This window comes from Paenibacillus sp. LS1 (assembly GCF_026013365.1).
Lineage (GTDB): Bacteria > Bacillota > Bacilli > Paenibacillales > Paenibacillaceae > Paenibacillus.
Map to the genome: position 1 here is coordinate 1,268,773 of NZ_JAPDOE010000001.1, position 115,343 is coordinate 1,384,115.

Here is a 115,343-nt window from a genome sequence, read left to right on the forward strand (position 1 = left end):
GATATCAAAGTCCCCACGAATGAACGTTGGGTGCTCCAGCAATTTTTGATGGAAAGGGATTGTTGTGGATATGCCTTCAATGGCAAATTCCCCAAGCGCACGCTTCATCTTGGCAATCGCCTCTTCACGATTCGCTCCCCACACAATCAACTTTGCGATCATGGAATCGTAGAAAGGTGAAATGGTATAACCGGGATAAGCAGCACTATCTACACGCACGCCCGGTCCTCCAGGTGCAAGGTAGAATCCGATTTTGCCTGGTGATGGCATGAAGTTACGATCCGGATCTTCCGCATTGATACGACATTCTATCGACCAGCCATTGATAACCACGTCTTCCTGACGGAATGAAAGTGGGTTGCCTTCAGCTACCGAGATCATCTCACGAATCAGATCCACGCCAGTAACCATCTCGGTTACCGGATGCTCTACCTGAATACGCGTATTCATCTCCATGAAATAGAACTCGCCATTCGGGCTAAGCAGGAACTCCAATGTACCCGCTCCCGAGTAATCCACGGCAAGGGCTGCCCGTACCGCAGCTTCCCCCATCAGTGTACGCACATCTTCAGAGAGAATCGGACACGGAGCTTCTTCTACCAATTTCTGGCGACGACGCTGAACCGAGCAATCACGCTCTCCCAGATGAGCTGCATTTCCGTGTTTATCAGCAATGATCTGAATTTCCACATGTTTCATGCCTGTCAGGAATTTCTCCAGATATACACCTGCATTGCCAAATGCCTTTTGTGCTTCCTGCTGAGCAGCTGTAATCTGCTTAATCAGCGTTTCTTCATCTTCGGCAATACGAATTCCCTTACCTCCGCCACCAGCAGTAGCTTTAATAATGATAGGATATCCGATATCTCTAGCAATCATGATGGCTTCATCCATATTTTCAACGAGGCCGTCTGATCCAGGAATAACAGGTACTCCTGCATCTTTCATCGTTTGTTTGGCAACAGCCTTGTCTCCCATTTTGGTAATGGCTTCAGGTGAAGGCCCGATGAATGTAATGTTGCAGGAACCACAGATTTCTGCAAAATCAGCATTCTCCGCCAAAAAACCATATCCAGGGTGGATTGCATCACATTCCGTCAGCGTGGCTACACTCATCAGGTTGGTGAAGTTCAGGTAACTGTCCTTGGACAGTGTCGGTCCGATACAGTAAGCCTCATCTGCAAGACGAACATGCAGAGAATCCTTATCCGCTTCCGAATAGACAGCTACCGTTGAGATGCCGATTTCGCGGCAGGCACGAATAATACGTACCGCAATCTCTCCACGGTTGGCAATCAGTATTTTTTGAAATTTCATTTCGTTTTGTCCTCCTTCGAAGCTCATGCGGTTAGCTGTTAACCAGCTATAACGGTTATTCCGGTTTCACCAGGAAAAGGGGCTGCCCATACTCGACCAGCTGTCCGTTCTCAACCAGCACTTCAACGATTTCTCCCTTGATGTCAGCATCAAGCTCGTTCATCAGCTTCATAGCTTCGATGATACATACCGTTGTTTTCTCAACAACTTTATCACCTACGCTCACAAAAGGACCCACTTCCGGCGAGGAAGCTCTGTAAAAAGTACCTACCATCGGAGATACAATTTTATGTAAATGACTTGTAGTATCGACCTGCGGTGCAGCTTCACTTACCACTGCTGCCGGCTGTACTTGCGGAGCAGCAATCATTTGCGGTTGTACAGCAGCTGCTTGAACATACTCCGTTTTGCCCGGTTTACGGATCGATAACCGTGATCCTTCATTTTCAATTTCCAACTCTTGAACGGAACTTTCATCTACCAGTTTGATCAGTTCTTTGATCTCACTCAATTTAAACATTTCCATTATTCACTCCTTCGGCATCATGCCAGTCTCACTAGGACGGTCATATGGCTTTATGTATTATATCATAATCGTTAAAAATGGAAAGAGCCCGAGAGTACAACCAGCTCCCGGGACTGCATTTCCATGATTTGAATTACTGTTCTGTAACGTATTGCACGCTGATTTTATTCTGGGAAACCGCCAATTCTTTCATCACCAGATCCACAATGGATACCGCCTGTTTTACATCCAGTTTGTCACTGAGGACCACAACTTTATACTTGTCGGCATCTTCTTGAACGATCGCATTAGCGAACTGTTGAGAGAGCGTCTCCTCAATGCCAGTGATTTTAGCTTCTTTTTCTTCCAGTGTACGGAGTTGCTCCGTTGCTTTGGCATTCTCCTCTGGCGTTTTGCTAAGATCACCTGCCACAGTCATCAGTTCCTCATACTTGCGATTGTTGCTTTCCTCACGTTGCCACTGGTAGTTCTGGAACTGGCTGCTCGCAGATGCTGTCGTATTCTGCTCTTCCATTTCCTTGAGGACTTCCTCATCCGTCTTCGTTGCAGTGCCTTCTGTCTGACCTTCCGTCTCTGGTGTGGTTGCTGCCCCTTTGTCGGTTTCTTTGTCAGCTTCTTTGCCTGCTTCACCTTTATTCTCGCCTGGTTCGACAGCAGGTGTTTTCTCTGTATTTCCAGTTTCTTTACCTTCTGTAGCCACCGGATCTTCAGCCGTGCCAGCCGCACTTGGATCACTTTCAACTTCGCCGCTATTCACCACTTCATTCACAACCAAACCTTCTGTAGGATCAAGAATACCTGCTGTCTCCTTCGCTTCCCCTTGCTTGATTCCATCGACTTGCTGACTATCAGCCACCGGCGCATTGACTGGACCAGAATCCTCAGTGAACAGATAATACGCGGACAAAATGACCATCAGACTCAGCATGGAAACGAGCCATACCGTTTGACGTTTGTTATTCATTAGAACTTCCTCCTCAAATTGGCTTCAATCTATGAGAATTGAATCTTGTGATTCATCACAACAGATTAGTCTTGTTTGCGCGGTACAACCGAGATCCGGTAGGCTGCCACATTCAGTCCTTTTTCCACAGCATCGGTTATCAGGTCCTTCACAACCTTGTTCTCTGCACCTCTCGCAACCACAAGCACACCACGGATCTGCGGTTTGAGCTTTTTGGTCACTATCGGTGTCTGATCCCCTGATATTTCGTACGTAATAATCTCGCCATCGCGGGTATATTGCGTCATATGTCGCTTGCCCCCGTTAGCATCGGTTTCTTCGGTAAGTTGCTGAGAATCCTTCACATTCCGCTGAACGACCAGTTCCTCTGTGGAATCCACGGTAACCATTACATCGACCGTTCCCACACCAACAATGTTTTCCAGAACAGACTTGATCTTGTCCTCAAATGCCATTTCGATTGCCTGAAAAGGGTTCTGATCCATCGGATCACTCTGTATGGATGCCATGGATGTTGCCGGATCCGGTGGTTCCCGACCGATATTTTCGGAATCAATTTTTTTGACATTGACGAAGGAATTGAACAGCATAATTCCCACCCCGATCAAACCGAGGATAATCAGCCAACGGAAGGTTTGGCTCCGCCGTGCCCCACCTTCTCCGCCACCCATCCAGGTTTCCATCTTTTTGAACCATTGTTTCATCGGACACCCTCCTTCTCAGAGCACTTCAGCACGTTTCGGTTCTTTTACTTGAACTTTGTTCGCATCAACATCCCACTTTTCAGTCAACAATGTAATAATTTGCACCGCATGTTCGGACCTTGTGGATGTCTCACCTTGCTGCTTACTCTCATCCGTCTGATCACGTATAACAGGCTCGGAAGACGCTTCATTTCCATCAAGCTGCCCTTTACTCACATCAATCTGTACATCGGGCACTTCAATCTGTCCAATCTGGATGGGCTGCTGTGTTGGCTGCGATTCATCCTTCCCTGATTCTGTGTCTGTTCCGAATATGGGCTGTGTATTTGCAGCAACTTCTTGCTGGCTTGATTTCACTTCTCCTCCTGCATCCTCTCCTGCCATCTCGACCACCACACGCTGGATCACTGGCAGTTCGACTGACGAAGCGGCTTCCATTTCCGTCTCATATTTATTCATTGCCAGTTGTACCTCTACAGACCGAACCTTCGCTGCTGTTGTTTCTTCAATCTGACCTTTCATGACATTAGCCAGTTCTTTCGCTGTCCATTGCAGCGATTGTTCCTGTTCGCCCGCTTGTAGTTGCTTACCCTGAGCCAAAATCTGTTCGAGCGTTGCATTGCCATGCGAGGGAGTATCCATTGCCGTCATTGCGCGTTTCAGCTCGCCAACCGGATCACTTTTGAGCAGCTTGGTTATGGGAGATAAAAGAGTCAGCAGAATGAGAAGGCTCAGCACAAGCTTCACATAACGTTCCATGGATCGATTGGGCAACAACATATCCACGAAAGTGGCCAGCAGAACGATCATGATCAATTCCTGGAGCCAGTTGCTCAGCCACCCCATCCTTTTCCAACCCCTTTCTTCCCAACATACATTCAACGCATCATGACAGTCAGATTCCCCGCAGTCAGCAGGATGGTGATCGCCAAGAAAAACATCAGCCCGACGGCTGCCAGCGCAGCAAATACGTATATCATGCTCTTGCCAATGGCTTGCAGACATCCTACGATCGGGGTGTCTCCGAGCGGTTGCATAATGGCACCAGTTACGTTGTATATCAAGGCAAGAGCCAGGATCTTGAGTGCCGGAAAGGCACATAGAAACAAAATGATGATCACTCCGGTGAGTCCAATTGCATTTTTGACAAGTAAAGAAGCTGTAATTACCGTATCCGTCGCATCCGCAAATGTTCTGCCCACGACAGGGACAAAGTTGCCTGCGATGTATTTGGCGGCCTTCAGGCTAACTCCATCCGCTACCGATCCCGATGCTCCCTGAACCGAGATTACACCCAAAAACATCGTCAGCAGGATACCCAGCAGTGCCACACTAATATTGCGCAGGAGGTCTGCCAGCTGTGTCAGCTTGTACTTGTCAGACAATGAACTGACGAGATGCAGAACAGCTGAGAAGAAGAGTAACGGGAATACCAGCAAGTGAATCAACGTACTCACCAGATGGATCATGAAAATGATGAGTGGATGTGTCACCGAGACGGTGATGACGTTACCCATGGACGCGAGCAGTGTGAATAACAAGGGAACCATCGCCATCATGAAGTTGATCATGCCAGTTATGGCATCCTTGGCGTATCCAATCGCCACACTGAAGCTGTTAATCGCAATGATGATGATGACCATGTAACAGATGGAGTAGGCGATTTTGCTAATATTATTTTTCTCAAATGCGGTCTGAAGGGTCTCCAGGATCATGCTGAGTACGCTTAACATCACAATCGTGACCAGAAGCTTGCCATTATATAAAATTTCATGCAGCATGAAGGTTCCTATGGCTACAAACACCGATTTCAGGCTGAATCCTTCATTGCCGGGGATTAACATATCCATGAAGGAAGGGGTCTTCCCATCCGGGAAGAAACCACCGTATTGTTGCATCAGTTGATCCCAATATTTCTCCACCTGATCCTTGGGAAGCTTATCGGCCTGCTGCTCCATCCACTCGCCGGAAGGTGAGCTTGCAGTAACCTGTCCCAGGATACCGAACAGAAAACAGAGCATCAGCACAACCGTAAGGCGCCACTGCGGCTTAAGATGTATTGATCTCATATGAAGTCCGCACGCCCTTTCTACACCGGCATCAGCTTCATGACGGTTTCGATAATAATGCTGATGATCGGTATAGCAAGTACAAGGATCAGTACCTTACCAGCCAGTTCGATTTTGGACGCAATGCTTTCCTGGCCTGCATCCCTGACAATCTGTGCGCCAAATTCAGCGATGTACGCTATGCCAATAATTTTCAGCACCGTTTTCAGATAAATACTTTCCATGCCTGAATTCTCGGCAAGCCGCTTCAACACTTCGATGACTGCACCGATCTTGCCAATCAACAACATGAAGATGACGATGCCAGTCGCGGCAGCAATCAGAAAGGCAAACATCGGCTTCTGTTCCTTAATGACTAGAATGAGCACTGTTGCGATGAGCGCCAAACCTACAACTTGGATAATTTCCACAGGTCACCACCATCCGGCTTCATGACCGTTTTTCATTGAAAAAGAAATATCGATTTGATCTCTTGTAGCAGGCTGTCCAGCATTCGAACCACCATGAACAATACAACGACAAATCCGATTACGGTCACCCAGTGAGCCATATCTTCCTTTCCCATTTGTTTCAGTACCGTGTGAATCATGGCAATGATGATTCCGATACCCGCAATTTGAAAGATTGCGTTCACTTCTAGATTCATGACCTTGGCACCTCACTATCCCGGCTATTTCAGAAGATCAGAATGACGATTAACGCTCCGACAAGCATCCCGAGGCTTCGGCTCATTCGTTCATATTTCATTTGATCGGCCTGGGCACGGGATTCCTCATGCATTAGTTGTTGAATGGCTAACGATATATGTTTGGTCTGATCCTGACGGTCACTTGTGCCAAGGCTGAAGCTTAATTGCAGCATGACTTCCCGCTCGTCAGCCTTCATGGCCGATCTCCCCCACGCCAGATCCACACCTGACTGCAGACTTTCCCGGGCAGTGAGTCCATGAGGAAGTTCCATCTGTGTGGCTGCATGAAGGAATAGCGTCTTTACAGGTTCTTTGGTCTGTGCTCCCATCTTGCCCATGGCATCGGGAAGGGGAGTCAGCCCATAATTAATCTCCGTCATTAGTCGCTGGAGGGCTGCAATGAGTTCTCGCAACTGTCTCGGTCTTAATGCATATTGTCTGGCCTTGTAAAAACCGGCGAGGGTGCTAGCTAGCAGAATAATTACTGCACCAAACATGTTAACCAAAGGCTTCACCTCCTGCCCCGGTCTGCTGCAACACACGCATTTTGCCATCAGCCAGCCGAAAGGTCATGCCTCGGCTCGTCCGTTGCAGCTGGACATAACGTTGAAACATCTGCTCCGCGATTAAGGTTCTGAGCGCGGGCCTGGCCGACAGCTCCGACAGGTCACGGCCATGAGCAGTCGCAATCACAGAGACTCCTGCATGCAGGGCTTCCATCACCGCCTCAGCATCTTCCGGACGACCGATCTCGTCCACAATCAGGACATCGGGTGACATGGAGCGAAGCATCATCATCATGCCCTCAGCCTTCGGACAACCGTCCATCACATCTGTTCGTGGGCCTACGTCGAATCCAGGTACTCCTTTGTAGCTACCGGCGATTTCGGACCTTTCATCCACAATGCCCACTTTCAGACGCGGACGTATTCCCTGAAGCAGTTCACTGCCCCCCGTAAGCTTCGTCGTACCACTGCTAATCTGTCTCGCCAGATCTCGCAGCAACGTCGTTTTTCCCTGTTGAGGCGGTGAAAGGATCAATGTATGGAAGACCTGTCCGCTCTTCATATCGAGAAGATAAGGAAGGATACGATCAGCCACTCCATGTACCTCACGCGCTACCCGAACGTTAAATCCGTTGATGTCGCGCAGGTATTCTACACGTCCACCGCTTAGTACGGTTCGGCCAGCAAGTCCAATTCGATGTCCCCCGGGTATGGTGATGAACCCTTTACGCAGTTCCTCTTCCAATGTATAAAGTGAATGGTTACTGATCAGATCCAGCAACCTATGCGTCACTTCTTTCTGAGGAACATATGCTTCTTCAGGGTTCCCTGTCGGGCTACCTTGAGGTGTCAGGAAGTGGTATGTGTTGCCTGCATTTATCTCCAGGGGTCTGCCTTCACGAATACGTACTTCCTCCACTTGTTCCAACAGAGCGGGTGGCATTCTTCCGAGAATGGTGCGGATCGGTTCCGGAAAAAGTTCCTTCCAGTTCACCTTCATGAGTAGGCTCCTCCAACCTTGAGATCATATGGTTCACGCTTCTGGCGCTTGTTCATATCTCAAGTTTATGCCTGTACATTTAATTTATGACGCTGAAATCTATCATTTCTTCAGAATACGGTTGAGAGTAGAAACCATAGATCAACCTCCTGCTCTAGGCACCCGTCTAGATGTGCATGCATATGGTAATTGCAGATAGGTAAGTTCCATTCCGCTTCAAATAGAACTACCGATCCCCAGATACAGAAAGGAGTTGTGGGGAGTGCGAGTTGATGTCGTAGGCAATGTGAATGAGTTACGCACCATTGATGTTGCAGGGCGTAGTGCGGTTGTCATTGATGTATTATGTACGACCAGTACAATTGTTACAGCCCTGGCATATGACGCTGCGGCTGTGATTGCCGTAGAGACGGTTCCACAAGCCAAGCAAATGGAAATGAAAGATTGCATTCGGGGTGGGGAGCGTTTTGACAAAAAAATCACCGGATTCGAGGTGGGTAATTCCCCCTATGAATATATGACTGAAGACATTGCAGATAAAACGATCATATTGACTACAACCGATGGAACCCGGGCTTTGATCAAAGCTTCCAAGGCAAAACATGTAATCGCTGGATCATTTCTCAATGTGCAGGCTGTCGCAGCAGTTCTATGCGAACTGCAAAGAGATGTATTGCTGTTATGTGCAGGGACACAGGATGAATTTGCACTGGAGGATGGCTTGTGTGCCGGATGCATTATCGAAGAGCTGCACCGACAATCCTATTCTCCCATTCAATTGAACGATCTCGGTATTGTACTTCATCAGGCGGTATCTCAATGTTGGGACAGCATCCCGGATATGATGAGAATATCGTCTGGTGGGCGAAGGCTTGAAAAGTTAGGCAGGGTTCATGATATTTCGTATTGCTCTCAATTAAATCTGCTGGATTGTGTTCCCGAGATGGGAGAAGGGAACCGTATGGCGCCTTATCGGGGGATACGCGGGGAGAAGATATTCAAGTTGCTATGAGAATTGCTATGAGAAAAACAAAAAGGTGCACTGCTGCCCGTTGGCAACAGTACACCTTTGCTATGTTTACATGTGAAGAAACAACTTATCTGCGATCTTGAGGTCCGCCAATAACGGCTTGCTCAGCAGTGTCAAGATCATATGCTGTATGCAATGCCTTAATAACCTCATGCAACTTATCTCCGTCAATGACACAAGATACTTTGATCTCGGAAGTACTCACCATTTTGATGCTCACGCCCTCAGCGGAAATGACTTTGAACATCTTGGCAGCTACACCTGGGTGACTAACCATGCCTGCGCCAACAATGGAGATTTTAACGAGGTTCTCTTCAGATGTGACTTCACGGTAAGGCAAGCGGCTGTGAAGGCCTTCAATGACACGCAATGCGTTCTCACGATCAGACAGAGCAACAGAGAACGAGAAGTCCGCTTTGCCATCCATCACTCCGCTCTGAACGATAATGTCCACATCCAGCTGACTGGATGCAAGTGCACCAAATACTTCAGCCAGAACTCCTGGTACATCCGGCACACCCAAAATACTGATGCGAGCCACGTTTTTGTCATAGGCAATACCACTAACCACTACGCCTTGTTCCATTGCTGCTTCCTCCTTCACAACCGTTCCTTCATTATGGTTAAAGCTGGATCTTACAATTAAAGGTACACCGGAATGCTTCGCGTACTCTACTGCACGCGGATGCAGCACCGCTGCTCCCAAATTAGCGAGTTCCAGCATTTCATCATACGATATTTCCTTCAGCTTGCGCGCAACCTTAACGATCCGCGGGTCTGTAGAATAGATTCCATCTACATCTGTATAGATCTCGCACGCATCAGCCTTAATGGCTGCGGCCAGTGCTACAGCTGTTGTATCCGAACCACCACGACCCAGTGTTGTGATCTCGCCGTCTTCCGTCATGCCCTGGAAGCCTGCAACAATAACAATGTTGCCTTCAGCAAGCGCTGCATTCACACGGTCGGGATGAATATCATGAATACGTGCTTTTCCGTGAACCGGCTCTGTGCGGAATCCCGCTTGCCAGCCCGTAAACGATACTGCCTTACGTCCAAGCGCTTGAATAGCCATCGATAACAAGGAGATCGAAATCTGTTCTCCTGTCGTTAAGAGCATATCCATCTCACGAGCAGGCAGATCACTATTCAGTTGTTTTGCCTGATCAATCAAATCATCTGTTGTATCCCCCATGGCCGAAACCACGACTACACACCGATGTCCTTCATCAGCTTTTTCTACAACACGTCCGGCTACACGCTTCATGCGTTCTGTATCTCCGACCGAGCTGCCCCCAAATTTCATGACGTACAATGACAACGCAAATCCACTCCCTACCTTGTGCAGTATGCATAATTAATGTCCATCGTCATTATTCTCTACGAGAAATGACTTTAACCCAGTATATTACGAAAGCGACTGATAGGCTAATCTTTTTTCGAAAAAACCCTTTGCCAAAGGAATGGCAAAGGGTTGTAAATAACCTTTTTTAGCTTACATGCTGTGAAATTTACGCTCGGGAAGAGTATTTACCTTCACGTGTATCGATCAGGAGAACGTCACCTTCGTTAATGAACAAAGGAACTTGTACGTTCAAACCTGTTTCCACTTTTGCATTTTTGGTAGCGCCTTGTGCAGTGTTACCTTTAACGCTTGGCTCAGTCTCGATAACTTTCAACTCAACGCTTGTTGGCAAGTCGATTCCGAGGATTTCACCTTGGTAGCTAACGATCTTAACGACCATGTTTTCTTTCAGGAAGTTCAATTCCCATTCCAGTTGATCACTAGTCAATGTGAACTGATCATATGTTTCGTTATCCATGAACGTGTGCTCTGTACCGCTTGCATACAGGTAGGATACGCCACGGTTTTCGATGATCGCACGACCAATCGTTTCGCCTGCACGGAATGTTTTTTCAACGGTGTTACCGTTACGCAGGTTTTTCAATTTGGAACGTACGAAGGCAGCGCCTTTACCTGGTTTAACGTGTTGGAAATCAAGCACGGTATAGATATCGTTATCTACTTGCACGGTCAAGCCTGTTTTAAAATCGTTTACTGAAATCACAAAAAATCCCTCCTGATATGGTTGAAAAGTAGGTGATATAAGACGATGGGTTAATGTAAAGATGGGTTCATTCTGAATTGATGACCATGTGCAACGTGACCGTTACGGGTTCGGATCGTTCCTCCGATCGCTGTTGTCTCCTCATTTTCCCGACTTGATTTTAATAAGGTTTAAAATGAGGAGACAAAGGCGAGCGCTTCGCTTCTTCAGAATCGATTCCGCTCCCTTCACTACTTTTGCAATGGTCCATAACAATCAGCAATAACCCGTACCTTTATATTAAAAATCGTCTTATATCCCTGTGGCTGTAATTTAGCCGATTACGGTGAACTTCTTGTCCGACTTCGTGAGAATATGAATACCCGTCTCGGTAATCACTACGTCATCCTCGATACGTACGCCGCCAAGTCCGTCAATATATATACCCGGTTCAACGGTAACAACCATCCCCGGTTTCAATACATCGTCGCTAAGCTTGGACAAGCGAGGAGCTTCGTGAACTTCCATGCCCAGACCGTGGCCTGTACTGTGTCCGAATTGATCTCCATATCCGTGACCTGCAATGATATCACGAGCCAGTGCATCTGCTTCCCGTCCGGTCATACCCGGTTTCAGGTTCTCCAGCGTATGTAACTGAGCTTCCAGTACAATGTCATAAATTTTGCGCAGTTCAGGTACAGGTGTGCCTGTTGCAATGGTACGTGTCAGATCTGAACAGTATCCGTCCAAAAGTGCACCGAAGTCAAATGTAATTAACTCATTTTGCCCGATGACCTTGCTGCTCGCTACACCGTGAGGCATAGCAGAACGTTCACCAGATGCTACAATCGTGTCGAACGAAGAGGACGTTGCTCCATGTTTGCGCATGAAAAACTCCATCTCCAGATCCACTTCACGCTCCGTCATACCTGGTTTTGCAAACTGCAAAACATGGCTGAACGTGGCATCCGCCAGATCTGCTGCTCTCTGCATGACTGCAATCTCGTCTTCATCCTTGAATATGCGAAGTTGTTCCACGATTCCGGATACAGCTTTCAGTTCAATAGACTGAAGTGCTTCAGCATAAGCGGCATGTGTGCCGAATGTTACACTATCCTGCTCGAAGCCAACTTCTTTGATATTCGCGGATGCCAGCAATTCGCGCACCGTATCCATCGGTTTAGCTCCATGCTCCACAACGGTGAATCCTTTGGCTTGCTGAGGCGCTTGTGACATGTAACGGAAATCAGTCAGCAAGAATGCATCCTGTCCCGTAATCAGCACATATCCTGCCGAGCCTGTAAAGCCCGTCATATAACGACGGTTAATCGGGTTTGTAATCAGCATTGCTGCAAGTTCACGCTCACGCATGGCTTCACGCAACTTATTTACTCGTTTGTTTTCCATCGGTAACCCTTCTTTCTCTCACATTCCCGGGTTCCCGGCTCAGGTTTGTTTGTCCAGATGACGCACAAGAGCCAGCAATCCCAGTTCATAGCTTACTTCGCCAAATCCGGCAATCTGCCCGATTGTTTCCGCTGCAATCACTGAATGATGTCTGAACGCTTCGCGTGCATGAATGTTGGATAGATGTACTTCCACTGTAGGGACTTTAACAGCATTGATTGCATCACGTATAGCATAGCTATAATGGGTAAATGCTCCGGCATTCAGTATAATTCCGTCTGACTCACCCATCGCTGCATGAATGCGGTCAATGATGTCCCCTTCATGGTTCGATTGATAAAAAGCGATGGAGACGCCAAGTTCATCAGCCTGTCTGCGAATTTTGTCCTCAATATCCTTCAGACTAAGCGTTCCATAGATGCCCGGTTCACGTACACCAAGCATGTTCAGGTTCGGACCATTGATCACAATAATTCGTTTCATCGCTGCTCCACCCTCTCTGCAAATAACCATCTGCTATTTTAACACAGGCATTGCCGGATTGAGAAGCTTTTTTGCGCTATGCCCCCGCTTGCTCTGGCTCGCGTTTGCGTTCGTCTGTGTACTCCATGGCTACCGTGTAACCAATGAACAGCCCCCATAGCAAAAAGAAACAGAGTTCCGTGATGATCGAATCCCACGTTAAACCGTTCAAAGGCTTCATCATCCCCAGTTTTGGTCCTACCAGTATAAAGAGAATCAGCCACCAGACGATTCCATACACCATGCCGGGTAACGGACCTTTCAGTTTTCTAATCGTGAACGTGTAGAGCAAGGATGCCAAGATGGAAAAGACGATAAAAAACAGCCAGCCTGTCAAATGTCCTGCTGCGGTATATATATATTCATGTTTGAAAAAAGGCTCCGCCAGAAATCCCACCGGCACAATCGTAAAATGTAGCAGATAGAATAGCCAATGTAGCCCACCCCAGATAAAACCGGCAAAGAAGCCAAGCTCTAACGCAAAGGAAAATGGCTTGGTGTAGTAGTGTGCTTGACCTTGCCTCTGGGTAGGGCGCCTGCCTTTGTCTTTTTGCTGCCGTTCTTTCGGACGTTGACCTTCATCTTGTGATGTATCTTCATGCTTGCGTTCTGTCATCGATATTCTCCTTCATTCAGTTGATAATCCCGCATTATGCCTCGAATTTCCGCTCCGATTCTACGAGGTAGTATGTTCAAAACAGGACAATCTTAACAACATCCTTCAAGGTTTGACTCACAAACTAGAAATTGGTCTTAAAATTCGATACAATAGGGTTATTAAACTGCCTTTGATCGCGAAGGCTTAGAACAGAATAGGAAGGTGAATAATTTGCCTCAACAATCCAAGCCTGTCAGCTATGGGGGGCAAGCTGTCATTGAAGGCGTAATGTTCGGTGGGAAACATGTCAACGTTACAGCTGTTCGTAGAAAAGACGGCGAAATTACGTATCTGGAAGTTCCCAAGCAAGACAAGTCCTGGGTCACAAAATTGCGGCGGATTCCTTTATTACGCGGAATTGTCAGCATTATAGATTCAAGTGTCAAAGGTAGCAGACATCTCAATTATTCTGCTGACGCCTATGCTGATGATGAACTGGAACCGGAAGAGAAAGCCAAGCAAAAAGAGAAAGAAGGTTCGGGCTGGAGCCTTAGCATGATCATCGGTGTAACTGCCGTAGCTATCCTTTCATTCCTTTTTGGTAAAGTTGTGCTGACATTGCTTCCTGTTGTTATCGAGAATTTTCTATTTAAAAATGCATTCGACAATCAGTTTTTGCATAATTTACTGGAAGGCGGCATTAAGCTGATCCTGTTACTCGCCTATCTGTGGTTAATCTCACAGACGCCGATGATCAAACGTCTCTTCCAGTATCATGGAGCGGAACACAAGGTAATCAGCGCACATGAGGCTGGCGAAGAATTGACACCCGAGAATGTGCAAAAGTACAGCCGACTGCACTACCGTTGCGGAAGCAGCTTTATTATGTTGACCGTCATTATTGGGGTGTTTCTCTATTCGCTCTTCACTTACGATAACCTCTGGGAACGGATGGGTCAGCGTTTGTTGTTGTTGCCTGTTGTACTGGGCATTTCTTTTGAACTGTTGAAGCTCACGAATTCAGTACGTGATATTCCTGTACTGCGTTATCTCGGATACCCGGGATTGTGGCTGCAATTGCTGACAACAAAAGAACCGACTAACGAACAGGTTGAAGTATCCATTGCTTCGTTTAACCGTATGCGTGAGTTGGATGCCAAGCTCGCCAATGTCTCTGCTACATCAGAAGTACCTGTTGCAACACTCGATCCTGTGAAAGGGTGAATGATATGAACAAGCAGGCAATCTTATTTTGGACGTTCATCGCACTAGCTGCTGTTGGAGTCTTGACTTGGTTGGGGAGCGCTAGCCCATCCAGGATCATTATTCCACTGGTCGTGTTCGGAGCTGTATTCCTGCTGTATAAGTATCCGCCTCGTCGCTGGGCACGCAAAGCCAAATCACCGAAGATTAAGCCGTCGGCACGTACCATGGCGAAAGTCAATGCACAGTCCAGTGCCAGAAAGAGCAGCGGCTCTTCAAAGAAACGCAAGGATTATCCTTTCCAAGTGATTCAAGGACAAAAAGGTAAAAGCGATGAAGATGTACCGAAATTTCACTAAAAGTTATTGAACATACCAAAAAGCAATTCTCTCAATAAGCAGAGAATTGCTTTTTTCACGTTTATACAGGGATCAGAGGCGGGGCTTCCGCCTGTTTCTTGCGCAGTTCCTTTCTTTGTTTATCCAGCTGATCATCATACATTTTCGTATTCCACCCATTGAAAAATTCAGTTCCCGCGGTAGCACCGGAACGATATAAAGCCGTACTGTCTTGTACCGATAAATGAAACTGCGTTGGTTTAATGCCAAGTGTTGGTATCTTCACTGTACGAAACCGGTTAATCTGTTCGATATAGCGCTCATCATGAGCGGTCAGCATCGTCTCCACAAGGGCCTGAAGCATGCTTAGCGGTCCTTTAATCCGAGCAGGCTCCACTTCCGTCTTACCAACCATTTTGAATCCGACAACCGGAATAACGTCTCCCCCTCGTTCCGAACGATCCCCATCAAAGAGCCACAGCGGGAAATTGCTAAGCAACCCACCATCCACAACATAGACGAACTGATCTTGAAAAGGTAGACCTTTGGAGAATATCGGCGATTTGCGTATCACCACCGGATCGAAAAAATACGGGATACTGCAACTCATACGCACCGCTTTCGCAACATCCAGCTTGGCAGGATCTATCCCGAAGCGCCGAATATCATCCGGTAGCACCAGAATGGTTCCATTGGATATATCTGATGCAGTAATAAGCAGTTTGCCTTGCGGCAAGTCAGCAAATGTGCGAATCCCTTTCTGCTCGAGCATCTTACGAATCCATGATTCCAGCGCTTCCCCCGAATACAAGCCTTTCTTCAAGAACAGCCTTGCTGCGGGTCCAATCCATCGGATATTAAATATGGGAGAACGACGCAGCAATGAAGCAAACGGCGTATTCTCAATAATGACTTTCATCTCTTCAGCCCGGTAACCCGCCGCTAGCAGAGCAGCTACAATGGAGCCGGATGATGTGCCAGCCACCCGATTGAACTGAATGCCACAATCTTGGGCACCCTGCACAGCACCCGCAAGCGAGATTCCTTTGACGCCTCCACCTTCAAACACCGCGTTAATTAACACAACAAAACCCCCGTTCTCCAGGCAGCCACGTTTCTACTGCCACTCTATGAGAACAAGGGTTTGTCTTATCACTGTATTGTTAAAATGTTTTAAAGACCATAGTAGGCTTTCAATTTGGCAATCAAGCCGAGTGGATTCTTCGTCAGGTACTGTGAACTAAAGTAAATATCCCCTTTAACTGAAGCATACTTCTTGTTGTAGTTTAGCTGATCGATGATTTCCTGTGATGTCTGCCAGCCAATTTCCGGCGTACCTAACTTGTAAGGAGAGTGGCCGATATACAATTTTACATTCGTATTAGCCACTTCATTCGCCCACCAGTCCACGACTTTGTCGTATCGGGCTACGCTCAGCGTCATACTCCAATACACCTGAGGAGCGACATAGTCGATCCACTCCTGGTTAATCCATGTCCGCACATCTGCATTCATGCTATCATACGCGGTTACTCCTGCTTTGGTATCAGAGCCGGTCAGATCAACGGATTTGTTACGCCATACACCAAATGGACTAATTCCATATTCAACGTTAGCTTTCACTCTGTGAATACTCTGTCCGAGCTGCTTGACGAATTGATTAATATTGTCTCGACGCCATTCGGCACGATCTTTGGTATTTAATGTGTTATAGGTTTTGAAGGCTGCATCATCATTAAAAGTCACATTCGATGGATAGAAATAATCATCCAGATGTACACCATCAATATCATACTGATTGACCACTTCCATGATCGTATCGATAATATGCTGTCTGGCTTCCGGGATACCCGGGTTAATGTACATTTTGCCGGATGCATTCACAATCCAGTCAGGATGAAGCTTGGAGATGTGATTTGCAGCCAGATTGGATGTACTCGCCGAATTCGTTGCTCTAAACGGATTGAACCAGGCGTGGAACTCCAGGCCACGTTTGTGTGCTTCCTCGACCATGAACGCGAGGGGATCATAGCCAGGATCTTTACCCTGTGTTCCTGTCAGCACACTGTTCCAAGGTACCAGACCTGAAGGATAGATGGCATCTCCGTTGGCTCTCACTTGGACAAATACGGCGTTAATACCCATACCTTGCAGTGTATCGAGCTGTTTCGTGTATTCCTGCTTTTGCTTTTCTACATTTCCCTTGGCACCGGATGAAGGCCAGTCTCCATTCACAGTGGAGATCCAGGCTCCCCGCATCTCTTCAGAAGCTGGTACAGTACCCGTGCCTCCAGGCTCTGCTGGGGTTGCGGGAGTTGGTTCAGGAGTTGGTACTGATTCATCTCCTGTGTACAGATCAATGGTCTGGGCTGCCTGATTCCAGTTCACCCGAATACCAAGGTTCTCACTGACGAATCGAATGGGTACCATAACCCGACCTTGCTTTAATTCTACCGATGCATCCAAACCAACTACATTGTTATCCACGGTTGCCTGCTGGCGTCCGCTCGTCATTGAGATGACCGAATCGGATTTTTGAATGGTTACGGTACGTGTAGCCTGAGACCACAGAACGGATGCACCCAGTCCTTCGCTAATCACACGCAGAGGTACCATCGTTACATTTACTTTCGGCAAGATGTACGGAGATACATCCGATTCCAAACGGTTGCCATCTAGAAAAATAGCGATTTCCTTCTGCCCGGCTGCTTGTGCCGTCATGCCTGCTGTCTGTAATCCAAGTACAAAAATAAGCAGCAGCATCAATCCTTTACGAAACTTCATTAGTGCAGTCCTCCAAAATCATTATAAATTTGCGGTAAATTCTACTAGTTTAATAGACGCTCCTAACGTTTGTTTAGTTGCGAAAATCACCAAATTATGGTGTGATTGCACACAAAAAAATGCTCCCTGCCATTGAAACGGCAAGAAGCATCCTTTGATCACAGGATACGATTCATTGTATATCACCATGTTTAAACCACTGCTGAAACTTACGACTCCGTATTACTCATGACATCTTGAAGATTTTTGAGGTCACGCAACCGACTCTCGTCCTGACGGAAGTATTCGACCAAAGACTCAATACATGTAATGGAGTCCCAGCTCAAATGATGTTCAATGCCTTCAACATCATTGTAAATATTCTCTTCCTGAACACCAATCGTCGTCAAAAACTGTTCAAGCAGATGATGGCGTTCCATCAAACGTTTGCCCATCTTTTTGCCTTTTGGCGTAAGCACCAGTCCGCGGTACTTCTCATAGATCAGGTACTCGTCTTTGTCCAGCTTTTGGATCATCTTCGTCACCGATGAAGGATGTACTTCCAGTCCTTCAGCTATATCAGACACACGAGCATAGCCCTTTTCATCAATTAATTTGTATATACGCTCCAAATAATCTTCCATACTGGGCGTTGGCATCTGCTTCCCTCTCTTCTCTCTGACCGGCCCCTATTCGTGCCTGGTCCCTATCTTATAATGATACATGTTATCAATACGCATTGGCAAGTCCTGCACAATTCGGGGCGTATTGTTACGCAAGTAATTGGCAGGCGTGACTTCTCCCCGAACGAGGCAAACTAAGCAAAGTTTCGCATCGAAAGGAGTGATTTCGTGAGTACAAGTGTAGCCTCACCGCCAGTTCGTAAAGCAAAAGGTACTAAACCCTTTATTCCCGATTTAGTGTACTTTGAACCCGGTGCGCTGGAATATGATAAAGGTAAACGAATTATGGAATGGGTCACATCCAAAAACATACCTTATCAGATGACCACATCCCATAACCGGATCACGAACCTGCCGGGTGAAACTGAACAAGAAAAGTACCGGATGGCGAAGCGTACTCTGGTTGTTGGTGTGCGCAAAACACTCAAGTTCGACCAGTCGAAACCTTCAGCGGAATATGCTATTCCCATCTCTACAGGCTGTATGGGGCACTGTCATTATTGTTATCTTCAAACTACACTTGGCGCCAAACCTTATGTCCGTGTGTACGTCAATACGGATGAGATCATTCAGGCAGCGAAAGGATACATCGAAGAACGTGCGCCTGAAATCACGCGATTTGAAGCCGCCTGTACGTCCGATCCCGTCGGACTCGAGCATATCACGGAAAATTTAAGTGACTTGATCCGTTTTATGGCGGAGGAAGAATATGGACGTTTGCGCTTCGTAACCAAATATCATCACGTTGATCCATTGTTGAACATTAAGCATAATGGCCACACTCGTATTCGCTTTAGCGTCAATTCCGATTATGTCATCAAAAACTTTGAACCAGCTACTTCCAGATTTGAGGAGCGCATTGAAGCTGCTGGCAAAATTGCACACGCCGGGTATCCTCTAGGATTCATTATCGCTCCGATTATGTGGTATGAAGGCTGGGAAGAAGGATACTCGGAGCTTTTGCAGAAGCTGGCAGATACGCTTCCAGAAGAAGCAACCAAGGATCTTACGTTTGAGATGATCCAGCACCGTTTTACCAAAACGGCCAAAGCGACTATTGAGAAGCGTTATCCCAAAACCAAGCTGGAGATGGATATTGAGAAACGTAAGATGAAATGGGGACGCTGGGGCCAGTACAAATATGTGTATAAGGATGACCAGCAAGATGCGCTGCGGGAGTTCATTACGGAACGAATCTTTGAACATTTCCCACTAGCCAATATTGATTACTTCACCTAAACGAAAAAAAAGCTCGACCAAATTCATATGCTGATAAAAGCATTCCCTACAAACGATTAAAAAGCAGGTTACATGACCCAGAGTGACTCTGGTTAACATGTAGCCTGCTTTGTCATGCATTTTTAAAATTCAAATTCAATTCATGCGTTTAAATAATCATCCAGTCTGGTGTAATTTGCTGCAACCATATGGTAATCTTCGTCATCTGATCTGTAAAAAGCAATACGCCAAGGAAAAGCATTAATGCTCCGCCAATTTTCATCATGACATTGGAATACCGTAAGATCCAGCGTGTCGAACCGATGAAAAACGCCAAAATGAAGAACGGTATCGCAAACCCTGCGGTATAGCCTGTAATCAGCGCCAGCCAGGTTGTAGGCTCACTCGCAGCCATCGCAATGATCGCAGTTAGAATGGGGCCAATACAGGGTGACCAGCCTGCCGAGAAACCGATACCAAATATAAATGAGCCCAGATATCCTGCAGGTTTCCATTTCATATCCAACTTGCGTTCCTTCATCAAAAACTGCGGCTTGAACACACCTAGCAAAAACAATCCCATAAGCATAATCAGAATTGCAGACAATTGACGAATTAATTCGCGGTTATCATTGAAAAACTGGCCAAACAATCCTGCACCCAGGCCAAGCGAATAAAACACAGCCGAGAAGCCCAAAATAAACGCCAGCGTGTGCGTCATCGTCTTAAAACGGACTTCTCGCTGATTGCGGTCATCCTTCAATTGTTGCACCGTCATCCCTGTGATATAGGAAAGGTATGATGGATACAGCGGAAGACAACATGGTGATATAAATGAGACCAAGCCTGCTACAAAAGCCATCCATACATTAACATCAGGCATGAAGCGGATGTCTCCCTTCCCCGGGCTCACGCGCTTGCTCGTTCAGTCGTCAGGCTCGGAACCCTTTTTTTCCAATCATCGTTAGAATCAGCATCATGATCAGCAATAATACGATCGTTGCTCCAGGTGCGAGGTTCCAGATGCCTGCTACGACCAGTCCAAGAACTACGGCAATTTCGCCGATAACCACGGACAGAATTATGGCGGATTTGAAACTTCGGGCCATCAACAAGCTCACCGCTACCGGAATGGTCAATAGCGCTGACACCAGAAGCGCACCGACAATCTTGATCGCCGTGCTAATGACGAGTGCTGTCATCACTGTGATTAACATGTTCAGAATTCTCACAGGCAACCCTGTAACCGCTGCCGCATCTTCCTCAAAGCTGAGCAGGAAAAATTCCTTATGTAACAATGCCACTACGATGACCACGATTAGCGTAACTACACCTACCAGCTTCAGATCCGTAGCGTCTAATGTATATATACTGCCGAACAAGTAACTCATGACATCTGCATTATATCCTTTGCCCAGCGTGAAGAACAATGAAGCCAGCGCCACGCCTCCGGACATGATAATAGCAATCGATAATTCGGCGTAACTCTTATACGCTTTGCGCAGCTTCTCAATCGCAAATGATGCAAGCACGGCAAATATCAAACCTACCGCAATGGGATACACTTCAATCAGGAATCCGAGTGCAACGCCGGCGATGGTCACATGAGACAAGGTGTCTCCGATCATGGATAAACGCCGTAATACCAGGAACAGTCCGATCAGCGGAGCGGTGATGCCGATTAACAATCCACCCGCCAGTGCACGCTGAAAAAAATCACTCATTAATATTTCCAAAACAAACACGACTCCTTCGGCCTTACTCTAATCTAATGGGCCATAAACACTTCTAACGTACCTGTGCAGTGGTATGTTGCAGATTGGTTTCAGCACAATCCTGTACCTCATGCGAATGACGGACATGAAAATTAATTTTGCCATTCGTTACCGCAGCTTCAGAACCCAGATAACTCTCCATGCGATCCATATCATGAGACACCATCAGAAAAGTCATGCGGTGATGTTCATGCATATGCGTAATCAGTTCAAAGAAACTGGCCTGTGATTCAGCATCAATACCTACTGTTGGTTCATCCAGAATCAACAGATCCGGGTGATTGATAAGCGCTCGTGCCAAAAATACACGCTGCTGCTGCCCGCCGGACAACTGACCAATGCGTTTGTTCGCCAGATCCTCGATCCGCATGACTTGCAGAGCATCCGTGCACTGCTGCTGACATTTGCGAGACATACGACGGAACATGTTTTTGTTATTGTACAAGCCGGACATGACCACTTCACGAACAGTCGCCGGGAACAACGGGTTGAATGCATTCTTTTGTGGCACATATCCAATGCGGTCCCAGTCTTTGAACCTGCGGATTGACTGTCCGAATAGTTTAATATCTCCTTGCGCAGGAGGCAATAATCCTACCAGCATGCGCAGCAGTGTCGTTTTACCTGCCCCGTTGGAACCGATAATCCCGACAAAGTCCCTTTCCTGGGCCATAAAATCGAGATTCTCAATTACTTTCTGGTCTCCATAGGAAAATGATAGTTTCTCGATCTCTATTATTGGATCATGACATAGTGGCATGATTTGCTGCATGGCAAAGCCGCCCTTCATTATATATAAGAATCCCATAGCGTCCTAAGAGCCTTCACCGCGAACGGTAAAGACTCTTAGTTCTGAATCCTTCATTCTATCTTATTTTAATGCGATCAGCAGATTTTGCAAATTTTTCTCCATTAGGGTGAAATAATCATCCCCGTTTGTTGCCTGCTCTTTGGTCAATCCCTCAACCGGATTAAGGACCATAGTTTCAACGCCTGCTTCGCTAGCCAGTGTTTTCGCCAATTTGTCAGATACCAGCTCTTCGAAGAAAATGTATTTAATGCCTTCATCTTTAACGAGTTTCGCAAGCTTCACGATATCCTGTCCTGTCGGTTCAGCATCCGGGGAAAGTCCCATAATGGCATGCTGGCTTAATCCATAATCACGTGCAAGGTAGCCGAACGCTTGGTGCGAGACCACAATTTCCTTGTTCGGGACTTTAGCCAATTCATCTGTAAAACGCTGATCCAGCGTCTCAAGCTTCGTAAGAAGCGCTTCATAACGTTGTTCATAACCTGCTTTGTGATCAGGATCTGCTTCGACCAGACTTTTTTTGATGTTTTCAGCCATGATCATGGCTGATTTCGGACTAACCCACGTATGTGGATCAATATGATGATCAGCGACATCTTCACTGGCAGCTTCATCGGTGTGTTCATCTGCATGCTCGTCTTCATGCTCTTCGCCGTGACCATGCCCATCATCACCCTCAGCGGTTAACAGCTTAACACCTTCGCTGACGGCAACAGATTTCACCTGTGTATCACTGTTCAGCGACTTCAGGAAATTCGGCACCCATCCTTCCAGTCCAGCTCCATTATAGAAGAACAGCTGTGCCTTGGATGTATTAACAATGTCCTGACTCTTTGGAGTCCAGTCATGTGGCTCTACTCCCGTTGGCAGCAGGTTAATGACATTGGCATCTTCACCACCAATTGCAGTCGTAAAAGCATATACAGGATAAAATGTCGTCACAACATTTACTTTGCCTTCAACCATCTTGGCACTATTGGAACTATCCTGCCCACACGCAGACAATACCAGCAAACTGAGAATCAGCAAACCCGTCCACAGCAACTTCATGTTGCCTCTTTTGCTCGTCTTTCCTGTCTGGTTAGCCTGAACTTGATGTTGCTCTTTATAAAATATCATTATCATTCACTCCGCATCTCTTAATCGTAAACATTACTGAAAGAATTATAGGTAACCTGAACCTACTTGTCAAGCTATCCCGTCCTATTCATTCTTTCCTGAAGTACGGAGTTCATAACAGTATATGCTTGTTCTCTTCCCTTCAGATACGAATTATATCAACAAAAAAAGGGGCCCGAATTATATCGGACCACCTTGTGTCATAATTATGACAGTATTTGAATCAATTTCATAACTCAATAAAGGATTTTTGTAACTAAATATAGACAAATTGAACCTTTTTGATCTATATCTACCCTTGATTGAAGCAGCTAAAGGTATTATGAAATTGATTCTTTTTATTTCACTTGTGCGCCATTAGGCATGTTGTCCGGAACTGTAGCAAGTGTAAGCTGGTCGCCATGCGATGCTGCAAGGATCATACCCTGGGACAGTTCACCACGAAGTTTCACTGGTTTAAGGTTGGTCACACAGATGACTTTACGTCCAACCATCTCTTCTGGCGAATAGAACTTCGCGATTCCCGATACAACCTGGCGCTGCTCATAACCCAGATCCAGCTGCAATTTCAGCAACTTATCTGCTTTTTTGACCGGTTCGCAGGCAATGACTTGAGCGACACGCAGTTCAACTTTGGCAAAATCGTCAATCCCGATCTCTTCCGTACCCTCAGGTGCAGTTACCGGTTCAACAGCTGCCGAAGCTCCAGCATCTGCTTGACTTGCTTCAGGCTGTGCCGCTTTTTGTCCGCCAGTCATTGCTTCGGAGATATACGCAATTTCCTGTTCGGAATCCAAACGCGGGAAGATTGGATCGCCTTTTTGCAAGGCATTTCCAGCTGGAACCATGCCCCATTGCTTGGCTGAATCCCAAGCCGTGAGTTCGCCTTCCTGAATGCCGAGCTGTGCCCAGATTTTATGAGGAGCACGTGTCAGGAACGGTTGCAACAAGATGGAAGAAATCCGCAAGCTTTCGATCAGGTGAGCCATAACCGATGCCAATTCATCGCGTTTTGCTTCATCACGAGCCAGCGCCCATGGCTGCGTCTCATCAATATATTTGTTGGTGCGGCTGACAAACTGGCTGATCGCTGTCAGTGCTACGGAAAACTGCAAGTTTTCCATCGCCTGTTCCACTTTTTCCACCGTAGCATGGCCTGCTTCTTCCAGCGAAGCATCAAATTCAGTACCATTGGATGCAAACGCAGGGGCTTTGCCTTCAAAATATTTGTCTACCATCGCAACTGTACGGTTCAATAGGTTACCCAGATCGTTCGCGAGGTCGGAGTTAACACGCTCTACGAAGCTCTCTGGTGTAAATGTACCATCGGAACCAAACGGTACTTCACGCAGCAGGTAATAACGCAATGCATCCAGGCCGTAGCGGTCAATCAGAGTCACCGGATCAACGACATTGCCTTTTGATTTGGACATCTTGCCATCCTTCATCAACAACCAGCCGTGTGCGAAGACTTTCTTCGGCAAAGGCAGATCCAATGCCATCAACATAATTGGCCAGTAGATCGTATGGAAACGAACAATTTCTTTACCTACCAGATGTACATCCGCAGGCCAGAACTTGTTGTACAGGGATGCATCGGATGAACCGTAGCCCAGTGCTGTAATATAGTTGGACAACGCATCAATCCACACGTAGACTACGTGTTTTGGATCGCCTTTAACTTTGACTCCCCATTCAAATGTAGTCCGCGATACGGCCAAATCTTCAAGACCTGGCTTGATGAAGTTGTTGATCATCTCGTTCTTACGGGATTCCGGCTGAATAAAGCCCGGGTTCTCTTCATAATATTTCAACAAACGATCTGCATACTTGCTCATACGGAAGAAGTAAGATTCTTCTTTGACCAATTCTACGGGGTGTCCGCTATCCGGACTCTTAGCTGAGATAATCTCGCCGTTTTCATTCTTCTCCACATCCACCAGTTGAGTCTCTGTGTAATAGGTCTCATCCGGGATGCTGTACCAGCCTTCATACTCGCCTTTGTAGATATCTCCCTGCTTCAGCAAACGGTCAAAGATATCCTGAACGACGGTTTTGTGGCGCTCTTCTGTTGTACGGATGAAGTCGTCATTGGAAATGTCCAGCTTGTTCCACAGTTCCTTGATACCAACAACGATATCGTCGATAAAAGCTTGCGGTGACTGTCCTTTCTCTTGTGCCTTGCGCTCAATCTTCTGGCCATGCTCATCGGTTCCTGTCAGATAGTGAGCATCATAACCGCGCAGACGCTTGTAGCGAACCATCGCATCTCCCGCCACTGTTGTATACGCATGCCCAATATGCAATTTGTCACTCGGATAATAAATCGGTGTTGTCAGATAAAATGTTTTTTGGTCAGCCATGAATGACTTCTCCTCCTTCAAATGTTCCTGCTTCATGTGATCCCTTAGCCAAAAACAACTAAAAAAGAACACAAAAAACTCCCGCCCCTATGGGACGAGAGTTGCTCTCACGTGTTACCACCCAAATTCCCCATGTTTTTCGCAAAACACAGGCTCTGTCGGTCCTTCGACCGCCCATTAACGCTGGATCACGCCTCAGCCTTACGACAGCAGCTCTGAAATCACTGTCTGCACGCTCGAAAGAGGTTCCTCCGGGACCATGTTCCATCCTCCTCCCAGACCGGTTCTCAGCTCATCCGGCTCTCTGCACTGGGGGTGTGTCTGTACTTATCCCTTCACTGGAAATCATATAGAAGTTGCTCAAAAAGTCTACTTTTGATTACGAATCATGCCTACCGGCATCATCAGCATCGAAGTTGAAATTCAGCCGAAATGTCCGTTGCTCACGTAGGTTTCCTACGCTCCGCTACTCCATTTCTAACTTCATCCCATCTTCTCGGTACTGAAAACCAGACTTTTTGAACTTGCACATATAGGAAAAATATACTGAAATGCGGGCCCCTTTGTCAAGTGGACAGCATACTCAAGTTCAATCCTGGCCTGCTTCCAGGCCACCCGAATACTTCAGGCTCATCGTTACTCTGATACCATCATGGACTTCTCCGTCTTCGGTGGTACCAGATCTACGCCGCCTGGATGAAACGGGTGACATTTGGCAATGCGTTTCGCTGTTAGCAACGAGCCTTTGAGCGCACCGTGCACTTCAATCGCCTCCATGGCATAAGCCGAGCAGCTTGGATAGAACCGGCATGTTGGCGGCGTCAATGGAGAGATATAGTTGCGGTACACCCTAATAGGTGCCTGAGCTATTCTACGCGATAACTTCATGGTCAGTGCTTCCCGTGAGCGTGTTGATGTCCAGACGCCGTTTTGGCCGGCGCATGCTCAGCACAGTCCTTGCAATATCCAAATACCTCGAACTTGTGATCCACAACCTGAAATTGCTCAGGCGCATCCGCAAGCTGCATCGGGCAAAAAACAATAGGATATGTCTTCTGACATTTCAGACAGATCATATGATGGTGATGATGATCTTCACTACAGTGCGCTTTGAATTTAACGCCATCTTCGAAGATGACCTGTTCCAGTACACCCAGTTCCTGCATTACCCGCAAATTACGATATACTGTGTCAAAACTCAGTCCGCTGTAAGTCTTACCCATATATTCATAGACGTCCTTGGGTGTAAGATACCCGGGAGACTCGGCAAATAACCGGGCCAGTGTTTTCCGCTGATCGGTAATGCGAAGCCCCTGTGAGGACATGGTCGAAATAATCTGTTCTGTCGACAGCATGATCTAAAGCACCTCCTGTCATACGAGCATTTTGCATCATTCATAGAGCGACAGTTTATTCGGCAAAAGCGAATACTTTTGCTTTCTTGTATACCTCTAATAATGCATCAAATTACGATTAGAGTCAACGAAGACACCGGGTTAGGTCATTCCAACATCACATAAAAAGGACTCCATGCACATGCATTGCCATTAGTCTAGCTTGAGCTAATGACATTACATTTTGATGGAGTCCCTTCCTGACGGTTCAGATGATCAATCGTTCGGGCGACTTTTGGGGTGAACGGGTATATATGATATAAGCTTTCACTCCAAACCGTCCGTGCATGTTCATGATTTTACTTTTCAGCCGGAAGCGGCGTGAACAGCAGGTTAACAGGCAGGTTACTTCCTGGTGCCGCCGAGAAGAGAATGGTTACACTCTCGCCGTACGAACCTGTGCGATACATCACGCTTTGCTCATTAGGTGCAGTTACGGATTTGCCTGTGGAAATCTGAACGACCTGTCCATTCACAAGTGCCACACCTGAATATCTTCCCCCACGAGGGTTGAATGAGATCAGCGTATTCGGAGATACATTATTCAATGTGATTTTGTACAATACACCGAAGTTACCTGCGTTGGACGCTTCCGTGTAAGCCATAGGGTCCGTTCCTACAAGGTTCGGATCACTTGCATTGTCTCCAAGTGGAAGACGTGCTGGCTTCGACCCTACTTCTTGATCATACGTAATGATCCGTGTTGCATTGGGATAGGTACCACGGTTGTGAACCCCATCACGATCCAGAACCGGCAGGCTCGACAAGACTTCCATCGGGTCCTTGTTCTCTTCGATCATAATAATGTTGTAATCCAGCTCGTAGTCACTGAACACGTCTGAATACAAGGAGATGACTTGTCCCTGTTTCATCGGAAGAACGCTCAGATCATTGAGAATCAGCTTGCTTTCTCCTGGCTGGATGTACACTTTCTTTTGTCCGGTACCATTCTGCATGGATTGGAACCAACGGTCAATGGACAACTTCCCAGCTACCGTTGCAAAAGGTGACGGTCCTGCAAAGCCCATGTTCTGCTGTTCAATGGACGCCGTGTAGGCATTGTTGTTTGTCGCTACAACGTACATTTTCACGTTTTTGCCCGTGTTGTTCACATGGTGAATCATGAAGCGCGTCTGTCCGAAGGAAGATTCCTTGTACACAATGCCTTCCGTATTCACGGTTTCCGGGCTATTACTGCGAATCAGCAGACTTGGTTCATCATAATATGTGAAAGGAACTTTCTCCAGTGCCGGTACTCCGCCACCATCGAAGGTAAATTTCTCACCGACAGGTGTGAACAATTGGTTGAAGTCGGACAAACTGTATAGCGTTTCGCCCGTAATATTGATCATCTTGGTATAGCTGTCGCTAGCACCGTGTTTATCGGTAACTGTAATCGTTACGGTCTTCGGTCCTGGAACAAAGAATGCAAGGGCATTGTTATCCCAATCTGTTTTTACAATCGCATTTTCATCATCTGTGCTTTGATCAATATAGGTGATTTTCTCACCCATTTTGTACTCTTCTTTGTCTGTCGTAAACATCGCAACTGGTGGCAGATTCGGTCTTTCAACCTTAATCGTAACCGAGTATGGATCACTCCATTGACCACTAGAATCCTGGACCGCATAGGTTACCGTATATGTACCTGGTTGGTCGAATGAATCCTGACGGCCAGTCCAACGCTCATCAACAATGCTAAGTCCTTTTGGTGAACTGGATCTGGTTGTGTAGGTTACCTGCTCCCCAGCAAAAACTTCTTTTTGTACCGAGAAGCTGGCTACTGGTTTGGTACTCAGATTCAATACAACCGTTTTCGCAGGCTGGTTTACTTTATAAGTGATGTTCAGGGCCTGCGTAATCGACGTCAGCGGCACCATGAACGTATTCTTTTGTTGATAAGCCGCACCCTTCATCGTTCTGGACACACCATTAACGGTATAGATCTTGCTGTTTGTTTTGAAACGCAGCTCATCTTCACCACTAATAATGATCGTTTCTTTGGTCGTGTTATCGTATTTAACATCATAGCCGACCCGATCTACCAAAGCACGGATGGCTACATAGGATACACCGTTTTTAACAGCCATTGGCTGTCCGGCAAGATATGTTTTGCCATCTTGCATCATTTTATTGCTGTTCATATATAGCGTGAGGTCTCCACCCCCGCCTCCAGCGACAGATGAACTCCCTGTAGACGGTTGCTCCACTTCAACTGGTGCAGGTGCTGGTGTTTCCTCAGCTGTACCTTCTTCGTCCGTCGGTTCCGTTACCGGATCAACCGGAGTACCGTCTGTTCCTGTAGGAACATTGGTTTCGGGATTCACTTCTTCAGTTGTTTCATTATTTGATGTTGGAGTGTCTGTTCCGGATTTCACTTCGGATTCCGCGATGGTTTGTTCTTTCTTCACAACCTCCACGGATTTAACTTTGGCTGTATTCACTGGTGTAGTATCGCTCTGATCAGCTGATTGTGCATTCGCAGGAATTACTGCAAACGCCTGAAAAACAGCAAAAGCGGTAAGTATGGACAATTTTTTCTTGAAATTCATTCTTTGTCTTTGGCTCCTTCTGCTCCCATTTTATAAATATCCCCCTCAAAAAGTCATATTATTAGACGCTTGGGACCGGGAAAAGTTGCTAAAAAGTTAAGAGGAGAATTGTAAACTTTTAATAGAAGGAAAATACTATGAAAATAGTTATCTATCAATAATCTGTATTAGCATTAGATCCCAAATAAACCCAATCAAACTTTTCAACAAAAAATTCTCTCCAGAAGATGGCCAAGTAGCACCATATCCTAGAGAGAATTGAATGATTCAATATGTCTAACGTAAACGGACAGGCAAACTTCCTGTAGGCTCCAACTCACCGGTTAATACGAGAGATAGCGCCCGGACAACTGTAGGCGTATTTTCATAGGTACACACATAACTTCCCGGGAGTGAAATCTCCAGTAGATCATATGGATTACGGAGAGCAACTACAATCAGAGAATGATTTTCACTCAGCTTTTCAACCAGATACCGTTGCCCTTTCGGAAGGTGACCTGAGGATGTGTAAGTACACATAATGACCTGCTCAGCCTTCGACACATCCTTTAATATCCGGTCTGCTTCATCATACGATGGCTGAGTAGTTATTTTACGCTCACGAACTCTGCCTCGCAGCTGCGATAGCGCCACGCCAAGGGAATCAGTATGGGACCATGGCTCATCCACTTCTGTCCGTTGCACAACTTCAGGCCAGATGACATATACGTCCTTCTCTGGGTCCAAAGGCAGCAGCCCTTCATTATGAACGACGGTAATACTGCTTGAAGCAATTTTGAACAATGTAGATTCAATGGAATCAGTGGAATCAACGGGTTCAATATTTACTGCTTCGGCAGTTTCATTCGTTTTCGGTAAAACAAGACCCGTATACCTGTACCCGCAGCGCGCTGCCTTCCATGTGATGATACGTTCCAGTGCCTTGTTAATGATATATTCCGGAATCCGCCCCGTTCGAACGGCTTGAACGATTGCTTCCACAGCAGCGATCTGATCTTGCAAGGTATGACTCACCAGAATCAGATCTGCTCCTGCCTCCACAGCACGAATGGCAGCTTCTGCTACGCCATATGGTTTGGATATCGCATGCATTTCAAGACAGTCTGTAATAATAATGCCCTCAAAGCCCATTTCTTCCCGTAACAGACCTGTTAACACTTTACGCGATAATGTTGCCGGAATAGGCTCGGGTTCAATTGTTGGAAATATAACATGAGCTGTCATAATAGCATCGACTCCAGCCTCGATAGCGCGCCGGAACGGTAGTAATTCGATCTGTTCCAACCTGTTTCGATTATGAGGTACAGTGACCATACCGAGATGAGAATCTACCGCGGTATCCCCATGTCCGGGAAAATGTTTGGCTGTTGCAGCTATGCCTTGTAATTGATATCCGGTTATGGCCGCTGCTCCATGAGTGGCTACACTCTCGGCATTTTCGCCATATGAACGGACCCCAATCACCGGGTTAAGAGCATTGTTATTCACGTCTACCACGGGCGCAAGGTTCATATCAATACCGATGCTTTTCAACTCACGACCCAGAATTCGGGCACATTCAAGCGTATATTCCGGATTGCCTGTCGCACCAAGCGCCATGTTGCCCGGTACTTGGGTCACACCCTCTTTGTCGATCCGTGCGACCATACCACCTTCTTGATCCACCGAAATCATGAGTGGTAATTCCCCCGCTTCAGCAGCAATACCTTGCAGTTCTTCGGACAGTCGCGTCAATTGATCCACACTCTGCACATTACGCCGGAAATAGATGACGCCCCCAACGTGGTAGTCACGAATCAAGCGAGTAATCTGTTCATCTGCGTGCTGACCATGAAATCCACACATCAGCAGTTGCCCTACCTTCTGCTCCAACGTCAAATTATTCAATGGTTTCATGCAACCCTATTCCCCCGTTTCCCTGTGACTACGAACCCAGCCGTTTGCTCTGCCTGTACTCCGATGGTTTCATGTGAAAGTGTTTATGAAACACCTTAGAGAAATACCGACGCTCCTTAAAACCTGTTGCTTCTCCAATCGCTGTAATGCTCCAATCGGTTGTACTTAATAACAAGGCAGCATTTTCCATACGTCTCTGAGTCATATATTCCACAAAGGTAATCCCCATATGGGTTTTGAATAGCTGGCAAAAGTAACCCGGGCTGATTCCAAGCCAATCGGAGACTTCATCTATACCCAAGTCCTGTTGCAGTCTGGCGTTCATGTAATCACATGCAGATCGGATTAGTTCCGCTATCGAAGGACGCGGTTGAGTTTGTTTACCTTGACAGGCATGAATAATGACCTCTGCAAGTTCAATCAGTTCTCTCATGGATACAGCCTCTTGCAGCGCATTCCAGAAATTCACTTCGTCCTTTTCAGCCATGACATTGACTTCGCGCAGTTCCCGAAGCATGTGTACTAGCATATAGCGAACATGGGTTTCATCTATCTTTTCTATAGATTGCTCAGCATTCCCCATTCGCTGTTTAAGCGCATTCATTACATCCTGTAGTCCTTGCTTATTCCATTGCCGAATGCACCGTGTGATAAGCTCCAGATCGTCTCTTGTTATCCATGTACCGCCCCTTTTGGAAACCTCATGACCATACGATAATGAAGATCCCGTGCATTCCGGATTCAATACCTTGTCTTCACTTTCCGAATGTGTCATTAGAACTTTCTGACAATGCTGGTACCGTTCAAGGATTTGCTGTTCCAGTTTTACGGGTATATGATCCTGAACTACCCTTGCTTTTACGCTTGAATCCAAGGACAACATTGCATTCAATTCAAATAATAGTTGATGTGCCAACGCCTCTGATTGAAGTTTCCACTCGCCCGATGCGTCCAGCAAGAGGCACCACTCTCCTTTGCGGGTAGAAAGAACCTGGCAGCCATTAGAGATTCTATCCGTAACTTCCCTAAGCATGGAACTTATCGCCTCATGCCATCTAACATGCTGGACCTCGGACCAGCCGATGGAATGGCGGAAATAACCGACTACATCCACCAGCAGCAACGTATAGCCTACAGAAGGAGGCATGAATTGAGGCACAGAAACAGGATCAGAAATCTTCATCTGGGCTTCTCCTCGCAACAAGTCCATCAACTGTTTATGTCTGATCCAACTTGCCATCTCCAAGCTGCGATAGCGTTCTGACTCGTTTTCCAGACGTCTCTTCTGGATCTGCCTGGCAAGTTCACGCAATTTATGTTCAAGATCCAGATAATCAATTGGCTTGCATATGTATTCATGTACGTTATATTGGATAGCGGTTCGAGCGTACTCAAACTGTTGGTATCCCGTCAGTAAAATAATTTCACACGTTTCACCCTGCTCTCGCAGCAATCGAATAAGTTCCAAGCCATCCATCGACGGCATCCGAATATCACATAAGATAATGTCTGGATGACATTCTGTCACTTTACCCAGTGCTTCTAAGCCACTTCTCGCTGTACCCGTTATTTCGATCCCCATCTCTTCCCAGGGTAAAATGTAACTTAGATTCTCCAAAATCGGCAGCTCATCGTCAACCAGCAACGCAGTCAGATTCATCCGGCTTCCTCCTGCTCATATAATGGAATGATGCATTGAATAATTGTGCCATAACCTGGTGCTGAACATATAAATATGCCATACCCAGCCCCGTATTGAATACGAATTCGATCTGCCACACTTCGTAATCCCAGCCCTCGGCGTTCCGTTATGGAGGATAATGATTCCGCCCCCTCCCTCATCATATGTTCCGGAGGATCTTCTGCCATATACTCAAATCGCCCGAGCATTTCCTGGGGAATACCGATTCCATTATCCTTAACACACAGCACCAAGTGGTCTCGTTCTGCATATGCGCTTATCCGCAGCACACCCGGATATGTGATCCCCTCAAACCCATGTTGTATGCTATTTTCCACCAGTGGCTGAAGTGTGAGTTTAAGCACGATCGAGGTATATAGATGCGGTGGAATATCAATCTCATACGTAAATAAATCACTGAAGCGATACTGTTGAATCTCCAGATAGCTCTGCAAATGCCTTACTTCCTCACCCAGTGGAATCTCTTCCTGATCCTGAATGCTGATGCGAAGCATATTGCCAAGCCTGGTCACCATCTCGCTTACTTTTCGCCCCTCACCACGCAGCGCTAATCCATTAATGGATTCCAATGTGTTGAACAGAAAATGGGGTTTGATCTGGGCTTGCAGTACACGTAATTCCGCTTGAGCCTTCTGCTCTTGCTCTGCCCGAACACGACGAAATAATCCGCCAATACGATCCATTAGTTCATTGAATCCTTGAGCAAGCAACTGCATTTCGTCAAAGCCTTTTCCTTCCACCCTCGCATTAAAATCACCATCATCCACGCGGCGCATAAACCTGACAAGTACAGCAATGTTTCCTGTAATACGATTCATGAAAAAAAGATTGAAGATCATGGCTGCGAGCAGGCATGACAGAATAATAATGACAGACCAACCTGCGAAGGCATTCGTTTCGGCAGATAAGGCTTCCCATGAAGTGACGCTGACAAGACTCCAGTTATAGTTCTTCAGATGATATTGTGAGATGATGCTCTCCGTGCCGTCAAAGACCGTTCTGACACTGCTAAAACCTGGACCATAACCGCCTGATTTCGAACCCAGATTTTCCATGTTCTCACCATTGTAACGTCCAGAGGGATCGTAAACGATCAGTCCTTCCTCATTCACTAACAGGAACGACGTGTCCTGTGCCGGATCACTGATTTGCAAATGGCGGAAGATCCGGTCAATCTCCCCCTTTTTGATCTGAACAACGAGCACGCCGATATTTTGAAAATAACTGAGTTCTTTGACCAGCCTGATCTGGGTGAAGACAGGTTCTACCCCGGTTAATTCAGGATATTCCAGAGGTGCGAGCCATTTGGGGACGCCATTGAGTTGCTGAATTTCATTGAATAAGGGATGCACTTTGAATTGCTGAAAAGGAAGAGCTTGAAAGTTTTCTTTGGTGAAAATGGAGACAATCTGGTTATTCTCAGACGAACGAAAATCATATAAAAAAGCGTAACTGATAAACGGATAATTATATAGAAGGGAACGGAAATTGCGCTGGCTGGCATTCAGGGATAACTGATTACCGGTTCCCAGATCCTGCTTGGTCGGATCTTTGGCGTTCAATGCCATTTGGAAAACCGATGTGGCTATCCCGTTGTCGGTAACATTGTTAATCTGCTGAAATACATTCTCGATATTGTAACTAATGGCCTGAAGCGCATATTCGGCCTGTTGATTGTATTTTTTCTCAATCGTATGTGATGTGACCAGAAACATGCCAATGCCTAGTGCACACATGGGTACAATGATCAGCAGCATAAATGCCAAGGCCAGCTTCATTCGCAAATTCATATCCCGTTCTCCCTATCAACTGGTTCATGGTATTAACCTTTGACACCACCCGCAGTTACTCCTTCAATAATTTTCTCCTGCAGTATGGCGTAGATCACAAGTACGGGTACAACGCTGTACACAATGCCTGCCGACATCTGGGCATAATTCATCTGATATTGATCCCGAAACTGGACCATACCCACAGGCAGTGTACGCAATTTATCGGTGGATAAGAAATAGTTGGCGAGCAAAAATTCGTTCCAGTTGCCGAGGAAATTGACGATAAAAACCGTAACGATGGCTGGAACCGTAAGAGGTATCACTATTTTAGCAAAGATACCTGGGGCCCTCAAGCCATCCATGACAGCGGCTTCTTCAATTTCTCCAGGCAGAGAGCGCATAAAAGCGGCCAGTATAATAATGGTAAAGGGAATAGCATTCGCCACATAAGGCACAATCAATGCCAGATGTGTATCCAATATGCCCATTTTGCGAACAAGCAAATAGATCGGCAGCATAAGTGCATTATTGGGAATAAGCATACCTGCCAGAATTAAACTGTACAGAAACAGGCTCCATCTCTGGTGTCTCATCCGAGTTACGGCAAAAGCAAACATGGCACCGAGTACAATCGTGCACGCCGACGACAGAATCGAAATGTACAGGCTATTCCAAAAATACGTGCCAATCTTCGCATTCACCCAGGCCTCCACGTAATTGTTAAACTCCCATGTTGTGGGCAGTCCGAATGGATTCAAGGCGATTTCATTGTTATCCTGCTTGAAGGAAGAGAAAATTACAAATAAAAAGGGAAACAAAATCGCGATCAAGTACAACATTAACAACACATGAGGTATACTGCTTCTTATGCTTTTCGCCATCAATATTCCACCCTCTCGCCCCGCCTCGCCACCAGCACTTGATACACCGCAGTGAGCATAAGCGTCAGAGCAAAGATCAGAACTGCAATGGTATTGCCATAGCCATATTTGAAGTTGGTAATCGCATATTTGATCATGTATGTCGCCAGAACCTCGGTGGACCCAGCGGGCCCACCTTTGGTCATGACAATCACGATGTCGGCTGCTTTCATGGCACCTGCGATGGACAACATGATCACCACTGAAATGATCGGCCGGATCAGCGGCAACGTAATTCGCATTGCACGTTGTACCGCCGTTGCCCCATCAATTGCAGCCGCTTCATCCAGATCACGGGGAATTGCCAGTATGGCCGCCAGCACCATGACAATGTAAAATCCGGTCCACTGCCATGCGTTGGTCACCAGAATGGACAACATGGCGAATCGGTTATCCGATAACCAGTAGATTGGATCAATGCCAATCACATGAAGCATTTTGTTCAATAGTCCGATATTGGGTTCGTAGATAAACCCCCATAAGATACCGATTACGGCTGTCGACATGATGGATGGTAAGAAAACAGCCGTTTTATACAGACCTTTCAACTTTTTCACATTGGCAATCAGAAGCGAAAACAGGACGATTACGGGTACCTGAATCAATACCGAAAATCCGATAAAAAAGCCGTTATTCCGTGTGGATATCCAGAACCGTTCATCAGTCAGTGCCTTCACATAGTTGGACAAGCCCACAAAACGTGGCTCAGCCGATACCCCATTCCAACTCGTCAGACTGTAATACAGGGAGCTGCCAATAGGATATAGAAAGAACATTACAAACAGAATTAATGCCGGCATTACAAACAGCGTATAGATTAACGGGCTGCGGAGTGAAGTATTCATGGTCAGCCTCCTTCAGTCACTTCAACGATCGCAGTTTCAACTTGAATTGGTTTATTCCACTGAGGCGTTTGCTTCCTCTTGCACCTTTTGCAACTCTTCTGCCATTTTCTCTGGGGTGGTCTGCCCACCAATCAACTTCTGAATCTGCAGATTGCTGATCTCTGTCGTCACATCGGCCTGAACGAGTGCATCAAATGCCGGGAACGACGTCTTGGACGCATTAAGCACAGCCACAATTTCTTTCATCAAATCATCGGTAATGCTATCGGTCAGCACTTTCTCGTCCAGCTTCATGGCAGGCAACACACCGTCTTCCACAAGGCCGCGAACCTGCATATCTTCATTGTAGAAATTTTTGATAAAAGCTTTCACTGCTTCCAGCTTCTGCGGGTCATCCGCCACTGCTGCCGAGAATCCGTATCCATTGTTCACATCTCTCATCAAAGACGTCTGATCTCCTGCTCCGTTCTCTACCGGAGGCATATTGAAGAATCCAACCTTGCCAATGAGCGATTCACCGCTCTGACCTTCCTTGAATACAGATGACTTCCATGTTCCGTCATACATTAAAATCGCTTCACCGCTCGTAAACTGCGTGGTATATTCGGCATACTCGAAGCCCAGTTCACCTTTTTTGAAATAACCCTTATCCACCCATTCCTTATGTTTGGCAAAACCTTGCACAACACCCGGATCAGTCCACTTCGCTTCACCTGTTGCAAACTTTGCTGTAATCTCCGGTCCGGCATACCGGGACCACAGGTGGTTGGTTAACATAAGCGGTACCCAGCCCGCCTTGGATGCGGAAGCAAGCGGCACTTTGCCATCGGCCTTGATCTCGGCCAGTATATTGTCCAGTTCAGCCATGGTGGTTGGAGCTTTCCATCCTTTTTGTTCAAAGTACTCTTTATTAAAGAAAAAACCTTCGCCCGAACCGCCAATCGGCAGTCCATATACTTTGCCTTCATACGTAAACGGCTCAAGGGATGTAAACTGGTCCTGAATGCCCAACTCTTGCAGGATCGGAGTCAGATCAAGCAGCATGCCTTCCTTGGCATAGACTTTGGAATCCGGGCTGCCGAACAGTTCGAAGATATCAGGAGGATTACCTGCCGCCATCTCTCCGCGAAGCTTCTCTTTGCGATTCACATCGGATTCGACACCATCCAGCGTAAAGGTCAGATTGGGTATCTCACCCTCAACTTTGTCCACAACATCCTGCAGAATGGCCAGTCTTTTCTGTTTGTCGGCTCCCACCTGCGTGTGGCGCAGAAGCATTTCAATCGGTTCCTTACTTGTCTCCTCCACAGGTGTATTGCCTGCGCCTTGCTGTGGCTCGTTACTTGAGCTTGCACACCCCGCCAAAGTCCATGAAGTGATAAGCAATAATGAAAGCAGTAATGTCATTCCTTTTTTCATCTGGTTGACCCTCCTCAAGATATTGAGCATTTGGCTTTACACTCTGATTATAAAAAGCCGGAGCTTACATCGTAAGGATGACAATTCATCAATGGAGGGATAAAATCCTTCACTGGACAAATAATCTTGCATTTACAATAGATAACAGCAAAAAAACAGCCCCTGCGAAATATGTTCGCAAAGACTGCTTGGTTGATTGTTTTTACAATATATAAAAGTCAGATCACTTACCGGAACAAGCAATGCCAGCTGTTTCCTGGCGACCTTGTTCGATCAGGCCGTACGCCCGCTCCACTTCTTCTTCACTTGGCGAAGGAACACCATCCAGTGGGTATACTTTACCGAGCGCTTCCCATTTGTAAATCCCCATCTGATGGTATGGAAGAATTTCGAACTTCTCGACGCCATTTAATGTCCCAATAAACCGTCCAAGGTTAAGCAGATCCTCTTCCTCGTTATGAATACCAGGCACATACACGTGGCGTATCCACATTTTCCGGCCCTGCTCCGATAGCCACTTGGCCGTTTTCAACGTTCTCTCGTTGGATTTTCCTGTCAGCTTGATATGTTTCTCGTCATCAATATGCTTGAGGTCCAGCAGAACCAGGTCTGTGTGATCCAGCAGATCGTGAATCCGATCCGGCTCGTTAAACCCGTTGCTGTCCAGTGTCGTATGCAATCCCCAACGACGCTTCACTTCCTTAAAGATTTCGGCTACAAAGTGAGCCTGTAACGTTGGTTCTCCACCAGATATCGTGAGCCCGCCTCCGGAACTGCGGTAGTAGGATAGATACGGCTCAATTTCAGCCAATACCTCCTCGAGCGTCATTTCTTTTCCACCATCCAGCGCCCATGTATCAGGGTTGTGGCAATACTGACACTTGAGTAGACATCCTTGCATAAAAAGCACGAAGCGGATGCCTGGGCCGTCAACCGTCCCGAAAGTTTCGAGTGAATGAATATGTCCGTTAACCATGCTGCCTCTTCCTTTCTGTATCCGCATCCGCTGTGCGTTTAATATGATTTGGAATGCCTTGCTCTAGCGGTCTTCTACTTGCAAAATTACTTACATCGAACCATGGAACGTACGGTTGATGACATCCAACTGTTGTTCACGAGTCAATTTAATGAAGTTAACCGCATATCCGGATACCCGTACAGTCAGTTGCGGATAGTTTTCCGGGTGATCCATTGCATCAATCAGTTGCTGACGATCAAATACGTTAACGTTCAGGTGATGAGCATTTTGACCGAAGTAACCATCCATCATCGCAGTCAGATTGGATTTACGTGTGGTCTCCTCTTTACCCAATGCTTTTGGCACGATGGAGAAGGTATTGGAAATACCGTCAAGGCTGTGTTCATAAGGCAATTTGGCTACAGAGCCAAGGGATGCCAGTGCACCTTTTTTATCACGACCATGCATTGGGTTCGCACCTGGAGCAAATGGTTCACCTGCTTTACGACCATCTGGTGTAGTCCCTGTTTTCTTACCATATACCACGTTCGAAGTGATCGTCAGAACGGATTGCGTTGGCACTGCGTTACGGTATGCTTTGTGTTTGCGAATCATACCCATAAAGTTCTCAACCAGTTCAACAGCAATACTATCTACGCTATCTTCATTGTTACCGTAACAAGGGAAGTCTCCTTCGATTTCGAAATCAACAGCGATGCCTTGTTCGTTACGAATTGGTTTTACTTTGGCATATTTGATTGCACTCAGTGAATCTGCTGTAACCGACAGACCAGCGATACCGCAAGCCATCGTACGTACAATGTCACGGTCATGCAATGCCATTTCGATACGCTCATAGCTGTATTTATCGTGCATGTAGTGAATGACGTTGAGGGTGTTCATATACAGCTTCGCCAGCCACTCCATCATTGGTTTGAAGCGTTTCATAACCTCATTGTAATCCAGCACTTCGCTAGTAATGGCAGGATACTCAGGTCCAACTTGTGCTCCGGATTTCTCGTCACGACCACCGTTGATCGCATACAAGAGAGCTTTCGCCAGGTTGGCACGAGCGCCGAAGAATTGCATTTGTTTCCCGATTTTCATCGCTGATACACAGCAAGCAATACCGTAATCGTCACCATAGATCGGACGCATCAGATCATCATTCTCATATTGGATTGAGCTGGTTTCGATGGATACTTTACTGCAATAATCTTTGAAAGCTTCTGGAAGTTTCGTGGACCAGAGTACAGTCAGGTTCGGCTCTGGTGCAGGACCCAGGTTGTGCAACGTATGCAGGAAACGGAAGCTGTTTTTGGTTACGCGTGTTTCACCATTTACAGACATACCACCGATGGACTCTGTTACCCATGTTGGATCTCCACTGAACAGTTCGTTGTAATCTGGTGTACGCAGGAATTTGACGATCCGCAGTTTCATTACGAAATGATCAACGAGCTCCTGCGCCTGTTCTTCAGACAGAATGCCTTCTTGCAGGTCACGTTCAATGTAGATATCTAGGAAAGAAGATACACGTCCCAGGGACATCGCAGCACCGTTCTGTTCTTTGATCGCAGCGAGATAACCGAAGTACAACCATTGGAATGCTTCTTTTGCTGTTGTCGCTGGCAAGGAAATATCGAACCCGTGCATATCGCCCAATTGCTTCAATTCTTGCAATGCACGAATCTGTTCAGACAATTCTTCCCGCAGACGAATGACATCTTCATCAATAACATCAACTTCGAGTGCATTCAATTCACCTTTTTTGTTACGAATCAGGAAGTCTACCCCATACAAAGCTACACGACGATAGTCACCGATGATCCGGCCACGGCCGTAAGCATCTGGCAGACCTGTAATAATCCCTGCTTTACGCGCTGCACGCATGTCGGAAGTATAAGCATCGAATACACCCTGGTTATGTGTTTTGCGAATGTTCGTGAATATATCAATGACGCCTTGAGGCAATTCGAAGCCGTATGCTTCACATGCATCAATCATCATCCGGATTCCGCCTGTTGGTTGAATGGAACGTTTGAACGGAACATCGGTCTGAACGCCGACAATTTGCTCTTTAGATTGATCCAGATAACCTGGTTGGTGAGAAACAATAGTGGCTGGTGTGTTCACATCAACGTCAAGGACACCGCCATTATCACGTTCTTTTTTGGTCAGATCAGATACGATCTCCCACAATTCTTTGGTATTCTGGGTTGCACCTGCGAGGAACGCTTCATCGCCGTAATACGGAGACAAGTTGTGTGCCAGAAAATCATTCACATCTACGGATTTGGTCCATGTTCCTTTGGTAAAGTTTCTCCAGCCTGTTTGTTGTTTGACATCTTTTTCAATCACCGACATCTTAATCCCTCCACTAATTTGGATTTCTGGACACATAACATATTGCTTCATTCGTATCATTGTGTGCCCAGAGCCGCGATTAATGTGAATTGTTTCACATAAAACCGGAACATGTTCTCTCTACTTGGGAACCGGAACCGCGGGATGAATGTTTTTCTTACATTTTCAGTATACGACTTGGCACTTTCATCATCTGTGATTTTTATCACAAAGTCGGTGAACTAACTCACTCCACCTGCGCTTTGTCCCATTGAACCCGGTAAATTCACACTTAGCCACTGCGCGGGCAGAACAACTTCCGATCGCTGTTATCCCCGGATTTTTTCAATTTTATTTTCCAAAGGGGAAAATCCGGGGATAAAGGCGCACGCTCCGCTTCTTCAGTTTTTTCTGCCCTCTCCGTTATTGTGTGAACATCTGGCTCAAACAGCCACCTCACGGATTCCGTGTAACCTCTCTAGAACCCTTTGCTCCTCTATGCTCGGAGCAAACTAAATCTTAAAATAAACCCTGAAAAACAGATGCTTCACTCTTCTGTTTTTCTGCCCTCTTCTATATTGTGTGAAAGACGGCAATCGGGGCTCCCCTCTCGGGGAACCCTGATCTTATTGCCGTAAGGCACGCTTCGTTCTAGATTCTTTATTCAAACTTTCCGTAGAAAGCGTTGCGGTATACATCAGCCAGTTCAGTTACCAGCGGCAACTTCGGATTGGCGGTTGTACATTGGTCTTCGAAGGCACGGTCTGCCAGATAATCGACATGTGCTTCAAAGTCTTTTGCATCAAATCCGATTTCCTGGAACGATTCTTCAATACCCAAGATTTTGTTCAGGTTACGGATGGCGTTGATAAGACTGGTTACCCCTTCTTCTGTCGTGCGAGCAGGCAATCCCAAGATGCGAGCAATTTCGGCATACCGCTCATCCGCTACAAAGTGTGAATATTTCGGGAACGATGCGAATTTGGTCGGTTTTTTCGCGTTGTAACGAATAACGTGCGGCATCAGGATTGCATTGGTGCGTCCGTGTGCGGTGTGATACTGACCGCCCCATTTGTGCGCCAAGCTGTGGTTGATGCCCAGGAATGCGTTGGCAAACGCCATACCTGCAATTGTGGAAGCATTATGCATTTTCTCACGTGCCAGTTTATCGCCTTGTAGCGCAGATTGCTCCAGGTATTGGAACACCAGTTGAATGGCTTTAATCGCAAGTCCATCCGTGTAATCATTTGCCATAACAGATACATAAGCTTCAATCGCATGAGTCAGTACGTCCATACCTGTATCGGCAACCGCTGTTTTAGGCAGGGAGTATACGAATTCCGGATCGACAATCGCTACGTCTGGTGTCAGCTCATAGTCGGCCAATGGATATTTGGTGTTACCTTGATTTTTATCTGTGATAACCGCGAACGATGTCACTTCAGAACCTGTACCGGATGTGGTTGGAATCGCTACAAATTTCGCTTTTACGCCGAGACGTGGATATTTGTAGATCCGTTTGCGGATATCCATGAATTTTTGTTTCAGATCGTTAAAGTCCGTATCCGGATATTCATAGAACAACCACATCGCTTTCGCAGCATCCATCGGTGATCCACCACCGAGTGCGATAATGCAGTCCGGTTGGAAACGGCGCATCATTTCTGTTCCGCGATCTACCGTTGTTGTGGACGGATCGGGCTCTACATCGGAGAATACTTCGATCGCTACCGGCATTTGACGTTGACGCAGATAGTGCTCTACTTTTTCCACATAACCAAGTTTCACCATCATCGCATCCGTAATAATCGCAACACGTGTGATGTCAGGCATTTTGGCAAGATACTGCGTTGCCCCTTTTTCGAAGTAGACTTTGTTCGGCACTTTGAACCATTGCATATTCACGGTACGGCGAGCCACCCTTTTCACATTGATTAAGTTCACAGCGGTTACGTTGGAAGAAGTCGAGTTACGTCCGTATGATCCGCAGCCCAGTGTCAATGACGGCATATTCGTGTTGTAGATATCCCCGATGGCACCGTGTGTGGATGGTGAGTTCACAATAATCCGTCCGGTTTGCAGACGATCTGCGAATTTGCCGATCACTTCTTCATTTGTGGAGTGGATAACCGAGGAGTGACCCATGCCGCCAAAAGCAACCACTTCTGCTGCACGCTCAATGCCCTCTGCTGCCGTTTTAACTTTGTAACAAGCCAGTACCGGGCTTAATTTCTCAGCCGACAATGGGAATTTGGTACCTACCCCTTCAATCTCGGCCACGAGAATTTTGGTGCCTGCTGGAACTTCAATACCGCACAACTTCGCAATGCTTACCGCAGATTGACCAACAATCGCCGGGTTCACCGCACATTTCTCGGCATTAATCGCACCTGCTGTCAATTTTGCTGCTTCATCTTTGTTAACAAAGTAACAGCCATTTGCGATCATTTTTTTCTTCACTTGATCGAAGATCGGTTCTTCAATGATTACTGCTTGTTCGGAAGCACAGATCATGCCGTTATCGAAAGACTTGGACAGGATCAAATCCGTCACTGCCTGATTGATATCCGCGCTTTTCTCGATAAAGCAAGGTACGTTACCCGGTCCTACGCCCAGTGCAGGTTTACCACAGCTGTACGCTGCACGTACCATGCCTGATCCGCCTGTTGCCAGAATGAGCGCCACATCATTGTGATTCATCAGTTCGTTCGTACGATCCATGGAAGGATCATCAATCCACTGGATACAATCTGCTGGCGCACCATGTTTCACAGCCGCTTCCAGTAGGATTTTAGCAGCTTCCCGGCTACAATTCTGTGCAGATGGGTGGAAGCCGAAGATGATTGGGTTACGGGTCTTGATGGAGATCAGTGCTTTAAACATCGTCGTTGATGTTGGATTGGTCACTGGTGTAATCCCCATGATGATGCCGACCGGCTCCGCAATTTTCTGGAAGCTTTCATACTCGTTATCTTCAATCACACCTACAGTTTTGTCATACTTGATGCTATGGTACACATATTCTGTTGCAAATATATTTTTAGTGATTTTATCCTCATACACTCCGCGGCCTGTTTCTTCTACGGCCATCTTGGCGAGCATCATGTGTTTATCCAGACCCGCAAGCGCCATGGCTTGCACAATCCGGTCAATCTGTTTCTGGTCCATCTTCATGAATGCGGCGTGTGCTTTATTCGCTTTGTCAATTAACGTTTGAATATACTGACCTGCTGTCGGTTCTTTTGCTGGGGCGACTTCGTTCTTTACAGCCATCTCCCTCATCCTCCTAAAGGTTCGTATTAGTTTGTCTCTCTCGTTTACATTCACATCGTAACATGACAATAAATTTAATTATGTGATTTTTTTCACAAAGTATAACGAATTTAATTTAAGTTTTGTAGTGTCCTTTACACGACCATTTTCACTTCCTATTTAAACTATAGGGCTGTAAAATTCATCCTGTCCATCAAAAGTGAATTTTATCACAATGTTTGAAATTTCGTCATTTTTACCCCCTTTCCTTCCCCCTCAAACGGTAAGATTAGGTATATACTGAACTTAAAAATTGAACCACCGCAATTTGTACCGTCCTTCCTCCCGGCCGAGATGACCCTGATCAGGACGGCAACGGCTTGCGGCGAACCTCGGAGGCTACTGCAAGCTACAGAAGGTCGTCCGATGGACATAAAGGGGAGATAGACTTATGAGAGAACTAACGACTGTACTGGAAAAACGTGGCAATACCAACTGTTTCTCGGAAGCGAATTTCAACCATCTGCTAGTTACCATGAAAGATAGAACCTATCCGGAAGGTACACATCTGTACTGGGAAGGAGACGTCTCTGACAAACTTTATTATATGAAACGGGGTCGTGCCCAGATCACCAAATCAACGGATGAAGGCAAAGAACTGATAATGTACATGTATCAGTCCGGTGATATGATTGGTCAAGCTGATCCCTTCTTCGGCTCCAAACACAGCTTCTCAGCGGAAGTACTGGAAGACAGTGAGATTGGTGTACTGGAACACAAAGACCTGGAAATGCTGATATGCCAGCATTGTGACTTTGCGATCGACTTTATGAAATGGATGGGCATCCACCACCGGCTGACACAGACCAAGTTCAGGGATCTCATGTTATATGGCAAACCGGGTGCGCTCTGTTCTACCCTCATTCGGTTGTCGAATTCGTATGGTGAGCCTCATGGAGAACATGTTATTATTCACAAAAAAATTACCCACACGGATCTGTCCAATATGATTGGGGCCACCCGTGAAAGTGTAAACCGCATGTTAAGCGATCTGCGCAAGAAAGATGGCATAGAATATGACAATGGCATGATCGTCATCAAAGATCTGAAGATGCTGCAAGGCATCTGTCACTGTGAACTTTGTCCGAACGAGATCTGTCGTATTTGATGTACGAATATGCTAATAAGATGTGGCTTGCAAAACAATTTCATCATTAAAAAAAGCCCAGTTCTCTATATAGAGATTGGGCTTCTTTGTATACTTAGGATGCATTGGTCAATTCAAGCTTTACCGCATCACGTGGATTCAATTTCATATCCAAACCATTTTCCATTAATTCCTTGTCATTCACCATAATGACCCACCGCTGGTTCATGCGTGGTGTGACATTCTCGACCGAAACGACGAACTTATTGTTCTCCGACATTCTAACAATCCCGCTGGATTTCAAAACATCGCGAACTGTACATTCCTGGACATAGACTCCGGCATATTGACGATTGAGAGTTGGCATAATGTTTCCACCGCTCACCTTGAGTAACGTTGTCTGATATGCAACGCCATCCCCCCCACTGTCAGCGGCTTTCACGTAAATGATCACTTCATCTTTAGCATGAAGCTCCATGTTCCAATCTTCCTGTTCAATATCCTTGCCATTCAACTTCACAGCCCAGCTCAACGAAGAATCCAGAGAAACTTCACCCACGGATTGAATCCGTTTGCCATCCGCCGTAAAATCAACGAGTCCGCTATTAAGTAATGCTTTTTTGAGTGTCAAACCCTCACTAAAATCTCGCTTAATGGACTTCGTTGCATCAGGCAAAAATGTACTGCCATCTACAGCCACTGTAATCGTATTCGCTGTCTCCGTCTCTTTGACAATTGGCTGCTCTGAAGGTTGCGTCTCACTACATCCAGCCAAGATCGCCAGAATGAGCAAACATACACCTATGTAACCGGGGATTTTCTTCTTCATGTAGGTAACACCACCCTGCGTAAAATCATTCACCCTGTTGTCCATAACCTCTATTATGGCACAACACTCCACAAAAAAAAGTGTCAAAGCCGTTACTTTTATGGTGCGTGCCCTCCAGAGAGGGCTTATACAACAAAGAGAGCCTGCATACAGGCTCTCCAATCTAAATCACTTTTACGTTCTTATTGGTTAACTTATTATTGGACACAAGCCTGCATGTATGTCCGTCCTCCATCTCCATCCTTCAGATATGGATTGAGTCCAAAGAATTGTTCCTCCGATACATATACCCCTGTCAGCAATCGGCCTTCAAGCAATCCACCGTCCACCTGTACGCAGCATGAAGGTGCGTCTACATACTCCTGGTATAACGGAATCTGACCATATTGTTGATGTACCTTGAATACCTTCCCTTGCTCATGCAAGGGGCGTTCCGAGAAATAGGTAGGCACAATATAACGGGCAATGACATCCAGTTCCTGCACACTATAGAAAGGTTCATCGCCCAGCCATGGTGCAAACATTCGAATCTTCTCATATTGAGACCAGACAACCGCCTGAATCAGCATTTCTGCCTGAACCAACCGACCTTCTCTCATATCCAGACCCAACTGCTTTCCATGGATGGTTTCCTCCATGTGAGGCATCGCCGAATCAGGTTGTCTCAGTTCACATCCGATACACTTCCAGCCTCTGGACGTTTGAATCCATTTTTGCAGCACCGCCGGAGCTAATCTCGGACCATCGCTGTTCACAGAATGCGTATTCACTTCGGCAAGATCATCCTTAACCGAACGCGAATATGCTGTGCGCTTAAACAACTCCGCAGCTTTTTTGTAGATTAGATGTACCTGAATGGATGCGCTCTCAAGTTCTGCAATATCTTTCTTGCCGTAGCGTACTTCACGGGATAAGCTTTCTTCTCTCATGACAAGTGGGCCTCCTTCGCTCCGGCCGTCTGCGGCCATTTTCTATAGATTATACTACAACTCATGACAACATGTGCACAGCCCAGGAGAAAAACGCCTATCCACGGTATATCTAAGACAAAAACTCCTGATTTCTGTGGAAATCAGGAGTCTATGTCATTAAAGCAACGCAAGTGGGTGATGTTGAGCTAGTCAACCCACTTCTCAGCCCAGTCTTGAATTTGATTCATGACAGGCTGGAGAGCTCTACCTTTGTCCGTCAGTTCATATTCAATACGAACCGGCGTCTCGGGATAGACGTGACGAACCAGAATACCTTCACTCTCCAAGTCCTTCATCCGTTCGGACAACATCTTGTCACTCATAGACGGAATCAGATTGGAGATATCCTTGAATCGCTTCGAACCACTCATCAACGTTTGAATAATTAAACCATTCCAGCGCTTGCCCAAAAAAGAAAACGCCGTCTCAAAACGCGGACACATCCGCAAGTCTTGACCTTCCACATTAATCACCTCTTTAGAGATCACTCAACTTACATTTTGTTAGTATATTTCATAATAACATATTTAAGCTTCAAAGAAAACGTCTGCAACTAAAAAGTTTAAATTTTAGAAGCATAACATGCAAAATGGATCATACATCCCAGTATACATTACACGGTGCGTCGTAACCATGGGAAATATCGTATAACTTCCCCATAGTACTATCTTACCCAAAAAGAACCCAACTGCCACAGTCATCATTGACTTGGAGAAGGGTTCTTTTTGAATATAACTTATCATTTTCATTTCACGATTGAGTTAGTGAATTAGACCAGCACGCCACCAAATGGCCTTACAGGTTCGCTCTTACCGAATTCGGGCTTAAAGCTGCCGGCAGGATATGCCCATTTCACAGCGTTACTGATCACTCTTAATATTTCCGGTTTGTAATAGGTCGGATACGTCTCATGACCCGGTCGGAAATAGAAGATTTTACCTTCACCACGCCGGAACGTGCATCCGCTCCGGAATACTTCTCCACCCTGGAAGTTACTTACAAACACCAGTTCATCGGGTACTGGAATATCGAAGAATTCTCCGTACATCTCTTCTTTTTCCAATACAATTTTGCCTTCGATGCCATCCGCAATCGGATGGGATGGATTCACACACCATACAATTTCCTGCTCGTCAGCTACACGCCACTTCAGATCACAGCTGGTTCCCATCAGTGCTTTGAATGGTTTGGAGAAATGTCCTGAATGGAGCACAATCATACCCATCCCGTTCAAAACTCGCTGCGCGACCTTCTGTGAGATCTCATCGCTTACGCGATCATGTGCCATATGTCCCCACCATATGAGCACATCCGTGGAATTCAGCACTTCATCACTTAATCCGTGTTCAGGCTGATCCAGTGTAGCCGTCCGAATAGCAAAGCCTTCGCCGCCAAGTCCGTCAGCCAGCGCTCGATGCAGACCATCCGGGTAGACCTCCCTTACTTCATCGTGAATTTTCTCATGGACAAATTCATTCCAAATGGTGACGTTGATCATATTCAATTTCCCCCTAATGTAGCTCTAAACCCACCACATATCGCCCAGCGGCTCTTCAATCAATACTTGCTGGAGATTTTGCACGGCTTTAGAGAATCCTTCTTCAACCGACATCAGACCGTCTTCGTGCTCAATACTTACTACATAATCATATCCGACCAGACGCAAGGCACTCATAATATCTGCCCAAGTCTTGTTATCATGTCCATAACCAACCGAGCGGAACTGCCAAGCCCGATCCAGCATATTGGTATAATCCTGCATATCCGTTACACCGTGTTTGTTCACGTTGATCGGATCAATCGTTGTATCTTTGGCATGGAAGTGATGGATTGCTCCTTCACGTCCCAAGATGTGAATCGCCTGCACCGGATCAATGCCTTGCCACCACATGTGACTTGGGTCCAGATTGGCTCCGATCACTTCACCTGCTGCTTCACGCAGTCTCAGCAACGTTGCTGGTGTATGGACCGAGAATCCACCGTGCAGCTCCAGTCCAACTTTTACATTACGATCTGCTGCAAATTTACCCCACTCTGTCCAATAAGGGATAACTTTGTTCTCCCACTGCCACTTCAGGATCTCCTGGAAGTCATTCGGCCATGGTGCAACAGGCCAGTTTGGATATTTGGCATCCTCATGATCTCCCGGACAACCGGAGAATGTATTCACTACAGGTACTTCCAGCTTCTCAGCCAGTTCTACCGTTTTAACAAAGTCATCGTGAAATCCTTTGGCAATATCCTTTTGCGGATGTAACGGGTTACCGTGACAGCTAAGTGCACTGATCGTCAAACCGCGTGATTCCACTGCATTTTTGAAGTTTTTCAATGCTGTAGGATTGCTTAACAATTCATCTGGCTTACAATGTGCATTGCCTGGATGTCCACCTGTTCCGATTTCTACTGCTTTTAATCCCTTGGATGCTACATAATCAAGAGCATCCTCCAATTTACGTCCTCCGAATAGTACCAAAAATACGCCGAGTTTCAAGTGCGATTCCTCCCTGGATTAGATATCGTATGATTGCTGAATTCATGAATATTGAACTGTAGACAATTACCGTTCAGATCACGTGCCTGTTTAATTAGTGTGGAAAATCGAGAGTGTTTCTATCCTGAAATTGAACGTAAGAATACTGGTTATTCTACATCACTCGTAAGAGCATCAAACTTCGAACACTTATTACTCAGACTAGTGCGATTCCACGGTTTCAATCTCAGTTTGAACTGTGCGAGTTACTGCAAAAGAATCATAGCTGCTCTCCAGATGTATGTGCTTGCCTTCAAGTGAAGAACGCTGGAATGAATGCATGGCTTCCAGTACGTGATAAGCAAGCTTGCCACTGGCTTTGTGTTCGCGTCCGGCACGAATGGATTCAACCATTTCGGTTACGCCGATGCCTCGTTCATTTTGTCCACTTTCGAAGACTGGTTTGACCGTCTCCCAAGTGTCTTGACCGTATCTGCGAACCTTCACTTCCCCGTTAAAATAATTGGGGTCCGGTACACTAAGCGTACCTTCTGTACCATAGATTTCAATACGTGGTAGATCCGAAGCTCCGCGAATATCGAAACTGGTGATCATGGTTGCGATGGCACCTTCTGCAAAATCAATGGTTCCTGCCAAGTGGGTAGGCGTCTCTACTTGCAGTGCTGTACCTTCCTTCGGCCCAGAGCCAATCTTGCGATCTGCAATCTGTATACCTGCCGAGGCGCTGATTCTGCGTATCGGTCCAAGCAGCGTAATCAGAGCGGTCAGGTAGTAAGGTCCCATATCAAACATCGGTCCGCCACCTGCAACATAAAAGAACTCCGGATTAGGATGCCAAGCTTCTGGTCCTCCACCCATGAAGAAAGAAGTCGCTGCAACCGGTTTGCCAATCAGGCCATCCTCAATGGCTTTACGAGCTGTTTGGATGCCTGAACCAAGGAAGGTATCCGGTGCAGAACCCACATACAATCCCTTTTCCTCAGCCAGCTCAACAACCTTGCGACCATCCTCAAGAGATATTGCCAGCGGCTTCTCGGCATACACATGTTTGCCCGCTTCGAGTGCAGCCAGATCGGTCATGGCATGACTGCCAGGAACCGTAAGGTTCAGCACGAGCTCAATTTCGTTATTTTGCAGCAACTCATCTACATTGTAAACGTTTGCGATATTAAATTCATCTGCCCGTTCCTGAGCGCGCTCACGAATCAAATCCGCAACAGCCACGACTTCAATGACCGGGTTGTTTTTGAGATTCTCCAAGTAGATGGCACTGATGTTACCGCACCCGATGATGCCTGCTTTCATTTTCTCCACTGTGTCGTTCATCTCCTTACGCATGGTGAAAATCTGCGTTTGAATGGTTGAGATACATATATTTTGTTGGATGTTTCCTGTTCCTTAAATCTAATACTATGGTATTCCGTTTCAGCTTCAATTAAAATGAATAATATGATTGAAACATGAACTATCTGGTCATAATTTTCAAATTGCAAGGAGTATGCCCATGCCGACAGATCATTCCTGCCAAGTTCTTACAGCAGGCTTTTCATTTCATCGTAAACCCTACGCTATGGTGCAGCCTGAAGGTGTGAAGAACTACCTGTTAAGACTGCAAACAGACGGACGCTGCCGTTCACGTATTGACGGGGACATGTCCCTGGTGGATGCGGGCGATCTGCTTCTTTTTGATCCTGATGAGCCTTATGAGCTGAGAATAGACAATGAAACCAATCCGATGGGAGAACGACTGGTGGAGAGTGGAGACTATCACATCTTCTTCAATGGTTCCTGGGTGGATGAGTGGTGGAAGCGTCACAAACGGCCGACCCGGATCAAAGTCGAACTGACAGAAAGTCTGTTAGTGCTGTTTCGACAGCTCGTGCTGGAGCAACGCCGTATCTCCAATCCTTATCCGGAAATTTCAAGTTATTATATGCGGATTTTATGTCTCGAAGTGGATCGTCTGCTCTCGGAGCATCCGACGATAACCAATACTAATTATGTGGCTTATGAGATTAAGAACTACATTGAAGAAAACGCTTCCTCTTTGTTCAAGCTGGATGATGTGGCAACACATATTGGTATCAGTGTCTCACGGGGAGTTCATCTCTTCAAAGAAGCGTTTGGCAAAAGCATCATGCAATACACGCTTGACGTACGGTTGAATATGGCCAGGGAACGGATTATTTTCAGTCCAATGACCTTGGAGCAAGTGTCTGAGTCTTCCGGCTTCAACAACTATACCTATTTCCATCGGGTATTCCGTTCCCGGTTCGGCATGTCCCCGAAGGAATTCCGCGTCATTCACCGGGAACAGATGTAATCATACCAGTATACGTAAGTTGAACTTATTTGCGCGCGGCTATGGCCTCGGATACAACCATCGCCAGATCTTCATTGCCAAACATGGACAACACACCAAGTACTGTATCATCCGGGATCTCACCGGCTTCCTCCTTGGATACAATCAGCTTCTGCACCTGCTGCAAACGCTCGTTGCTTTGCTGATTCGGGTAGGCTTGCCGGTACATCTCTTCCGGGTCCAATCCATGATTGACACACCACTGGGCAAATACGAGGATCATCATCTCTTCTTCCTGTTTATAGGTTTCTACAACAGCTTCCTCGATCTGTTTATTACGTTCCTTTTCATATTCATCCATGACTTGTATTCCTCCGTATGTGTATTCTGCAATTATTTACGAATCAATTGTTCCGCCAGTTCATGACTGTCCATGACATGACTTGCACTGATCAGGCAATCATCAGGCGAGTCCAGACAAGCCAAGAAATGATCGACAGCCCCGCTAAAACCTCTCCGTGCTAACACGGTGTCCCAGCTCCCGAATGTTTCTTTGGTTTCCAGACTCCCTTGTTCCATGTAGCTGATCGTGTCCATGTTCACGACTTCAACAGATCGTCCACCACCATGCAATTCGACCTTCTCCAGATCTGCCCCAGCTTCACGTACCATATCGAATCGGCCATAGGCTGTTCTGCCCAGCTTGGCTGTTCCGGTCGCATGCAGCAGTCTGTCCAGATCATTCTTCCTAATCCATTGATGAAGCAGCTCCACGTTGTGATCCGAGTACCACATCATTAGATCCAGCATATGGATGAGATCATCATAGATGGTTTCTGCCGCAGGACGATCCTGAATGCCTGTACGATGTTTGGTCACTGTCAGGGATTCGAAGCCTTTTCCACCCTGCATCCATTCTTTCGCTTTTTGGTACATCGGTGCGAATCTGCGATTGAAGCCCACTGCCAGTAACAGACCTTGTGCCTCGGCAAAAGCAGTCATCTCTTCCGACTCCCGAAGCGTATAGGATAACGGCTTGTCTACGTATACGGCTAATCCCTTTTCCAGACATTGCATGACAATGTCAAAGTGCGCTTCCGTTGCTGTATGTACAAACACCGCATCCAGGTCCCAGGACAACAGTTCTTTCAGATCCGTTGTTCCCCGTTCTAATCTATACGCCTCCTGAACGGCCTTGACCGGCTCCGGAGATCGGTTCATAATCCCTACAATCTCCGCGTCCGGATGAGCGGTCAACAGCGGCAAATACACTTTACGTGCAATACCCCCGAGGCCGATAATTGCAATTCGTTTACGTTTGGTTGTTTCCATGATGATCATTCCACCTTCAGTTCGGTTCTATATTTCCACGTCCTATAGTGTAACCCTTCGGACAGCAACTTGCCAGTGATTGCGGCAGACTTCAGTACGAATTGTTCAGACAATGGGCGAACGTGGTAAACTTATGAGGAACAGCAGTACAGATCGGGACACGACTAGACCTACCTGATCTGAAAGGAGCGTTTGGGATTTTGCGAAAATGGTTATGGCTCCTCCTCTATATTTTACTTGCAGGAGTCACGTTTATTTACAGATATGAACTGCTGGCCTGGACCGATCTCCATCAGTCCATCCCGCTTTTACTCGCCATGGCAACATTGTTTGCTCTTGTGCCTGTAATTCCTTATAAGTTTGTTATTATTGCCTTTGGTTACAGTTACGGTACCACAACGGCAGCCTGGATATGCTGGCTTGGCACAACACTTGCTGCCATGCTCGTCTATGGCGGAGCAAGAACCATCTTCAGGCATCAGGCGAGATCCTACCTCGAACGTATTCGGGGTCTAAACCGTTTTACCACATGGATGGAAGCACATCCGTTCATGGGTGTCATGTCGATGCGACTGTTGCCGATCGTACCTCAGATGGCCGTTAATATCTACGCAGGTATAACGTACACGCCGTTCTGGGTCTTCATGGTTGCCACGGCCATTGGGAAAATGCCAGCGATTTTTGTATTTGCCTATGCAGGTGCACAGGCTGAAACCTCAATCTGGCTGAGCCTGGCGATCCTTGCCGGATATCTGGTGCTCATGGCCATTGTATTGCTCTTATTTCGCTTTCGGTCACGCAACAAAGCCTGAATTCAGAATTCGCAAACCGTTCAGTTCCAGCTTGTTTTGATTCCGGCTTGGTTGGCTTGCCAATTCAGGATATAATAGAAGAGCAAGCCCAATGCTTGTGTAACAAGTTTTAATAAAACGGTAGATTGCTGGAGCTCGAACACGAGCGCTAAATCTTCATCAGAAATGGAGTGACTATAGCATGGAACAACATTCAAGTGAGTTAGCAACTTTTGCAGGCGGATGCTTCTGGTGTATGGTATCCCCCTTTGAGGAACTGCCCGGTATTCATAAAATCGTATCGGGTTATACAGGAGGACATACCGAGAATCCAACATATGAAGAGGTCTGCTCGGAGACAACAGGACATGTAGAGGCTGTGCAAATCATGTTCGACCCTGCCATCTTCCCTTATAAGAAATTGGTTGAACTGTTCTGGCAGCAGATTGACCCTACGGATACAGGCGGGCAATTCCATGACCGCGGATCTTCCTACCAGACGGCCATCTTCTATCACAGTGAAGAACAGCGCGAAATTGCGGAAGCATCCAAAGCCGAGCTGGGACAAAGCGGACGTTTTGACAAACCAATCTTCACACCGATCTTGCCAGCAAAACCGTTCTATGAAGCGGAAGAACATCACCAAAATTATCACCGGAAGAATCCTGCCCACTACAAACGCTACAGCAAAGGTTCTGGACGCGTAGATTTCATCGAACGCAACTGGTCAGGCAACGTGGACAAGGATGGACTGAAAGAGCGCCTGACGCCACTTCAATATGAAGTTACGCAGAACAGCGCGACAGAGCCTGCATTCCACAACGAATTCTGGGATCACCACGGTGACGGCATCTATGTGGACATCGTATCCGGTGAGCCATTGTTCAGTTCTACCGACAAATACGACTCCGGCTGTGGCTGGCCGAGCTTCACACGTCCATTGCGTGACCACAACGTGAAGGAAAAAACCGATCTCAGCCACTTCATGATTCGTACCGAAGTGAGAAGTCGTGAGGGCGATTCCCATCTGGGTCACCTGTTCAATGATGGTCCTGCCGAGGCAGGTGGAATGCGTTATTGCATCAACTCTGCGGCACTTCGTTTTGTACCCAAAGAAGACATGCAAAAAGAAGGATACGGTGAGTACGCCGTTCTTTTCCAATAAGTTTAACAAAAAAAGAGCAGCGGGATGATCCCGCTGCTCTTTTTTGTACATTACAATCACATCATACTTACAATCCAACCGATCCAATATGCAAATGGAATTAACAACAACTGTGCCAACAGTGTGCCGAACAAACGGGATACGAGCATGCAGCCATAGATCTGATTCATGCGATCCAAACGGATCTCGCCACGTAATGATTTGTCACTGAGCAGGGAAATCCGGGGATCAATCAGGATGGTCAGCAAAATGGTTGCTATTCCATTAATCAGCCCTGTTGATTGGGATGCAGCTACAGCCTGTCCTGGGTAAAGATACGCTGCGTACAAGCTTGATAGGACACCCGTGGTATAGATTGCGGTTACAGCTACATTCAGCATCATTAACCGTCTTGGCATCCCATGTTGTACCAATCGTTTGGCCATCTTCCAGGATGGCGGGGTGATGTAATACGTTGCATTTCTAATCTTACTCCGCTTCAGCATACCGCGGACCATCGCAGGGATGGAACCAGCTGCTTCAAAATGTACGACCATTCTCGACGAGAGCTTAACCATCGTTGGGAAACATAATATGGCTAATGCCGTTCCTATCGTTGCCGCACCCATTAACCAATGTAGCTGTGCTGCAAAGTGTGGATTGGCTCCACGTGTGGCGGTATCTACCAGATTACCTACCATCGGACCCTGGGCCATATTCGAGGTTCGGGAAACCAACAGCAAGATACCCGCCAAAGAAATGGCTAGCGCAATTCTGCGGGTGCGTAAACCACCAAGGCGGAGCGCGTATGACAAGCTATCTGCGGCATGAATCAGCATGGTGAACACCATAGGGATTGCCAGGCTAAGACTAAACATATGTATGTACTCCTTTATCTTCCTTTTGTTGAACTTATTTCTTACATGGACAGCATTATACTCCTCTGGCTTGCAAAAGTATAGGAACGAGCCCCTTCTGGATCATCAGAAAATGCACATACGACCTCGGATGTTCATCGTTTATACCTCCCCCCACAGGGTAATATACAACTAATCCATTATTGTACAGGAGGGGTTCATATGCCTTGGAACAAACAGGATTATCCGGTATCCATGAAGAACCTGGAACCACGTGTCAGACATAAAGCCATTGAGATTGCCAATGCTCTGCTCGATGACGGGTATGAGGAAGGACGCTCGATCGCCATAGCGACTGCTAAGGCGGAAGAATGGGATGAAAATCATCCCGTGCCGGAAAGTTCGAAATCGGACTCCACATCTTCTTACGATCATTCGGACCACAAAAAGTCATCTTCCACGGAGCGGCGTCATTCTGAGCCCGTATCTTCGTCCAAAAGTCATGATAACATCCATGTCGTACCTACCGACGCTGGCTGGGCGATCAAAGAAGAAGGAAAGTCTACCTATCTATCCACATTTGATACTAAAGCAGAAGCTGTAGATAAGGCCAAAGAACTAAGTAGCAAACAAAATATTCGAGCGATTATCCATAATCAGGATGGTCAGATTGCTTCTTCGATCAAGTCTTGAAACATGAGCGAAAACAACAAAATCCCTTTTGCTGCTGAAGAGCAGTCAAAAGGGATTTTGTATGAACGTTAACCATCTAAACCCGATACAGGTTATGGTTGTTCTGAAACGTATGGTTAATTGGATACCCCTCTAGCCACCGTAGTCCGTTGTGAAATAGCAGCAGCGTTAACTGCTTTGGCTGCAGCCGATGGTATCGGCAATTTCACAGCCGAAGTTGTAACCACGGTTCCGCGAGCCGGAACACTAACGACGTACGTGATGACTTTGCTGGCAATCCATACGGCCAGAATCGTATATAAAGTTTCTTTTACCGGAAGAAAGAAAAGCGACAATCCCAATACAAAAGCATCGCTGACAAAGAAAACTGTTCCCAGCTTCCATCCCTTCCAGCGGCTAACCAGCACGGCGAGAATATCGTCTCCGCCTGTCGCTCCACCGAATCGAAGCACGATCCCAGCGCCTACCCCTGTCAATATACCGGATAGAACTGCCGGAATCCACAGATTTCCGTTAAACGACAATACCAGTGTGGAGTATCGTTCAAAGCCGTCATAGAATAGGGAAAATGCACCGACGCCAAGCAATGCCTGAATCATGAATTTCCAGCCTTTGAGGAACCAAGCCAGGATCATGACCGGAATGTCCAGTAACAACATACCGATAGCAGGTGATAAACCTGTTGCGTATTTTCCGAGCAGGGCCAGACCGACAAATCCGCCCTCCGATAAATGATTCTGAAAGTTAATGTGATAATAAGCAAAAGCTAAAATAAATGTACCGAGTAGCATAATGGCGAATTTGATCGCCTCTGTTTTAACGTGTTGTAAGGTTAACGATGTTCTCTTCATTCAGGTTCCCTCGCAGTTTGTAGGTTGGTTTTTTAGACCGACCGTACCCTGCAAAAGGTAAGCCTGGAAGAAATCATCGTGTACGTCCTTCGAATATTCATTCCAATCCCCTCTTTCGCAGAGTCAGCCGTTTTTTTGAGACCGGTTGGTGTACTCTACAAGGGGCGCTATGTGTATGAGAGATCGTAACGTTTCCAGATCGTCCTTGGGGAGATTGTCCTTCGGGAACTCATGGTATCCTGATCCTTTCTGTTCTGTTGTGGTTAGCTGTGCTTAGTTAAACTGAAAAATAACTACAATGCATAAGCTTGAACGTTTAATTGTACACTTACCACTTCAATTGCAATACCCTCTTTTGATCGCTGTTATCCCCGGATTTTTGGAATTCCATTTTCCCTCTTCGAAAATCCGGCGATAGCTTATGCTTCCGAAGCTTTCTTTCAGAAAGCTTTCAGGCGAACACTTCGCTTCTACAGATGGGTTCTGCACTCTTCGTTCCTGTGTAAATTGTAAATCTAACTTACAGCAGTTGCAAGTTCATTCAGTTTAAACACCAAAGCTAACTTGCTTGTTCTTCTATTATATAACACCAACGTGACCGGGTCTAAACAGCAGACCCCTCAAAAACGCGCATAAAGCAGCCTCTGGACTGCTCCAGCAGTCATACGGCAACACCAGGATAAGCAATGCTTGCTAATGGTGCAACCTGCTCCTTTATTCTATGACCAAAGCTTCCAAAAATAACTGTCAGTCACCCAACTGTGACAAATTGGGGCCTTTTTTTATTTTCTTGCGCTTTTCAAAGGAATCATTTTCCCTTCGTACATACACTATAGCAAACGTAATCGGCTTATTCTTTGTCCAGCTCAGACGTTTCCAGACTTACTCTGCTGTTTATGGTATAATATAACAATTGAATCCCACTACCGTTTAAGCGAGGCGGATTGATGAAAACGTTAAAGCCAAGAGTCTTTATTGGCTGCTCGCTGGAAGCGAAGCCGATTGCAGCCGCAGTACACGAAAACTTACGTTTTTCAGCCGAAGTTACCCCTTGGTACTCCGGGGTTTTTAATCCAAGCAGCTATACGATGGACGACCTGGAAACAGAAGTCCGTACGACAGACTTTGCCATTTTTATTTTTCATCCGGATGATATATCCAAAATTCGCGGGAAGTACTACGCCTCGGTCCGGGATAATACAATGCTTGAAATGGGTCTGTTTATGGGCCGTCTGGGACGAAAGCGTATTTTTTTCATTCTTCCTGAAGATATTACGGACATCAAGGACACGACCAAGGTCGAAGGATTGCGTATGCCTACAGATCTGCTGGGATTAAATCCACTCGTGTATGAAATCCGTTCTGACGGAAAGTGGGCGCCAGCCGTGTCCGTGGCATGTTCCAAAATCGCAGACAGTATTGAGGAACAGGGACGCTGGAGTGATCCAGAATTGGAGAGCATCATAGAGAAGCATAAACGTACTGAGGGAGAAGCAAGGTTACAACTGCTCAAGTTGCTGCGGTTCTTTAGGGAATTGCTGCGTACCCGCAAAGCAGATGCCAAGATGCTGGAGCGAATGAGCGATGCCCTGCGTACCGCTTTTGTCTCTCATCCTCCATTTGCCGTACGTGGCACAGCCATATACCGTACAGATGACAGTGGTTATATTGAGCAATTATGTGGTAATGTTGGAGAACCGGGAAGAAAGTATGACTTGTCCGCTAACGACGACAAACCACCGGATGATCCCAAGCGCATCCTGGTGATCGATTCTTACCGGGAGAACAAGATCAAGATCAATCTGTATGATGATTACCTTGAGAAAGAGTATCTGCTATGCTATCCTGTAGCCAAGAGGTATGTAATCACCGTTCACATTATTGGACATATTGAAGCGGATGAGGCGGTATTTCAGCAGATTGACCTGCAGAATCGTCAACTGTTCAACGCCATCAACGATTTGTTAGGAGGCGAACCGGAATGAAACCGGAAACGAAAAAAATAAGCAAGCGCTGGGGCAGCGAAAAAAAGGTACGCCTCAGTTCTGCGCCCGAATCATCACGACCGGTTCCGGAACCTAAGGAAGAAGATCGTTTCCACAAGCCGGCCGTACCGCTAACGACCATTGGGCCCTCCCTGAAGGGCAAGGAAAGACCCTATAAGGTCATCCTTGAAAAAGAGGCGTTCTACGAAAAGCCTCAATATCTTGCTTAATTTCTGAACACATCATCAAGCCTGCCGCTGAATCGGCAGTATTCCATAGGCCCCGCCGCCCAAGGCAGGGGCTTTTTTGTTGCTCATTTTCGTCAAAAATAAGTAGTAGCTTCTTCTCGTTAACTTGGCGTCATCGTGTTGCGGGAAGTCATCCTGATTCGTTATTGTAATTCATAGCTCTATTTCATTGCTTGTAATTACTTCTGTAGCAGACTGTATTGCATAAAGGTTCATTTGTTTATGGCCTTAGGTTTCCTGCAAAACCCATAAATTATACCTAATTTTGGAGTAGGCTTGTCCTGATTGTTACTTTCAATAAATTAAGAAGACGAGGAATGATCGTAATAACTTACCTCTTCCCTACTACTTGCTATCTCCAATTATAATACAAGAACATATGTTCTGTAAATAAGAAAAAAATATTGTTTTCTAAAATTCATTTTCAGAATAATTTATTTTGACCTAAAAGAAGTTCAATAAGAGTTGAGTTGGGTCGAATAGAATTTAAATTCTTCTATAAAACAAAACGGGCAACGCATACCTTGCGCTGCCTGTTTCAAAAGTATTAACAAAATAATTGTTACATATTAAGCTGTGGCCCGTTTAGATCAGACCAGACTGTTGAAGCAATCTGCGTATAATTGCAGCTGTTTCTGCGCGGGTAATCGATTGTTTCGGAGCAATGGTCTCTTTTCCACGTCCGGACACCAGTCCGGTGGAGATGCTGGATGCCACTGCTTCCTTCGCCCAACTCGCTACTTGCTCAGCGTCTGCGTAATAAGACCATTGCTGAACGTTTCCGGCAGGAGCAGCTGTTTCCATTTCAGTCACTGTCATAGCTCGTGCAATGAGCACCATCGCTTCCTGACGAGTAATCTGTGCCTGTGGACGGAATGTTCCATCTTCATATCCATCGATTAATCCATAGCTAGCCGCCGTGTTCACAGCACCCGCGTACCACTCGCTTCCATTCACGTCTTCGAAAGAGCTAACGCGTTCTCCAAGTTTTAATCCTAATCCACGTACCATGATGGCCGCGAACTCTGCACGTGTAACTCCACGGTTCGGTTCAAAGGTTGTGTCCGTGATGCCTTCGATAACCATACGTGAACCCATATCATTTACTTCTGTCTCGGCCCAGTGTTGCGCCACATCGTTAAAAATATGCGGGTGCCAGATAACGGCATACACACTGTTGCTTAAGCTGTTAATCTGTGCATGGTATACCCCATTGACCTGAGTGATTTTTGTAGGTACATGTCGTACAGTACCATCTGCATCCACCACCACACCTGTGGTGATCTGGTTAGGATCAACGTTCGCTGGTAATGCAATCGTACGCGACACATAACTATTGAACTTATCCACACTCACAGATTTGCCATCGAAAGTGGCTGTTACTTTGAAATCAACTGGTAATCCCAGAAGAGCATATCCATTTTGCTGAGCTGCTGATTGTGCTGTCTGTATGACTGCTTCTGTCGGCTGTGAAATTTCAATATGCAGTTTGATGTTCTCCAAGGAATTGTCAGAATTCACACCAAGTTGCTGCGCGAGCTGCTCAATATTGACCTGCTGTGCAGGTAGCGTGTAGGAGCCAATATCCGTTTGGAGTACCAGTACCGCCTGTTTGTCAGCCATGAGTTTGACCGTCTGACCTGTCAGCTCACCAATAACCTGATCTCCTTGGCCATTGCCTGTCACAGGAATCGTGACAATGGCGTTGTTGCCCTCGGTTTGAAGTTTTTGTGCAATGAGAACTGCGTCCACTGTAAGGGTTACAACTTTTCGCCCGTTCACTTCAGTAGTAGTTAAGCTTCCAGCGTTCTCGGCTTTACCGTTCACTAGCACTTGAGCACCTGTGGATGGCGGAGTTACGACAGGATTAGTCACTGGTGTTCCTGCACTACTTCCACCAGAACTGGAACCACCGGAGTTTCCATTGCCACCCGATCCGCCTGAACTATCACTATTGCGCTTGATGTTGAGCGTATATGTTTTCTTGCTTACTCCATCCAATGCAGTCACTTCAATCGTAATTGTGTTCATACCACTGACTAATTGCACGACTGTACTGTTGACGCTAACACCATTAATTTTCACCGTGGCTCCCGTTTGATCGGGTTTAACACTAATCTCGGTTGAAATAACCGAACTACCCACTATTGCTTCATAAACCTCTACATCTGGATTAAATGTCGGAGTTAATGTGATCGAAGGTAGAGCTATTTCACTCAACTTGGCATTGGTAATGTCAATTCGATTGATATTAAGTTTATAGTCGTTACTAGTGCCGTCCTCCGCCTGAACATTAATCTTTACCAGGTTTGAGCCGTATACTAGATCCGTAACTGTGTAAGTGTATATACCATCCGTCACGGTTTCACCTGTAGCACCTGTTACGTGGACGACTTGTCCTTCATTGGCTTTACCTAGAGAGAAGTCTACACTTGTCACGTCAGATTCAACATCTACGCGATAATCAAGCTCATCTACAGAGAAGTCCGGTGTCAGCTGTCCTGAACTTACGGTAAGAGTGGAGAGTGTTGCTGTAGATGACATCCATTTCGCATAAAGCGTAATATTTTGCGTCAGATTCGTCGTAAAATCAAACGTCTGCTGCAACTGGCTATCCTGATACCAGCCCGAGAACGTATATCCTGCTTTTTCTGGAGCATCAGGATTTACTGCCGAGCTATTGTAGTCCACTTTTTGATTGTCAATCTCTGTTCCGCCGTTCGATTCAAAACTAATATTTACATACAGTGGTTGCCACTGTGCATAGAGCGTAACATCACTATCATTCATGGAGAATGTATCTGCTGCGCTGTAACTCGTTCCACTGCCATCTGCGGATGTATTCCACCCTGTAAACTGATAATCTTCCTTTTCAAGCACTCCCGAGTTATCTAGCACTGTCACCGTTGTATCTTTTTCATATTTCTGACTATCCACCGGAACACTACCCGTAGTTGCTCCATTGGCATTGTAAGTCACTGAATGTTCCGTAGAAAGCGTCATGACCGTCATTTTATTCCCTTTTGTGTTGTCTGCATAAGCAACATATGGCATTCCGTTCGGACCAAAAGCAAGCGAAGATTCGTTTATTTGACCTGCGGAGTATGGCTTTCCACCAACGACAGTCCACTGAGCCCCGTCCAATTTCATCATTACACCTTGTGGGTCCATGCTAAAATTAACTAAATTTTTGAAAGCCGTGTAAGGCACACCCTGTTGATCAAAAGCCAAAGACATGCTATTCAGTGTTCCCGATGAGAACCCCGCGTTCCCTACGACTTCCCACTGGCTGCCATTCAGTCTCATTACGGTTGCTTTATAACTTTTGGAACCGTCTTGAAATGCAACATAAGGTACGTTGTTCGGACCAAACGCTAGGGACGGATAAGATGCTGAGTCTGCTGTAAATGCTGCATTCCCCACACTTTTCCATGAACCACCTGCAAACTGCATGACAGTCAATTTATTATTTGTTGAATCTTTAAAAGCAAAATACGGAATTCCGTTAGCATCAAAAATAAGTTTGGACATCTCTAGTGCAACACCTGTCGTAAAGCCGGCAGTTCCAACAGTCTCCCACTGATTTCCATTCATTTTTTTCACCGTCACTTTAGTACCTGCAGCATGATCCCGGTAACCAACGTAAGGGGTATCATCCGGACTAAAAGCAAGTGTAACGTAAACTGCAGCTCCTGCAGAAAAACCAGCACTACCCACAATCTCCCATTGTTCTCCGCTAAATTTCATAACTGTTGCTTTACTTCCATTATCACCATCCTGATAAGCTACGTATGGAGTATTATGAGAATCAAATGCGAGCGATGAGGTGTTATGTATCTCGCCAGTAGAGAACCCGGCAGGCCCCACGTATTGCCATGATCCAGAAACGTATTTTAGAACCGTTGCTTTCCCGTCTTTGGTTCCATCCTTAAATACTGTATACGGCGTACCCTCCCGATCAAAAACCAACGTAATATTCTCCGCCTGCCCTGATGTAAATCCAACTCCACCCACATCTACCCATGTTCCACTCGCCGCATAGGCTCGTTCAACGCCCAACGCCTGAAACCCTGGAAATCCTCCAAATATTAAAGCAACCACAATTAACATCGTTATCACTTTTTTAGGCTGTAGTAAGCGCTTATTCATCACCATCATCCTTCCTTTCGTCCTGTTTTAGTGCGATACTCTGTTTCATCCAGCTCGATCCCCGTCTAAACAACCTACATATCTATTTGAGAGCTAATCTACTACTTTGGTCTTGTTTTCATCAGACGTACATTCCATTGGAATATGTATTCTTGAATGTTAGAACTCCTTTCGATGTGGTTTGAAATTTTAAAGATATTATAACGAGCTACTATAAACAAACTCTAAACACAGTGAGTAACGTCTCCTCCATGTTTTTCATTTCGATAATGTGAAATTGCCTATGTGCCTTATCTCATAAAGGTTTTCAAATGATTCAAACTGCCTTGAAGAGAGAATGTAAATATTTTCAGGTTGAAACCTGCATGGTTCAGGAATATGCTGACTATACTACAAACAGGAACATTTGTTCTTAATTAGAACGATATATTTATGGCTAAGGAAGTGACTATATGGCCTCCTCTTCCACTTCAGCCCCAACTCCTGCGGATGAAGATCATCGTCTGATCAAAGGGATGGTTGTGCGTACGCTTTTGCTCGATGTACTGGAACGGGATATTCGAACGCTGGATACGCTGCTTCTGAAAATGCCCGAGGTCTATATTCTGTCGCTTACCCGCATTCAGAATGAAGTACTTAAGGAGATGCTGGGACTGCGCAAACAGATGAGGACCCGTGGAGTAAAAGTTCTGGAGGAAACGCGGGGTAAAGATGGCATCGAAACCGTTTATTTGTGCAGGGGTTACATGCAACGGTTCTATATGCTCTGGACATTTGCACGCAATGAGGTCAAAAAAGAGCTGAGTCGCCATCTGCAGATGGATCTGAGACAACAGGTTTGACAATTGAACGGGTTGACCATCGCTAGCTGTGTTCATTAAGATGGAGAAGAGATATCCAACCATTCCAATAAGGCATGAATTGATTTCTAACGGATATACTCTCAACGTCTTATCAATCAAGGAGCTGTACTTAATGGATTTGAATACACATTCGATTAAACAAACACCCGCACATACAGGCATTGCAGCAGATGTAACAGAACTAATCGGCCAGACACCTGCCGTTAAACTAAACCGACTCACAGGCAGCGACTCCGCTGACGTATACGTGAAACTGGAATACTTTAACCCAAGTGGTAGCGTCAAAGACCGTGCCGCATACAATCTGATCATTCAGGCTGAACTTGCGGGACACTTGCTACCCGGCGCAACCATTATCGAACCAACCAGTGGCAATACGGGCATAGGTCTTGCGATGAATGCCGCCGCCAAAGGATATAAAGCCATTCTGATCATGCCGGACAATATGTCTAAGGAGCGCATCAACATTCTGAAAGCCTATGGCGCAGATGTGGTGCTCACGCCTGCTGCGGAGCGGATGCCTGGTGCGATTCGCAAAGCGAAAGAACTTCAAGCAGACATTCCGGGCAGCTTCATTCCGCAGCAATTCGAGAATCAGGCGAACCCGGACATTCACCGGATCACGACGGCTCCCGAGATTATGCAGCAGATGGATGGCAAACTGGATGCTTTTATTGCTACGGCTGGAACTGGCGGCACCATTACCGGGACGGGAGAAGAACTGCGCAAGCAGTTGCCCGATATCCGCATCTATGCGGTGGAGCCCAAAGGTTCTCCGGTGTTGTCCGGTGGCGAGCCCGGACCACACAAGCTCGTCGGTACAAGTCCGGGGTTCATTCCGGACATCCTGAATACCGACGTGTGGGATGCCATCATCCAGGTGTCCGATGAGGACGCACTGGATACGATGCGGCAGCTTGCTGCCCGGGAAGGGCTGTTGCTCGGCCCTTCCTCTGGCGCTTCGGTGTGGGCCTCCCTTCGCATCGCGAAGGAACTGGGGCCGGGGCACCGAGTGCTCTGCATTGCGCCGGATACCGGGGAACGGTATCTGAGCATGGGTATTTTTTAACACAGCAAACATCTATACACATCAAAAAGGGGCTTCCATGTCCCATAAGTCATGAGCATGACAGAGGCCCTCCCTTATTAGCGCTCATTGGTCATTGGTTCTAATGAACCTGCCACACGCTATTCGCTCCTATTTGCGCAGGTCTGACGTGTAACGAATCACAGCGACGTTATTTCTCCAAATTCGGTCGATTTACAGGCTTAAAAGCTATTTTCGGCGGGATAACGGTACTGAGATTCGTTAGAATTCACATCGCTTAATTATCACCCTAATAAGGTGCGGTAGGTTCGGTAGAATGTTGGAGCGATTGGTAGCGAGGAGCGAGGGAAAATCCCTCGAAAAAAAGGGAAGAGAAGTACATTGAAGGAACCATCAAAATAAAAAATAAGCTCTTGATCACATACGGATGGTGAATCCGCAGAGAACAAGAACTTATTTTGGCAAGAAACCTTATCTACAAACAACAAAGCAAGAACATGTAACGTAAGCTGGTTAGTGTGTCAGGGTTGTCCATTCCACACCTTCAGGAAGCAGGGCCGCAATGCGGTCTTTGGCTTCCTTTTTGGTATACAGCGATTCATCAAGAATGACCGCAGAACCGGAATCCGTGCTTGTCCGAATCAGACGTCCGAGACCTTGCTTCACACGCAGGAGCATATACGGAAGATCAATCTCTTCATAAGGTGCTGCCGACGCGCTGCGTTTCGCATTAAAGACAGGGTCCTGTGGTGGATACGGAAGCGACCAGATCATGACATTGGATAATGACGGACCTGGAACGTCCAGTCCTTCCCACAGATTAACGGAGCACAGCACACTCTCCTCATCCTGCTGGAACGCCGCGATCAGATCACTGATCTCTCGGTCGCCCTCATACATAAAGCGCAAACCTTCTGCTTCAGGTACATGAACGATGTCCTGTTTGAACGCGCGTAGTTCTTCCATCGTACGGAACAGAATCAGCGCACGTCCTCCACTCTCCTGAAGTAACGACACCGCATCACGCAAGCGATTTTCGTTCTCCGGGTGACCCGGTACAGCTTCATCGGTAATTTTCATCTTCATTTTGTCCGCATAATCATACGGGGAAGCCACTGAGAACGATACAAAATCATCAATGCCCAGGCTGTCCGCCACATAACGGAATGAACTGTCCACAGATAACGTTGCAGAGGAGAACACGATTGGAATACCTGTGTTGAACACACGCTCGTTCAGCATTTCCTTCACGGTGCGCGGCATGATCGATAAGGTCGTCTCATCCTCGCTCTCTTCCGCCCAACAGATGTAACCATCTTCCTTGCGGAACAAGGCAAGCGCAGACTGAATCATATCGAGATGTTCTTCCACGACACGCATCTGATAACCATCCAGCGAGAACAATCCGCTCTCAAATACCAATTCCTCACCGATCGCATCCAGCACACTCGTCAGACGTTCAATCTCACGCAACAACGGCGGCTCTACCCGAACTTCTTTTCGTTCCGATCCCGGAATTTCCACCGTGTAGGTATCCAGCAATGCAAACAGTCGCTCACTGCTCTCAATCGCTTCATCCACACGCTCCGCCAGGGATTCACGAATCTCGCCTTCCAATAGACGGGTTACGAGTTCCTCGAAGATGCGGTGTTTCAGTTTGTAGCTTAATGCGTTCAGGGCTGCTTCTTCCAGCAAATGTCCTTCATCAAATACAACGGAGCTGTGATCAGGCAGCAGTGGCAGTTGTCCCTCGCGTTTGCGCGCATCATAGGTCCACACATGCTCCATGTAATAATCATGGGAACAGATGATGATGTCTTTGGAACGTCGGTAATGGTCACGCGACAGCGTCAGGCCGCAACGTTGACGTTTTGGACATACAAAACAATCCTGGAACGGGTCCCAGTTGATTTTATTCCACTGACGATCGTTCAGATGTGGATACTGCTTGCGGTCGCCATACGGATGGAAAGCCTGAAGTGTACCCGGCGTGTTCACAAAATCCGGCAGACTCTCATGCACTTCTTCAATAACAGGCGCATCCTCATCTGCAAATCGCACCGCACTTAATTTGTTCAGACAGACGTATTGGTCCGGTGACTTGCCCAGACGTGCGTCCACTTCCAAGTCCAAATGTGCAGCCAGCTTCGCAATATCTCCGCCGGGCTTCACGAGTTGTTCAATCAAGGACTCATCGGCACAAGCAATCACTGCCGGTTTGCCCGTATAACGTGCATAACAGACCGCGTAGAGCAGATAGACTAACGTCTTGCCTGTTCCGACACCGGCCTCCGCCATAATGGTCTTTTTATCTCCATAGGCCCGTTCGAGCTGGTACGCCATAAAAATCTGTTCATCCCGTACCTCGAAGCCGGACTCTGGCAAAATATCGTAAAAAACATCGGCAACCCATTCTCCCAGACGGGATACAAAAGGTTCAGCCGGATCATATGCAAAAGGATAACGTTGTGTAGACAATCCTAGGTCAGCCTCCATTCTTAGACGCGGTCCTCTTTCATTTTCCGTTCAAAAAAGGCCGCAGGGCAAAAGTTAATTATCTCACGCGATGAAGCGGGTGACAAGCTTTTTTTACGAGATTATTTGCGAGGTTTAATGTATAGAACCAATTTTCAGGGAAAATATATACAGGAATCCACTTTAAGGAAAGGCGGTGCTCCACTCCATGAATCATCAGTCTTCACAACCAAAGCATTCCTCAGACAAATCTGCTGAGACATTAACGGATCGACAAGGTCATCCGATTACGGACAATCAGAATGTACGAACCGTTGGCAGCCGGGGACCGACTACGCTGGAGAACTATCATTTTCTCGAAAAGATTACTCACTTCGACCGCGAACGTATTCCGGAACGTGTGGTGCATGCCCCGCGGCGCTGGCGCTCATGGCATATTTGAAGCGTATGGAACAGCCGGGAGTGAACCAGTATCGAAGTACACACGTGCACGTCTGTTTCAGGAAAAAGGCAAACAAACGCCCGTGTTTGTTCGCTTCTCTACCGTTATCCATGGCGGACATTCACCGGAGACACTGCGGGATCCGCGCGGATTTGCTGTAAAATTCTATACCCAGGATGGCAACTGGGATCTGGTGGGTAACAATCTGAAAATCTTTTTCATTCGTGACCCGCTTAAATTCCCGGATATGGTACATGCCTTCAAGCCAGATCCGTTGACCAATGTACAGGATATGGAGCGGTTTTTTGATTTTGTATCACTAAGTCCTGAAGCTACCCATATGATGACATTCCTCTTCTCTCCATGGGGCATTCCAGCGAATTATCGGCAGATGCAGGGGTCAGGTGTCAATACATACAAATGGGTCAATCAGGATGGCACGGGCGTACTTATCAAATACCACTGGGAACCGCTCAATCAAGGGATACGCAACCTACTGCAAAAAGACGCCAGCGAGATTCAGGGACAGAATTTCAATCATGCGACATTGGATCTGTATCACGCTATTGAACAAGGGGATTATCCCGAATGGGAGCTGTGCGTTCAAGTGATGGAGGACGGCGAGCATCCAGAGTTGGACTTTGACCCGCTGGACCCAACCAAGCTATGGCCGCAGGAGCTGTTTCCTTTTCTACCTGTAGGTAAAATGACATTGAATCGCAATCCCGAGGATTATTTCAATGAAGTCGAGCAAGCGGCGTTTGGCACAGGGGTATTGGTGGACGGGCTGGATTTCTCAGATGACAAGTTGCTGCAAGGACGCACCTTCTCCTATTCAGATAGCCAGCGTCACCGAGTCGGTGCAAACTATCTGCAACTGCCTGTGAATGCGCCGAAGAACCGTGTTGCGACCAATCAAAGCGGCGGGCAGATGCAGTATCAAGTGGATCGTGCACCGGGTCAGAATCCGCATGTGAACTATGAGCCTTCATCGCTTGGTGGGTTAAAAGAAGCTTCCCCGCGCGGCACGGAACATGAACCGCTTATTGAAGGGCGACTTGTCCGTGATAAGATTGAGCGTACCAATGACTTTGGACAAGCAGGAGATACGTACCGGGCATTCGAGGATTGGGAGCGGGATGAACTGATCAGCAACATGGTCGGCGCATTGGCACAATGCAAACCGGATATCCGGGAGCGCATGATCTCTTACTTCACCCAAGCGGATGCGGATTACGGTCGGCGCGTCTCTGAAGGGTTGGCCTCTGTTCCAACCGATGATAGTGCAACGGTCCAACCGAAACATGAACCCAGTGTCGAGCAAGCAGAGAAACGCAGTCGTGAGACGGACGGATATTAAAATAGCTGGACAACGTTTAGACTGATAAATCTGACCACGTTGGTACATATGCGTATTTTGGATGTGAGCAGATTACTTTTTAAATTAAACATAGCCCTGATCGTCAAGTTGCCAATTGCAGCTGCTATCAGGGCTTTTTCATGACTAGTTTGAGTATAATCTCCACTTCAGGATGTAGGGTGCTATTTATTTTAGATTGAATGAAGTTCATAGGAGTGGATCTTAAGTAAAACTGGTACTCTGAGGATTGAAAAGCGTGCTTCTCTACGTTCATTTCAGATGATTCTTCGTTAAATGAGAGCTATCACCTAATGGAAAGATTACGTAACCCTAGTAATATTACAGGCATTAGAAGCTTCCAGGCCTGACCCGCCTGCATGTAACTCCATCTGATCAGATGATTATTGATGATAACGCTTACAACATTTACCATAAAGCTGTGTTCTAGAGACTACATCTAACCAGCCGGCATGATCTATCTCATGGGTAACGGTCTGGTACATGGCTACCACATGCTCTTCATTCTATTCCCAATTAACCAAGGAGGTTTGCGTAATGAAATTATTCCCATCTACATCCACTCATGCATCTGTACGATCCGAACGTTCTCTGAAATCGAAAATGGCCCAGATCTGTCTGAGCGCCGCGTTCCCTCTATTATTGATTGGTGGTGGAACGGCTGGTGCTGAAGAGCTGATCGAGAGCAATTTGCAAAATCCCTCTGAATCGGTGGCGACTTCGAATATCGCGCTTGCTGCGGGTGATCTGTATGTGTCTCCTGGCGGTTCAGCCAGCAATCCGGGAACAATGAACAGCCCTACGTCACTCGCTAACGCATTGAGCCAGATTGCACCGGGTAAAACGATCTATCTACGAGGCGGAACTTACAGTTTCTCCGAAACCATTACCATTGAACGTGGCAATAGCGGCACATCGAGCCAACGCAAAAACCTGGTGGCGTATGGATCGGAAAAACCGGTCTTTGATTTCTCAGCCCAAACCTTCGCTTCCACCAATCGTGGACTGCAAATGTTCGGAGACTACTGGCTCGTGAGAGGGCTTGAGGTCAAGGGTGCAGGCGATAACGGCATCTTCATCGGAGGCAGTTACAACCGTCTGGAGCAGATCGAAGCTCATCACAACCGGGATACGGGTATTCAAATGGGACGTTATGCTTCCACAGCCGCCAAGAGTGAATGGCCTGCATATAATGAAGTGATTCGTTCCTACTCCCACAACAACTATGACCCGGATGACGGCGAGGATGCAGACGGTTTTGCCGCCAAACTGACCGTTGGCCCGGGCAACGTCTTCGACGGTTGTATTGCCGCCTATAACGTGGACGATGGCTGGGATCTCTATAGCAAAACGGACACAGGCGCCATCGGCGCGGTTACGATCCGCAACAGCATCGCCTACGCGAACGGGGCAACCGCAGACGGTACTTCTACCTCCAACAGTGATGGCAACGGCTTCAAGCTGGGTGGCGAGAAAATCGCCGTGAATCATATTGTGGAGAACAGCATTGCGTTTAATAATAAAAAGCACGGCTTCACCTACAACAGCAATCCCGGTTCGATCCAGATGAAAAATAACACCTCCTGGAACAATGGGCAAAGCAACTTTGCCTTTGATGTAGGCACCCACATCTTCACCAACAACCTGTCCTTCCAAGGCGGCGCCAGTGACAAAACAAGCGGAACCGACGTCAGCAGCACTAACGTCTGGTGGAAGAACAAAAAAAGCGAGAACGCCAAAGGCCTGCTCGCCAGTGCAGCCGACTTTGTCTCCCTCGTGCCTTCGGTAACACGTAGTGCGGATGGCACGCCTGTGCTAGGTAATTTCCTGAAGCTTGCGGGTGGCAGTGATTTGGTTGGATCAGGTACGCCATCGGGTACGAATATTGGTGCGAGATAAATTGTAGTTATTGAGATAAAATTTAAAAGCAAAATCCCCTCTCCCATTCCAACCTGATCGGTGGTAATGGAGAAGGGGATTTTTGGATTGCTGCGTATTGTCTGCTGGCTTATAAGGTAGATACTCACGATTTGGCTAAAACCTCAATCATCAGTCTGCCGCCTGTGCGAAAACCTTGCTCAAACGCCGCTTCCACATACATAGATGTGGATTGTCCGATCAAGTCTATCAGTTGCTCCAAAGCATCGTACTCGTTCCCCGTAAGCTGTGTTTTGTAGTCCTGCATCAGGTCCGATATCTGGCGATTGATCTCCTGATACTCTGCATGCTCAGGGTGAATCGATTCGTCCAACCGCAAGTTCCCGTGAAACAAATCTTCGATCAGGTTCGACATGTTATCTTTCATGATAAGGTCACCTCAGAAAGATTGTAACTTAAGGGATTAGGTGAGATGCGAATTTAGCGGGAAATCCGCTAGGATTATTTTTTCGTTTGCAATAAAATTGGGTCGAAGTTTACAACCATGTCTTAAAACTATATGAATGCTTAGCTTGCTATGGCTAACGTTTGATAGATGTTACGAACGTGTCAATCTTTCTTATGGCTGAATAACCGATAGAAGGTCCGTAATTTTCAATAGCAAAAAATCACAACCTAAAAATTTGTATTAATGTTTATATATCACTCTGTATGCTCCTTTATCAGCTGATCATTTAAGGAATGCTTCAACAGTCAATTCCAATTCGACTATCTACCTAGATATACTTTCCAGACAATATAGATCGCGCGAACCTCGTATAGTAGAATTCGCTCAAGATACAATAGTCCTTTTAAAGAACGTTATTCTAAGAGAATAAATGAAAATTCTTGACCAAAAAATTGACCAATTTGCTGCTATACGTTTCACCAATTGTCTGGTATCAATGCTTCATTACCATCTCTCCATCGTGCTACTACGTTAATATAATCTTCTGTACCTTGCCAAGTTATCTCATCAGCATGTTCTATCACAATAATCTGAGTAGGACTTAAATTTTGATTAATTTTCAAGGACAAATGCATAGATAAAGCATTAAATATTTTTTGAACGCGAAGCACATCTTCTTGTTTATATTGAGGTTCTGATTTTTGAGCGTCATCTGAATCTGGGGACTCTAATACTTTCTCCGGAAAATACACTTGACTTGGTTGATCAATTACTAAGAATTGAGGCACCGGATTCCAATCTAAATCGGAAAAGTGCTCGTGTAATGCAAGTAGAGTTGCAATATGATACCCCATCCAGTTAGCCCCACTGCCGATTTCCCATAAATAATCTTCTCTTTTATCAGTTTTTTTCTTTAAGGTCAAATTAATAATATCTAATGAAATGGGATGATCAGCATTTTCGACTCCGAGCTGATTAGCATATCTATTTATTCTAGTTGAGATGTTCTCCAAAGCAGCTTTTAATTTTAGCTTTATTCTATCTGGATTTATTTTTTCTTTTAAGGTAAAAATCTCTCTTTCAAGAGAAGCTAATTCAACTTGTAGGTTATCATCTTCGTGAATTAATTTATAATCTTCAAGAGATTTTTCAAGACGACCAACAAATCGGAAGATTTCTTGCTCGGTCTGTCTAAGTTCCCTTAGCTCATTAGACTCTACCTCAAGTATATTTTTTTGATACCTAATATGGTTCAAGGATCTTTCTAGCTCATTTAGTCTAACTTTAATCTTAACAATCTCTTTATCCAACATGTTGTAAGAATGTTCTATTTTATTGCCTTGTTCATCAATTCTCGTATGATATTTTTGCAAATCTTCTAATTCTTTATAAGCCTTATCACTCTCTGAACCACAAAAAATACATGTTTCATTAGGCTCAACTAATTTTAGGAACCACCCAACAGGCTCTAGCCTTTCTTGCTGTTTCTCTAATGACTCATAATAAAGCTTTTCTGAGTCATGTAACCGTGATAATTTATAAAGTCTCTGACGAAGAGAGCCTATCTCCCTTGAAATTTCAATTTCTTCGTTTAGAAGTAAATTCAGTTCACGTACTGCTCCACTTGTTCCTTGTTCATCAATAATCATTACTTTTGAATTTAACTGCGAGGGAATTAATTCAAGATGTTTTATGTATTGCTGAACTGGTGTATTATCTGAAACAGAACGCGAAGAATCAGGTAACAGTCCAAATTCTTTAGCTTGGGAGAAATAACTTTTAACTCTATGAATCCAATGCTGAGTAGTTCTCTGTATCTCTTCAAATTCACGAATTTTCTTTGAATATTCATTCTCCAAGACCTTTAGTTTTTGTCTAAGTATCAATACTTCTTTATCAATAGCGCCTAGCACTAAAGGAAATATGTTTTTCAAACGTTCACGGTTCTCGTACGTATCCGCTTTATAAAATAAAGTATATGGATTTGCCACTATATGTTGTGGCTGAAACTGAAAAGCAGAAAAGTCTCTAAAACTCGCTCTTTTCCCAGAAGCATCCTCATCTTTTTCATCAGTTAAAGTCAAATAAGGTAACTCAGCTAATTCATTTAATTTGTTCTTAAGATAATCAACATTTGTTGTTACATTAGAATCTGGGTTAGGTAGATCAGAAACACTACAGTTTTCTTTAATATATACTTCTGAACTTTTAGCATGAACGCCTGGTTCTTTCCTGGCAATTAAAATTGATTTGCTGTTAACCTCAATTATTATACCAAACCACTCTGTCTTTTCCCGTATTATTCCCACAGGAATAGTGCACTTCGAACTTCCTAAACAATAGTCTATTATTGGAATAATTGATGATTTCCCCTTTTGGCTATCACCAGTTATGACATTGATTTTATCTAATTCGAACTTTAAAATTCTAGGTTCTCTTTCCTTGTTCTTTGGCCATAAAATCACATTGTTAATTTTAAAATTCATAATTAGAACCTCACTTTCATCAATTGGCATAACTCATCAAATTCCAAAGTAGCAAGCCAATATCCTAATCGTTTCGAAGTTGCCGTAATTCTCTTAAAGGAATCATATTTATTTATAATTGTGTAGCCCATACGTACAGGAATAATTTCATGAGTCATATGGTGATAATAAAGTAGCTTACTTGAAAAACATAGATTTAAAGATTTTAAAGATAGTTCTGACATATCTTGCATTCTTTCTTGAAGACCTATGAATAACGCACTATCAGCATTCAGCGAGTTAAAGAGTCCGCCCTTCATATTTCTTGCATAAACTGAATTAGTAAAAGATTCATTTAATACTAGAGGTAAAACCAACATCAGAATTGGTAAGTTTATGCCCTTTTTCTCTTCCGTTCTCTTGTAGTATTCTACTGAAAATATCCATAAAGCAATAGAACCAAGAGCAACATTTTGGACTACATCATACTCATTCATATCCTTCATATATTTTCTCCTCTATTAAACAAAGCCTTGTATTCAGGATGCCAGCCTAACTCCAGTTCTCTCCTATTAGCCAGCCTATGGTAACTTCCTCTGGTTAAGTAGTATTGTTCTGTGGGCTGATTAGCAAGCGGTTCCCTGTGCTCAAGTGATTCCATCAGGGTTTCAAAACCAACATCAGAAGCAAATATTTCAGCATCGTTTGAGAACTGCCGTTCTCTACGATATTTACGGTTATATTTAGCAAATATAACTTTCCAACGATCTAATAAATTCCGATCAAACCTTTCCATATCTTCTTTGGTGACGTTACCCTCAATGCTCAGTCTGGTTCTTTCATATTTACATCTTAGATAGTCCTCAATACAATCAGTTAACTCATCATCATTTAACGCTAATACAGACAGTTGTTTTACAAAAAGTTCTCTAGTTTGTTCCGATTGATCAATAATTGATAAAGGGATCAACAGTTGATCTGTCTCAATGAAGGCTCTTAGTTTAAATTTAGATAACACTTTCTGATAATGTAGTGCAAAATTATCCCTATTTATCCATGCGGGTTGATCATTTCTCCAGCAATTCATAGCAACATTATGTATCCAGCCCAATAAAGATTCATATATTTCATCTAATGGTAGCTCATCTGTTATAAATAACAAAGACTTAATTTCTTCTTTTAAGCCAGCACCAAAACTATTGTTAGAAGCATCACTTAGAACAATTTTTTTCATCAAATTACCCAACTGTACATCATCGTAACTACACACTCTATCAACGTATCGTCTGACACCTTGTGGCGTCCCCAAAGCAATGTGTCTTAATTCATTAACACAGTTCTCAACTTCTGTTTGGCTTGTTGCCCCTGAAATTAATTTTACTAAACCCTGATCTATAACTTTGTTGGTTACCATATGAAATTCAGTTCTATCCAAGTCCACATTACTTGTATATACTGCTTGCAACCAAATTGATAAAGTATTCCATAAATCTTTGCTGTGATCACCAAAAGGGATATTCTTAGAAATTGAATGTTTGTCTTGTTCAAACACATTAGATTCTTGTATTCCTTTAGCTATTTTTACAACATCATCGTTTGTTTCAATTCCTATAAGAGCTCCACTTTTACTTCTTGCTAACCAATAAAGAGCTCTCTCAGGCTGAAAAAGATAGCCTGCAAGACTACCAGAAGCAGTATGATTTTGAGATGTTTTTGTTAAATCAGAAATTAGAACCCTCTCCTTACTAGCATTCTTCAAAATTTCATATAACAGTCTATATATCATTTTTCGACATTTTATATTTATCTCCTGCAGAACAAATGTTTGATCAAAATTGAAAGTGATTTTTACAGAGAGAAGTTATTGATACAGCTTTCTTCATACTTTAGGTTAACTAACAAAAAATAACCTACCTCACATATTGGCGGTAGGTTATTTTGTTCAATTCAAGGAATCTTGAGAAATTTCAACAAATTGAAATGAAATGTATTACATACGTGGCTCTTCAGAGTACAATTCGCTTTTTAGGTCCTCAGCCGTTAACTTGTGAGTAATAATTAGCCGTTGTATTCTATCGTCTGATAAATTACTTAAATCGAATGTCCTAAACTCTTGAAAAAACCTTCTTACGTTGTTGACTAATAATCTGAGATGCTTATCCCGCATTAATTGAACGGATTCTGTAAATCCTGCCGCACTGGAAATTTTCCTGGCGGGAATAATCATTATTCTTTTAGGGGTGATATCTTTATAATTCCTCATAAACCAAGCGCATGCATTATTCATTTGACCAGTTTCATCTTTATTGATTTCAGTTCTTGACGTAGATACGTTATTTTTACACTCAACTAAAAAATAATCAGAATCACTAATTTTCCATATGTTATCAGGACCTTCTTTCCATTCCTTATCAGGTCTTTGAGTTTCAAATCCTACAATTTTGCCTAACTCATGAAAAGCTTGTTCAAATCTATCGGCATTAACTCCAAATCTAAGTTTGCTTAACAGATCATCTACCTCTGAATATAATTCTTCATAAGTATTAAATGAATGGGCCCATTTTATAATATTCTCAATACGTTTTAAGCTTATTGTCAATAATTTTGTTATTTCCATTCCCTCTCTTGGTTTTAACAAATAAGTATTTTTACGATGTGCTAAAATCTGATATTTATTAGATTCAAAAGACGAGTAAGCATAAGTCATCCGTGCAATTTCTTGAAAATACCATCCTTTTTCTTCTTCTGTATCTATATGACTATCTATCAATTTCTGAATTGTAGCTCCTGCTTCTTTGTACTCGCCCATACTATACTGATCTTCAGCCTTCTTTTCTAACTCAAATATTTCTAATGTTTTTACAAGCCTTTCTTCAGCAATCATTTTGTTCATTTCACCAATGTAAAAGTCTTTCCAGCCCTCATCTCTATTGAGTGACTGTTGAATCAAATGCATAAATGCATCTGAAGCTGAAGTACCTTCCTCAATCTCTTCTTTAGCAAATTCAGCGACTTTGAAACCTATATTGATTTGAGTTCTAGTTTGTTGGGAAAAGTATTTTTTATTCCTAAGTGATTTCACCAGTTCAGTTCCTGTTACTATGATTACGCAATAATCTTTTTCCCCTCTTACAGCTCTCCCTAAACCTTGTTCAATAGTTTGAGCCATTCGCATTGCTACAATATCACTGTTACTACGGCATTCTTCTAAATGTCTATCCTGCAACGATTCGAAATATGGCTTAGAATCAAGTATCAAAATCCTGCACGATTCGTCTGGTAAATCAATTCCATCGTATCTATTTACAATTACAAGTGTTGTATCACGGTTATTTTCTTTCAAAACTTTAATATCTTCAAAAATACTATCAGTATTGGCAATCTTAGAACCGTACTTTTCCCAATCTTTTGTATAATTACCACTAGGAACCAGAGAAACGATTCCTTCTTTTCGCCCACTCTGCGGTTTGGCAAATGCGTTAACAATCTCAGTCCTTGACAATTCGGAATCGATAAGAGAAGGTATCAGAACCATTTTTTCACCAGACCATTTTTCATTCGAAACATGTAAGGGATTAACTATGGTTGAAGTATCTAACCCTAAACCTTTTATGAAAAATGAATCATCTGTAATAGTAGCTGACATGAAAATCCTGTGTTCCGCTTTATAATATGATCCAAATAAATGTAACGGAATAGAGACTGGTATTATTTCAATACTCGTTCCAGATATGTAACATTGACAATCTTTTAAAATATTCTTAATAACTGGCCAAGCGAATTTTATTTCTTTTAAATTTGTGTATTTTGATAGTTTGTTAGCTACTTCTGTATGCTTATCTTGCCAGTCCCAATAAGGAACACATAAGAGAGCATCGAAACTTTTTTGTTTTATGTCCGCAAATGTTCCAACTCCTTGGTTTTGTAATTCACTTGAGAATAATTCTAAGATATCCTGATATACAGGTGTACCTTGTTTTAAAACCATTTTACATGCGTTTTTAATCACTTCTATACAAGCATGAGCATCATCCATTAAAATCGTTGCTACATCTAATGATTTTGTTCCTAACTTAAATTTTGTTAATCCATTAAATAACATCTGTACTGAAGTTATAAGTATCTTTTTACCATCAATGAATTGATCAGGTATCTCATCTTTAACTGTACAGAATTGAAGACCAAAACTTTCTGCTTGTCTACAGGTTTGCTCCACCAAATAATTATTATGACAAAGATATAGTGCAGGGCCTTTATTTTGATTTAGTCTCGACTGTAGAATCAACAACCCGGTTAAGGTTTTCCCTTGCCCAGTGTGCATCTTCAGGATAACATCACGCTTATTAGAAAAATTGTCGAACCAATCATCTAATATCTTTTCTTGTATCGGACGTAGAGGTCCTTTATCACTTTTTCTATCTAATGTATCATATATCTCTTTAGGGTTTATTTTCTTTTCAATATCCATCTTTCCTAATTTCTTCTTAAAATCAACCATATTTATTTGCTCCTCAACTCTGCATGTTAGCAAAACTAAAATCAGATAATCATATCCTACTGATTTAGTTCACCTCAAATACGTACTTCGTTGAGTGAAAGTCCATATCCTTCCAAACATTCGTTCTAGTTTTATCTATAAAATCATTAAACTTAATTCATCGACTGTATATTATATAACTGTAACTAATGTATAATTAAATCTTCATCATATGTTGGAGGCTCCCCAATAAAACACACTTTCTGATCGCCAATTGTCCCCTTCCTCTTATGGCATGTGATAGGATGACAATTGTACTTCCAGTGGACCTGAACCATAACCATGTCTCTCATGATCTACGAAGTATGTTAGAGCTATCGGAAAATCAATAATCCAGAAATAAAATTCGGCTAAGAATCAACATTCTTTATGTTCCCTTTGTCATCATTTGGAGTTAGTTTTTGGGATTTTTATAACACCAATCCGGGTCATACGGTAAAGATTTCAGTTTTTGTATGTCCTCCAAGCTGTATACCCAATCATTGTCTGCAATCCAGAAATAATCATCAGGATTCAGCTTGAGATATCCGTAAATAAAATGAAGTATTAACTCTTGATTACCATAGATATCCTCCATGTGCCCGACTTGGCATAGTGATACATTAGGATCTAAACCCAAATCTTCATGATAATAAAATTCAGTGCTTGGGCTACTAATGCTGTGAATATGGAAAATCAATGAGGATTCATTGTCCCCTGTAAATGACTTATGATTAATATTCAGCGTTGTATACAAAAATTCTCCTTCATTTGTATATGTTTTATTGTTATAGAAATAAAGAGCTGCGTCCGAATGAAAAGCTGCAACAATAGTATCAGCTAGAAGCTGCTCTGGAGAATATTTATCTTTCTTTGTTAGAATAACAGCTGAAGTCCCCATGTTTTACTTCAATACCCCCTTGAGTTCATCTAAAGAGTTCACAACAGTAACACCTTTAGATTTGATTAATTCCAATTTTATCAAATCATTCGGATGTGGATTAGTCAACGGCTTGTCAATATATAAAATAACTTTCTTCTGATCATAGTTAAAGAAATCTTGGTGTTTTACATTAACGTATTTATCAAACTGTTCCACATCTGTGACGGCTTTCAATGATTTTTTAACTTCAATAATCTCATGTTTAGTTACTACGTCAAAATCCCCTGCAGGATTGCCATCGACCCTTTGAATTTTCTGGCTAAACGCTGTAACTTCCTTACTTTCTCTTACAGCGTAAGCGGCTTTAGCTTCAGTTGCTTTTCCTGAGTCCTTACTATTTAACAATTGATCAATGTCTCGATTAATATTTTTGGGATGCTGATCATCCCAATGCAACACATTACCGACTGGATTGGTATATGTCGTTTTGTTTCCTTCTTTAAATATACTACCGATATTAGAAGCTTGCCCTGTGACCTCAGAACCCTTCTTTGGCCCATTCGCTTTCCTCGCCTCAGCCGCTTCCAAATTCTTTTTAATCTTCGCCACAGCTGGATGGGATGAGGGCAACCGAAAAGGCCCTTTGCCACCCGGCATACTCCCTCGAACCATCTGAAATGCCATAAATAGCTGGCTGAACTTCAGTGAAGTTAGCATCATCTGAGCATACTTATCAGGTACAGGTTCACCTGTCATCGGATGAATGCCCATCTCAAACGCCTTGATCTGCATCGCATAGATGTCTTCCCCAGGGGGTTCTACATTCACAGCTTGCATGCGATTGATATCCAGATGCCCCTGATCCCTCTGATAAGCCTGGAGGGCAGCCTGATCCGTAACCCCTTTTTCATTCACAGGCATCATCTTCCCAAGCATAGTGTTATACGCCATTCGATAGCCCTTATCATTCGAGCCTGTGTTACTTACCGAATTTCTCATCATCGCTGCCGCACCCACGGCCCCAATAGCACCACCCAGACTCACCTGCTCAGCATCTGTATTCTCAAAACGCGTAGCAATATCCTTCAATTCCTTGGAGGTCTTCACCATACTCTCCAACGCTTTATCCAGTATAGGACGTGACCGTTCAAACTCATAGAAAAATCTCTCCTGTGTCGCTCCCATCCACAATGTCTGAATAAACATGATCTGTCTTGTAAGATTCCCCCGTATACTCTCCATCTGTTGCCTGGCCTGATCCACCTGATTCGACACCTGATGTAGTTGCTCTGGGGTAACTTTAATTGTACTCATACATTTTCACCGCTCATCTGAAATATGATAATACTATGTTAGCAGAAGTTAAACGGCAATTACATCCGGCCAACCTCCTGATTTCACTTCATGAACCCACTCACAATATGTTATTGTTTCATACTACGGTCCTAGCTCACTTCTCAACTCTGTGAAAGATACTGAAACACAATATCAAAACTAAAGCCAGCTCATAAGCTGAGCTGGCTTGCTGAATAGCACTTTTTTAATAGCAAAGTTGGAATTTCCCCTATTTCTCCTCTGAATATATAAATACATAAGTACTCTCATCCGACTTCTCTTCTGAGAAAACAAAACCTAACCGATCAAAACTTCTGATATCCTTCACATCCGTAATCTTACACTCTGCCATGTAACGTACCATTTCACCTCTGGCCATTTTAGCCCAGGTTGCCTTTTCAACAAGCTTCCCATTGACCATTTGTCCGAATACACAAGTAATGCACCAGGTTTCCTCACTCAGAAAAGGCAAAATATTTTTGCTATACTCTTTGGAAGCCAGATTCAGAATACAGTTGCTGTCCGCTTGAAGCTGATCTGCCAACTTGCTGCCCCAGAATTGATAGAGTGACTTAAAACCTGGACCTTGCAGCTTGCCCTGCATCTCCAACCGATAAGGGGTTACCCCATCCAAAGGCCGCAACATGCCATAAAAACCGGATAATATGCGTAAATGCTGCTGAAGATACTCTAATTCCTCATTTTGAAAAACACCTGGCGCCATATACTGATACTGAATACCCTCATAGGCATAGATGGCTGGGGTAAGATTTGCTTTTATATTCATATTCCGAATCCGCTCCACGTTCTGTTCGGCGATGGCATCGTTACACTTCCACATTGTTTTGAGCTCGTCATAGGATAATTTTTGAAGCAGACTCAATAGCTGTTCTGACTCGTTTGTAAATTGCGGCATTTGCGCGATAGCCATAAGATCGGTATCGATCTTCATCTTTTTCGCGGGTGATATGATAATTCTCATCATGCTGATCCATCCTTAATCTACCGTTGTTATTGTCGTTATTCATTGTACAGGATCGGCTAGGTAATTCCAATGTCAGGGCTTAACTAAATCCCTCATGTCACCTTTGAAAAGACTCAAAAATGAACAAGTCAGCCCACGATTGGACCGGCTTGTTCATTAGAATTCAACACATTAAATTGTTGACAAAGTAAGGCGTGCTTTTCAAACCGCTAATTAGGGAGATACGCTCCCCGCGCCGCTATTTTGCTCTGTTTTGGTAGTCGGTAATTGAATCATTGGTGTATTTGATCCACTTACATATGGAAGTGCTCCGTCCCATTTCTTGATGGTTTCATATTCAACGAGTTGACTCGATAAGGATTGTTGAAGCTCTTTATTGGCTTTGGCTTGCCCTTCTGCTTCGATCAATAGTTTGTCTGCATTACCTTGCGCTTCCACGCGCTTACGATCTGCTTCTTTCTTGGCGATCTCAAGTTCAGTCGTTTTACGTTCCAGTTCTTGAGAAGCTTCGACACGTTTATCGATTGCTTCCTGAGTCTTGGCGTCAGGTTGAGGAACACCTACAGTAACGTTGGATACAATGAAGCCTAACTCTTTAACGTCATCAGAAAAACGTTGTTGCACGTCCACTCCTGCTTCGGATGACTTTTCACCATATACATCAATGACTGTAAACTTGGAAATACCTTTACGAGCTGCGTCACGGAAACGTGTTTTGAGATATGTATCCTCAATTTCTTGAATGCTAATTGGCCCAAATGTATTGAATATAGAAGAAACTTTACTTGGTTCTACTTGGTAGTTGTAAGCAAAATCAATTGTGATGTTTTTCCCATCAGAAGTAGCAATCTGAATATCTCTGTATTCCACCGTTTGAATTCGGATCGGATATTTCGTCACTTTATCAAACGCTCCAACGAGTTTCCACCCTTGACTCAGTGTGCTATCTTTTACGCCTCCATTTGGTGAATAAACGACCCCAACATATCCATTAGGAATTCGTGTTACAAAGAAGGTCACCAGTAATACTCCCACTATAATAACGAATGCAACCGCAATTGCCCCTATCCTAAACGTCTTTGAATTTTTCATCACCATTCTCCTCTTGTTTGAATTTATTGTATTTCTTCAGAATTCTACTACCTATTTTATTGAATAGCGGGAACATTAATGACCATAGAATAAATGCTAGGATAAAAATTAAAATGGTTCCCCCAATAAATGGCATATTCGTCCTCCCCTCTATCGATGTAACCGAGTACAAGCTAATAAACAGCAACTAATTTTATCCTCTTTTATATATACTTTGTAAATTGGTATTCGGTTTCAAGGATATCCAGTACTTGAACTACTAATTAGGTACAGTAAAGAAGAAAATAGTGAGTCAGTGACGTCACATACCCGGTTATTCATATTCAAGAAAGTGATCAATAATTCATCTGGTATTATGGATCGGGCCATAGTTGCACCCATTGCTCTTCTCTGTAGGTGTATACAACTTCCTGTGGATTGTCCTTCAATATGACGACTACAGGATACATCGGCAATTTGCTTCGACGAGCGGTGATACTAATAATATCATGTTCATCCATACCCTTTTCAGCGGTTAAATACGTTCTTAAACCATCTTCAAGCTCCTTCATATCATTCTTATAAGAGCCGTACCATGTGACAGAAGCTATCACTATTAATGTAATTACAATCAATAATCCTTTTAGAAACCTCAATTCTATTCACCACCATTTAAGCAATTTCTAAAACACTAGAGTCAAAATTTGATCCGAAACAGAACCTCTACTATTATACATTTGATTATGATGCCAAAAAAAGCCGCCATGTAGGCGACTTTGATGATACCCTCTAACTACGCAGTATACTTTGTTTCAGTTAATCATTTAGCAGCCGCAGCCATTTTCGTGATCTTGTCAGCGATATCTTCTGCCTGTAACAGGGATGAGAATGAATCCGCCGCGAAATACTTCTCCATTTCAATCTCAATCACATGATTATTTTTGACGGCATCTAAGGATGTCCACGTCGCTGGAAGATTGGTTGGTTCTTGACCTTCAACTTTGAGCACAATGACGTAATCGCCCACATAATCGTTCACAGTCTCCCATGAAACTTCAATGCGATCCTCATTTTTGTCAATGATATCACTTTTTACTTTAGGCGTTGGATTCAGACCCAAGATATCGTATGTAGCTCTGCCCCCACGCTCGCCTGCATTGCCGATCACCATCAAAAATTTGTCTACCGTAACGTAATCCACAATGGAGATCGTTGCATCTTTTGGAATAACATTTTTGATTTTATTGCGGGCAGCTTCGGTACGTTTTACAAAATCAGCATTCCACTTCTCAGCTTCTTCTTGTCGACCCAGGATATCGCCCATTGCCGTAATTTCTTCCTGAATGGTGGAATACTTGCTTGTCTCGAACACGACGGTTGGCGCAATTTTGGAGTAGCTTTCATAGGCTGCCGGGTTCCAAGTAATAATTACATCTGGAGACAAGTCCAACACCTTCTCCAAAGAAATACTTCCCTCCAACCCAATATCTTCAACGGTGTCAGGCAAATAAGGTTTTAGAAATTTTGCAAAGTTCATTTGTGTACTGGATGCGCCAACTGGCGTTACCCCAACAGCTAAGACTGGCCCCAAGTCCCAGTCCACAACAACGCGTTTGGGATATACCGGAACACTCACTTCTCCCATTACCGTTGATAATTTGCGCGTGCTTGTATCTTCTTTGGGCTCGTTGGAAGTCACATTTTGAGTAGACTCTGCACTTTGATTTGAATTTCCACCTGCTGCTCCCTGATTCGTTCGACTGGAGTTCCCACTTGTGCAAGCTGAAAGTATAATCGTAAAACATAACATGAGTGTTAATACCATCTTCGATCTTGTTCCTTTAAACATTTGCCAATCTCCTTCTGTTTTATATTGATAATGATTATCATTAATAACATAACAAGAAGAAGATTGTTTGCCCATAGAGGATACGAACCCTTCCCATGGACTATCTGAATCGACCAAGCTATCCTTCATTTTCTTTTTATATTGCCCCGGCGTCATTCCGACCTGCTTCTTGAACAGACGTGTAAAATAAAAGACGTCACTATACCCTACACTTGAAGCAATCTCCTGTGCCGTAGCATCTGTGCGAATCATTAATTCCTTCGCTTTAGCCATCCGCGCCTGAATCACATATTCGATAGGACTTCTCCCCGTACGGAGTTTGAATTGTTTCGATAAATATTGAATGCTGTAATTCCACAGTTCGGCCAATGACTCAAGCGAAATAGATTCATTGTAATGTTTGTGAATATACTGGATGATCTCCTCTACCATATCCGTTTCTTTTGAGGTAACCCCTTGAAGCTTAAGTTGCTGAACAAGTGTATATACGAACTGGTAAAAGCCGATTTTCACATGAAAACGTTCAAACACCTGTCTTCGGCTCCATTCCTCATACATGGAATCGACATGGCGATATAGATTAAGCGGAGCGAGAGGCTGGTAGGCATACGGTAGCTGAAAAGGGTTGTTCATGTCATAGTTGTGCTGAATCTCTTTACTAGCTTTGGGAGACATACTACCTCTATATAAAATGTAATAGTACGTGACATCATCTTGCCCGGCCTCGATCCTGATCCTGCTTCCTTTTCCTGCATGCAGTAGATAAAACCGTTTAAATATATGTATATCATCATCCAGTGAAATGGTGCCTTGTCCTTGCACAATATATATAAAACCACTGACTGGGAGTTGGTATTGCTGCTTCCCCCCACTACTTATTACAAGTTGGCGTATATCCACCAACTGAATCGATGAATTGTCCCACATTTGAATATACTCTTCCCAGTTCACTATTTTTCTCCCCCGATTGACCCCATACTGAACCTATTATTCAGTAATAAATCCCTTTGTAATCCTTTGATGATATTCGATAACGATAATCATTGTCAATTGAAAAGAGAGACATTAAGATACGGAAGAAATCCCCGCACTCCTCGCCTGCATAGCCAAAATATAAAACAAACCCCGGTACACGTCTGCATTCAGCAGCGCACAGCCGAGGTTCATCATTATCATTTCAAATACTACACTGCACATCTCCACTTAAACTCATCTCGTAAAATCATGCTGACCAATAGTCAGCAGCGTCGGCCTGCTCTTGCTCCACACCGAAGTGGCAATCTTCGGATTGTAATAATACAGCGCTCCATTCGTCGGATCAACGCCATTTAATGCTTTCCGTGCTGCCTTATAAGAGGTCGCCGTTGGCTTTGTATTAAACTGCCCATCGTCTATAGCCGTGAATTGCCCTTTCTGGAAAATAACCTTCGAAATAGACGACGGGAACGCATTCGAATGTACACGATTCATGACAACCGCTCCTACAGCGACTTGCCCTTCAAAAGATTCTCCGCGCGCTTCACCATGGATCAGCTTCGCCAACTGGCGTAACGTCTCGCCTTCGGCTTTGGCCTTTTTATTCAGCCTATTCAGCGTCGCTGGACCTGCAACTCCATCTGCACTTAGTCCCTGCGCCTGCTGGAACTCGCGTACAGCACCTTTGGTAATCGAACCATAATATCCAGTCATTCCGGCGTCAAAGTACCCCAGATCGCTTAATTGCTCCTGCAATTGCAGTACATGCTCGCTGCGAACGCCCTGTTCCAGCTTCTGTGCTCCCGCTGAAGGAGCTGCCACGGTTAATCCCAGAGTCAATGCGCAGGCACCGAGAAGCAAGCTGACCCGCCCTGCTCTTTTACCAGCCGTTCTCCCCTTCGCATGAGTGACTTTCCGACTGACAGTGATAGGCTCCATGTTGTCAGCAAACGTTAATAGATCCAGCCCCTCATTTGTGCTATCAACTGTAGTCCGTTCATTACTGTTCATATGGCTAACCACCTTCATCTCTTTCATCTCACTCACGCTATCTAATTCACTTATCATATTCTTTTCAATGATTTCATTCGGTTGATCCATTCCAATATTATTCTTCATCATTCCATTAACCTCCACTTTTCTGAATCCAGATCCCACATCTTCCTCCTGAATCCTCACGGCCCTACATCCCGAGTGTCATTATAGGATATAGAAAAAATGAAGTCTATCGGACCGATGACGCAGTGAAAAAACGACGCTGAACATAGCAAAAAGAGGCATGAGCCCATGGTCACACCATGGTCATGCCCCTTCTTGTATCAACCTTATACCGCTTGTCCAACCCGTTATTTCCGTAGGCAGGCAGACCCGTACAAAAGTTGCGTTGTATTTATTGACAATTACTCAGCAAGTTCCTGACCCTTCGTTTCCCGGCCCCAGAACAGTACAGCTGCCGCGCCAATGAGGATCGTCACGAAGAAAATCGTGAAAATCAGGCTGATCGCCACTTCGCGCTGAACCAGCATACCGACCATTAATGGAGCAAGTACCCCACCGATCCGGCCAACCGATGTAGCGAGACCCACACCTGTCGAACGAACGGAAGTCGGATACAATTCCGGACTGTAGGCGTACAGACCACCCCAGGCTCCAAGATTAAAGAAGGAAAGACAGATTCCTGCGGTCAGGATTGTCGCTTCCGTTGTTGCCAGTCCGAATGCAATCGCACTGAATGCAGTCAAGGTGAGATACACAACCAATACGAACTTGCGACCGTAACGTTCAATGAAGTACGCCGCGGTGAAGTAACCTGGCAACTGTGCGATCGTCATGATCAGCACGTATTGGAAGCTTTTAACCAACGTAAATCCTTTTGCCATCACAACCGAAGGCAGCCACAGGAACATTCCATAATAAGAGAAAATGACGGTAAACCACAAAATCCAGAGCATCAACGTTGTACGGCGATGTGGTGCTGACCAGACGGTAGCCACTTTCTCACGGAACGTGATTTTATGAAGCTTGGTATGATTCTTGTACCGAGGCGGGTCCTGAATGGCACGACGCAGATACAGAGCGTAGAACGCCGGAAGCGCACCAATGGCAAAGGCAATTCTCCATCCGTACTCCGGGATGACAAAGTTGGCAATGAGCGCCGATACGATCCAGCCCCCTGCCCAGAAACTTTCCAATAATACAACAGCACGTCCACGTTCCGCTGTAGGCATCGACTCCGATACCAGTGTAGATGCCACGGGCAACTCGCCGCCAAGTCCGATACCTGCAACCAGACGCAGTGCACACAATACGGCGAATCCGGTCGCCAATGCAGATAAACCGCTTGCAATGGTGAATATTAACAAGGTCCACATCAGAATGGCCTTCCGTCCAAAACGGTCCGCAAGTGCACCTGCGAGCAAAGCTCCTAGCGCCATACCGATGGAGTTAATACTCGTAAGTACACCGACTTGTCCGGGACTGAGACTCCATTCCTTGGCGAGTGCAGCCACGATAAAGGAGATCATACCAACTTCCATCGCATCAAACAGCCAGCTCATGCCGGCACTGAACAGCAGCTTGCGCTGCTTGGGATTCCGCAATACTTCCAGTTTGCTCATCACTTATAGCTCCCTTGATCTCTATGTAGTCATTCTGACACTAAATCATTATTATGCAGAATGCTCCAGAAATCAATGCAAAATAAGCTTTTCCTTCCGATTTCTACGATACCTCACCCCTTGAGTGAACCCGCTGTCAGACCTGCTACAAAGTAACGCTGGAGCAGAAGGAACAGCACGATCATCGGAATGGCCGTTACCAGCACACCTGTAAGCATCATCGGATAGTTCGTGACGTATTCCCCGCGGAACTGCATAAGCGCGAGCGGTAAAGTGAGCTTGGACTTACTGCTGAGCATGAGCATCGGAATTAGCAAGTCATTCCAGACCATGACGAGCAGGAACGTAGCCGTTGCCGCCAGCGAAGGTGCAGCCAGTGGCAGTGCAATCCGCGTATAGAGTCTCCATTCGCTGGCCCCATCCATACTGCCCGCTTCCAGAATCTCCGAATTGAGCATGCGCATGAAACCTGTCAACATAAATACAGAAACAGGCATCAGCATCGCAGCGGATACGACAATCAATCCCGTGAGACTGTCCGACCACCCCAGTGTACGTGTGAGAGAATAGATCGGCAGCATGCTCACTTGGGAAGGAACGATCAGACCGGCTACGAACAGAGCAAACACGATTTTACCTACACTACCGCCCCAGCGGACAATGGCGTAAGCAATCATGCTACTCAGCAACAACTCAATTGCAACCGTACCGAGCGTCACGACCAGACTATTCCCGAAATATTGCCACATCGGCTGATTGCGGAACATGCCAGTGATGTTATCCCACGTAAACGGGTCCGGCCAGCTGAATGGACTGGTGAAGAAATTGCTGCTTGTTTTGAACGAGGATACAAACACAAAGTACAGCGGCACCAGAATCAGCAGCGCGTACACCAATAAGATCAGGCGATTGAACCATTTTAAAAACATGTGAACTCCCTTCTGCCTTGGTTGCAGGATGAATGCTCCAGCATCAACCTCAATAGCTTACCCGGTCGGCACGCAGTGCCTTGAACTGCAACAGCGTCAAGAGCGCGAGCAACACCAGGAAGATCATTGAACCGGCAGAAGCCAGACCAAATGAATAGCTGCCAAAGGCGGTATGATAGATGTATGTTGTCAAAATTTCAGTTGCGTAGTTCGGCCCTCCGTCTGTCATTGTGAAAATGAGGTCAAATGCCTTGAACGACTGAATGGTCGTATAAGCCACAACAATCGTTGCCGAAGGTGCCAGCAGTGGCCAGGTCACGGTACGGAATACCTGCCATTTGCTGCCGCCGTCCATACGAGCCGCTTCATACAGTTCTGCCGGAATGCCTTGCAGACCTGCGATGAATACAATCATCATCTGACCGGCATGGGCCCATACCTGTACCGCAGCGATGGAATAGATGGCGATCTTCGGATCACCAATCCAGTTGCGAGCGATGCTACTCATCCCCGCTTCATTTAACCCATAGTTGATCAATCCAATGGATGGATCATACATAAATGCCCAGATCAGTCCGACCGATACGGAGGACAGAATCGCAGGCAGGAAATACAATGCCCGAAGCACAATGCGTGTCTTGGTATTGCGTACCAGGAGCAGGGCCAGGACAAGTGAAATAAAGGTTTGTGCAATAACAACCGTTAACATGAACTCCACGTTGTTGCCAAAGGCTTTGCGGAATACGATGCTGCTGAGACTGTCCTTGTAATTATCCAGCCCTACAAATGCATACGACGGGGATACCCCGTCCCAATCCGTAAAGGAGTAGAACAGCCCCGTCAATGTAGGAAATACGAACAATCCAACGTACAGCAGCAACCCGGGGATCAGAAACAGGGATAGCTGAAGACGGTTTTTCATCGTTTATTTCCCGATATGCTGATCAATGATCGCTTGTGCCTGCTGTGCTGCTTCTTCTGGAGAAGTGCCGCTCAGTACAGCCTGGATGGAGTTGGTTACTGCTTTTTGATTATCTCCGTTCAGGATGGTGAACCGTGGCTGGAACACGGTTTTTTTGCTCGCCCATTCTCCGGCTACCTGAAGCTCAGGCGTATCGTACTTCACATCATTCACCGTTACATTCTGTCCCGTTTGGTTGGCATAGTCACTCGCTACATCGGGATTGCTAAGGAATTCGAGGAACTTCTTCGCTTCTTCCGGATGTTTTGACTTGCTGTTCACGGCGAGCATGAATGTGGTCGTATGCACTCCTTCATACTTCGCTTGATCTGCGCTTACGGTAATCGGTGCAAGCAGTTTTTGCTCCAGGTTTGGATTCTGCTGCTTGTTCTGAGCTAATTGATACGATCCACTTGCCAGCATCGCTGCTTTTTCTTGAATAAACAGTGCGCCAGCCGCAGGGTCCTTCGTGCCCAGTGCATCTTGCTGGAAGTAACCTTTATCGTTCAGTTCCTTGATTTGAGTCAACGTTTTCACCCAGAACTCATCCGTTAGTTTAGCTTCGCCAGCTTCCACTTTGGTAAAAATGTCGTCACTCGGTGCATTGTTCATCACCATCGTATTCATGAATTGCCCTGGGCCAATGTCCGCTCCGGCAAAGGCAATCGGAATGATGCCATTGTCTTTCAGCTTCTGGCAAAGTGCCAGGAAACCTTCCCAATCGGTCGGTGGCGTCAGGCCGTATTGTTCAAACAGTTTTACGTTATAGATAGGATCGTTATATACGAGTTGATACGGGATCGCATATTGCTTGCCATCATGCTGTCCTGATTCAATCAGCTTCGAATTGTAGGCCGACAGGAACGATGATCCAGTCAGATCCGTGAACAATCCGGCTTTGGTGAAGGCTTCGAACTGTGCACCCGGGAAAGAAGCAAATACATCTCCTACCGAACCGTCACTGATTTTGGATTGTACGGTGGACTGGTATTGATCGGAGGGCAGTGTCTGCATCTCCACGTTGATGTTTGGGTTTTCTTTTTCAAATGCGTCAATGCTCTTGTTCAGTGCTTCCACATCTTCTCCACGCCAGTGCATGAAGCTGATCGTAACTTTGCCTGAACCCGAGGAGCCGTTCTCTCCAGATGACGCGTTATCCCCACCGCCGCAAGCTGACAGCAGGATGGACATCACCAGCATACTGACGAGCGGCAGGATCAATTTTTTATTTTTTTTCATGAAAGACGACCTCCTGAGGATGATTAATGTAAGTTGCACGAAAGTTTTTACACGGGGCACTCCGAGTGCAGTACCATCTTCCGATCGCTGTTATCCCCGGATTTCTTTGAATCATTTCTTTCAATGGTTAAAATCCGGGTATAAAGGCGAGCGCTCCGCTTCTTCAGATCGGTTCTGCCCTCTCCGTTAAAGTGTAAAAAAAGGGGCACTTACTTAGAGTTGGTAGTAACTTAGTTAGTAGTAAATGAGTGCTGCTTCTGTCTTGTTTTCCATTTCTCGCGAATGATGGGCATCACGGTCCGTCCGAAGATTTCGGCTTCTTCCAGATGCGGGTAACCGGATAATATAAATGTGGTCACGCCCAGATCTCCATATTCCATCAGACGTTCTGCGACCTGTTCGGCTGTACCCACAATAAGGATCGCACCGCCGGAACGCACAACGGACAAGCCTGTCCACAGGTTGGGACCTACGACAAACTGCTGCTTCTCGGACAGTTCACGTAGCTCATTCTGTCTGCGTTGGTTGGTTGCATCCGTCTCGGCAAAAGCGGCTTTGGCTTTCTCAATTGCTTCTGGTGGTACTTTGCTAATAATCTCCCAAGCTGCTGCCCATGCTTCTTCCTCGGTATCCCGAATGAGCACTTGTGCACGCATGCCATAACGGAGCTGACGATCTTGTCCGGTTTCCTCTTTCACCTGCTGACGGATGACCTCAATCTCTTCGATCTGCTCCTGAATCCAGTCATGAGGCTCGCCCCACATAAGGAACGTATCCGCATGTTCAACAGCGACCTTCTTGGCAATCGGAGAACTTCCTCCCAGATAGAATGGTGGATGCGGATTTTGCACCGTCTCCGGCATGCCTACCGGTCCTTTGAAATTGTAATACTGGCCGTTGAATTCAGGATTGGGATCGCTGGGGGTATCTGCTCCAGATTTTGAACTACTTCCGGCAAACTCCGTCAGATTTAATCCTGTCGATTGAGTCCATGAACGCTTCATCACTTCCATATACTCACTCGCCCGGACATACCGTTCATCATGCGCATGTGCCAGTGGATCGCCGAGTTCCTCCAGATCACGAACAGAACTGCCTGTCACCACATTGATCATGGCGCGACCACCAGAGAGCTGATCCAGTGCCGCTCCCATTCGTGCAGCGAGTACGGGTGTAACCAAACCCGGGCGAATGGCGACAAGGGGACGCAATGTCTTCGTGTGACTCATCACAGCCGAGCCGACCACCCACGCGTCCAGACAGGCTCCCCCTGTCGGAATCAGTACAAATTCGAATCCTGCCTTCTCCGCCGTCTGTGCCACATCAATCAGATAATCCAGACTCGGTTCCCGCTCCGGTGCAACCCCTACATACTTACCATCCCCTGCTGTAGGCAAAAACCATCCAAACTTCATTTCTTCCTGTTCGCTCACAAAAGTCAATCCCTTCTATGAATAAATAAAGTCTCATGTTAAAAATAAGATCACTGTTCTGCCACTCCTCCGTTCCGGTTACGAATCGTTCTTACGATCACTGTTATCTCCAAATTTTTTGATTCCCTTTTCTAAGGGGAAATCCGGAGATAGCTTATGCTTCCGATGTAGCTTTCTTTCAGAAAGCTTTCAGGTGAACACTACGTTTCTTCAGAATCGATTTCGTCCCCTCCACTACGTTTGCACTCGTTTAAAACTTATTTTTAAAGTGTGCCTAATTTCTAATTCCTTTTCAAAGTACGCATCCAAATGCCGATTAATTAACTTGGTTTAATAGGTATGGACATCATATCAATTGATTTGTCTGTGATCAATGTCATTTCGCGGCAATTTTATTTTGTCATTTTGTGGTCTTTTCTCAGATTTAGGTCTTCCTGATCTTGAATATGTATAAAACCCACCTGTATAATAGGTTATAAATAAAACTTTTAACGATACTTATACAATAAAGAGGTGTTCCTGATGACCGCGAGCATGAAGGAGGACCACCATGAGTTTTTGGATATTATTTTCTTCACTCCATCTGAATTCGAGAAAGCTGGTGGCGCCTGGCCGATTCGCATTGGCCGCAATATAGCCAAGACCAACTATCATATTGGCCCTCGTACCACACCTTATCATTATTTGCTATTTGTGCTGGAGGGGGAAGGTACATTCATACAGAACGGACAGCGTCATACCCTTCGAGCCAGGGATGCGTTCTGTCTGTTTCCGCATGTTACCCATGAGTACTGGACGGACCCGGAGGACACGTTGCAGAAAATATTTATTGCCTTTGACGGTGCACATGCAGCCGAACTGCTGTCTCGAATTGGACTTACACCCGATTCACCGTATCGTTCAGGTGTACTGACACCGGAGACTGCAAGCGCCATGCGCTCGTTCATGGAGGATGTTCGCAAACCGCAGGACGGAGCAAGTGATCTGGGAAGACTCACCCGGTTTCTAAGCCTCTTTGACCGGATTGCTCGTTCCCCCGCAACCAAAGGATTGCAACCGGATTCAGCCACGCCTTGGCTCCAGAAAGGCAAGGAATATATGGACATTCATTTTGCAGGCGGCATCTCCGTGGAAGGTGTCTCTGCTCATGCTGGCGTGGATCGAACCCATTTTGCCAAACAGTTCCGCAAAGCCTATGGCCTGTCTCCCGTGCAATATATCCAGCAATTGAAAATGACCCAGGCCAAACGTCTGCTCGTACAGACGCCGCTAAGCTTAACTGAAGTAGCTCATTCCGTAGGTTACCCGGACTTGTTCTCCTTCTCCAAAGCGTTTAAAAAGCAAGTCGGTTTGCCGCCCAATCGCTATCGCACAGCGGAAAGCACGAAAGATTGAGGGAGCGACCTTTCGCTCCCCAGCCTATAATCCATGCCTCATGCACCACGCCTTGTGTACGGTTGTGTACGATACTGCGTCTACCAAATTGCAATGGACTCCTGAGTTTCATAGCCTGCACATCATAACTTGGAAAATCCATTACTAAATCCACCACCAAAGAAGGCAAGCCCCATTAACCCGGGACTTGCCTTCTTTCTATACTATAGTATTGACGCACGTACCCGAAACCAGGAACTTTTTACGTTGACCTAACGCTATTCCTTCTCCTCATCCTTGCGCGCAAGCGGAATACCGTTCTCCTTGGCATACCATGCTTCATAATGATGCACAGCCACACCTGCAAAAGAAGAATGAGAGGAACCCAGATCGAACACCTTCGCCATTTCTTCATTCATATTGCTAACCGGTTTACGGAAAAAGGTCAGGTGATCCCCCTCGTGGGTATCCGCGAGTTCCGCTCCGATCCAGACTTTCTTGCCGAGATCATCTGCTTCGTCCAGTTCTTCCTTGGACAGATCATACATCTGCTGTCCACTATCCCGGTAAGCCATAATGGCCACCGCATCAAAGTGGGAGATCACCCAGCGACTGAATGTACCCTCACCTTCAGCCGACTGACGGGCATCAAGCCAGAACGGGATCGCAGCGCTCATGTACAGTCCGGCATCCTCGCCGGCTTTCGTCCAGGCCTTCATGTTGTTCTGCCACTCTGCAATGACGCTACTCTCCTCGTTCTCCCAGCGCTTCAGCTGATACGGCTCCACATCCAGTTGAATGCCTTGGAAGCGTTCATTCTTCGCCGAAGCTGCATTGTATGCTCGTACTCGCTCGATAAAAGCAAGTCCTTCATCCCGCTTCTCCTCATAGGCCCAGTCTGCATGACCGTTAAGTCCATGCACTTCAATCTCGGCTTGCCCTGCAGCCGCAATGAATTTGCGGTATGTTGCGTCAGGCACCTCATCCTGGATTTGCAGGAAGATGGTATCCACGCCCTGTTCTTTGGAAAAGGCAATAATCTCAGGCGTCTGTTCTGCAATAATGGACGCGTCCCACAGCCAGGTCGCTTTATGCTCCTCCGCCTCGAACCATTTGAACATCCAGGACAGAAGCAGCAGGCACAACACCACAGCCAGAATGGCCCATTTCGCCATACCCACCAGCTTGCCCCGTTGCCTCATATATTTCCTCAGACGAGCAACGCTTCACTTGGCTCAAGCACAGGATGCTGTACCGAGTGACCAATCTTGTAGATATGCGGATGTGTGTATGAACGGAACGCATTACGTGTATCCAGAATCGGTACACCCATCTCGGCAATATCAAAGTAAGGCAAATCGCTGTGGTTGGTGATCAGCACGATGCAATCGTACTTCTTGAACTGTTCCAGATTGAACGCTTCGCTGTGTACGGTCTCCCCATGCTTGTCTTGGAAGGAATCCGCGTGTGGATCGTAGTAGCTAACGTTAGCTCCACTTTCCTTGAACAGTTCATATACTTCCAGTCCTGGTGATTCACGCAGGTCGGCAATATTAGGCTTGTACGACATGCCGAGCAGCAGAATATTGGATTTACGTACGGATTTAGCGTATTCGTTCAGAATCGTTGACGTTTTGTTCAACACATAATATGGCATGTTGTCATTGGTGGATTGCGCCAGCTCAATGAATTTGCTATAGAATCGGAAGCCTTTGGCCTTCCATGAAAGGTACATCGGATCCAGCGGGATGCAGTGTCCACCGATGCCTGGACCTGGATAGAATGGCATGAAACCGAATGGTTTCGTTGCCGCCGCGTCAATAACTTCCCAGATATCGATCCCCATGCGATCGCACATCATCGCCATTTCATTTACAAAGGCAATGTTCACGCTGCGGAATGTGTTCTCCAGCAGTTTGGACATCTCAGCCACTTTCGGCGAAGATACCGGTACTACGGTTTCTACATATTTGCCATATAATGCTGTTCCGAGTTTCAGGCAGGCTTCAGTCGTGCCCCCGATCACTTTCGGCGTATTAAATGTTGTGAAACGTCCGTTCGACGGGTCCACACGCTCAGGCGAGAAGCATAGGAAATAGTCTTTACCTGCTTCTTGTCCGATCTTGTCCAGCTGCTGCTGGATCAGTTCTTCGGTTGTACCTGGATAAGTGGTGCTCTCCAGCGTAATCAGCATACCTGGTTTCATGTGCAGTTTGATCTGATCCACAACGGTCTCGATGTAAGACGTATCCGGGTCCTGATTCTCACTAAGCGGTGTCGGTACGCAGATACTAAGTGCGTCGATCACGCGCAGCATGCTGTAATCTGTCGTTGGCTGGAAACGACCGCTTTGCATTACTTTTTTCAACTCATCGGACGAAATATCGTGAATATAGGAATCTCCTTGATAGATACTTTCTACTTTGGACGCATCCAGATCAATTCCGATTACCGTGAAACCTTGATTGACCATTTCCACGGCAAGTGGAAGTCCTACGTAACCGAGCCCGACAACGCCGAGTACAGCTTCTTTATTTTCAATCGCATTCAGTAATGTGTGGAATTGTTGATTCTCCATGATATTCCCTCCGGGCAGTGTATTTTGATGGTGCTTAAAATCCATATAAATAGATGGTTGTCTGTTGCTCTAATCTATCTGATTCATAGTGTAAAAAAACTCTTACTTTGCACTTCACACAATCAGCTTATTCAAGCTGTCTTCTAATGCAGGCAGCGTCTGATTCGGGCATCCAGCTCTACAGGCGAGAATGGTTTGGTCATGTAATCATCCACTCCGCTGCGGAAACATTGACTGATCGTCTGCTCGACACGTTGCTCGGTCAACACGACAATTTTGGGTGGCTGCTCCATCTCTAGATTCTGGATATGATGGATGAACGGCAGACCGTCGATGCCATACAGATTCAGCTCGGTGAGCACCAGGTCCGGTGTGACTTTCTCGATCAACTCCAGTGCAGCCAGTCCATCGACAGCTTCATAGGTTTCGTAGCCCTGCATTTTCAGTCGCAGCTGCAGGAATTCGCGTACCGTCGGATCGTTGTCCACAATCAAAATGCGTTCCGGCTCGTCCGCCGTATTGTCCAGCGTGTAAATATGAATCTCCGACGAGTCTACGAGCTTCGAGGATTCAGCCATATGCTGAATAGTTGCCTTCGAAGGGCGCTCCCCTTCCGGGAAACTGGCCAGTGTAATCTGTGGATCGGCTCCGGGTACAGTCTCTTGCAACTCATGTTTGATCCGAAGTCCTTCATAATGAACCTCATCCAGTGACAACCCTGGCAGCAGGACAGCAATCGCCTGGGTCGCCCCATCCTTCCACACCTGGAAGGCAGACTCGCTCGTCTGCTCCAGATGTGTCCTGACCTGCTGCTCAGGTTGAGAGTTTCCTGCACAATGGATGAACATTAAGCCGCATGTTTCGGCACCCGTTTCCTTCAATCCCTGTTCTACACTTCGGTACACATTAACGGCAGCCTCACGCTGCAATGTCGCCGTATTTGGCATGTTCTTTTCCACCCTTCTCCTCGATTATCTATATAAGTTCAACTAATTGATATTTACACTGACACTCCGATGACAGAACAACCTTTCGATCACTGTTATCCCCAGATTTTTTTGATTCCTTTTGAAAAGGGGAAATCCGGGGATAAGCGTATGCTTTCGATGCAGCTTTCTTTCAGAAAGCTTTTAGGCGCACGCTTCGCTTCTTCAGGCTTTTTCTGCCCTCTCCGTTATCGTGTAAATGTCTAGTTGGACATATAATTGCTTTGATTATTCTTTACTTAAACAGCTTCGCTTGTTTTCTTCTCATCCTCGGACCAACTTTGGCGTGTCATGGTACCCCATGAGTTGTTGTTTTGCATGAACTGCACATGTCCCTGCAATCTCCACAGTACGCCCAGCTGATGGTAGCCGACGAATTTCAGCGCGGAGTAGACCAGCATTTTGACCAGATCGGAGAGTTTGTTGTAACGTTTGAAAGCAATCTCCTCCAGGACAAGTGCGCCTACACTCAGCAGATAACCACTCACGAAGTTCAATAGTCCGAACAGAACCAGAATCGGCCATTGCGTCATATCCAGAAGCACATATCCGGCGAGAGCCAGAAGTCCGGTAATCCGGAAATATGGGTTCAATGCTTCAAAAATAACGTTATATGGCATGGTCACCATACCCATAACCTTATATTTCGGATTGAACAACATGCCGCGATTCTCGATCATGTTCTTCAGATTTCCGCGGCCCCAGCGCTTGCGCTGACTGGACAAAATTCGGTAGGAATCCGGTGCTTGTGTCCAGCATACGGCCTCAGGACAGAAGGCAACGCGGTACTTCAATTTGTTTTCCAACATGTAACGGTGAAGCTTGATGATGATGTTCATGTCTTCCCCAGGATAACCATCCCGGTATCCACCCACGGCGATAACAGCGTCCTTACGGAACATGCCGAAGGCACCAGAGACAATGATCAGACCGTTCATGTGACTCCAGCCAATCCGTCCGCCCAGGAAGGCTTTGAGATATTCAATCGACTGGAACATGGGCCAGATCTTGCGTGGCAGCGATACATCTTGCACTGCCCCGTTTTCAATTTTGCAGCCATTGGCGATCCTTACATCTCCACCGATGGCTACCGTCTCTTCCGGATTCTCCATATACATGCGTGCCATGCGGATCAGGGCATCCTTCTCCAGCAACGAATCGGCATCGATGGAAGAAATCAACGGATAGTGGGACAGGTTGATCCCGGCATTGAGGGAATCGGCCTTCCCGCCGTTTTCCTTGTCAATGACATACAGATCCGGGAACTCCGGATTATGGTAGATCCCACGAATTTTCTGACAGGCAATCTTGCCCCGAATCTTCGTACTAGGTACTGGCTTCAGGCGATATTCTTCCAACAAGATCTTCAGCGTGGCATCGCTGGAGCCATCATTCACGACAATGACTTCATACGTTGGATAATTCAGCGTCATCAGGCAGTTTACATTTTCAATAATCGTCAGTTCCTCGTTGTATGCCGGTACCAGCAGAGAAACCGAAGGCACCAGTTCCGAGCCTGACAATGTATTGTATTTGGAATAATGCGACCGCCGGAAGATCGTCCAGATGTTACGGAACGATAAGGCCAGAATGGAAAAATAGAGCGTATTTACAAAAACAACATAGTAGATTGCGACCATGCCGTAGATTAATAGTAGATCCCTAAGCAGTGTAATCCCCTCCTACCGTAGCGACACCTGTGCGCTTCTTGCTGGTTCTGTTCTCTCGTACAGGGCCAAAATAGCGATCGTACAGCAGTCTTTTTTTGTTATGTGCAATCATCTGCTCTACAGCTCTGTCATCGGTTCTCGTGTGCTGCATGGTACTCTCAATCTGCTGCATCGCAATCTCGCGCTCAGCAACTGTACCTTGCACAGCAGCCTGACACAGCGCTTCGAATCCCGGTTCACCGAGCTTGCTCAGACTCTCCGCACTGTTATATCGAACTCTCCAGTCTTCATCCCGCAGCGCTTTGCGCAGCAATGGAATGCTGCCAGATGGATGCTTGTAACCAAGCGCTTGTACCACTTCGGCGCGAACTTCCGGATCGGGGTCCTGGATTAGCTTCAGGATTGTCTCATCCCGGAGTGCCGGACTTGCGCTAAGATACAGCTTCACCGCCTCGGCACGTACATCCTGATGTTCTGCGCCTACCAGTCTGTCGAGTGCAGGCATCACTTCAGGTACAGCCTGTCCCCACATGGCAACCAGTCCGACTTTTACAAAATCAGGATTCCGATCTTCCAGCAATTCAATTAGAATTCTGCTCGTATCCAGACTTGTTTCGAGCAGAATATCTGCTGCCAGATGGTGAATGGACTTACCTTTGGTTAACAGCAACGCCAGCATGTCTTTCAGTTCACCTTGCCGAGTCGTACATCTGGAGATGGATCGACCAATCATAATGGCCATCGGGCCCGGTTTCTCATCCTTCAGCAATTCCATCAAACCCGGAACGGCTTCGGGACAACGCATGCCACCCAAGCGATAAGCCGCTTCGATCTGGCGACCATAACGCAGACGGCCCAGTTCCTTTAGATCATGCTCTACAAATCCTGCTTCACGGCACAGTGCGATTAATTTGTCGCGATACTCACCCTTGAACTGGTCGATCCATTCAATCAGTCTGTCCTGAATGACTCTGCGTTCCAGCGGAGCCAGTTTGCCTGGTGGCAATCTGAGTGGACTATTCTCAGTCAAGGCTGTTTGCAGATAGGTGAAATAGTCACGCTGCTTCAATTCATAAAATGCCGTCTTACGTCGTTTGCCATTGTGGGACATTTTCATGGCAAACAATACGATGACGCCTACAACAACAAGTGCGATACAGATGTACAAAAACAGATAGGCCAAAGCCAAACTTGGAAACATGTGAAAAGGTCCTCCTTTATACTCATTTATTCGATCTGAAAACTAGGAATTTCTTCGTAACTCTTCTTCATTTTTTCGTAGCTTAGCTTCAGGCGTTCACTATACTGCACCTGCTCCCAAGGCTGCCAGCTATATACCGGCAATGTATTCAGGTCCAGGGTCGTCTGTTCACCCCCAGGCCAAGATACTTTCTTCGTGGCGCGGTCCGTTAACCACGGAATGAGGGTAACGCCTTCCACAGCAACTGTGGAGAACTCACGTCCATTCTTGAGCGGTCCATAGTCGATCGCTTGCAGCGAACTCGGATCACCGAACCCAAGCAGCATCCAGGGAATTCGCATCTCCACTTGATTGCCATTATACTGCCATACCGTTAATGAATCCGTATCAGGTTGGCCGGGAGCCGTCGTTCCTCGCTTCAATGTTCCGACCTTTTCATTCATGAACGGTTGAGCAGATCGGGTATCCGGCGGTGTCATCCTCAGGCTGACTGCCAGATTCCATGGGTGGAACGGATTATCTGCGGAATCTGACTCCTGATCTGGCAGCATGTCGTATCCTTCTTTGCCGTACAGACGCTGATTAAAGTCATAATCCTTGGCAATCTCCACCTGTGATTCTTCATCCTGCCCCAGTGTAATCACTGTCTCGAGACCATCACTGAGTGTCCGGCCCGGGAGTAACTTATCTGGTTGACTGCCTCCAGCAAGTGTATCTGTGCCAATTCGCAGCACTGTCTTCTCCGGGTCAAAAGGTTGATCCAAGGTCAGCCCAATATACAGATAGGCTTCATCATGCGTCATCTTCATTTCCTGAATGCCGTCCACTTGGCCCTGCCAGGTGGTGACTTCTTCATCCTTCAGATCATCCCAGTCATCCAGTGTTCCATCGATGGTCAACTGTTCCTGTTTCCCCGGGTCCATGGCAAGCAGACCAAACATCTTCTCGTTTGTCAGCACGTTCAGCCAATATGCCCGGCGGTCAGCCGGGATTTCCAGCGGCATCGTGTTCCATGTTTTTTTGAACCATTCATCCTGCCACATGAACACAATTGCTCCCGAGTACCCTTCATCATAGATATCCTGCGTCAGTGACGCGTCAATATCTCCCTGCTCTACTTCGTTATGTCCACCCTGATTCCGCCCTCCCATACCCAGATGGGAAATACCAAGAGAAGAAGGTACGCCATACTCTGTAATCATTACAGGCATATCGGAAAACTCAGTTTTCAGCTTGCGCAGATAACTTTTGTACGTGTTGTACTCACCGTTCTCATCCTTGATGGTTTGGAGCGTTTTATCAATATGGAACAGATCCGGGTAATACGGGTACACATGGTAGGCTGCAAAATAACCTCCCTGCCACGCCTCCGGCTGAATATGTCGGGCATCCACACTGACGAGATCCTCTTCATACAGCGGCTCGCCGGGATGATCCAGCACATCGGTCGTTACCCAGTTGGTGAAGGTCATCGGATGCTCCCATCCATACTTCTTCTCCAGGACTGCCGTATGATCCAGCAGCTCTGCGAGCCAGTTCTCGAACGGTGACGCTTCTGGACTAGCCGAGAAATGAACTCCCTTGTACTGCGGTACGTCCGCATGTTTTTCATTCGTGTTGTCTACCATCGCCGGGTCCCATTCCGTACCCACATGCCAGGCCATCAGGTATTTTCCTGCATTCGTCTTGTATTTGCCGCTGGACTCTCCCTGCTTGGCAGGAATGTCCGCATCGCCATAGACAGCAGATACAGCCTTTTCAATCTCCTGCTTGAACGTCTGCTCAATATGGGCTGCATAGGCATCCTGCTTCTCAATCAACTCTTCTTCAGGTGACCATATGCCCTGTATAAAATATAACGGTTGCTCCCGGCCACGGTTATATTCGACCAATGCGGAGTAAAAAATCGGTTCGTGAACCGTGTATACCCGGATTACATTGGCTCCCAGATCCTCGATCTGCTGGAACCACCGCAAGTAATCCTCTTTGGTCAGCGGGAATTCTCCCGGGTAATGCCCCGGTGAAGTTGCGCCCAGGTTGACACCTTTGACGAACATCTCCCTCCACGTTCCATCTGGCCCGTATTCCATGAACCGGTCTCCATCGGTCTTGAATTTCATCTCCGTGCCGTTCTCCGCTGTGTACGTAACGAGCTTGGGTTGCATATAGTGCCATCCGGCAAATAACCCACCAGTCACCACCACTGCTCCTGTCAACACCGTTAATAGCCAGCGTCTTCGTCTTTGTCTGCTCATGTCTTTAGATTGCTCACCTCTCTAATATGCATCCTGCTTCAACATCGAATGGTCCAACATGAAGTTTACGAATCTTTCCGCTTCGGATGTCCGCTTGGTAGAGATGTCAGCGGTGTAGTTCTCACTATAGCGCTAAGACTCTGCATTTGTAACTAGGCTGATGGAAGCAAACATGAAATGGAACATTCTGCCCATAATTCGTAAAAAGAGCCATCAACTAGCACCGGGACGCCTCTCGGATACGTCTGATTCCCGAACACTAATATCTGCTGGAATCGCATGGTTTTGGTGCCCTGCTGATCTTGCAATTCTGGAACCTTTATTGTTATGTGCAACGCGGGTACAGGCAACGTTTGCCGTTTGAACACATACCCCATTAAACGCGAGTCATAATTTAAAGTTGCGGACCTTTTTACAGTATTAACCATAAAGATTACAAAATTGATACTATAGTCTGATAACGCATCAGCGATATTCCGCGTCACATCAAGGTTTTCTGAAAAATGCAGAAAATCAAAAAAGGACGTCAGTCCCCCTCTCTAGGACTGTGCCCATTTATAAACCTTTTACAAAAAGCTAAATGAACTCCCGGTCATCACCCAGAGGTCACAGATCTCTCACATTAAATGTAAAAAAGCACATCTTATTTCCTAATTTCTGCCTCTAATATAACCAACCAATAATTGTGTCCAATTTGCAAAATAATTCCGGTTGCCGCATTTCGAATTGTCGGATATGCTTATAAAACAGGAACACTTGTTCCATACTGTAAATAAACTGTTAAATATCGATGTTCAAATGAACATAATCGACGCTAACAGATGAGCACAGCATCACGGATAAGGAGAGAAGTCTTATGCCCCGCCAAGACAGACGTGTCATCATGCTGGCCGACTGCCAGTCATTCTATGCCAGTGTGGAGAAGTCTGCACATCCCGAATACAAGGACCGCCCCCTCGTTGTCGCAGGAGATCCGGCGCGCCGTTCGGGTATTATTCTTGCGGCCTGTCCACTCGCCAAGTCCTATGGAATCACGACAGCAGAACGACTGGGCGAAGCACTCGCCAAATGTCCGGATGTTGTTGTCGTTCGCCCCCGGATGGCCGAATACATTCGGGTGTCCCTTCATATTACGCGCATCCTTCAGTCTTACACCGATCTGGTGGAACCCTATAGTATTGACGAACAGTTTCTCGATGTCACCGGAAGCCTGGATCTGTTCGGCAGTCCCGAGACGATTGCACGTAGCATTCAATCGAGGGTGATGGATGAGACGGGGGTGTACATTCGAATCGGTATCAGTGATACCAAGGTCGTCAGTAAGATGGCTTGTGACCTGTATGCCAAAAAAGTCCCTGGTGGCATCTGCACGTTGCCTCGCAAAGATCTGCCGTCCACCATCTGGCAGAAGCCTGTGCGAGACATGTTCATGGTCGGTTCCCGCATGGCGCAGCATCTCTACAAGATGGGGGTTCACACCATCGGTGATCTGGCTCAGACACCACTGTCCCGGCTGAGAGAACGTTGGGGTGTGAATGGCGAGGTACTGTGGCGTATCGCTCGTGGCATCGATGATTCCCCGGTCAAACCCGGGACATATGCTCACCAACAGCAGGGGATCGGACATCAGATGACGCTGCCCCGGGACTATGACTCCTGGGAAGATATCAAGGTGGTACTGCTCGAACTGGCGGAACTCGTCAGTCGACGTTCCCGGGACAAATCACTCATGGGCCATGTGGTCTCGGTTGGATGTCGCGGACAGGATTATGATCGGCCAACCGGTTTCTCCCGCCAGATGAAGGTGAATGAACCCACCAACATTACGGATGAAGTATACGATGCGGCAGCAGCTCTGTTCCTGCGCCATTGGGACGGATTACCCATCCGCCGCATCAGCGTGTCACTGACCGGACTTGTACCCGATTCCGAAGTGCAGCTGTCCTGGTTCGATGACCGCGAACGCAAAAGAGAACTGGAACGTGCGACGGATGACATTAAGCGCAGGTACGGAGATACTGCCATTATGCGGGCATCCTCACTCTGCTCGTCCGCGCAGGCCCAGGAACGTTCTCATAAAATTGGAGGTCATTATAAATGAGTAAAAAATTGCAGCAAAACGGTATCTTCGAGTCCTCACGCATGATGCTCCCCGAACACCGGGAAGCCTACATTCTTCATCAGGAACAACTTGCTCCTCGTACCCGCCCATCTCTGGATGCCCAAGCCGCGGAAGAAATGTCCCGTTTACTCAGCAACTCGATGATGCTTGGAGATAAGGTCACCATTGCCGTGTTTCACGAACATGACGATATCCGTTACACCGGGCAAGTGCTTCGACTGGACCGTCCTGCCCGTACCCTTAGACTACTGATGGAAGACGGGTCCCGGGATATTCAGATGAACCTCATTACAGATGTGGCCCTAGCCAATGACTGAATTAATAACTAAAGGCGTATATGCCCATCTCGATGTTGTGGATGTTCCATGATAGATGCAGCATTGCCGTTGCCATGCAGGACTGTCTTCCTACACTCCCTGGTGAATACCAAAAGTAGCCGACGAGACATATCCAGACCATTCACTTCGTTCTAAAGAAGCAAAATATCAGATACGTGATTCATCGGCTACATATGAGGGTAGGGATTTTTTTAAAAAGGAAAACTTTTTAGAAAAAGCTCCAGTCGAATTCCTTGGACAGACGCTCGAGCAGATGCACGCCGGCAATACTGTTGCCTTTGCGATTCAGAGCCGGGCCAACAAGACCAATTCCGAATTGTCCCGGTACAAGGGTCAAAATCCCTCCGGATACACCGCTCTTGGCGGGCAAACCGACTTCGATGGCAAATTCGCCTGACGCATTGTACATACCGCAGGTCGTCATAAAGGTTTTGGCAATCTGTACATAACGGCGAGGAATGAGTTCGTTGCCCGTAATCGGATCTGTTCCATCATACGCCAGAACCAGTGACATTCGTGCCAGATCTGCACACGTCACTTCAATGGAGCAATGACGGAAATACACGGCAAGCACGTCTTCAACTTCATCCTTAATGACTCCGTTGTGCTTCAAAAAGTAGCCAAGTGAACGATTCATATGACCACTCTCCGATTCGGACTGAAACACCTCTTCGTTATAGCCCAGCTGATCATTATTCGCCAGCTTGCGGAAAAACTCCAGGATGCGTCGTGATTTCTCTTCCTTGCAGTCACCTCCGATCAGGGAGGACACTGTAATCGCACCCGCATTAATCAAGGGATTGAACGGAATTCCGGGTTCGACCAATTCAAGCTTGATCATCGAATCGTAATCGTCGCCTGTAGGTTCTTTTCCTACATTAAAGAAGACCGCTTCTTCCCCATGATCCATAAGGGCTAGAATAAGGGTAAATACTTTAGAGATACTTTGCATCGTAAACGGGACACCGCAATCCCCAGCCGACACATGGTTCCCTTCGGCGTCCATGATATGTATACCAAGCTCATCCTGAGAGGCTTTGACAAGCTCCGGGATATAAGAAGCCACTTTACCCTGTCCGGTGTGCAGACGACTGGTCTCCAGCCACTCCGGCAGTAATGCATTCAGACGTTCCATGGTTGAATTGCTCATATGTCATCTCCTCCACATCTCTATATAAGCAAGCATCTTGCATGAAATGTACATGGGTGAACCCATGCACCATGATGATACTGAGTTCCATCCGTCTCATGCAAGATGCCCTCTATATCTGATTACCCTCAGAACAGTCCTTTTATCGCTTCATTTGAAGATTTAACTCCAAGATCTCACCAGGAAGACCATCGTAATCGCCTGTCCAGGTGGATACAAAGTTCTGTCTGGTTAAGATCTGGCGGGAAGCAGCGTTAGACGGATCGATAACCGCATAGAGTACTCCGATCCCTGCGGCTTGTGCCTGTATAATCAACCGTGATGCTATGGATGTGCCCTGCCCTTTGCCCCAATGTTCAGGCAGGATCATGTAACCTATTTCAGCTCGGGTCGGGTCCTCCTGATCCGGAATCAATTTGGCATATGCCACACCGGCACCATCTTCACTAAATACCCGGTAATGTCCACAAGTGGAACGCTCATTAAAATCCAGCATGGATTCGAATTGTGTTCTTGCCTCTTGCTCCGGAATTGCACGTTCTGTAATCTGTTTCATTACTTCCATATTGGAAACCAATGCATAATAATCATCAAAATCAGGTTGTGTGTATTTAATGAAATTCATGATATGCCTCCTCTGGGGTACATAACTTGGTCTTCGTCTTGTTGGATTCACCTAGAGTATAACAGAAGCGAATGATGGAATGCACACAAGGCACCACGCTTGCAGGCAGTCAGATGCCCCAATAGGCCAACAGGCTGGCCGGCAATCTGGCAACAGTAGATACCAAAAAGCGGCCTCGTCTGGAGACCGCTTTGTTTACTTTGTTTTTTTAATTTGCTTTTTAAGATGAAAAAATATTCTCTGTTCCGTACTTCCAGTGCATGTTGTTAGCTTGCCCGTGATGAAGGGTTAAGGTTCATCTGTTTTTCACGTTGACGTGCACGACGACCTTGACCTGGAGGGGTGATGATCAGTGCCAGCAGCAACGAGACAGCGCAGAGTACAGCAATCACGATGAAGGTTAGATGGAATCCGCCCAGCAGCGCGCTGATGAATGATCCTGCCAAAGCACCAAATCCAAATCCCTGATAGATCACACCATAGTTTTTGCTCTGATTTTTCAATCCGAAGTAATCGGCCACAATTGCCGGGAATACCGTAATGTTCCCACCGAAGCAGAAGGCAACGGCCGCCACACAGGCGAAGAAGATCCCGAAGGTCAGTGGAACCAGACTAAGTGTCATGACAGCTACGGCTGTAACCAGCAGCGCACCAGCGATGACCTTCATTCGTCCTACTTTATCCGACAGCGCACCGAGAATAATCCGTCCTGCCGTGTTAAAGATCGCAACCATGGCCACTGCGTTTGCAGCGGTAGCTACATCAAGTCCAGCCAGCTGCACACCGATATCTTTGACAATACCGATCAGATACAAGCCGCTCATACACGCCGTGAAGAAAATAACGAACAGCATGTACGCTTCTTTCGTACGTAGCATCTCTTTCACCGTGTAGTCATGACGTGCTACGACTTGTTTTGAACCTTCCTTGCTTGCCGGAGCCTGTTCACGAACAACAGCTTCACGGATCAGGAATGATCCCGCAACGACCAGAACCAGAACGATAATGCCCCAGTACATAAATGCCTGAGCAGGACCAACGGCACCAATCAATGCCGAGTTCACATATTTGAACAATAGACTACCGGTACCGAAGGCTCCGACTGAGATCCCCGAGATCAGACCTTTACGCTCCGGGAACCACTTGATCAGATTAGACAACGACGTAATATACGCCGTACCATCTGCAAAACCAACAACAAATCCAGCCAAAATGTACAGCAACGTTAACGAAGTGACTTGGGAACTCAGAATAAGACCCAGCCCGAGCACAACCCCGGCTACACGGATCAGGCGCTGAAGACCCCAACGTTCCTGCAACCGTCCTGCAAACAATGTGGCAAATGCCAAAGCAAAACTGGTAATTGAAAAAGTTATCGCGACCGAGCTGACGTCCCATCCGAAACGATCAGACAGCGGTTGATTAAATAAACTCCAAGTATAGATGGTTCCAAGACCCATTTGTACAATGATGGTCCCCAAAACAATAAGCCAGCGGTTCATTTTTGTAGGTGCAAATGTTGATTCAGGTGTTGATGAAGCTGATGAAATTGCTGCTTTCATCGTGATCTCCCCTTTGCCGATGTCATATACATGAATGCGTTCACAAGCTAATCATACATGAAAGGGGATTCATTACACCGTTTTGAGCATGAGTTGCATCAGATGCGGAATGAAATGCTTCTAGATGCGCATGAGTTGCCTGAATTCTTTGACTTTACCACGACTCACAGGTACTTCAGCTTCCAAATCGCGCAGACGGAGCAGATACGTATTGTTGAACCAAGGTACAATTTCACGGATTTGAGACAGATTTACGACGTATGAACGGTGGCAGCGAAAGAACGTGTCCTGTGGCAGACGGCTGTGAAAATCCGTAATGCTCACTGGCATGGTGAACTCCCCATTTTTGGTATATACCTTCGTCACTTTCTCTTGCGCTTCCGCATAGTAGATGTCTGCCGTATCCGTAACAATAATATTGTCATTCCGCAGCAGATTAATTCTTCTGTCCGTATGGGAATTCGTATCTCGTTCTCGTAACAGTTCCCCCTGCACAGAAGGTCCGTCCGCCAGAGGGGCTAGTCCATCATCAACACGTTGTTCCACCGGTGCATGATCGCGCTTGAATGCGAGCTCCAGCTTATGGAGCATCGCAGCAATTCGTTTCTCGTCATACGGCTTAAGAATATAATCGAACGCCTCCAACTCAAAGGCTTCTGCCGCATGTTCCTTGTACGCCGTAGTAAAAACAATATAGGGTTTCGTTGCAAACTTCCCAATATGATGGGCAAGCATCATGCCGTCCAGCGAGGGAATATTGATATCGAGAAAAATCACGTCAACTTCTTGTTCCTGCAAAAATTTCAGTACATCCAGCCCGTCTTCAAGACGATCGACCACCTCAATCTGACTATGTTCCTGGATTAAGTAATTCAATTCCTCGCTTGCCAGAATCTCGTCTTCCACAATAAGTGCTCTCATTGATCCATCATCACCTTGTTACGACATCTCCTTTGGGCACATCAAATAAAATATCTGTTCCTTGTTCCAGTCTTGTAATGGTTACACCTTGTCCGTAGATAAGCTTGACCCGGCGATGCACATTATACAGCCCGATCTGGTTACCCGGCATACGGTCATGGTAGACACGCTCAATAATGTCTGCACTGATGCCTGCCCCTGTATCACTGACACTGATTCGTACAAACTCTGGATAATCCTGTACCCGAATTCGAACAGTTCCGGGTCCTTTCACCTTGAGAATGCCATGAATAATTGCATTTTCGACGAGCGGCTGGATAACAAGACTAGGAATATGCACCGCGACCTCATCAATGTCATAAATCACGTTAAGTCGGCTGCCGAAGCGAGCTTTTTCAATTTCCACATAATTACGGACCTGCTCCAACTCCTTATGAATATCGATTAACTCATCCGACAGCTCCAGATTGTAGCGCATGTACCCGGAGAGATTCACAATCAGCTCCCGTGCCCGATCCGGTTTGGTTCGGATGGATGAAGCAATCGCATTCAGCGCATTAAACAGAAAATGAGGATGGATGGTTGTCTGTAATGCACGCAGCTCTGCTTTGTTGGCAGCGGCCTTGATCTCCTCTACCCGCGATACCTCCATCTGGGTTGAGATGATCTGCGACAGACCTACAGCCATCGTTTGCAAAGGATACGTAATTTTGTACGCTTTGCGATAATAGATTTTGAGGGCACCTGTAATGTCTCCTCGTTCTTTGAGCGGAATGATTAACAGCGAGTGGATATCAGGTGTTTTTTCATCAATGACATCATTACTAATCGTAATCTCCCCGCTGGATATAGTCTTCTTTGTCATCTCACTTATAATTTCATTACCGATATGATATCGTTCCTCACCAAATCCTACATACGCCAGTACATTCCGAGTATCCGTAATTGCAACCGCATCAGCCTGAATATCCTCCTGAATAATCCGGCAGATCTTGCGCAGAGACTCCTCATCAATGGAACGGAAATACGGCAAGGTCTTGTTCGCAATCTCCAGCGCCAGCTTGGCCTGACGAGCTGCAATCATCTCCTTTTCCCCTTCCACACTCTGCACCAGGAGCACAATCAGTCCAATATTGACTTCACCCAGAATCATAGGCAGCGCAATCTGCGAAACAATATCGGCACCCAGTGGATCGGGATAGGAAAATAGCAGAATCAATAACATCGTCAGCGCTTCAATGATCATTCCGGCACCAATACCGATGATCCATCGCTTGGGCTTTGGCGTGTACTTATGTATATATCCAGAGACCAGACCTGCCAGGATACTCGTGATCAGACACGGTATAGCTGTAACTCCATCCATATCAATTAAATACCGATGCACCCCGGAGACAATACCCGTAATAATACCCACAGGCGCTCCGAACAAAATACCACCCGATAACACGGCGATGATCCGCACATTCACCAGTGAACCTTCAACATTAATGCCCGTATACGTTCCGAAGATGGCAAAAGCACAGAATAACAAGGTAACCGCAATATACTCCTGCCACCTTAATTTCCCCTTTTGCAGAATCTGCCTAAACCTCGGCACCCTCGACAGAAAGAATAAAAATATAATCAACAGCGCCGCCCGTTCAAATAAACCCAGCAGCATCGTAAACATCTCCAATCGTACTTCCTCCACATCTGTCTGATATAAATGCATCCCGACACAGCTACGCTCTTGACGAAACATCCATGACATCGATCGCTTCTGCTCGTATGCAACAGTTTACCGCTCCCCTCAGAGGAAAGCAAAGTCCATCCTGTGAAAATACATCAACTATACTGCACTGTACCCTATAAAGGTTCATCCCTTAACTTCTATGAAAATGTCCGACTCCAGAAAAACCTATGTTATAATTAGTTGTCATGTTATTCCAATTATTCAGTGAAAATTAATACAGAAAGGTGTTCATGCATGCTTGCCATTCTACTCCTGGGTTCACTTCTGCTCTTTAGTTTTTTTATGGTGCACCCTATACTTTATCTCCCAACGAAGCCAACACCCCGATCGCTCATCGGCGATTGTCCTGCGAATAATCTTAAGCATTTCAACTCTGGCACTCATCGTTCAAGTCTACAACCTTAATGGAAACCCGTATAACAACATTTTAATATTAATATTTATCGCTTCATTAATAGCCACTCGTTCTTTTAGCAGTACGAACAAAACAGATAAATAAAAACAATAGGCCATGGCAGGCTCTATACTATCTGAAACTAATCCAAAAAGGCCAACCAGACGTTCCTGGTTGACCTCAAGTCCAAAATTATGAAAAATTTCGCCTGATAAAATAACTTGGTGTACAGCTCCAAGCATGGCAATAACTGTTGACCAAATTGCTACCATAAGGAGAATACGTTTTGTCGTCCGGGTCGTAGAGCTCCCAGAAAGTGTCCGCTCCATCCTTCAGCATACCGCCCCAATACCTTCGGATCTGCTCCAATGCCTTCTCCTCTGCCCCGCACATAATTAATGCATCAACATAATGATGAACCATGTATGGTGTGGTCATGCCAATAGCTTCTCCGTTACTTGTTAATCGATCAAGTAATTGCCGAGCCGCCGGAGCATCCATGATTTCAGCCAGAACCATCCACACTTGCGATGCCCAGGATACCTGTCTTTTTTCACCACTGACGAAGAAGCCCTGTTCACCATCCCACAGATATGTGAGGGCTGCTTGCTCAGCGTCTTTGATGTGTGCGTTAATCCATTCCTCATACTCCGGCAGCCCTAGTTCTTTGGCAATCGACCTTCCCCTTTTCATACTATAGATGAGAACTGCCTGAGCACCGGCCTGTTTATTTAGTTCTTCATGCCAGTCCAGAAAACAATACCACGTATCGTCATCCTGCACGATGCCCCGATCATCAAGCCGACTCAGTGAAATGTCAATCTGTTCTCGAGCCACCGGCCAAAGTTCTTCCAGCGTTTTCCTGTCCTTGGTAGCTTCAAAATAGTCCCATAACGTCGCAATAAATAACAACGCATAGTCATATAGGTAAATATCGTCCACGTACGGTTCCGGTTGTTCGTACAAACAGGCTCCTACCTGCCCGCCTTCCAATCGTGTTCCGGCAAAGAGATACAGACAACGCTTGACGAGATCATTACAGCCGAATGTTTCATAATTGACGAGGGACTGAAGGCGAAGATCCCCAATCCATAAACGTCGATCACGCTTCGGCCCATCTTCGAATACCGTCTGCATGCAATCCCGAAGTGTCTTCACGGACACGCGATCCATTTCCACCAGCTCCGTGTCGATACCTTCAGGCAATTGAGGTACTGATCCTATGTCTGCTGAAGTCACCGTCATGCAATATATATCGTTAATTCGAATATCGTAACGGATCGACGTTTCTACGACCTCGATTTTCAGATACCGAAAGGCATAGCGACGGTCCAGTGTTAGCGTTCCGGGTAAGACATCCACATTCACAATCTCATCCTGAAGCCACGAACGGCTAAGCCAACCCGAATATGCTGCAAAATCCTCACAGACCTCACAGGGCATTTCTCCAAATGTGAGCTTCAATCTGAGAGGTGCATCTGCATTACTGCGCTCGTTAAGAAGCGACAAGGTCAAATAGCCGACGAGATGCTCCCCGAAATCCAGCGTAACACTGTCTCCCTTGCACAGCACTTGATCCGATAAGTGTTCTGCTAAGCCGAGTGGCTCGATACGCCATCCCTGAAAAGCCGCTGTATCCGGAACTGCGCTCACGATATGTTCCGGATAGACCTTTTGCTGGCGAAGCTCCGGGATCAGCCCTTGGGCCTTCTCCAGCCAGGCTGTGTTTATCACTTTTTCACGCATTACAATGCCTCCTTATCCTTTGACCGCCCCAACGGTCATGCCACCGATAAAGTATTTTTGCAGGAACAGAAACGCCAGTAGCAACGGTAGTGCGCACAGAAAACACGCTGCAAACAGGACATTCCACTGCGTGGGGTTTTGCTGATCACCCAAAAATCCGAGCATGGCCAGCGGTAACGGTGAATCTCCTGCGCTGGAAATAAAGATCATATTGAAGAAATAATCGTTCCAGATCCAGACACCTTGCGTAATAATGACCGATACCGTTACCGGAATGAGCAAAGGGAACACGACGGTCCAGAACCGTTGGAATAATCCCGCCCCGTCGATGTGCGCCGCTTCTTCTACCTCCTCAGGCACACCGCTTCGAATGAAGCCCGTGTACAGGAAAGTTGAA

General features: G+C 45.9%; 94 protein-coding genes and 1 pseudogene (2 of these 95 only partly in view). 18 read left to right on the plus strand and 77 right to left on the minus strand.

All coding sequences use genetic code 11. The features are described 5' to 3' along the window. The 10 genes from accC to spoIIIAA all read right to left on the minus strand — a co-directional run. On the minus strand, positions 1 to 1,317 hold the 5' portion of the coding sequence (gene accC / locus OM416_RS05480; protein WP_091018133.1) for an acetyl-CoA carboxylase biotin carboxylase subunit. It extends 27 nt beyond the left edge of the window; 1,317 of the gene's 1,344 nt are visible here — the first part of the coding sequence; the start codon lies at positions 1,315 to 1,317; its stop codon lies off the left edge, out of view. Between the two features lie 55 nt (positions 1,318 to 1,372). Then, on the minus strand, positions 1,373 to 1,837 hold the full coding sequence (gene accB, locus OM416_RS05485; RefSeq protein ID WP_264928823.1) for an acetyl-CoA carboxylase biotin carboxyl carrier protein: 465 nt from the start codon (positions 1,835 to 1,837) through the stop codon (positions 1,373 to 1,375). Positions 1,838 to 1,976: 139 nt separating this feature from the next. Further along, entirely contained in the window at positions 1,977 to 2,807 is an 831-nt protein-coding gene (locus OM416_RS05490; protein WP_264927729.1) for a SpoIIIAH-like family protein, read from the minus strand. A gap of 65 nt (positions 2,808 to 2,872) precedes the next feature. Further along, positions 2,873 to 3,511 carry a stage III sporulation protein AG gene (spoIIIAG, locus tag OM416_RS05495; protein ID WP_264927731.1) on the minus strand — a complete coding sequence of 213 codons (639 nt, stop codon included), beginning with the start codon at positions 3,509 to 3,511 and terminating at the stop codon, positions 2,873 to 2,875. A 15-nt stretch (positions 3,512 to 3,526) separates the two neighbouring features. After that, complete coding sequence (spoIIIAF, locus tag OM416_RS05500) at positions 3,527 to 4,357, minus strand: stage III sporulation protein AF (RefSeq protein WP_264927733.1); 831 nt, start codon at positions 4,355 to 4,357, stop codon at positions 3,527 to 3,529. Positions 4,358 to 4,389: 32 nt separating this feature from the next. Further along, positions 4,390 to 5,532, minus strand: coding sequence for a stage III sporulation protein AE (gene spoIIIAE, locus OM416_RS05505; RefSeq protein ID WP_413775765.1), 1,143 nt, complete (start codon positions 5,530 to 5,532; stop codon positions 4,390 to 4,392). 68 nt (positions 5,533 to 5,600) lie between these two features. Further along, positions 5,601 to 5,990, minus strand: a complete 390-nt coding sequence (gene spoIIIAD / locus OM416_RS05510) for a stage III sporulation protein AD (protein WP_017687586.1) — start codon at positions 5,988 to 5,990, stop codon at positions 5,601 to 5,603. A gap of 32 nt (positions 5,991 to 6,022) precedes the next feature. Continuing rightward, positions 6,023 to 6,226: a stage III sporulation protein AC gene (gene spoIIIAC / locus OM416_RS05515; protein WP_017687585.1), complete on the minus strand. Its 204-nt coding sequence runs from the start codon at positions 6,224 to 6,226 to the stop codon at positions 6,023 to 6,025. Between the two features lie 29 nt (positions 6,227 to 6,255). Next, complete coding sequence (gene spoIIIAB, locus OM416_RS05520; protein ID WP_264927745.1) at positions 6,256 to 6,774, minus strand: stage III sporulation protein SpoIIIAB; 519 nt, start codon at positions 6,772 to 6,774, stop codon at positions 6,256 to 6,258. Continuing rightward, positions 6,767 to 7,774 (minus strand): stage III sporulation protein AA, encoded by a 1,008-nt coding sequence (spoIIIAA, locus tag OM416_RS05525; protein ID WP_264927747.1) that lies wholly within the window; start codon positions 7,772 to 7,774, stop codon positions 6,767 to 6,769. Before spoIIIAA ends, spoIIIAB begins: the two co-directional genes overlap by 8 nt. Positions 7,775 to 8,036: 262 nt before the next feature. Here spoIIIAA and OM416_RS05530 point away from each other — a divergent pair, with 262 nt between their 5' ends. Beyond that, entirely contained in the window at positions 8,037 to 8,786 is a 750-nt protein-coding gene (locus OM416_RS05530) for a 2-phosphosulfolactate phosphatase (protein ID WP_264927749.1), read from the plus strand. 85 nt (positions 8,787 to 8,871) lie between these two features. Here the strand turns inward: OM416_RS05530 and OM416_RS05535 are convergent, their stop codons facing one another. The 5 genes from OM416_RS05535 to OM416_RS05555 all read right to left on the minus strand — a co-directional run bounded on the left by OM416_RS05535 (position 8,872) and on the right by OM416_RS05555 (position 13,397). After that, positions 8,872 to 10,125: an aspartate kinase gene (locus OM416_RS05535; protein WP_264927751.1), complete on the minus strand. Its 1,254-nt coding sequence runs from the start codon at positions 10,123 to 10,125 to the stop codon at positions 8,872 to 8,874. Positions 10,126 to 10,315: 190 nt separating this feature from the next. Next, positions 10,316 to 10,873, minus strand: a complete 558-nt coding sequence (gene efp / locus OM416_RS05540) for an elongation factor P (protein ID WP_017687580.1) — start codon at positions 10,871 to 10,873, stop codon at positions 10,316 to 10,318. A gap of 312 nt (positions 10,874 to 11,185) precedes the next feature. Then, positions 11,186 to 12,259, minus strand: a complete 1,074-nt coding sequence (locus OM416_RS05545; RefSeq protein ID WP_264927753.1) for a M24 family metallopeptidase — start codon at positions 12,257 to 12,259, stop codon at positions 11,186 to 11,188. 39 nt (positions 12,260 to 12,298) lie between these two features. Beyond that, a complete protein-coding gene (gene aroQ, locus OM416_RS05550) occupies positions 12,299 to 12,742 on the minus strand; it encodes a type II 3-dehydroquinate dehydratase (RefSeq protein WP_264927754.1) in 444 nt (147 codons plus the stop codon). A gap of 76 nt (positions 12,743 to 12,818) precedes the next feature. Then, positions 12,819 to 13,397, minus strand: coding sequence for a YqhR family membrane protein (locus tag OM416_RS05555; RefSeq protein ID WP_169481995.1), 579 nt, complete (start codon positions 13,395 to 13,397; stop codon positions 12,819 to 12,821). A 213-nt stretch (positions 13,398 to 13,610) separates the two neighbouring features. Here OM416_RS05555 and OM416_RS05560 point away from each other — a divergent pair, with 213 nt between their 5' ends. Together OM416_RS05560 and OM416_RS05565 are read left to right on the plus strand one after the other, a co-directional pair. Further along, the gene (locus OM416_RS05560; protein WP_062835280.1) at positions 13,611 to 14,603 is read left to right on the plus strand and encodes a DUF1385 domain-containing protein; all 993 of its coding nucleotides are present in this window, start codon (positions 13,611 to 13,613) and stop codon (positions 14,601 to 14,603) included. Positions 14,604 to 14,608: 5 nt separating this feature from the next. After that, a complete protein-coding gene (locus tag OM416_RS05565) occupies positions 14,609 to 14,941 on the plus strand; it encodes a hypothetical protein (protein WP_264927756.1) in 333 nt (110 codons plus the stop codon). Between the two features lie 61 nt (positions 14,942 to 15,002). On the opposite strand, the gene OM416_RS05570 is transcribed toward OM416_RS05565, so the two are convergent. The 3 genes from OM416_RS05570 to mntR all read right to left on the minus strand — a co-directional run bounded on the left by OM416_RS05570 (position 15,003) and on the right by mntR (position 18,342). Continuing rightward, positions 15,003 to 16,004: a patatin-like phospholipase family protein gene (locus tag OM416_RS05570; RefSeq protein ID WP_264927758.1), complete on the minus strand. Its 1,002-nt coding sequence runs from the start codon at positions 16,002 to 16,004 to the stop codon at positions 15,003 to 15,005. 89 nt (positions 16,005 to 16,093) lie between these two features. Beyond that, complete coding sequence (locus OM416_RS05575; RefSeq protein WP_264927760.1) at positions 16,094 to 17,704, minus strand: family 10 glycosylhydrolase; 1,611 nt, start codon at positions 17,702 to 17,704, stop codon at positions 16,094 to 16,096. A 209-nt stretch (positions 17,705 to 17,913) separates the two neighbouring features. Then, positions 17,914 to 18,342 carry a transcriptional regulator MntR gene (mntR, locus tag OM416_RS05580; protein WP_062835284.1) on the minus strand — a complete coding sequence of 143 codons (429 nt, stop codon included), beginning with the start codon at positions 18,340 to 18,342 and terminating at the stop codon, positions 17,914 to 17,916. 192 nt (positions 18,343 to 18,534) lie between these two features. On the opposite strand from mntR, the gene splB reads away from it, so the two are divergent. After that, complete coding sequence (splB, locus tag OM416_RS05585) at positions 18,535 to 19,605, plus strand: spore photoproduct lyase (protein WP_264927762.1); 1,071 nt, start codon at positions 18,535 to 18,537, stop codon at positions 19,603 to 19,605. Positions 19,606 to 19,753: 148 nt separating this feature from the next. Here the strand turns inward: splB and OM416_RS05590 are convergent, their stop codons facing one another. From OM416_RS05590 to adhE, 17 genes are all read right to left on the minus strand, one after another. Then, positions 19,754 to 20,467, minus strand: coding sequence for a cytochrome c biogenesis CcdA family protein (locus tag OM416_RS05590; protein WP_062835286.1), 714 nt, complete (start codon positions 20,465 to 20,467; stop codon positions 19,754 to 19,756). A gap of 49 nt (positions 20,468 to 20,516) precedes the next feature. After that, positions 20,517 to 21,320 carry a metal ABC transporter permease gene (locus OM416_RS05595; protein WP_017687569.1) on the minus strand — a complete coding sequence of 268 codons (804 nt, stop codon included), beginning with the start codon at positions 21,318 to 21,320 and terminating at the stop codon, positions 20,517 to 20,519. Positions 21,321 to 21,372: 52 nt separating this feature from the next. Further along, positions 21,373 to 22,131, minus strand: a complete 759-nt coding sequence (locus OM416_RS05600) for a metal ABC transporter ATP-binding protein (protein WP_264927765.1) — start codon at positions 22,129 to 22,131, stop codon at positions 21,373 to 21,375. Between the two features lie 99 nt (positions 22,132 to 22,230). After that, complete coding sequence (locus tag OM416_RS05605; RefSeq protein ID WP_413775745.1) at positions 22,231 to 23,289, minus strand: metal ABC transporter substrate-binding protein; 1,059 nt, start codon at positions 23,287 to 23,289, stop codon at positions 22,231 to 22,233. Between the two features lie 338 nt (positions 23,290 to 23,627). Continuing rightward, the gene (gene metG, locus OM416_RS05610; RefSeq protein WP_264927767.1) at positions 23,628 to 25,688 is read right to left on the minus strand and encodes a methionine--tRNA ligase; all 2,061 of its coding nucleotides are present in this window, start codon (positions 25,686 to 25,688) and stop codon (positions 23,628 to 23,630) included. A gap of 600 nt (positions 25,689 to 26,288) precedes the next feature. Next, entirely contained in the window at positions 26,289 to 26,540 is a 252-nt protein-coding gene (gene yidD, locus OM416_RS05615; protein ID WP_264927769.1) for a membrane protein insertion efficiency factor YidD, read from the minus strand. A gap of 2 nt (positions 26,541 to 26,542) precedes the next feature. Further along, the gene (locus OM416_RS05620; protein ID WP_264927771.1) at positions 26,543 to 27,007 is read right to left on the minus strand and encodes a Fur family transcriptional regulator; all 465 of its coding nucleotides are present in this window, start codon (positions 27,005 to 27,007) and stop codon (positions 26,543 to 26,545) included. Between the two features lie 338 nt (positions 27,008 to 27,345). Continuing rightward, positions 27,346 to 29,598: a stalk domain-containing protein gene (locus OM416_RS05625; RefSeq protein WP_264927773.1), complete on the minus strand. Its 2,253-nt coding sequence runs from the start codon at positions 29,596 to 29,598 to the stop codon at positions 27,346 to 27,348. 276 nt (positions 29,599 to 29,874) lie between these two features. Next, positions 29,875 to 31,494, minus strand: a complete 1,620-nt coding sequence (gene nagZ / locus OM416_RS05630; protein ID WP_264927774.1) for a beta-N-acetylhexosaminidase — start codon at positions 31,492 to 31,494, stop codon at positions 29,875 to 29,877. Positions 31,495 to 31,522: 28 nt separating this feature from the next. After that, positions 31,523 to 33,154, minus strand: coding sequence for a response regulator (locus OM416_RS05635; RefSeq protein ID WP_264927776.1), 1,632 nt, complete (start codon positions 33,152 to 33,154; stop codon positions 31,523 to 31,525). Further along, a complete protein-coding gene (locus tag OM416_RS05640; protein WP_264927778.1) occupies positions 33,151 to 34,986 on the minus strand; it encodes a sensor histidine kinase in 1,836 nt (611 codons plus the stop codon). The genes OM416_RS05635 and OM416_RS05640 overlap by 4 nt, the downstream gene beginning before the upstream one ends. Positions 34,987 to 35,018: 32 nt before the next feature. Continuing rightward, on the minus strand, positions 35,019 to 35,849 hold the full coding sequence (locus tag OM416_RS05645) for a carbohydrate ABC transporter permease (protein WP_264927780.1): 831 nt from the start codon (positions 35,847 to 35,849) through the stop codon (positions 35,019 to 35,021). After that, on the minus strand, positions 35,849 to 36,733 hold the full coding sequence (locus tag OM416_RS05650) for a carbohydrate ABC transporter permease (RefSeq protein WP_264927782.1): 885 nt from the start codon (positions 36,731 to 36,733) through the stop codon (positions 35,849 to 35,851). Before OM416_RS05650 ends, OM416_RS05645 begins: the two co-directional genes overlap by 1 nt. 51 nt (positions 36,734 to 36,784) lie before the next feature. Next, entirely contained in the window at positions 36,785 to 38,152 is a 1,368-nt protein-coding gene (locus tag OM416_RS05655; RefSeq protein ID WP_264927784.1) for an extracellular solute-binding protein, read from the minus strand. Between the two features lie 223 nt (positions 38,153 to 38,375). Then, positions 38,376 to 39,128: a pyruvate formate-lyase-activating protein gene (gene pflA, locus OM416_RS05660; protein ID WP_264927786.1), complete on the minus strand. Its 753-nt coding sequence runs from the start codon at positions 39,126 to 39,128 to the stop codon at positions 38,376 to 38,378. Positions 39,129 to 39,218: 90 nt separating this feature from the next. Continuing rightward, a complete protein-coding gene (pflB, locus tag OM416_RS05665) occupies positions 39,219 to 41,477 on the minus strand; it encodes a formate C-acetyltransferase (protein ID WP_264927788.1) in 2,259 nt (752 codons plus the stop codon). A gap of 639 nt (positions 41,478 to 42,116) precedes the next feature. Beyond that, complete coding sequence (gene adhE / locus OM416_RS05670; protein ID WP_211085307.1) at positions 42,117 to 44,729, minus strand: bifunctional acetaldehyde-CoA/alcohol dehydrogenase; 2,613 nt, start codon at positions 44,727 to 44,729, stop codon at positions 42,117 to 42,119. Positions 44,730 to 45,159: 430 nt separating this feature from the next. Between adhE and OM416_RS05675 the strand changes: the two genes are divergently transcribed. After that, entirely contained in the window at positions 45,160 to 45,876 is a 717-nt protein-coding gene (locus OM416_RS05675; RefSeq protein ID WP_169481984.1) for a Crp/Fnr family transcriptional regulator, read from the plus strand. Positions 45,877 to 45,970: 94 nt separating this feature from the next. On the opposite strand, the gene OM416_RS05680 is transcribed toward OM416_RS05675, so the two are convergent. The 6 genes from OM416_RS05680 to OM416_RS05705 all read right to left on the minus strand — a co-directional run bounded on the left by OM416_RS05680 (position 45,971) and on the right by OM416_RS05705 (position 51,460). Continuing rightward, the gene (locus tag OM416_RS05680; protein WP_264927792.1) at positions 45,971 to 46,684 is read right to left on the minus strand and encodes a hypothetical protein; all 714 of its coding nucleotides are present in this window, start codon (positions 46,682 to 46,684) and stop codon (positions 45,971 to 45,973) included. 197 nt (positions 46,685 to 46,881) lie between these two features. Next, a complete protein-coding gene (locus OM416_RS05685) occupies positions 46,882 to 47,613 on the minus strand; it encodes a hypothetical protein (RefSeq protein ID WP_264927794.1) in 732 nt (243 codons plus the stop codon). A gap of 188 nt (positions 47,614 to 47,801) precedes the next feature. After that, positions 47,802 to 48,098: a winged helix-turn-helix transcriptional regulator gene (locus OM416_RS05690; RefSeq protein WP_076333333.1), complete on the minus strand. Its 297-nt coding sequence runs from the start codon at positions 48,096 to 48,098 to the stop codon at positions 47,802 to 47,804. Between the two features lie 326 nt (positions 48,099 to 48,424). Beyond that, positions 48,425 to 49,153: a ThuA domain-containing protein gene (locus OM416_RS05695; RefSeq protein ID WP_264927796.1), complete on the minus strand. Its 729-nt coding sequence runs from the start codon at positions 49,151 to 49,153 to the stop codon at positions 48,425 to 48,427. Positions 49,154 to 49,177: 24 nt separating this feature from the next. After that, entirely contained in the window at positions 49,178 to 50,146 is a 969-nt protein-coding gene (locus tag OM416_RS05700) for a sugar phosphate isomerase/epimerase family protein (protein WP_062835305.1), read from the minus strand. A gap of 201 nt (positions 50,147 to 50,347) precedes the next feature. After that, positions 50,348 to 51,460: a Gfo/Idh/MocA family protein gene (locus OM416_RS05705; protein WP_036614448.1), complete on the minus strand. Its 1,113-nt coding sequence runs from the start codon at positions 51,458 to 51,460 to the stop codon at positions 50,348 to 50,350. 190 nt (positions 51,461 to 51,650) lie between these two features. On the opposite strand from OM416_RS05705, the gene OM416_RS05710 reads away from it, so the two are divergent. After that, a complete protein-coding gene (locus tag OM416_RS05710) occupies positions 51,651 to 52,469 on the plus strand; it encodes an AraC family transcriptional regulator (RefSeq protein WP_264927800.1) in 819 nt (272 codons plus the stop codon). Between the two features lie 25 nt (positions 52,470 to 52,494). On the opposite strand, the gene OM416_RS05715 is transcribed toward OM416_RS05710, so the two are convergent. Then, positions 52,495 to 52,809, minus strand: coding sequence for a hypothetical protein (locus tag OM416_RS05715; protein WP_127545610.1), 315 nt, complete (start codon positions 52,807 to 52,809; stop codon positions 52,495 to 52,497). Between the two features lie 32 nt (positions 52,810 to 52,841). Next, on the minus strand, positions 52,842 to 53,780 hold the full coding sequence (locus tag OM416_RS05720; RefSeq protein ID WP_264927803.1) for a Gfo/Idh/MocA family protein: 939 nt from the start codon (positions 53,778 to 53,780) through the stop codon (positions 52,842 to 52,844). 200 nt (positions 53,781 to 53,980) lie between these two features. On the opposite strand from OM416_RS05720, the gene OM416_RS05725 reads away from it, so the two are divergent. Both OM416_RS05725 and msrA read left to right on the plus strand, forming a co-directional pair. Further along, positions 53,981 to 54,592, plus strand: a complete 612-nt coding sequence (locus OM416_RS05725; protein WP_264927805.1) for a TVP38/TMEM64 family protein — start codon at positions 53,981 to 53,983, stop codon at positions 54,590 to 54,592. Between the two features lie 181 nt (positions 54,593 to 54,773). Then, the gene (gene msrA / locus OM416_RS05730) at positions 54,774 to 55,736 is read left to right on the plus strand and encodes a peptide-methionine (S)-S-oxide reductase MsrA (protein ID WP_264927806.1); all 963 of its coding nucleotides are present in this window, start codon (positions 54,774 to 54,776) and stop codon (positions 55,734 to 55,736) included. Positions 55,737 to 55,792: 56 nt separating this feature from the next. Here msrA and OM416_RS05735 read toward each other — a convergent pair whose 3' ends face one another. Then, positions 55,793 to 56,593 carry a lipid II flippase Amj family protein gene (locus OM416_RS05735; RefSeq protein ID WP_264927808.1) on the minus strand — a complete coding sequence of 267 codons (801 nt, stop codon included), beginning with the start codon at positions 56,591 to 56,593 and terminating at the stop codon, positions 55,793 to 55,795. A gap of 201 nt (positions 56,594 to 56,794) precedes the next feature. Here OM416_RS05735 and OM416_RS05740 point away from each other — a divergent pair, with 201 nt between their 5' ends. Further along, a complete protein-coding gene (locus tag OM416_RS05740; protein WP_264927810.1) occupies positions 56,795 to 57,265 on the plus strand; it encodes a DUF2188 domain-containing protein in 471 nt (156 codons plus the stop codon). A gap of 116 nt (positions 57,266 to 57,381) precedes the next feature. Here OM416_RS05740 and OM416_RS05745 read toward each other — a convergent pair whose 3' ends face one another. Continuing rightward, complete coding sequence (locus tag OM416_RS05745) at positions 57,382 to 58,116, minus strand: YitT family protein (RefSeq protein ID WP_047843647.1); 735 nt, start codon at positions 58,114 to 58,116, stop codon at positions 57,382 to 57,384. Between the two features lie 947 nt (positions 58,117 to 59,063). On the opposite strand from OM416_RS05745, the gene OM416_RS05750 reads away from it, so the two are divergent. Further along, positions 59,064 to 60,101 carry a nucleotide-binding protein gene (locus OM416_RS05750; RefSeq protein ID WP_264927813.1) on the plus strand — a complete coding sequence of 346 codons (1,038 nt, stop codon included), beginning with the start codon at positions 59,064 to 59,066 and terminating at the stop codon, positions 60,099 to 60,101. Beyond that, positions 60,098 to 60,331, plus strand: a complete 234-nt coding sequence (locus OM416_RS05755) for a hypothetical protein (RefSeq protein WP_017687536.1) — start codon at positions 60,098 to 60,100, stop codon at positions 60,329 to 60,331. Before OM416_RS05750 ends, OM416_RS05755 begins: the two co-directional genes overlap by 4 nt. A 603-nt stretch (positions 60,332 to 60,934) precedes the next feature. Here OM416_RS05755 and OM416_RS05760 read toward each other — a convergent pair. Beyond that, entirely contained in the window at positions 60,935 to 64,498 is a 3,564-nt protein-coding gene (locus tag OM416_RS05760) for an S-layer homology domain-containing protein (RefSeq protein ID WP_264927816.1), read from the minus strand. 452 nt (positions 64,499 to 64,950) lie between these two features. Here OM416_RS05760 and OM416_RS05765 point away from each other — a divergent pair, with 452 nt between their 5' ends. Then, positions 64,951 to 65,340, plus strand: coding sequence for a hypothetical protein (locus OM416_RS05765; protein WP_264927818.1), 390 nt, complete (start codon positions 64,951 to 64,953; stop codon positions 65,338 to 65,340). A gap of 133 nt (positions 65,341 to 65,473) precedes the next feature. Further along, the gene (gene cysK / locus OM416_RS05770; protein WP_264927820.1) at positions 65,474 to 66,430 is read left to right on the plus strand and encodes a cysteine synthase A; all 957 of its coding nucleotides are present in this window, start codon (positions 65,474 to 65,476) and stop codon (positions 66,428 to 66,430) included. 492 nt (positions 66,431 to 66,922) lie between these two features. On the opposite strand, the gene OM416_RS05775 is transcribed toward cysK, so the two are convergent. After that, positions 66,923 to 68,887, minus strand: coding sequence for an ATP-dependent DNA helicase (locus tag OM416_RS05775; RefSeq protein ID WP_264927822.1), 1,965 nt, complete (start codon positions 68,885 to 68,887; stop codon positions 66,923 to 66,925). 205 nt (positions 68,888 to 69,092) lie between these two features. Here OM416_RS05775 and OM416_RS05780 point away from each other — a divergent pair. Together OM416_RS05780 and OM416_RS05785 are read left to right on the plus strand one after the other, a co-directional pair. After that, positions 69,093 to 70,686, plus strand: a pseudogene (locus OM416_RS05780) (catalase). Positions 70,687 to 71,241: 555 nt separating this feature from the next. Continuing rightward, on the plus strand, positions 71,242 to 72,603 hold the full coding sequence (locus OM416_RS05785) for a right-handed parallel beta-helix repeat-containing protein (protein ID WP_264927824.1): 1,362 nt from the start codon (positions 71,242 to 71,244) through the stop codon (positions 72,601 to 72,603). A gap of 124 nt (positions 72,604 to 72,727) precedes the next feature. Here the strand turns inward: OM416_RS05785 and OM416_RS05790 are convergent, their stop codons facing one another. From OM416_RS05790 to OM416_RS05870, 17 genes are all read right to left on the minus strand, one after another. Continuing rightward, complete coding sequence (locus OM416_RS05790; protein ID WP_264927825.1) at positions 72,728 to 73,009, minus strand: DUF6809 family protein; 282 nt, start codon at positions 73,007 to 73,009, stop codon at positions 72,728 to 72,730. A 497-nt stretch (positions 73,010 to 73,506) separates the two neighbouring features. After that, complete coding sequence (locus tag OM416_RS05795; RefSeq protein WP_264927827.1) at positions 73,507 to 75,516, minus strand: DUF3732 domain-containing protein; 2,010 nt, start codon at positions 75,514 to 75,516, stop codon at positions 73,507 to 73,509. Positions 75,517 to 75,518: 2 nt separating this feature from the next. Beyond that, positions 75,519 to 76,001 carry a three component ABC system middle component gene (locus OM416_RS05800; protein WP_264927829.1) on the minus strand — a complete coding sequence of 161 codons (483 nt, stop codon included), beginning with the start codon at positions 75,999 to 76,001 and terminating at the stop codon, positions 75,519 to 75,521. Further along, complete coding sequence (locus OM416_RS05805; protein WP_264927831.1) at positions 75,998 to 77,281, minus strand: ABC-three component system protein; 1,284 nt, start codon at positions 77,279 to 77,281, stop codon at positions 75,998 to 76,000. The genes OM416_RS05800 and OM416_RS05805 overlap by 4 nt, the downstream gene beginning before the upstream one ends. Before the next feature lie 204 nt (positions 77,282 to 77,485). Further along, positions 77,486 to 79,993, minus strand: coding sequence for a DEAD/DEAH box helicase (locus tag OM416_RS05810; RefSeq protein ID WP_264927833.1), 2,508 nt, complete (start codon positions 79,991 to 79,993; stop codon positions 77,486 to 77,488). Positions 79,994 to 80,426: 433 nt separating this feature from the next. Then, a complete protein-coding gene (locus tag OM416_RS05815; protein WP_264927835.1) occupies positions 80,427 to 80,912 on the minus strand; it encodes a hypothetical protein in 486 nt (161 codons plus the stop codon). A 3-nt stretch (positions 80,913 to 80,915) separates the two neighbouring features. Continuing rightward, entirely contained in the window at positions 80,916 to 82,208 is a 1,293-nt protein-coding gene (locus OM416_RS05820) for a WXG100 family type VII secretion target (protein ID WP_264927837.1), read from the minus strand. Between the two features lie 250 nt (positions 82,209 to 82,458). Then, positions 82,459 to 83,211: a peroxide stress protein YaaA gene (yaaA, locus tag OM416_RS05825; RefSeq protein ID WP_413775766.1), complete on the minus strand. Its 753-nt coding sequence runs from the start codon at positions 83,209 to 83,211 to the stop codon at positions 82,459 to 82,461. Positions 83,212 to 83,427: 216 nt separating this feature from the next. After that, the gene (locus tag OM416_RS05830) at positions 83,428 to 84,306 is read right to left on the minus strand and encodes a prohibitin family protein (RefSeq protein WP_264927841.1); all 879 of its coding nucleotides are present in this window, start codon (positions 84,304 to 84,306) and stop codon (positions 83,428 to 83,430) included. Between the two features lie 353 nt (positions 84,307 to 84,659). Beyond that, positions 84,660 to 84,941 (minus strand): DUF3139 domain-containing protein, encoded by a 282-nt coding sequence (locus tag OM416_RS05835; RefSeq protein WP_264927843.1) that lies wholly within the window; start codon positions 84,939 to 84,941, stop codon positions 84,660 to 84,662. A gap of 164 nt (positions 84,942 to 85,105) precedes the next feature. Continuing rightward, on the minus strand, positions 85,106 to 87,085 hold the full coding sequence (locus OM416_RS05840) for an AraC family transcriptional regulator (protein WP_264927844.1): 1,980 nt from the start codon (positions 87,083 to 87,085) through the stop codon (positions 85,106 to 85,108). A gap of 258 nt (positions 87,086 to 87,343) precedes the next feature. Then, entirely contained in the window at positions 87,344 to 87,823 is a 480-nt protein-coding gene (locus tag OM416_RS31885) for a cell wall hydrolase (protein ID WP_413775767.1), read from the minus strand. A 686-nt stretch (positions 87,824 to 88,509) separates the two neighbouring features. After that, positions 88,510 to 89,727: an MFS transporter gene (locus tag OM416_RS05850; protein WP_036614537.1), complete on the minus strand. Its 1,218-nt coding sequence runs from the start codon at positions 89,725 to 89,727 to the stop codon at positions 88,510 to 88,512. 113 nt (positions 89,728 to 89,840) lie between these two features. Further along, positions 89,841 to 90,656, minus strand: coding sequence for a carbohydrate ABC transporter permease (locus OM416_RS05855; protein ID WP_017687488.1), 816 nt, complete (start codon positions 90,654 to 90,656; stop codon positions 89,841 to 89,843). 49 nt (positions 90,657 to 90,705) lie between these two features. Next, positions 90,706 to 91,578 carry a carbohydrate ABC transporter permease gene (locus OM416_RS05860; RefSeq protein ID WP_017687487.1) on the minus strand — a complete coding sequence of 291 codons (873 nt, stop codon included), beginning with the start codon at positions 91,576 to 91,578 and terminating at the stop codon, positions 90,706 to 90,708. 3 nt (positions 91,579 to 91,581) lie between these two features. Further along, the gene (locus OM416_RS05865; RefSeq protein WP_133385464.1) at positions 91,582 to 92,856 is read right to left on the minus strand and encodes an ABC transporter substrate-binding protein; all 1,275 of its coding nucleotides are present in this window, start codon (positions 92,854 to 92,856) and stop codon (positions 91,582 to 91,584) included. Positions 92,857 to 93,086: 230 nt separating this feature from the next. After that, entirely contained in the window at positions 93,087 to 94,271 is a 1,185-nt protein-coding gene (locus OM416_RS05870; protein ID WP_264928828.1) for an LLM class flavin-dependent oxidoreductase, read from the minus strand. A 540-nt stretch (positions 94,272 to 94,811) separates the two neighbouring features. On the opposite strand from OM416_RS05870, the gene OM416_RS05875 reads away from it, so the two are divergent. Beyond that, the gene (locus OM416_RS05875) at positions 94,812 to 95,684 is read left to right on the plus strand and encodes a helix-turn-helix transcriptional regulator (RefSeq protein WP_264927852.1); all 873 of its coding nucleotides are present in this window, start codon (positions 94,812 to 94,814) and stop codon (positions 95,682 to 95,684) included. A 257-nt stretch (positions 95,685 to 95,941) separates the two neighbouring features. Here OM416_RS05875 and OM416_RS05880 read toward each other — a convergent pair whose 3' ends face one another. The 6 genes from OM416_RS05880 to OM416_RS05905 form a co-directional block, all read right to left on the minus strand. Then, complete coding sequence (locus OM416_RS05880; protein ID WP_264927853.1) at positions 95,942 to 96,865, minus strand: hypothetical protein; 924 nt, start codon at positions 96,863 to 96,865, stop codon at positions 95,942 to 95,944. Positions 96,866 to 96,873: 8 nt separating this feature from the next. Continuing rightward, positions 96,874 to 98,241, minus strand: coding sequence for a nucleotide sugar dehydrogenase (locus tag OM416_RS05885; protein WP_036674926.1), 1,368 nt, complete (start codon positions 98,239 to 98,241; stop codon positions 96,874 to 96,876). A 143-nt stretch (positions 98,242 to 98,384) separates the two neighbouring features. Continuing rightward, a complete protein-coding gene (locus tag OM416_RS05890) occupies positions 98,385 to 99,188 on the minus strand; it encodes a response regulator transcription factor (protein WP_036674925.1) in 804 nt (267 codons plus the stop codon). Between the two features lie 278 nt (positions 99,189 to 99,466). Next, the gene (locus OM416_RS05895; protein ID WP_264927858.1) at positions 99,467 to 100,867 is read right to left on the minus strand and encodes a glycosyltransferase family 2 protein; all 1,401 of its coding nucleotides are present in this window, start codon (positions 100,865 to 100,867) and stop codon (positions 99,467 to 99,469) included. A gap of 22 nt (positions 100,868 to 100,889) precedes the next feature. Beyond that, the gene (locus tag OM416_RS05900; protein WP_264927860.1) at positions 100,890 to 102,098 is read right to left on the minus strand and encodes a HEAT repeat domain-containing protein; all 1,209 of its coding nucleotides are present in this window, start codon (positions 102,096 to 102,098) and stop codon (positions 100,890 to 100,892) included. 26 nt (positions 102,099 to 102,124) lie between these two features. Then, on the minus strand, positions 102,125 to 104,353 hold the full coding sequence (locus tag OM416_RS05905; protein ID WP_264927862.1) for a hypothetical protein: 2,229 nt from the start codon (positions 104,351 to 104,353) through the stop codon (positions 102,125 to 102,127). Positions 104,354 to 105,209: 856 nt separating this feature from the next. Here OM416_RS05905 and OM416_RS05910 point away from each other — a divergent pair. After that, positions 105,210 to 106,454: a DNA polymerase IV gene (locus OM416_RS05910; protein ID WP_264927864.1), complete on the plus strand. Its 1,245-nt coding sequence runs from the start codon at positions 105,210 to 105,212 to the stop codon at positions 106,452 to 106,454. Then, the gene (locus OM416_RS05915; RefSeq protein ID WP_264927866.1) at positions 106,451 to 106,792 is read left to right on the plus strand and encodes a YolD-like family protein; all 342 of its coding nucleotides are present in this window, start codon (positions 106,451 to 106,453) and stop codon (positions 106,790 to 106,792) included. Before OM416_RS05910 ends, OM416_RS05915 begins: the two co-directional genes overlap by 4 nt. 229 nt (positions 106,793 to 107,021) lie before the next feature. Here the strand turns inward: OM416_RS05915 and glsA are convergent, their stop codons facing one another. The 7 genes from glsA to OM416_RS05950 all read right to left on the minus strand — a co-directional run. After that, positions 107,022 to 107,963 carry a glutaminase A gene (gene glsA / locus OM416_RS05920; RefSeq protein ID WP_264927868.1) on the minus strand — a complete coding sequence of 314 codons (942 nt, stop codon included), beginning with the start codon at positions 107,961 to 107,963 and terminating at the stop codon, positions 107,022 to 107,024. A 142-nt stretch (positions 107,964 to 108,105) separates the two neighbouring features. After that, positions 108,106 to 108,588 carry a GNAT family N-acetyltransferase gene (locus OM416_RS05925; RefSeq protein WP_264927870.1) on the minus strand — a complete coding sequence of 161 codons (483 nt, stop codon included), beginning with the start codon at positions 108,586 to 108,588 and terminating at the stop codon, positions 108,106 to 108,108. A gap of 266 nt (positions 108,589 to 108,854) precedes the next feature. Then, the gene (locus OM416_RS05930; RefSeq protein WP_091034815.1) at positions 108,855 to 110,090 is read right to left on the minus strand and encodes an OFA family MFS transporter; all 1,236 of its coding nucleotides are present in this window, start codon (positions 110,088 to 110,090) and stop codon (positions 108,855 to 108,857) included. Between the two features lie 180 nt (positions 110,091 to 110,270). Next, positions 110,271 to 111,071, minus strand: a complete 801-nt coding sequence (locus OM416_RS05935) for a LytR/AlgR family response regulator transcription factor (protein WP_264927872.1) — start codon at positions 111,069 to 111,071, stop codon at positions 110,271 to 110,273. Between the two features lie 10 nt (positions 111,072 to 111,081). After that, entirely contained in the window at positions 111,082 to 112,734 is a 1,653-nt protein-coding gene (locus OM416_RS05940; protein ID WP_264928830.1) for a sensor histidine kinase, read from the minus strand. A 658-nt stretch (positions 112,735 to 113,392) separates the two neighbouring features. Then, complete coding sequence (locus OM416_RS05945; protein ID WP_264927873.1) at positions 113,393 to 114,946, minus strand: sugar hydrolase; 1,554 nt, start codon at positions 114,944 to 114,946, stop codon at positions 113,393 to 113,395. A gap of 12 nt (positions 114,947 to 114,958) precedes the next feature. Then, positions 114,959 to 115,343: the 3' end of a carbohydrate ABC transporter permease gene (locus OM416_RS05950; protein ID WP_264927875.1), read on the minus strand. 452 nt of this gene lie beyond the right edge of the window; only the last 385 of its 837 coding nucleotides appear in the window; the start codon falls outside the window, past its right edge — the gene reads right to left on this strand; it ends in the stop codon at positions 114,959 to 114,961.

Coding starts and splice junctions, on each gene's coding strand:
- accB (WP_264928823.1), bottom strand. CDS start 1,837: ATGTTTAAATTGAGTGAGATCAAAGAACTGATCAAACTGGTAGATGAA.
- OM416_RS05490 (WP_264927729.1), bottom strand. CDS start 2,807: ATGAATAACAAACGTCAAACGGTATGGCTCGTTTCCATGCTGAGTCTG.
- spoIIIAG (WP_264927731.1), bottom strand. CDS start 3,511: ATGAAACAATGGTTCAAAAAGATGGAAACCTGGATGGGTGGCGGAGAA.
- spoIIIAF (WP_264927733.1), bottom strand. CDS start 4,357: ATGGGGTGGCTGAGCAACTGGCTCCAGGAATTGATCATGATCGTTCTG.
- spoIIIAE (WP_413775765.1), bottom strand. CDS start 5,532: ATGCTCTGTTTTCTGTTCGGTATCCTGGGACAGGTTACTGCAAGCTCA.
- spoIIIAC (WP_017687585.1), bottom strand. CDS start 6,226: ATGAATCTAGAAGTGAACGCAATCTTTCAAATTGCGGGTATCGGAATC.
- spoIIIAA (WP_264927747.1), bottom strand. CDS start 7,774: ATGAAGGTGAACTGGAAGGAACTTTTTCCGGAACCGATCCGCACCATT.
- OM416_RS05545 (WP_264927753.1), bottom strand. CDS start 12,259: ATGGAAAACAAACGAGTAAATAAGTTGCGTGAAGCCATGCGTGAGCGT.
- aroQ (WP_264927754.1), bottom strand. CDS start 12,742: ATGAAACGAATTATTGTGATCAATGGTCCGAACCTGAACATGCTTGGT.
- OM416_RS05555 (WP_169481995.1), bottom strand. CDS start 13,397: ATGACAGAACGCAAGCATGAAGATACATCACAAGATGAAGGTCAACGT.
- OM416_RS05565 (WP_264927756.1), top strand. CDS start 14,609: ATGAACAAGCAGGCAATCTTATTTTGGACGTTCATCGCACTAGCTGCT.
- OM416_RS05575 (WP_264927760.1), bottom strand. CDS start 17,704: ATGAAGTTTCGTAAAGGATTGATGCTGCTGCTTATTTTTGTACTTGGA.
- mntR (WP_062835284.1), bottom strand. CDS start 18,342: ATGCCAACGCCCAGTATGGAAGATTATTTGGAGCGTATATACAAATTA.
- OM416_RS05590 (WP_062835286.1), bottom strand. CDS start 20,467: ATGCCTGATGTTAATGTATGGATGGCTTTTGTAGCAGGCTTGGTCTCA.
- OM416_RS05600 (WP_264927765.1), bottom strand. CDS start 22,131: ATGCAGCAAATCATGCCACTATGTCATGATCCAATAATAGAGATCGAG.
- OM416_RS05605 (WP_413775745.1), bottom strand. CDS start 23,289: ATGATATTTTATAAAGAGCAACATCAAGTTCAGGCTAACCAGACAGGA.
- metG (WP_264927767.1), bottom strand. CDS start 25,688: ATGAAGCAGGAACATTTGAAGGAGGAGAAGTCATTCATGGCTGACCAA.
- yidD (WP_264927769.1), bottom strand. CDS start 26,540: ATGAAGTTATCGCGTAGAATAGCTCAGGCACCTATTAGGGTGTACCGC.
- OM416_RS05620 (WP_264927771.1), bottom strand. CDS start 27,007: ATGCTGTCGACAGAACAGATTATTTCGACCATGTCCTCACAGGGGCTT.
- OM416_RS05625 (WP_264927773.1), bottom strand. CDS start 29,598: ATGAATTTCAAGAAAAAATTGTCCATACTTACCGCTTTTGCTGTTTTT.
- nagZ (WP_264927774.1), bottom strand. CDS start 31,494: ATGAAACCATTGAATAATTTGACGTTGGAGCAGAAGGTAGGGCAACTG.
- OM416_RS05635 (WP_264927776.1), bottom strand. CDS start 33,154: ATGAATCTGACTGCGTTGCTGGTTGACGATGAGCTGCCGATTTTGGAG.
- OM416_RS05640 (WP_264927778.1), bottom strand. CDS start 34,986: ATGAATTTGCGAATGAAGCTGGCCTTGGCATTTATGCTGCTGATCATT.
- OM416_RS05645 (WP_264927780.1), bottom strand. CDS start 35,849: ATGGCGAAAAGCATAAGAAGCAGTATACCTCATGTGTTGTTAATGTTG.
- OM416_RS05650 (WP_264927782.1), bottom strand. CDS start 36,733: ATGAATACTTCACTCCGCAGCCCGTTAATCTATACGCTGTTTGTAATG.
- OM416_RS05655 (WP_264927784.1), bottom strand. CDS start 38,152: ATGAAAAAAGGAATGACATTACTGCTTTCATTATTGCTTATCACTTCA.
- pflA (WP_264927786.1), bottom strand. CDS start 39,128: ATGGTTAACGGACATATTCATTCACTCGAAACTTTCGGGACGGTTGAC.
- pflB (WP_264927788.1), bottom strand. CDS start 41,477: ATGTCGGTGATTGAAAAAGATGTCAAACAACAAACAGGCTGGAGAAAC.
- adhE (WP_211085307.1), bottom strand. CDS start 44,729: ATGGCTGTAAAGAACGAAGTCGCCCCAGCAAAAGAACCGACAGCAGGT.
- OM416_RS05675 (WP_169481984.1), top strand. CDS start 45,160: ATGAGAGAACTAACGACTGTACTGGAAAAACGTGGCAATACCAACTGT.
- OM416_RS05680 (WP_264927792.1), bottom strand. CDS start 46,684: ATGAAGAAGAAAATCCCCGGTTACATAGGTGTATGTTTGCTCATTCTG.
- OM416_RS05685 (WP_264927794.1), bottom strand. CDS start 47,613: ATGAGAGAAGAAAGCTTATCCCGTGAAGTACGCTACGGCAAGAAAGAT.
- OM416_RS05690 (WP_076333333.1), bottom strand. CDS start 48,098: ATGTGTCCGCGTTTTGAGACGGCGTTTTCTTTTTTGGGCAAGCGCTGG.
- OM416_RS05695 (WP_264927796.1), bottom strand. CDS start 49,153: ATGATCAACGTCACCATTTGGAATGAATTTGTCCATGAGAAAATTCAC.
- OM416_RS05710 (WP_264927800.1), top strand. CDS start 51,651: ATGCCGACAGATCATTCCTGCCAAGTTCTTACAGCAGGCTTTTCATTT.
- OM416_RS05715 (WP_127545610.1), bottom strand. CDS start 52,809: ATGGATGAATATGAAAAGGAACGTAATAAACAGATCGAGGAAGCTGTT.
- OM416_RS05720 (WP_264927803.1), bottom strand. CDS start 53,780: ATGGAAACAACCAAACGTAAACGAATTGCAATTATCGGCCTCGGGGGT.
- msrA (WP_264927806.1), top strand. CDS start 54,774: ATGGAACAACATTCAAGTGAGTTAGCAACTTTTGCAGGCGGATGCTTC.
- OM416_RS05735 (WP_264927808.1), bottom strand. CDS start 56,593: ATGTTTAGTCTTAGCCTGGCAATCCCTATGGTGTTCACCATGCTGATT.
- OM416_RS05740 (WP_264927810.1), top strand. CDS start 56,795: ATGCCTTGGAACAAACAGGATTATCCGGTATCCATGAAGAACCTGGAA.
- OM416_RS05745 (WP_047843647.1), bottom strand. CDS start 58,116: ATGAAGAGAACATCGTTAACCTTACAACACGTTAAAACAGAGGCGATC.
- OM416_RS05750 (WP_264927813.1), top strand. CDS start 59,064: ATGAAAACGTTAAAGCCAAGAGTCTTTATTGGCTGCTCGCTGGAAGCG.
- OM416_RS05755 (WP_017687536.1), top strand. CDS start 60,098: ATGAAACCGGAAACGAAAAAAATAAGCAAGCGCTGGGGCAGCGAAAAA.
- OM416_RS05760 (WP_264927816.1), bottom strand. CDS start 64,498: ATGAATAAGCGCTTACTACAGCCTAAAAAAGTGATAACGATGTTAATT.
- OM416_RS05765 (WP_264927818.1), top strand. CDS start 64,951: ATGGCCTCCTCTTCCACTTCAGCCCCAACTCCTGCGGATGAAGATCAT.
- cysK (WP_264927820.1), top strand. CDS start 65,474: ATGGATTTGAATACACATTCGATTAAACAAACACCCGCACATACAGGC.
- OM416_RS05785 (WP_264927824.1), top strand. CDS start 71,242: ATGAAATTATTCCCATCTACATCCACTCATGCATCTGTACGATCCGAA.
- OM416_RS05790 (WP_264927825.1), bottom strand. CDS start 73,009: ATGAAAGATAACATGTCGAACCTGATCGAAGATTTGTTTCACGGGAAC.
- OM416_RS05795 (WP_264927827.1), bottom strand. CDS start 75,516: ATGAATTTTAAAATTAACAATGTGATTTTATGGCCAAAGAACAAGGAA.
- OM416_RS05800 (WP_264927829.1), bottom strand. CDS start 76,001: ATGAAGGATATGAATGAGTATGATGTAGTCCAAAATGTTGCTCTTGGT.
- OM416_RS05805 (WP_264927831.1), bottom strand. CDS start 77,281: ATGATATATAGACTGTTATATGAAATTTTGAAGAATGCTAGTAAGGAG.
- OM416_RS05810 (WP_264927833.1), bottom strand. CDS start 79,993: ATGGTTGATTTTAAGAAGAAATTAGGAAAGATGGATATTGAAAAGAAA.
- OM416_RS05815 (WP_264927835.1), bottom strand. CDS start 80,912: ATGGGGACTTCAGCTGTTATTCTAACAAAGAAAGATAAATATTCTCCA.
- OM416_RS05820 (WP_264927837.1), bottom strand. CDS start 82,208: ATGAGTACAATTAAAGTTACCCCAGAGCAACTACATCAGGTGTCGAAT.
- yaaA (WP_413775766.1), bottom strand. CDS start 83,211: ATGAGAATTATCATATCACCCGCGAAAAAGATGAAGATCGATACCGAT.
- OM416_RS05830 (WP_264927841.1), bottom strand. CDS start 84,306: ATGAAAAATTCAAAGACGTTTAGGATAGGGGCAATTGCGGTTGCATTC.
- OM416_RS31885 (WP_413775767.1), bottom strand. CDS start 87,823: ATGACTGGATATTATGGTTCGATTACCAAAGGTGCTGTACGCGAGTTC.
- OM416_RS05850 (WP_036614537.1), bottom strand. CDS start 89,727: ATGAGCAAACTGGAAGTATTGCGGAATCCCAAGCAGCGCAAGCTGCTG.
- OM416_RS05855 (WP_017687488.1), bottom strand. CDS start 90,656: ATGTTTTTAAAATGGTTCAATCGCCTGATCTTATTGGTGTACGCGCTG.
- OM416_RS05860 (WP_017687487.1), bottom strand. CDS start 91,578: ATGAAAAACCGTCTTCAGCTATCCCTGTTTCTGATCCCCGGGTTGCTG.
- OM416_RS05865 (WP_133385464.1), bottom strand. CDS start 92,856: ATGAAAAAAAATAAAAAATTGATCCTGCCGCTCGTCAGTATGCTGGTG.
- OM416_RS05870 (WP_264928828.1), bottom strand. CDS start 94,271: ATGAAGTTTGGATGGTTTTTGCCTACAGCAGGGGATGGTAAGTATGTA.
- OM416_RS05875 (WP_264927852.1), top strand. CDS start 94,812: ATGACCGCGAGCATGAAGGAGGACCACCATGAGTTTTTGGATATTATT.
- OM416_RS05880 (WP_264927853.1), bottom strand. CDS start 96,865: ATGAGGCAACGGGGCAAGCTGGTGGGTATGGCGAAATGGGCCATTCTG.
- OM416_RS05885 (WP_036674926.1), bottom strand. CDS start 98,241: ATGGAGAATCAACAATTCCACACATTACTGAATGCGATTGAAAATAAA.
- OM416_RS05890 (WP_036674925.1), bottom strand. CDS start 99,188: ATGCCAAATACGGCGACATTGCAGCGTGAGGCTGCCGTTAATGTGTAC.
- OM416_RS05895 (WP_264927858.1), bottom strand. CDS start 100,867: ATGGTCGCAATCTACTATGTTGTTTTTGTAAATACGCTCTATTTTTCC.
- OM416_RS05900 (WP_264927860.1), bottom strand. CDS start 102,098: ATGTTTCCAAGTTTGGCTTTGGCCTATCTGTTTTTGTACATCTGTATC.
- OM416_RS05905 (WP_264927862.1), bottom strand. CDS start 104,353: ATGAGCAGACAAAGACGAAGACGCTGGCTATTAACGGTGTTGACAGGA.
- OM416_RS05910 (WP_264927864.1), top strand. CDS start 105,210: ATGCCCCGCCAAGACAGACGTGTCATCATGCTGGCCGACTGCCAGTCA.
- OM416_RS05915 (WP_264927866.1), top strand. CDS start 106,451: ATGAGTAAAAAATTGCAGCAAAACGGTATCTTCGAGTCCTCACGCATG.
- glsA (WP_264927868.1), bottom strand. CDS start 107,963: ATGAGCAATTCAACCATGGAACGTCTGAATGCATTACTGCCGGAGTGG.
- OM416_RS05925 (WP_264927870.1), bottom strand. CDS start 108,588: ATGAATTTCATTAAATACACACAACCTGATTTTGATGATTATTATGCA.
- OM416_RS05930 (WP_091034815.1), bottom strand. CDS start 110,090: ATGAACCGCTGGCTTATTGTTTTGGGGACCATCATTGTACAAATGGGT.
- OM416_RS05935 (WP_264927872.1), bottom strand. CDS start 111,071: ATGAGAGCACTTATTGTGGAAGACGAGATTCTGGCAAGCGAGGAATTG.
- OM416_RS05940 (WP_264928830.1), bottom strand. CDS start 112,734: ATGCTGCTGGGTTTATTTGAACGGGCGGCGCTGTTGATTATATTTTTA.
- OM416_RS05945 (WP_264927873.1), bottom strand. CDS start 114,946: ATGCGTGAAAAAGTGATAAACACAGCCTGGCTGGAGAAGGCCCAAGGG.